This is a genomic window from Mycobacterium sp. NGS68 (assembly GCF_059812195.1).
Genome location: NZ_JCALCE010000003.1, coordinates 1 through 112,308, shown reverse-complemented (window position 1 = coordinate 112,308; position 112,308 = coordinate 1). Strand labels below are relative to the sequence as shown.

Genomic DNA, 112,308 nt, shown 5'->3' with positions numbered 1-112,308 from the left:
CTGTACCAGGCCGTCCCGGTGACGCTGGTTCTGATCGCGTCGTCGTTCACGTGCCAGATGGGCGTGTTCGCGGCGGAGAAGGGCGACGTCTTCGGGCTGCGCCGCTGGTACGTGATCACCTTCCTGATGGGCCTGTTCTTCGTCCTCGGCCAGGCCTACGAGTACTTCCACCTGGCGACCCACGGCACCACGATCCCCGGCAGCGCCTACGGCAGCGTCTTCTATCTGGCCACCGGATTCCACGGGTTGCACGTCACCGGCGGCCTGATCGCATTCATATTCCTGCTGGCCCGCACCGCGATGACCAAGTTCACGCCGGCGCAGGCGACCGCCAGCATCGTCGTCTCCTACTACTGGCACTTCGTCGACATCGTGTGGATCGCGCTGTTCACGGTGATCTATTTCATTCGATGAGGGACGCACCCAGGACCAGCCCGAACCAGCCCGACCAGGAATGAACAGGAGTTCTCGGTTGAAGAAACTGCGGTTCACCCGATCAGGTGGCGATGAGCGGAAAGCCCGGCCCAAGAACCGCTCTCGCCGCCGGCTCCAACGCAGACTGTCCGGAGGGGTGCTGCTGCTGATGGCGCTGACCTTCTCCGGAGGGCTGGCCGCCGTGTTGACCCCCACCCCGCAGGTGGCCATCGCCGACGAGAACAACGCGGCGGCGATTCGCAAGGGTCAGCAGCTGTTCGACACCTCCTGCGTGTCGTGCCACGGCGCCAACCTGCAGGGCGTGCCCGACCACGGGCCGAGCCTGATCGGCGTTGGCGACGCCGCCGTCTACTTCCAGGTGTCCACCGGCCGGATGCCCGCGATGCGCGGTGAGGCCCAGGCGGCGCGTAAAGACCCGATCTTCGACGAAGGGCAGACCGAGGCGCTCGGCGCCTACGTGCAGTCCAAGGGCGGCGGCCCCACGGTGAAGAAGGACCCCGACGGCAGCCTCGCGATGCGCTCGCTGCGCGGCGAGGACCTGGGCCGCGGCGGCGACCTGTTCCGGCTCAACTGCGCGTCCTGCCACAACTTCACCGGCAAGGGCGGGGCGCTGTCGTCGGGCAAGTTCGCCCCCGACCTGGGGCCGGCCAATGAGCAGCAGATCCTGACGGCGATGCTGACCGGCCCGCAGAACATGCCGAAGTTCTCCGACCGTCAGCTTTCGTTCGAGGCCAAGAAGGACATCATCGGTTACGTCCGGACGGTCGCCGAGGAGCGTTCGCCGGGCGGCTACGGCCTGGGCGGCTTCGGACCGGCCCCCGAGGGCATGGCGATGTGGATCATCGGGATGGTCGCCGCCATCGGGCTGGCGCTGTGGATTGGGGCTCGGTCATGAGCGACGCCGACGAATCGACCAAGTTGCCCGACGACGCCGAACTGGCCACGATGTCCAACGAGGAACTGCTGGCGCTGGGCGGCCGGATGGACGGTGTCGAGACCGTCTTCAAGGAGCCGCGCTGGCCGGTCGAGGGCACCAAGGCCGAGAAGCGCGCCGAGCGCGGGGTTGCGCTGTGGATGTTGCTGGGCGGCGCGTCCGGGCTGGCCCTGCTGGTGATCTTCCTGTTCTGGCCGTGGGAGTACAAAGCGCTCGAGGACCACGGCAGCCTGCTCTACACGCTGGCCACCCCGTTGTACGGGCTGACCTTCGGGCTGTCCATCCTCGCCATCGGGATCGGCGCGGTGCTGTACCAGAAACGGTTCATCCCGGAAGAGATTTCGATCCAGGATCGGCATGACGGCGCGTCGAAGGAGATCGACCGCAAGACCGTCGTCGCGAACCTGACCAACGCCCTGGACGGTTCCACGATCAGGCGGCGCAAGCTGGTCGGCCTGTCGCTGGGGATGGGTCTGGGCGCTTTCGGGCTCGGCACCCTGGTGGCGTTTGCCGGCGGCATGATCAAGAACCCGTGGAAGCCGGTCGTCAAGACCGCCGACGGCATGAAGGCCGTGCTGTGGACGTCCGGTTGGACCCCCCGCAAGAAGGGCGAGACCATCTATCTGGCGCGGGCCACCGGTTCACACGATTCGGCGCCGTTTACCAAGCTGCGTCCCGAGGACCTCGACGCCGGCGGCATGGAGACGGTCTTCCCGTGGCGGGGGCCGGAAGTGGACGGTGACGGCACCACGGTGGAATCCCGCGAAAAGCTGACCGAGATCAAGATGGGTATCCGCAATCCCGTGATGCTCATCCGGATCCGGCCCAGCGACATGGGCCGCGTGGTCAAGCGCAAGGGACAGGAGAGCTTCAACTGGGGCGAGTTCTTCGCCTTCACCAAGGTCTGCTCGCACCTGGGCTGCCCGTCGTCGCTGTACGAGCAGCAGTCCTACCGCATCCTGTGCCCCTGCCACCAGTCGCAGTTCGACGCCCTGTACTTCGCCAAGCCGATCTTCGGCCCCGCGGCCCGCGCGCTGGCGCAACTGCCCATCACCATCGACACCGAGGGGTATCTGGTCGCCAACGGTGACTTCATCGAGCCCGTCGGACCCGCATTTTGGGAGCGCACAACAACATGAGTCCAAAACTCAGTCCTCCGAAGATCGGTGACGTCCTGGCCGAGCAGGGTGAGGCCATCGATACCCGGTATCACCCGTCGGGCGCGGTCCGCCGTCAGCTCAACAAGGTGTTCCCGACGCACTGGTCGTTCCTGCTGGGCGAGATCGCGATGTACAGCTTCATCGTGCTGCTGCTCACCGGCGTGTACCTGACGCTGTTCTTCGACCCGTCGATGACCGAGGTCACCTACAACGGCGTCTACGGCCCGCTGCGTGGTGTGGAAATGTCCCGCGCCTACGAGTCGGCGCTGAACATCTCCTTCGAGGTCCGCGGCGGGCTGTTCGTCCGGCAGATCCACCACTGGGCGGCGCTGATGTTCGCCGCGGCGATCATGGTGCACCTGGCCCGCGTGTTCTTCACCGGAGCGTTCCGCAGGCCCCGTGAGGCCAACTGGATCATCGGCTCGCTGCTGCTGATCCTGGCCATGTTCGAGGGCTACTTCGGCTACTCGCTGCCCGACGACCTGCTCTCCGGCATCGGCCTGCGCGCCGCGCTGTCGTCGATCACGCTGGGCATGCCGGTGATCGGAACCTGGCTGCACTGGTTCCTGTTCGGCGGCGACTTCCCCGGCAACATCCTGATCCCCCGGCTCTACGCGCTGCACATCCTGCTGCTGCCCGGGATCATCCTGGCGCTGATCGGACTGCACCTGGCCATGGTGTGGTTCCAGAAGCACACTCAGTTCCCCGGCCCGGGACGCACCGAGCACAACGTCGTCGGCGTGCGCGTGATGCCGGTGTTCGCGTTCAAGTCCGGTGCCTTCCTTGCGATCATCGTCGGCGTGCTGGGTCTGATGGGCGGCCTGCTGCAGATCAACCCGATCTGGAACCTGGGTCCGTACAAGCCGTCTCAGGTGTCGGCCGGTTCGCAGCCCGACTTCTACATGATGTGGACGGAAGGCTTGGCCCGTATCTGGCCGCCATGGGAGTTCTACATCGGCCACCACACCATTCCGGCGGTGGTCTGGGTCGCGCTGCTCATGGGTGCGGTGTTCATCCTGCTGATCATTTATCCGTTCCTGGAGAAGCGGTTCACCGGTGACTACGCGCACCACAACCTGCTCCAGCGCCCCCGGGATGCCCCGGTACGCACGGCCGTCGGCGCCATGGCGATCAGCTTCTACATGGTGCTCACACTCGCGGCGATGAACGACATCATCGCGCTGAAGTTCCACATCTCGCTGAATGCGACGACGTGGATCGGACGCATCGGCATGGTGATCCTGCCGCCGCTGGTGTACTTCATCACCTACCGGTGGTGCATCGGGCTGCAGCGCAGCGACCGAGATGTACTCGAGCACGGCGTCGAGACGGGCATCATCAAGCGACTGCCGCATGGCGCGTACATCGAGCTGCACCAGCCGCTGGGCCCGGTCGACGAGCACGGCCACCCGTTGCCGCTCGAATACCAGGGCGCACCGATTCCCAAGCGGATGAACAAGCTCGGTTCAGGCGGGTCGCCGGGTAGCGGCAGCTTCATGTTCGCGGACCCGGCCTCGGAGGATGCGGCGCTGCGCGAGGCCGCACACGCCGCCGAGCACCGGGCGCTGACCGCGCTGCGTGAGCACCAGGAAGGCACGAACGGGTCGACGAACGGCGAGCACTAGCGCGCCGATAGGGCGCTACCTCGTCGTTGACTCTGCGCGCAGCGCGCAAACGTGCGAGTAGACACCACGCTCACCGCAGACTCAACGCAGCAGCCCGGCCGACACGCCGGCCCCCGCGATTGACTCTGCGCGCAGCGCGCAAACGTGCGAGTAGACACCACGCTCACCGCAGACTCAACGCCGCGAAACGCCGCGAAACGCAGCGAACGCGGGCATAGCCCGCTAGTGGATCGCGATCACGCGGCGCAGCTGCCGGACGTGCCGCCACTCCTGCAGTGGCATCGTGGCGGTGACTAAGCCGGCCAGGGTGTACGCGACCCACGAAGACCCCTCGTGGCCGAGTGCCATGAGGTAGGTCGCAATGCCCACGACGACCAGCGCGGCCCCCAGCGTGCTCGTCAAGCCCACGGCGCCGCGCAGCCAAATCCGGTCCACGGCAGCGCCGGACCATTCGTCGACGTGTCCATACGCCTGGGTCCGCTCCTGACGCGCCCGGTCGGCTGCAGTGCGCGTGCCCGCATACCCGGAACTGGCCGGCTGCCGGCCGACCCGGCGGGCCAGCGCCCCCACCGATCCGGCGGCCGGCTCGGCCGCAGACATGCGGCGCGCCCGCAGCAGCAACGGGATCGCCGCGGCGATGGTCAGCGCTGAGACGACGATGACGGCGTAGAGGACCCATGGCGTGTGCGGCGTCCGGGCGACCTTGTGCAGACCCCGGCCCAGATCGGTCAGGGCCACGGTGGCGGCCACCATCACCCCGACCAGCAGCAGCCACACCGCAGCGCACGACCAGATCATGATGCGGTCGACGACGTCGGCCGGAACGGTGTCCGATTCTTGCCGGTACGCGGAGTATTTGTTGGCCATCAGCAGTTCGTCTGCCATGCGTCGTTGGCGTTTGCTGACAACACCGTCCCATCGCTAGTGGTGATCGAGCAGTTGAGTTTGCTGACTCGGAAGAGGCTGGACGCCTCGAGCGAGCCGACGTCGGATTGCGAAATCGGTGTGACGGTCATCGACCATGGAATGTACACATTGTGCTGGGTGCGCCGCCGACCAGAGGCATCCACATAAGTCACCGTGATGATGTCACCCGGCGCCTTACTGCCGGTCACCGAATACGTGACCTGCCGCGGACCGGCGGGCGTCGTGGTCGTGGGCGGCGGGGGTACCACCGCCGCCGGGGTGGACGACGTCGGCGGCGCGGTGCTCGGCGCGGGCTGGGGCGGCTGGGACGTCACCGTCACGGTCTGCGTTTCCGTCGACGTCGAGATCTGTGGAGTGGTCGGTGGCGGCAACGACGTGGTCGTCGGCCTGGTGGTGCTGATCTCGTCCTGGCCGGTCACCACGGACGTCGTGGTCGGGCCGGGGGTGGCCACATCGGTGGTGCCGGTGTGGGTGACCACCAGCGCCACCGCAACCACCAGCGCGACCGCGGCCACGATGGCCACGACACCGACCACCCACGGCCAGCGCGGAGCGGTGCGCTCGTCGATCAGGTCGGACGAGCCGTCGTAGCTGTCGTAGTCGTAGAGCTCGACCGGCAGGTATGGGCCGCCGGTGAATTGCTCGGACTCGGGCGCGGAGTACGCCCGCGAGTAGACGTCGGTCTCGTCGCCGCCGTCGGCGTCGAGGGGCTCCGGTTCCTCACTGGCGGAACCGGCGTCGTCACGGTCCCGTTCGGGGGGATTCGACCCGCTCATGTTCGCCTGCCCTGTCCAACCGCACCACCAACGCACGGCGCTCCGCGGCAGCGTTGCACACGCGCTCGGGGGATGTTCATCGTCCCTCGGCAAACCCTACCGAACCGGCTTGCACAAATAAGTTCGGGCAAACTGGCCACTGATCAACTGATGCCCTGATTGTGACCTTTGGGACGCCGATCAGTGCTTCTCCGGCCCGACGTAGTACTCGAAGACCAGGCCGGCCACCGACGCGAGGATGAACACCACCCCGGCGACGATCAGCCAGGGCAGCCACAGGGCAATGCCGGTGGCCGCCACCGAGCCGGACAACGCGATCAGAATCGGCCACCAGCTGTGCGGGCTGAAGAAGCCCAATTCCCCAGCGCCGTCGCTGATCTCAGCGCCCTCGTAGTCCTCGGGCCGGGTGTCCAGTCGGCGCGCCACAAACCGGAAGAAGGTGGCCACGATCAACGCCATGCCGCCGGTGAGCGCCAGCGCGGTGGTACCCGCCCACTCCACCCCCCCAGGCCGCTGGAACAGCGCGGTGAGCAACCCGTACAGCACCGCGGCGAGCACAAAGAAAGCGGCGATGAACTCGAACAGCCTCGCTTCGATATGCATTGCGTGTCCTAACCCACTGGACTCGGGGCCAGCTGGCCGCGGCGCGTGTCGAACGGATGGGTGGTCTGGGCGAACGGCTCTTCGTTGATCGCCCGCAAGGCCTCGGCGTTGGTCTTGCCGTCGCGCCGCTGCTGCAGGTAGGTCTTGAACTTGTCGATCTCGACGACCCGCACCTCGAAATTCATCATCGAGTGGTAGGTGCCGCACATCTCGGCGCAGTGCCCGACGAACGGGCCGGTCTTGGTGATCTCCTCGACCTGGAAGCGGTTGACGGAGTTGTTCGCCTCAGGGTTGGGCATCACGTCGCGCTTGAACAGGAACTCCGGCACCCAGAACGCGTGAATAACGTCGGCCGAATTCAGCTGGAACTCGATGCGGGTGTGCACGGGCAGCACCAGCACCGGGATCTCGGTGGCGGTGCCCAGCGTCTCGACCTCGTCGAAGTTAAGGTAACGCCGGTCCTCAGTGTTGAACCCGCGGATCGGCCCGACGCGCTCCTCACCGTGCGCGTCCTTGCCTTCCGGCTTGGAGAGCATCGCCTCTTTCTTCTTCGGGTCGGCGCCCTCGTACTTCGGCGAGCCGTCCTTCAAGTTGACCCGCTGATAGCCGAACTTCCAGTTCCACTGGAAGGCCGTGACGTCGATGACCACCTCGGGGTTGTCGGCCAGATGCAGCATCTTCTCCTGCACCACCACGGTGAAATAGAACAACACCGAGATGATCAGGAACGGCGTCACGGTGAGCACCAGCTCCAGCGGCATGTTGTAGCCGAACTGCCGCGGGAACTCCGGGCCGTCGGCCTTCTTGCGGTGGAAGGTGGCCGTCCAGAAGATGAGGCCCCACACGATGCCGCCGACGACCAGCGAGGCGATCACCGCGCCGATCCACAGCTCGCGGTTGACGTGCGCCTCCGGGGTGATGCCCTTCGGCCACCCCATTGCCATCGCGTCTTCCCAGCTGCAGCCGCTGAGCGTGACGGCCAGCATGCCCAACGCCCCGACGAGCGCCAGACGACGGACTCTGTGCCCCGCGGCGCCTCCGGAACGGCGCTGAAACCTACCCTGCGACAAGCATTGCGAACGGCCGAGCTCGCGACGTGTCACGTTGGCGCCTCCTGTATCACAAGCTGGGCCGACGGAACCGACGGCTAACTCGGATTCGAATACTACGCAGCGTAGACCACGCCGCCCCAGAGGGCGACGATGTGTGGGCATAACGCCCCCACAAGAGGCACTCGACAGGCGATTCACACCCCGGGTGCGGCATACTGGGGCGCCGTGTGTGGACTGTTGGCCTTCGTCGCGGATCCGGCCGATTCGGACGGCCCTGACGCCGCCGGGGCCGACAGCGCCATCGCCGACGCGTCGCACTTGATGCGGCACCGCGGGCCCGACGAGCCGGGCACCTGGGTGGACCCCGGTGCCGACGGCAGCGTCGTGTTCGGATTCAACCGGCTGTCCATCATCGACATCGCGCACTCACACCAGCCGCTGCGCTGGGGGCCGCCGGAAACCCCCGACCGCTACGTGCTGGTGTTCAACGGCGAGATCTACAACTACCTCGAGCTGCGTGAGCAGATGCGCGCCGAGCACGGGGCCGTCTTCGCCACCGATGGCGACGGCGAGGCGATCGTCGCGGGCTACCACTACTGGGGCACCGACGTGGTCAAGCGGCTGCGCGGCATGTTCGCGTTCGCGCTGTGGGACACCGTCATCCACGAATTGTTTTGCGCCCGCGACCCGTTCGGCATCAAGCCGCTGTTCATGGCGACCGGCACCGGGGGCACCGCGGTGGCCAGCGAGAAGAAATGCCTGCTGGATCTCGCGGAGCTGGTCGGGTTCGACACCGGGATCGACCTGCGGGCCGTGCAGCACTACACCGTCCTGCAGTACGTGCCGGAGCCCGAGACGTTGCATCGCGGGGTGCGCCGTTTGGAGTCGGGCTGCTACGCGCGGATTCGGCCCGGCGCGGCCCCGGAGATCACCCGCTACTTCGTGCCGCGGTTCGCCGCCGTGCCGTTCACCCGCGACACCGAGCAGGCCCGCTACGACGAGATCACCGCGGTCCTCGAGGACTCGGTGGCCAAGCACATGCGGGCCGACGTCACCGTCGGCGCGTTTTTGTCCGGAGGGATCGACTCGACGGCCATCGCGGCGCTGGCCATCCGGCACAACCCGCGACTGATCACGTTCACGACGGGTTTCGAGCGGGAGGGCTTTTCAGAGATCGACGTCGCGGTGGCCTCGGCCGAAGCGATCGGCGCGCGACACATCGCGAAGGTGGTCAAGCCCGACGAGTTCGTCGCCGCGCTGCCCGAAATCGTCTGGTATCTCGACGAACCCGTCGCCGACCCGGCGCTGGTGCCGCTGTTCTTCGTGGCTCGCGAGGCGCGCAAGCACGTCAAGGTGGTGTTGTCGGGCGAAGGCGCCGACGAGCTGTTCGGCGGCTACACGATCTACCGGGAGCCGCTGTCGCTGAAGCCGTTCGACTACCTGCCACGGGGGCTGCGACGGTCGATGGGCAAGGCGTCCAAGCCGCTGCCGGACGGCATGCGGGGCAAGAGTCTGCTGCACCGTGGGTCGCTGACGCTCGAGGAGCGCTACTACGGCAACGCCCGCAGTTTCTCCGACGTGCAACTGCGCGACGTGCTACCGGAGTTCCGCGACGACTGGACGCACACCGATGTGACCGCGTCGGTGTACGCGGAATCGGCCGGCTGGGACCCGGTGGCCCGCATGCAGCACATCGACCTGTTCACCTGGCTGCGGGGCGACATCCTGGTCAAGGCCGACAAGATGACGATGGCCAACTCGCTGGAGCTGCGGGTGCCGTTCCTGGATCCCGAGGTGTTCGCGGTGGCGTCGCGGTTGCCCGTCACGGCCAAGATCACCCGTACCACCACCAAGTACGCGCTGCGACGGGCGCTGGAACCGATCGTGCCGGCGCACGTCCTGCACCGGCCGAAGTTAGGTTTCCCGGTGCCGATCCGGCACTGGCTGCGCGCGGGCGAGCTGCTGGAGTGGGCGTACGCGATGGTCGACTCGTCGCAGGCGAATTACCTCGTCGACCTGCCCGCGGTGCGCCGAATGCTCGACGAGCACCGATCCGGTGTCACCGATCACAGCCGTCGCCTGTGGACGTTGCTGATCTTCATGCTGTGGCACGCGATCTTTATCGAACACAACGTCGTCCCGCAGATCAGCGAGCCGGAGTACCCGGTCGAGTTATAACTCGCGCTACTAAGCCAGCACCGCGGCGATCTCGGTGGCGGCGTCGTCGCCGAACGCGCCCGCGAGCCGGGTGGTCGCGGCCTCGTGGTTCCACTCCCACTCCTGCGTCCCGGTCGATTCCAGCACCAGCACGGCCACCAGCGAGCCCAGCTGCGCCGAACGCTCCAGGCTCAACCCGGCGCTGCGTCCGGTCAGGAAGCCGGCCCGGAAAGCGTCGCCGACGCCGGTGGGGTCGGTCTGGCTGGTCTCCGGGACCACGCCGACGTGGATGCTGCTGCCGTCGCGCTCGACGACGTCGACGCCCTTGGCACCCAGCGTCGTCACGCGCAGGTCGACCTGGGCCATCACGTCGGCCTCCGACCAGCCGGTCTTGGACAGCAGCAGGTCCCACTCGTAGTCGTTGGTGAACAGGTAGCTGGCGCCGTCGATCAGCTTGCTGATCTCCTCCCCCGACAGCCGCGCCAGCTGCTGGGACGGGTCGGCGGCAAACGGCAGGCCGAGCTTCCGGCACTCGTCGGTGTGCACGATCATGGCCGCGGGATCGTTGGCCCCGATGATCACCAGCTCGGGCTTGCCGATGGACGACACCACGTCTGCCAGCGAAATGTCGCGGGCCTCCGACATGGCGCCCGGGTAGAACGACGCGATCTGGGCCATGTCCACGTCGGTGGTGCAGACGAAGCGCGCCGTGTGCGCGGTCTTGGACACCAACACGTTGTCGCAGTTGACGTTGTGGGCCTGCAGCCAGTTGCGGTAGTCGCCGAAGTCGTCGCCGGCCGCGCCGACCAACGCGACGTCCCCGCCCAGTACGCCAATGGCGAAGGCGATGTTGCCGGCCACGCCGCCGCGATGAATCACCAGGTCATCGACCAGGAAGCTGAGCGAGACCTTCTGCAGGTGGTCGGCCAGCAGCTGCTCGGAGAAGCGGCCGGGGAACCGCATCAGATGGTCGGTCGCAATCGAACCAGTCACCGCGATCGTCACGAAAAATCACCCTTCATTAGTAAGGCTGCCTATCCTACCGGCGGTTATCGGGCGCCTCGTCCGCGACGGTGCGTCCGACACGGACGCCAGGCCGGCATCCAACCCCGCGTCTGGGGGCGGGGTCACCGTCGTGCGCTAGCCTGCCTAGGAAGCTCGGAAGCCTCGGGGGGCCAGCCGCGCGCCCTATCCACCACCGTAGGAGATGTCGATGGCAGGTCCGCAACCGCCGAACCCCATTGTCGGCGCTGACGGACCAGCCGGGCCCGGCTCCCCGCAGTTCATCGCGACCCAGCCCGCCTTCGCCAGCAACCCGCCGGACGGCGCGGCGCCGCCTGCCGTCAACTACCCCGAGGAGCCGCCGTCGGCGCCCGGGCAGCCGTCGCCGCGGCGGTCCAAGCGGCTGATCATCGGCCTGCTGGTGGTCGCCGCGCTGGTCACCGCGATGACGGCCGCCATCGTGTACGGGGTCCGCACCAACGGCGCCAACACCGGCGCCACGCTCTCGGAAGGCGCGGTCAAGACGGCGGTTCAGGGCTATTTCGACGCCCTGGTGCGCCGTGACGTGGAGACTGTCGCGCGCAACGCGCTCTGCGGCATTTACGACGGGGTGCGCGACCACCGGTCCGACCAGGCCCTGGCCCGGGCGACCAGCGACGCGTTCCGCAAACAGTTCTCGCGGGTCGAGGTGACGTCGGTCGACAAGATTGTCTACCTGTCGCAGTACCAGGCCCAGGCGTTGTTCACCATGCGGACGGCGTCGGCACCCAGCGGCATGATGACCGGCGACGTGCAGGGCGTGGCGCAGCTGCTATTCCAGCGCGGCCAGATCTTCGTGTGTTCCTACGTCCCGCGCGACGCGGGCCCGTACTAGATCAGTTGAACGAATCGCCGCAGGCGCAGGAGCCGGTGGCGTTGGGGTTGTCGATGGTGAAGCCCTGCTTTTCGATGGTGTCCACGAAGTCGATGGACGCGCCTTCCACATAGGGCGCGCTCATCCGGTCGACCGTCAGGTTCACGCCGCCGAACTCCGCCGTCAGGTCGCCGTCCAGCGCCCGGTCGTCGAAGAAGAGGTTGTAGCGCAACCCCGCGCAGCCACCCGGCTGGACCGCGATGCGCAGCGACAGGTCGTCGCGGCCCTCCTGGTCCAGCAGGGCCTTGGCCTTGGCGGCAGCGGCCTCGGTCAAAATCACGCCGTGGGTCTTGGCGGTTGACTCGTTCTGCACCGTCATTGCGTCTCCTACGTGGCTCTTTGTTTGGGTGGGTCCGCCCGGCGCTTTCCGACGTGCGCACTGGCGACAGCCCGCTCTATCAACGGTACCTTGCTGGACCGCTATTCCCGAGTCGCGCCGCAACCTGTGATGCCAATCCCATCAGCTGATTGGCCGCGTCGGCCTGCGCCAACCGCACCGACCCCGCGTAGTCGGCGATAGACAGCGCCGACATGATGCCCGCCGCCCGGCACGCGGATTTGTCCAGGCCCACCTGTCCGGCCAGCACGATCACCGGAATTCCGAGCGGAATCGCGGCGTCGGCGAGCGACCCGACCACCTTCCCGTGCAGGGACTGCTCGTCGAACCGGCCCTCGCCGGTGACGATCATGTCCGCGTCGGCAAGGTCGTCGGCCAGGTTGGTGTGCTCGGCGATGATCGCCGCTCCCGACTCGCACCGGCCGCCCAGCGCCAGCAACCCGGCCCCGATTCCCCCCGCGGCGCCGGCGCCGGGCTCCGCGCTCACGTCGCGGCCGGCGACGTCCTCCAGCTCCAGCGCCCATGCCTCGAGCCGGACCTCGAGCGCCGCCACGGTGGCGGTGTCCGCGCCCTTCTGCGGCCCGAACACCCGAGCGGCGCCCCACGGCCCCAGCAGCGGATATTCGACGTCCGACGCAGCGATCAGCTCCACAGCGTCGAGCTGGCGGCGCGCCGCGTCCAGTCCGCCGAGCTCGGCGACCATCGCGCGCCCGCCGTCGGTGCAGGCGCTGCCGCCCAGGCCGACCACGATCCGGGTCGCGCCGACGCGCAGCGCCTCGGCGATAAGCTCCCCGACTCCCCTGCTGTGGGCCGCCAGCGCGGTCTCCGGCGTCGGCGGGCCGCCGAGCAGCGCCAGACCGCAGGCCTGCGCGCACTCCAGGTAGGCGGTGGACGATTCGGGATCGAACACCCAGTTGGCGTCCACGGGGTCGTCCAGCGGCCCGCACACCCGCAGCCGCCGCGACTCGCCGAACCGCTTGGCCAGCACCTCGATGAAGCCGGGGCCCCCGTCGGACTGTGGGGCGACGATGAACCGGTCGCCCGGTCGCGACCTGGTCCAGCCGGTCGCGATGGCGGCGGCGGCCTGCACCGCCGAAAGGCTGTCGCCGTAGCAATCCGGGGCCACCAGGACCCGCATGGCGGGCAGCTGAATACGGCCGGGCGCCGGCTCGGCGCCGGCAGGGCCCGGCGCCATGGAGTCGTCGCTCACGGGAAGCCGTTCATTACCCCGTAAGAGTAGGGCCAAGCGGCACGACACACTGGCGATGCACGATACGGGCTCTCCCCGGCGCCATTTGGGGCCTGCCGACCCGGGAAGTAACCTGGCGACTGTGAAGCTGCTGGGCCGCAAGAAGGGCCAAGACGAGGGCCAAGAGCTGGCCGCCCTGGCCACTGAAGCCGAAGAAGCCGGCGCCGCCGGCGCACCGTCGCGTGGGTCACGTACCACCGACCCCAAGGGCCGGCCCACGCCCAAGCGCGACGCCGCGCGGCGCGGCAACCGGAAGGGCCCGGTGGCACCGGCGCCGATGACTTCCGCCGAGGCGCGGGCCCGGCGCAAGACGCTGGCCGGCCCCAAGCTCAGCCGCGAGGAAAGGCGGGCCGAGCGCACCGCCAGCCGCGCCCGCATGACCGATCGCCGCGAGCGCATGATGGCCGGCGAAGAGGCCTACCTATTGCCGCGGGATAGGGGGCCGGTCCGGCGCTACGCGCGCGACATCGTGGATTCGCGGCGCAACGTGCTGGGCCTGTTCATGCCGACGGCGCTGTTCTTGCTGTTCATCATGTTCGCCGTTCCAAAGGTGCAGTTGTACATGTCCCCGGCGATGCTGGTGCTGATGGCGGTGATGGGGATCGACGGCTACCTGCTTGGCCGCAAGGTCAACAGGATGGTCGACGAGAAGTTTCCCACCAACACCGAAAGCCATTGGAAGCTGGGTATTTACGCCGCCAGCCGAGCGTCCCAGCTGCGCCGGACCCGCGCGCCCAAGCCCCAGGTCAAGCGCGGCGCCGATGTCGGCTGACAGCGGGACGTCGGCCAAGAGTGCGCCGAAAGCCGTCTGAGGCCGGTGCGCACCCTGGTGCTCGGCGGGATCAGGTCGGGCAAGTCCCGCTGGGCCGAGGAAGCCATCGCTGAGGCGCTGCCACCCGAGGAGCCGGTCTGTTACCTGGCCCCGGGACCGCGCGGCGAGGACGACGCCGCCTGGGCCCGCCGCGTCGCCGCGCACCGCGACCGCCGGCCAGCGCACTGGTCGACGGTCGAAACCGACGACATCGCCTCCCACCTGCGGCAATCGCCGGGCGTTCCCACGCTGCTCGACGACCTCGGCGCATGGTTGACCGCCGTACTGGATCACCACCACGCGTGGAACGACGATTCGGCGGCCGCTTCGGTTCAATCGACGGTCGACGACATGCTCGCCGCGGTCGGCATGTTCGGGTCGACGCTGGTGCTGGTCAGCCCGGAGGTCGGGTTGACGGTGGTGCCCGCCACCGCGTCCGGGCGCCGGTTCGCCGACGAGCTGGGTAGCCTCAACCAGCGGGTGGCCACGTTGTGCGATCGGGTGGTGTTGGTGGTGGCCGGGCAAGCCGTGCCGATCAAGCCGTCGGGAGCCTGATGAAGTTCGCACCAGTAGAGCCGCCGGATTGGGACGCCGCCGAAGCGGCCCGCGCCCGCGAGGACATCCTGACCAAGCCGAGGGGCGCGCTGGGCCGCCTCGAGGAGCTCGCCGTCTGGATCGCGTCGTGCCAAAGCCAGTGTCCGCCACGGGATTTCCAGCGCGCCCGGGTGGTGGTGTTCGCCGGGGACCACGGCGTCGCGCGGTCCGGGGTGTCGGCGTATCCGCCGGAGGTGACCGCCCAGATGGTCGCCAACATCGACGGCGGCGGCGCGGCGATCAACGCGCTCGCCGGTATCGCCGGTGCGACCGTGCGGGTCGCGGACCTGGCGGTGGACGCCGATCCGTTGTCCGAGCAGATCGGCGCCCACAAGGTGCGCCGCGGCAGCGGCGACATCGCGGTCGAGGACGCGCTGACCGAGCAGGAGACGGTCCGCGCGATTGAGGCCGGCCAGCGGATCGCCGACGAGGAGGTGGATGCCGGCGCCGACCTGCTGATCGCCGGCGACATGGGCATCGGGAACACTACGGCCGCGACGGTGCTGGTGGCAGCGCTGACGAACACCGAACCGGTGGCCGTGGTCGGCTTCGGAACCGGGATCGACGACGCCGGCTGGGCCCGCAAGACGGCCGCGGTGCGCGACGCGCTGTTTCGGGCGCAGCCGGTGCTGCGCGACCCGATGGGTTTGCTGCGCTGCTGCGGCGGCGCGGACCTGGCCGCGATCGCAGGATTCTGCGCGCAGGCCGCCGTCCGGCGCACCCCGCTGGTGCTGGACGGGATGGCGGTGACGGCGGCCGCGCTGGTCGCCGAGCGGCTGGCGCCCGGGGCGCGGCTGTGGTGGCAGGCGGGCCACCGCTCGACCGAACCGGGTCACAGTGTGGCGTTGACGTCGATCTACCTGGAACCGATCGTGGACCTCGGCATGCGGCTGGGCGAGGGCACCGGCGCCGCGGTGGCGCTGCCGGTGCTGCGCGCCGCGGTGGCCACGTTGTCGGGCATGGCGACCTTCGAGCAAGCCGGCATATCTACTACCCCGACGTCGTGATCCGTTCGCTGGCCGCGGCTTTCGCGTTCGCGACCGTCATACCCGTGGGGCGGCCCGGACCGCTGAGCCGCGGCGGTATGACGGCGCTGCCGGCGGTAGGCGCCGTCTTGGGCGGCCTCGCGGCGGGTGTCGCGTGGGCCGCCGCGCACGCATTCGGACCGGCCAGCCCGCTGTCGGGCCTGCTGGCAGTGACGGCGCTGCTGCTGCTCACCCGCGGCCTGCACATCGACGGCGTCGCCGACACGGCCGACGGGCTGGGCTGCTACGGGCCGCCGCCACGGGCGCTCGCCGTGATGCGCGAAGGGACGACGGGGCCGTTCGGGGTGGCGGCCGTCGTGCTGGTGATCCTGCTGCAGGGGCTGGTGTTCGCCCGGCTGAGTCCGGCCGCGATCGTCGTCGCGGTGTTTGCCGGCCGGGTGGGTGCGGTGCTGGCGTGTCGGCGGTCGGTGCCCGCGGCCGACGGCAGCGCCCTGGGCGTGCGGGTCGCCGCCACGCAGCCGGTGGCGGTGGTCGCGGCGTGGCTCGCGGTGCTCGCCGGCGTCGCGGCGCTGGCCGGCCCGCGACCCTGGCAGGGACCCGTCGCGGTGCTGGTGGCGGTGGGCTGCGGCGCGGGGTTGGTGGCGCATTGCGTGCGGAGGTTCGGCGGGATCACCGGCGACGTGCTGGGTGCCGCGATCGAACTGACCACGACGGTGAGCGCCCTCGGACTTGCGGTGGGCGCGCCTTAACCCAGCCGCGTCATCCACCCGTGGGTGTCGGAGAACGAACCCCGTTGGATGCCGGTCAGCGTGTCGCGCAGGGCCATCGTCACCTCTCCGGGCCGGCCGTCGGCGACGGTGAACTCGCTGTCGCCGTTCTTGACCCGCGCCACCGGCGTGATGACGGCGGCCGTGCCGCAGGCGAACACCTCGGTGATCTCGCCGGATGCGGCTTTCTTCTCCCACTCGTCGATGTCGATCTTGCGTTCCTCGACCGAAAATCCGGCGTCAATGGCCAACTGCAGCAACGAATCCCGGGTGATACCGGGCAGCAACGAACCCGACAGCTCGGGCGTGACCAGCCGTGCGGTCCCACCGCTGCCGAGCACGAAGAACAGGTTCATCCCGCCCATCTCTTCGACGTAGCGGCGCTCGACGCCGTCCAGCCACACCACCTGGTCGCAGTCGTGTTCGGCCGCTTCGGCCTGGGCCAGCAGCGAGGCGGCGTAGTTGCCGCCGAACTTGGCCGCGCCGGTGCCACCCGGGCTGGCCCGCACGTATTCGGTCGAGATCCAGACGGTGACGGGGTTGATGCCGCCCTTGAAGTAGGCGCCGGCGGGCGAGCCGATCAACAGGTAGCGGTACTCCTTGGCGGGCCGCACGCCCAGGCCCGGCTCGGTGGCGATGATGAACGGCCGCAGATACAGCGCCTCCTCGCCGCCGGCCCTGGGCACCCAGGCGTTGTCGACGGCGATGAACTGGCGCAGCGATTCGAGGAACAGGTCGGCAGGCAGCTCCGGCATCGCCAGCCGCCGGGCCGACGAGCGCAACCGGGCGGCGTTGGCGTCGGGACGAAACGACACGACGGAGCCGTCCGCCCAGCGGTAGGCCTTGAGCCCCTCGAACACCTCCTGCGCGTAGTGCAGCACGATCGCCGACGGGTCCAGCTCGATCGGGCCGTAGCCGATGACCTCGGCGTTGTGCCAACCCTTTCCCTGCACGTAGTCGATCGACACCATGTGGTCGGTGTGATATTTGCCGAAGCCGGGGTCAGCCAGGATCGCGACCCGTTCGGCGTCGCTCGCGGGATTTGACGCGGGCGTAACCGTGAACTCGAGGGAGCCGCTGGTCATGGCGCCGATTGTATATCTGTGGGCCAATGGTTTTTTGCCATGCGAACCCCTCGCCTACCGGGTCTTCAGCTCGACGAAAGGTGGACGCACCACTTCGCACTCGACGGCACGGCCGCGGACGTCGACGGTGATTTGCTGGCCGTCCTCGATCCCGGCGTCGGTGTCGATCAGCGCCAGCCCGATTCCGACCTGCAGGGTCGGCGAGAACGTGCCGGACGTGGTGACCCCGACGGGCGAGTCGCCGGCCAGCACCGTCAGCCCCTGGCGCAGTACCCCGCGACCGACCATCCGCAGCCCGCGCAGCAGCCGCCGCGGACCCGCCTCCTTCTCGGCCAGCAGGGCGTCGCGGCCGAAGAACGCGTCCTTCTTCCAGCCGACCGCCCAGCCGCAGCGGGCCTGCAGCGGCGAGATGTCGAGCGAAAGCTCGTGCCCGTGCAGCGGATAACCCATCTCGGTGCGCAGCGTGTCGCGGGCGCCCAGGCCGGCGGGTTCGCCGCCCGCGTCGGACACGGCGGCCACCAGCGCGTCGAACACCACGCCGGCGGTGTCCCACGGCGGCAGCAACTCATAGCCGTGCTCGCCGGTGTAACCCGTGCGGCAGACGCGGACCGGCACCCCGGAGTAGGTGGCGTCGGCGTAGCCCATGTAGTCCATGCCGGTCGGCAGGCCCAGCGCGTCGAGCACGTCCGTCGAGCGCGGCCCCTGCACCGCCAGCACCGCATACGACCGGTGCTCGTTGGTGATCGAAAGCCCGGCGCCGGCTGCCGCCTGCAGCGCGTCGACGACGGCGGCGGTGTTGGCGGCGTTGGGCACCAGGAAGATCTCGTCGTCGGCGACGTAGTAGGCGATCAGGTCGTCGATCACCCCGCCGGATTCGGTGCAGCACAAGGTGTATTGGGCCTTGCCCGGCCCAATGCGGCCCAGGTCGTTGGTGAGTGCCGAGTTGACGAACTGCGCCGCACCCGGCCCACGGACCAGCGCCTTGCCCAGGTGGCTGACGTCGAAAAGGCCGACGGCGTTGCGGGTCGCGTTGTGCTCGCTGACGGTGCCGGCGTAGGACACCGGCATCAGCCAGCCGCCGAACTCGGCGAAACTCGCGCCCAGCGCGCGGTGACGGTCGTCCAGCGGTCCGTGCTGTAGGTCGCTCACGGCGTCCCACCCTAATCGCGAGGGCGATGCTGGCACACTTGGGTAGGTGTCCGATTACCTGGACTTCCACGCGCTCGAGGACGCCGGTATCGCCAACCCGCGGGAGCGCGCCGACCTGATCAAGTACCTCGGTGAACTCGGTTTCACCGTCGAGGACATGGTCGAAGCCGAGCAGCGCGGCAGGTTGTTCGGGCTGGCCGGTGACGTCCTGCAATGGTCGGGACGCCCGATCTACACGCTGGCGACCGCGGCCGAACAGCTCGACATCTCCCCCGGGGAGGTCGCGCACGCGTGGGCGCTGCTCGGCCTGACCGTCGCCGGTCCGGACATCCCGGTGCTGAGCCAGACCGACGTCGACGCGCTGGCGACGTGGCTGGCCCTGAAAACGGTGGTGGGCGAGGACGGGGCGTTCGGGCTGCTGCGGGTGCTGGGCGCCACGATGGCGCGGCTCGCGGAGGCCGAGTCGACGATGATCCGCGCCGGGACGCCGGACATCCAGATGACCCACACGCACGACGAGCTCGCCACGGCGCAGGCCTACCGCGCGGTCGCGGAGTTCGTCCCCCGGATCGGCGCGCTGATCGACGTCGTCCATCGACATCACCTGTCCAGCGCCCGCACCCACTTCGAGGGCGTCATCCGCGACACGACCTCAAGTGTGGTGTGCGGCATCGGTTTTGCGGACCTGTCCGGCTTCACCGCGCTCACCCAGGCGCTGAACCCGGCGGAGTTGTCGGCCTTGCTCAACGAGTTCGCCGGCGCGGTGTCCGACGTGGTGCACGCCGACGGCGGACGGGTGGTGAAGTTCATCGGCGACGAGGTGATGTGGGTGTGCGCGTCGCCCGAGCAGCTCGCGCGGGCGGCCGTCGACCTCGTCGAGCACCCCAAGGCCCGCGAGGAGGGGCTGCAGGTCCGCGCCGGCTTGTCCTACGGCACGGTGCTGGCGATCAACGGCGACTACTTCGGCAACCCGGTCAATCTGGCGGCGCGGCTGGTGGCGGCCGCGGAACCGGGCCAGATTCTGGCCGATGCGGAGCTGCATGCCCAATTGCCGCTCTGGGTCGCCCTGCCGCACGGCCCGTTGACGCTGAAGGGTTTTGCCGCCCCGGTCACCGCCTTCGAACTACGCGGCGGCGACGCTGCGCAGGCCCGGCCGGCCCGCCCCGACTAGGGTGAATGCCCGTGACCACTGAACCTGGCTACCAATCACCGACCGTCACCGTCGCCACGTCGCTGCCCAAACGCGTCGCGGGTTCCTCGGTCCTACTGGTGCCGGTCGTCTCGACCGGATCTGACGACTCCGACGAGCGGCCGGGCGCCGTCATCGCCGCGACGGAGCCGGCCCTGCCCGCCGAGGCAGTGGCGGAGATCGAGGCCGGCCTGCGCGCGCTGGACGCCTCCGGCGGCAGCGAACAGGTCCACCGGCTGGTCGTGGGATCGCTGCCCGTGAGCAGCGTGCTGACCGTCGGGCTCGGCAAGCCGCGCACGGAGTGGCCGTCGGACACCATCCGTCGGGCCGCCGGCGTGGCGGCCCGGTCGCTGGGCACCACCGAAACGCTCATCACCACGCTGGGCGCGCTGCCCGGCGACGACGTCTGCTCGGCGGCCGTGGAGGGGCTGATCCTGGGCGCGTACCGCTTCAACGACTTCCGCAGCAAGAAGACGGCCCCCAAGGACAAGGGGCTGCGCAAGATCACCGTGCTGTCCGCGTCGAAGGATGCCAAGAAGCAGACAGCACACGGCGCGGCCGTCGCAACCGCGGTGGCCACCGCCCGCGACCTGGTCAACACCCCGCCGAGTCATCTGTTTCCCGACGAATTCGCCAAGCGCGCAAAGGCCTTGGGCGAGTCGGTGGGCCTCGAGGTCGAGGTGCTCGACGAAAAGGCGCTGCGCAAGGCCGGCTACGGCGGGGTGATCGGCGTCGGCCAGGGCTCGTCGCGGCCGCCGCGGCTGGTGCGGCTGACGCATCGGGGTTCGCGCCTGGCCCGCAACCCCAAGCAGGCCAAGAAGGTGGCGCTGGTCGGCAAAGGCGTCACGTTCGACACCGGCGGCATCTCGATCAAGCCGGCGGCGTCGATGCACTACATGACCTCGGACATGGGCGGGGCCGCCGCCGTCGTCGCGACCGTCGCGCTGGCCGCCCAACTCGAGCTGCCGATCGACGTGATCGCCACCGTCCCGATGGCCGAGAACATGCCGTCGTCCACCGCGCAGCGCCCCGGCGACGTGCTGACGCAGTACGGCGGCATCACCGTCGAGGTGCAGAACACCGATGCCGAGGGCCGCCTGATCCTGGCCGACGCGATCGTGCGGGCCTGCGAGGACAACCCCGACTACCTGATCGAGACGTCCACGCTGACCGGGGCGCAGACCGTGGCGCTGGGCGCCCGCATCCCCGGTGTGATGGGCAGCGACGAGTTCCGCGACCGCGTGGCGGCGATCTCGCAGCGGGTGGGCGAGAACGGCTGGCCGATGCCGCTGCCCGACGAGCTCAAGGACGACCTGAAGTCGACGGTGGCCGACCTGTCCAACATCAGCGGCCAGCGATTCGCCGGGATGCTGGTAGCCGGGGTGTTCCTGCGCGAGTTCGTCGCCGACGGGGTGTCCTGGGCGCACATCGACGTGGCCGGCCCGGCGTACAACACCAGCGGTCCGTGGGGTTACACGCCCAAGGGCGCCACCGGCGTGCCGACGCGGACCATGTTCGCGGTGCTCGACGACATCGTGCGCAACGGCTGAGGGACGGCCGAGCCGCCGGTCCGCGTTTAGCCAAGCCGAGCTGTGGCAAATCTCCCGTCAGGTGTTATTCGACGGGAGGCCAACTATGACTGCGCGACGAGTGATCATCACCGTGGGCGCCGTGCTGCTGCTCGCGGGCGTGATCGGGCTCCTGATGCCGGTTTCCGTATCCGACAGCGGCGGCGGTTCGGTCGCCTGCGGCAACGGGTTCGCCAGCGATCTCTCCGCGGCCAGCAACGCCAACGACAGAAACGGTGCCAACATCCCGGTCCTTCGCCAGGTCATCCCGCACACCGACTTCGTGGCGACCTGCGAGTCGTCGCTGTCGGGCCGGCGCGCCTGGGCCATCCCGCTGGTGCTCATCGGGATGGTCGGGGTCGGCGGGGTGCTGCTGTCCCGCCGCACCGACGCCTCGCCCGCGCGCGTCTGACGCTAGATCACCCGCATCCGCGCGGTACTGCGCAGCCCCTGCGGCAGCACCCGCGACGCGAAGTACAGTCCATACGCTTCCGGCGCCACCGGCCGAATCGGCTTCTTCTTCTTCACCGACGCCACGATCGCGGCGGCCACCTTGTCCGGCCCGTAGCGCCGCAACCCGAACATCTTGTTCAGCTGCCCGCGGCGATCGTCGACGGCGTCGTGTCTGCCGCCCGGCGCGTCGAAGCGGGTGTTGCTGATGATGTTGGTGTTGATGACGCCGGGGCAGATCGTCGTCAGCATCACGCCGGCAGAGTCCAACTCGGCGCGCAGGCAGTCGGAGAACATGTACGTCGCCGCCTTGGAGGTGCAGTAGGCGTTCAGCGACTGCAGCGGCGCGTAGGCCGCCATCGACGACACGTTGACGATGTACCCGCCGGTCCCACGGTCCACCAGCCGCCGCGCAAATGACCGGCAGCAGTTGACCATTCCGCCGAGATTGACGTCCAGCACGCGATCGAACTGCTCGGCCGGGGTGTCCAGGAACCGGCCCGCCTGCCCGATTCCGGCGTTGTTGACGACGATGTCGGGCAGGCCGTGCTCGGCGCTGACCCGTTCGGCGAAGGCTTCCACGGCGTCGGCGTCCGACACGTCGAGGACATACGGGTACGCGGTGCCGCCGCGCGCGGCGATCTGCGCCGCGGTCTCCTTGACGGAAGCCTCGTCGATGTCGCTGATCACCACCTCCGCGCCTTCGCGCGCGAAGGCGAATGCGGTCTCGCGGCCGATGCCGCTGCCGGCGCCGGTGACCGAAACCAGGGTGTCGCCGAAGTATCCGCGCGGCCGTCCCACCTGGGCGCGCAGCAGCGCCCGACTCGGCTGCTTGCCGTCGATCAGGTCGGCGATGTCGCCCACCGCCGCCGCCATCACCTGCGGGTGCGACATCGGCGAGAAGTGTCCGGCGCGGATGTCGCGGCGCCACAGCCGCGGCACCCAGCGCGCGGTCTCGTCGTACCCGTACGGCCGCACGTACTTGTCCAGGGTGTTGACGATCAGCTGCACCGGCACGTCGACCACCGGAACCGGCCGCTTCTTAGAGAATGAACGAAAGTAGTTGGCCGGGTACACCTTCACCGATCCGGCGGCGTCGCCGGCCAGCTTGTCGGAGTGGTGGATCTGGTCTGCGGGGATGTTGTCCACCAGGTTGCGCCGCACCGATGCCCGCGACAGCGCCACCCGCAGAAGCAGGGGCGCGAGCAGGGGAATCGAGAACAACAGCATGTAGTACATCCGCAGCGCCTGGCCGACGGACCGCGCGAAACGCCGTGGGCGCCACGGCTGCCTCAGGCCGCTGAAGATGTAGTCGACCAGATAGTCCTGCGACGGGCCGGAGACCGACGTGAACGACGCGACCCGGTCGCTGGCACCGGGCCGGCTCAGGTACTCCCACATGCTGGCCGAACCCCAGTCGTGCGCCAGCACGTGCACGGGTTGTCCTGGGCTCAGCTCGCCGGTGACGGCGGCGAAGTCGTCGGCGTGCCGTGCCGTGGTGTAGGCCTTGACGGGTTTGGGCGCCGACGACAGGCCGACGCCGCGGTTGTCGTAGCGGATGACGCGGAAGCGTTCGGTCAGCAGCGGGACGACCCCGTCCCACAGCACGTGCGAGTCGGGAAAGCCGTGCACCAGCACGACCGTCGGGCCCCCGGGGTTGCCTTCTTCATAGACCGCGATGCGCGTGCCGTCGGCGCTGTCGACGAACTGCTGGGGTGCCTGTCGTGATTCCGGCATCGAACCTCCGCCGCCTGCGAGTTGATCGGTCGCCACACGGTAGCAAGCGCGTGTGCCCTGGTTGTCGGCCCACAAACGGGCGATGACAGGATAGTTTCGATCTATCCGGGTTATCCCCCCGCAACAGGGCGGTGTGGTAAGCCAGATGACGACTTGGGCCGACCCACGAGTGATCGAGGAGTCAAAAGCGATGGCGTTCTCCGTCCAGATGCCGGCACTTGGTGAGAGCGTCACCGAGGGAACGGTCACCCGCTGGCTCAAGCAGGAAGGCGACACCGTCGAAGTCGACGAGCCGCTGGTTGAGGTGTCCACCGACAAGGTCGACACCGAAATCCCCTCCCCCGCCGCGGGTGTGCTGACCAAGATCATCGCCCAGGAGGACGACACCGTCGAGGTCGGCGGAGATTTGGCACTCATCGGCGACGGGTCGGACGACGGCGCGTCGGACGGCGACTCGTCCGGGGGTGCCGCCGAGGCCGAGCCCGAACCCGAAGCTGAGCCCGAGCCCGAGCCCGAGCCCGAACCCGAGCCCGAGGCCGAAGCGCAGGCGGAACCGGAGCCGTCGGCGCCGGCCAAGGAGGAGTCGGGCGGGGGCAGCGCGACGCCAGTGCTGATGCCCGAGCTCGGCGAGTCGGTGACCGAGGGCACCGTGACGCGGTGGCTCAAGAAGGTCGGCGACTCGGTTCAGGTCGACGAGCCGCTGGTCGAGGTGTCCACCGACAAGGTGGACACCGAGATCCCGTCGCCGGTGGCCGGTGTCCTGCTCAGCATCACCGCCGAGGAGGACGACGTGGTGCAGGTGGGCGGCGAGCTGGCGAAGGTCGGCAGTTCCGACTCCGGCGCCGCCTCGGCGCCCGAGCCGAAGCCCGAACCCAAGCCCGAACCCAAACCCGAACCCAAACCGGAACCCAAGCCCGAGCCGGAACCGGAAGCCGCGAAGCCGGAACCCAAGGCCGAGCCCGAGCCCGAACCCAAACCGGAGCCCAAGCCCGAGCCGAAGCCGGAGCCCAAGGCCGAGCCGGAAGGCGGCGCTGACGGCGCACCGTACGTCACCCCGCTGGTGCGAAAACTGGCCGCGGAGAACAACATCGACCTCGCCGAGGTCACCGGCACCGGCGTCGGCGGCCGCATCCGCAAGCAGGACGTGCTGGCCCTCGCGGAGCAGAAGAAGGCCCCGCCTGCCGCCGCCCAGGCACCCGCCGCCGCGTCGGCTCCCCCTGCCGCTCCCCCTGCCGCCAAGGCGCCCACCCCGGCACCGGAACTGGCGCACCTGCGCGGCAGCACGCAGAAGGCCAGCCGGATCCGGCAGATCACCGCCAAGAAGACCCGCGAATCGCTGCAGGCCACCGCGCAGCTCACGCAGACCCACGAGGTCGACATGACCAAGATCGTGGCGCTGCGGGCCAGGGGCAAGGCCTCGTTCGCCGAGCGCGAGGGGGTGAACCTCACCTACCTGCCGTTCATCGCCCGCGCCGTGATCGACGCCCTCAAGATTCACCCCAACGTCAACGCGAGCTACAACGAGGAAACCAAGGAGATCACCTACTACGACGCCGAGCACCTCGGCTTCGCCGTCGACACCGAACAGGGCCTGCTGTCCCCTGTCATCCACAACGCCGGCGACCTGTCGCTGGCCGGGCTGGCGCGGGCCATCGCCGATCTTGCGGCCCGTACGCGGTCGGGCAATCTGAAGCCCGACGAGCTCTCCGGTGGCACGTTCACGATCACCAACATCGGCAGCCAGGGCGCCCTGTTCGACACCCCGATCCTGGTTCCGCCGCAGGCCGCCATGCTGGGCACCGGGGCCATCGTCAAGCGACCGCGGGTGGTCGCCGACGCCTTCGGCAACGAGTCGGTGGGCATCCGCTCGATCTGCTACCTGCCGTTGACCTACGACCACCGCCTGATCGACGGCGCCGACGCCGGACGCTTCCTCACTACCATCAAGAACCGGCTCGAAGAGGGAGCGTTCGAGGCCGACTTAGGGCTGTGACGACGTGTCGAAACCCGTCATTGCGATAGCGGGTTCCTCGGGCCTGATCGGTTCGGCCCTGGCTGCGGCACTGCGCGCCAACGATCACCGGGTGCTGCGCATCGTACGCCGGACGCCGGCGAATTCCGAAGAGCTGCACTGGAATCCCGAAAGCGGTGAATTCGACGTCGACGCGCTGACCGAGGTCGACACCGTCGTCAACCTGTGCGGCGTCAACGTCGGTCAGCGGCGCTGGTCGGGTGCCTTCAAGCAGAGCCTGCGCGACAGCCGGATCGCACCCACCGAGGTGCTGTCCGCCGCCGTCGTCGACGCCGGTGTCGAGACGTTGATCAACGCCAGCGCGGTGGGCTACTACGGCAACAGCAAGGACCGTGTGGTCGACGAAAACGACCGCGCCGGTTCGGGTTTCCTTGCGCAGCTCTGTGAGGACTGGGAAGCCGCGACGCTGCCGGCGCAGTACGGCGGCACCCGCGTGGTGCTGGCCCGTACCGGCGTCGTCGTAGGCCCCGCGGGCGGTGCGCTGCGCAAGATGCGCCCCCTGTTCTCCGTCGGCCTCGGCGCGCGGCTGGGCAGCGGCCGGCAGTACATGTCGTGGATCAGCCTCGAGGACGAGGTGCGGGCGTTGCTGTTCGCCATCTCGCACCCGACGCTGGCCGGCCCGGTCAACATGACGGGGCCGGCGCCGGTGACCAACGCCGAGTTCACCACCGCCTTCGGCCGCGCCGTCAACCGCCCGACGCCGTTGACGCTGCCCGGCTTCGCGGTGCGCGCGGCCCTCGGCGAATTCGCCGACGAGGGCCTGCTCATCGGGCAGCGGGCCATCCCGTCGGCGCTCGAGCGCGCCGGATTTCAGTTCCACCACAACACCATCGGCGAAGCGCTGGCGTACGCCACCGCTGAGCGGGATGTGGACTGACGCGGTCAACTTACTTCTCCGTCTTCGTCGTCGTCTCCGTCGCGTAAGAGTTTCTCGGGGTGATGGAACGTGTTGGTGCGGGGTTGGCCTCGGTCGAGGTGTGGGGGTGGGATCCATTCGGTTTGGCCGGCGGTGTTTTGGCGGGTGAGCCAACCGCCGGCGGCGAGCATGCGGTGATGCGGGCCGCAGCCCGGGGTGAGGTCGTTGATGTCGGTGACCCGGCATTTGGCGTAGTCGGTGACGTGGTGGACCTCGGTGTAGTAGGTGGGGACGTCGCAGCCCGGGGCCGTGCAGCCGCCGAATTTGGCGTGCAGCACCAGCCGCTGTGCGGGGGAAGCCAGCCGCTTGGTGTGATACAGCGCCAGCGACTTGCCCTTGTCGAAGATGGCCAGGTAATGGTGGGCATGGCTGGCCAGGCGCAGCACCTCACTCATGGGCAACAGGGTGCCCCCGCCGGTCAGCCCGCACCCGGCGCCGGCTTCCAGCTCGGCCAGCGTGGTGGAGACCACGATCGACACCGGCAACCCGTGGTGGGAACCCAACTTCCCCGAGGCCAGCAGCGCCCGGTTGGCGGCCAGCAGCCCATCGTGATTGCGCTGACTGGCTGAGCGCCGGTCCTGCTCGATCGCCTCTTGGGACGGGGCGCCGTCCACACACGGCACCTGGTCTTCGTTGTGGCACATGCCCGGGGCGGCCAGCTTGGCCAACACCGCTTCCAGGGTGGCGCGCGCTTCCGGTGTCAGCAGCCCGCGCAGCTCTGACATGCCGTCGGCCTGCTGGCGGCCCAGGGTCAGCCCGCGCCGCCGGGCGCGGTCCTCATCGCGGTAGGCGCCCTCAGGGTTGAGGCAGTCGGTGAGGCGATCGGCCAGCTTCTCGAGCTGCTCGGGCCGAAACTGGGTGCCCTCCTTAGCCAGCCGCGCCTGCGCGCTCTCCCGGGTGGCGGCGTCCACACAGCTGGGTAGGCCGTGGACGAATTTGCGGATCACCGCCACCTGCTGCTCACCGAGTGTGCCCGCGCGCTGGGCGGCCGCGGTCGCGGCCAGCAGCGGCGCCAGCGGCTCCCCGGTCAACCCGCGCCGCGGCCCCAGATCCGCGGCCGCCGCGATCCGCCGCCCGGCCTCGCCGCGGCGGATCAGCGTCCACTCCGCCACCGCATACGCCAGCTTGCCGCCCAACTCCTCCGCCGTGGCGGTCGCGGCCAGCTGGTTGAGCAGCGGATGCTCGACCGCGGGCAGCCGCCGGCGCACCCGCTCCACCCGCGCCAGCACCCCCAACCGCTCCACCGTGCCCAACGCCTCGCAGTCCAGCCCCAGCACGGCTTCGAGGGCGGCATCGAGCGCGTCCAACGCCGCACCGACCACCTCAGTCGAACTCATGTTCGAAACGCTACGCCCGGCCACCGACACAAACGGCCGCGTTGGGACTCCTGAAACGCAAGTGACACAAGGGATTCGCAGCCCGCGCCGTTACGTGCCACCGGCGCTGATCGCAGCCAAACACCAGACAGAGCAGCCGGGTACCCTCACCAGCATGGGCTCCATCCGGTCCCAGGAGACTGCGATCGATGTTCGCTGGCTGGGCAGCATCGACTACGTCGCCGCCTGGCAGCTGCAGCGGGAGCTGGCCGACACGCGCGTTGCCGGGGGTCCCGACGCCCTGTTACTGCTGGAACACCCGCCGGTGTACACGGCAGGGCGGCGCACCGAGCTGCACGAACGGCCGATGGACGGCACACCCGTCGTCGACACCGACCGAGGCGGCAAGATCACCTGGCATGGCCCGGGACAGCTGGTCGGCTACCCGATCATCGGGCTGGCGGAACCGCTCGATGTGGTCAATTATGTTCGACGCCTTGAGGAGTCGCTGATCACGGTGTGCGCCGACCTGGGCCTCGAGGCTGGCCGGGTCGACGGCCGTTCCGGCGTGTGGGTGCCCGGCCGGCCGGCACGCAAGGTGGCCGCGATCGGCGTGCGGGTGTCGCGCGCGACCACGCTGCACGGGTTCGCGCTCAACTGCGACTGCGACCTGGGGGCATTCACCACGATCGTGCCGTGCGGCATCAGCGACGCCGGGGTGACGTCGCTGACGGCCGAGCTGGGCCGCACGGTCACCGTCGGCGAGGTCCGCGAACAGGTGGCGGACGCCGTCGTCGACGCCCTGGACGGCCGCATCGCCCTGACCTGGCAGCCCAGCGCCGCCCGCGTAGCATCGACGGCGTGACTGTCGCTCCGGAAGGCCGCAAACTGCTGCGCCTAGAGGTGCGCAACGCGCAGACCCCGATCGAGCGCAAACCGCCGTGGATCAAGACCCGGGCCCGCATGGGTCCCGAGTACACCGAACTCAAGAGCCTGGTCCGCCGCGAAGGCCTGCACACGGTCTGCGAAGAGGCCGGCTGCCCCAACATCTTCGAATGCTGGGAGGACCGGGAAGCCACCTTCCTGATCGGCGGCGACCAGTGCACCCGTCGTTGCGACTTCTGCCAGATCGACACCGGAAAGCCGGCCGCCCTGGACCGCGACGAGCCGCGCCGGGTCGCCGAGAGCGTGCAGACGATGGGCCTGCGATACGCCACCGTCACCGGCGTCGCCCGCGACGACCTGCCCGACGGCGGCGCCTGGCTCTACGCCGAAACCGTGCGCGCCATCAAGGCGCTGAATCCGACGACCGGCGTCGAACTGTTGGTCCCCGACTTCAACGGCGAGCCCGTCCGGCTCAACGAGGTCTTCGAGTCACGCCCGGAAGTGTTGGCGCACAACGTCGAAACCGTGCCGCGCATCTTCAAGCGGATCCGGCCGGCGTTCACTTACCAGCGCAGCCTGGGCGTGCTCACTGCGGCGCGGGACGCCGGGCTGGTCACGAAGAGCAACCTGATTCTCGGCCTGGGTGAAACGCCCGACGAGGTGCGCACCGCCCTGGAGGATCTGCGTGCCGCCGGCTGCGACATCGTCACCATCACGCAGTATCTGCGGCCGTCGACGCGTCATCACCCGGTCGAGCGCTGGGTGCCGCCCGAGGAGTTCGACGAGTACGCGAGCTACGCCGAAGGGCTCGGCTACGCGGGCGTCCTGGCCGGGCCCCTGGTCCGGTCGTCGTACCGGGCGGGGCGGCTATATCAGCAAGCCGCCGCTCGGGCCGTTTAATAGGCCGCCGCGCCTCGATCGCCCGCACCGACCGCAACTATCCTTGGTGACTATGGCTAAGTCCCGATCCGCTGCGGAGAATAAGGTCGCCCGAGCCGAGGCGAAGGCCGCCGCCAAGGCCGCCGGCAAGGAGCGCCGCGCCCAGATGTGGCAGGCGTTCAACATGCAGCGCAAGGAGGACAAGCGCCTGCTGCCGTACATGATCGGCGCCTTCGTCCTGATCGCGGGCATTTCGTCGGCGGTCGGTGTCTGGACCGACGGCATCTTCAGCATGATCACGATGATCGTGTTCGGCGTGGTGCTGGGCCTGTTGGTGGCGTTCATCATCTTCACCCGCCGCGCCCAGCGCAGCGTCTACCGACAGGCCGAGGGGCAGACCGGCGCGGCGGCGTGGGCGCTGGACAACCTGCGTGGCAAGTGGCGGGTGACCCCGGGGGTGGCCGCGACCGGCCACTTCGACGCGGTGCACCGGGTGCTCGGCCGGCCCGGCGTCATCCTGGTCGGCGAGGGCTCGGCGAACCGGGTCAAACCGCTGCTGGCGCAGGAGAAGAAACGCACCGCGCGGCTGGTCGGCGATGTGCCGATCTACGACATCGTCGTCGGCAACGGCGACGGCGAGGTCCCGCTGGCCAAGCTGCAGCGCCACCTCACCCGCCTGCCGATGAACATCAACGCCAAGCAGATGGACGCGCTGGAGTCCCGGCTGGCGGCGCTGGGATCGCGGGCCGGCGCCGGTCAGATGCCCAAGGGGCCGCTGCCCAACTCCGGCAAGATGCGCGGCGTGCAGCGCACGGTCCGTCGCAAGTAGACCCCGTCGCGCCTCAACGCACGTCAGCGCCGCACCACGGCGGTATTCGTCAGCTGGTCCTGCAGGCCGCGTCCGTCGCTGTCGATGAACAGCGCCGGGACCACGAGCGCGATCAGCAGACCCCGCACCAACAGCCGGCCGATCCCCACCCGGCGGTTCACCCCCGCCACCTGCAGACCCAGCGCCAACTGCCCCGGCGTGAACCCGAACAGGCGCACAGCGACGGCGCCCAGCACCAGCCAGACGACCAGAACCATCGTCGACAACATCGCCTGGGAAAAGGCGCCGACCTTCATCGCGAGCAGGGCCAGGCCATAGGCGATCAGCCAATCGATGATCAGCGCCAGCAGGCGACGGCCCGTCGGCGCGAGGGAACCCGGTCCGCTCTGCGGCAAGCCGAGCCGTGCGCCCGGATAGCCCGGCTGCGATCCTGCGGTGGTCATCAACGTGGTCCCGGAACCCAGCTCAACGCACACCGGTTACGATCTTGCGGGCCATGGCCCCCACAATAGGGCCGGGGTTAGCCGAGTTCCGTTGCGGGCGGAATACTCACGTAACGTCTGCGCAACACGGCGTTGACTGACGAGCAACATCAACTCCATAGCGTCGGCCGCGAATCACCAAGTAAAGGAGCCACCTGTGACAGAAAAGACGCCCGACGACGTCTTCAAACTTGCCAAGGACGAAGACGTTGAGTTTGTCGACGTCCGGTTCTGTGACCTGCCCGGAATCATGCAGCACTTTACGATTCCCCTGTCGTTCTTCGACCAGAGCGTTTTCGACGAGGGCCTGGCCTTCGACGGCTCGTCGATTCGCGGCTTCCAGTCGATCCACGAGTCCGACATGCTGCTGCTGCCGGACCCCGATACGGCGATCATCGACCCCTTCCGTGCCGCCAAGACGCTGAACCTGAACTTCTTCGTGCACGACCCCTTCACCCTCGAGCCGTACTCCCGCGACCCGCGCAACATCGCGCGCAAGGCCGAGAACTACCTGATCAGCACGGGCGTCGCGGACACCGCGTACTTCGGCGCGGAGGCCGAGTTCTACATCTTCGACTCGGTGAGCTTCGACTCGCGCACCAACGGCTCCTTCTACGAGGTGGACGCCATCTCCGGCTGGTGGAACACGGGCGAGCCCAACGAATCCGACGGCAGCCCCAACCGCGGCTACAAGGTTCGTCCCAAGGGCGGCTACTTCCCGGTGGCACCCGTCGACCACTACGTCGACCTGCGCGACGACATGCTGCGCAACCTGATCAACGCGGGCTTCAGCCTGGAGAAGGGCCACCACGAGGTGGGCACCGGCGGTCAGGCCGAGATCAACTACAAGTTCAACACCCTGCTGCACGCCGCCGACGACATGCAGCTGTACAAGTACATCATCAAGCAAACCGCATGGCAGGCCGGTAAGACGGTCACCTTCATGCCCAAGCCGCTGTTCGGCGACAACGGCTCCGGGATGCACACGCACCAGTCGCTGTGGAAGAACGGCAACCCGTTGATGTACGACGAGACGGGCTACGCCGGTCTGTCGGACACCGCCCGCCACTACATCGGCGGCCTGCTGCACCACGCGCCGTCGCTGCTGGCGTTCACCAACCCGACGGTGAACTCCTACAAGCGCCTGGTTCCCGGCTACGAGGCACCGATCAACCTGGTCTACAGCCAGCGCAACCGGAGCGCGTGTGTCCGTATCCCGATCACCGGCACCAACCCGAAGGCCAAGCGACTCGAGTTCCGTTGCCCCGACTCGTCGGGCAACCCGTACCTGGCGTTCGCGGCCATGCTGATGGCCGGGCTGGACGGCATCAAGAACAAGATCGAGCCGCAGTCGCCGGTCGATAAGGACCTCTACGAGTTGCCGCCGGAGGAGGCCGCGAACATCCCGCAGGCCCCCACCCAGCTGGCCGACGTGATCGACCGGCTCGAGGCCGACCACGAATATCTCACTGAGGGCGGCGTTTTCACGCCTGACCTCATCGAGACGTGGATCAGCTTCAAGCGGGAGAACGAGATCGCTCCGGTCAACATCCGCCCGCACCCGTACGAGTTCGCTCTGTACTACGACGTCTAAACCTCCCGCGAGCAGACGCAAAGGCCCCCGCACGCCCGGCGTGTCGGGGGCTCTTGCGTCTGCTCGGCCCTACGGCCGCGGCGTCAGGAAGTCGGCGAGCAGGCCCTCGACGATCTCCGGCTGATCGACGGTGACGATGTGGTTGGCGTCGATCAGCTCGATGCGCGCGTCGGGCAGTTGTTGCCGCAACCTAGCCGCCACCCGTGGTCCGTCGTGCACCGTTTCCTGTCTGCCCAGCACCGTAAGGACCGGAATTCTCGCGGACGCAAGCGGACGCAGGTCCGACCGTGTCGGCCGGAGCGTGATGAGGGCCGGCTTGAATCCCAACGTGCCGTTGATGAATTGCTCGCGGACAAGTCGCCACGGATCCGCCCGCAACCGCTGGCGCCCCGCGGATGTGGCCATCGAGTCGAGGAACAACCCGATGCGGTCGGCGGTGGGCCGCACGCTTGTCGCGAAATAGGCACGAGCGATCCAGCCCACGTCTAGATTGCTGCCGAGCCCGGCCGGACAGAGCCACGCGAGGCGATCTACGCGCGCGGGAAATGCCAACGCGTATTGCGCCGCCATCCACGCACCGAACGACGCACCCAGCACGGTGGCGCGGTCGATCTCCAGTGCCCGGAGCGTCTCGCTCAGCCAGGCAACGACGTGGTCTGACTTGGTGATGGCCTTCGCGGCAACGCTTTTCGTCAGATCACCCACGACGTCGATCATCGTGACCCGGTGATTCGGTATCAGCGTGGTCAGCATCGGCAACCATGACGTGGAGTTGAAGGACTTGCCGTGGATGGCAACCAACGACGCGTTCGACGCGTCTCCCGCAGTGAGCACGTGTGTGCGTCCCCACGATGTCTCGACATCCGATTCGGCGACCGGAACCGGACTCGCGGCAAGCGCGGCGTCGTACAGCCGGCAGAAAGAGGCTCGTGCGTCGGCCGATCGAAACCCGGAGATACCGCCCACGGACCTCACGCTACCTTGCGACCCCTGCGACGCGGTGTCGCATTCGGTGGCCCCCTGCGCCATGCCAGGATGTGGAGCATGACGATTGTTCTGGTGCACGGCAATCCGGAGACGGACGCGATCTGGGGTCCGATGGTGGAAGCCCTCGGCCGCGACGACGTGGTGTGCCTGTCGCCGCCGGGATTCGGCGCTCCCCTGCCCGACGGCTTCGGCGCGACCTACCTGGACTACCGCGACTGGCTCGAAGAGCAGCTGGAAACCCTCGGCGAACCAATCGATCTGGTGGGTCACGACTGGGGCGGCGGCCACGTGGTGAACGTGGCGATGCACCGGCCGGAACTCGTGCGCAGCTGGGCCAGCGATGCCGTCGGGCTGTTCGACGCCGACTACGTCTGGCACGACATGGCCCAGGTGTGGCAGACGCCCGACGCCGGCGAGGAACTCGTCGAGACGTTGATCGGCGGCACGGTCGAGGACCGCGCCAACCAGATGGCCGCGCTGGGCATACCTTCGGACATCGCGGCGTCGATCGCCGCGGAGCAGGGCCCGGAGATGGGGCGGGCGATCCTGCTGTTGTACCGCTCGGCGGCCCAGCCTGCGATGGCGGACGCCGGACGCGCGCTGGGCAACGCACGGGCTCGGCCGGGCCTGTCGCTGCTGGCCAGCGAGGATCCCTACATCGGCGGCGAGCAGACCCGCCGTCGCGCCGCCGATCAGGCCGGCGCCCACACCGAGGTGCTCGACGGGCTGGGGCACTGGTGGATGGTGGAGGACCCGGCTCGCGGCGCGGAGGCGCTCGCCCGCTTCTGGGAGAGCCTCGACTAGGGCGTGCCACCGGCTGCGCAGCCCGGGCGGCGAGACTTAACTCACGGCGAACGTCCTCGGCGTGTCGTCGCCACCAGTTAAGTGTCGCGGAAAGCGGCGGGGACGCGCTCGCCTGACGCCCCCGCGAGCCCGGGGAAGGCTACATCTTCGGGCGGTGTCCGATGATCCCCCGCGACATGCGGACGGGCGTGCCGTCGACCATCTCGACCACCTCGAGCCACGCGCCGGGCGCCACATAATGCCGGTTGATGTCGTCGCGCTTCATCTCGATGATCAGTACGCCGGCGGCGGTGACCTCGAAGCTGTCGAAGGCGCCGTAGTCCCGCGCTTCGCCGTTGCCGAAAACCACGGTAAACACCATGGATTGAGTATGGCGGTTGAGGCCCGCTAATCGAACGCGGGTCGCCAACCGCCCTGGCAATTACCGGTGGCCGCTGCCGCAGTCGGTGTTGGCGGGCTTGGCCGGCCAAGCGCACGCGTCGACGTCGGTCGTGCCGCCATAGCCACCGCCGGTGAACACGCCGTAGGACGCGGCGTTGGTGCCGGTGTAGGTGGCACCGCCGCCCCCGCCGCCACCGCCCGAATTCTGGACGGTCACCGCCCAGCCCTTGCCCTGCAGCGCCGACTGGTAGGCGTTCATCACATCGGTCGGCGAGCCGTTGACCAGGAAGTGCAGGTGAATGCCGTTGTCATGAATGGAATCCGGCCCGTCGGTGCGCTGGCTGTTCGCCGGGACCGGGATCAGCCCCTGCAAGTTCGGGTCTGCGCTTGCGGCGCCCGGCGCTGCGACGACGCCGACGGCAATCGCCGCGGCCGCCAAAAGACTTGATTTCTTCCCCATATTTCCTCCCGAAATTCGTCCGCCTCGAGGACCGTAGCAACTTGGGAAGCGAGCCCGTGGCAAAACCAAAAAAGGCGTAACTACCCGTCGAGCCCGAGGTCCTTGCGGAACCGCCGCATGCCGTCGATCTTGTCCGGCAAAGAAGCCTGCGGCCCGGCGTAGAACATCCACGGCATGGTGATGATGCCGGTGATGCCGGCTTCGGCGGCGCGCTCATAGTGGGCGGCGGTGAACGCGTCGGTCAGCGGTGTCAACACGGTGAAATCATCCATGGACAAACCCGTTTCGGCCCGCAGATCGCGCAGTCGGCCCACCGCCTCGATGGCGCGGTCGGTCTTGATCAGGTCACCGATCCAGCCGTCGTGCCGCGCGGCGCGGCGCAGTGCGATGTCGCTGAGCCCGCCGACGTACACCGGTATCGGCGGCGGCGTCGGCTGCATCTCCAGCCGCGGCGCCCGATAGAACTGGCCGTCGAACTCGGTCCAGCCCGGTGACCAGAGCTCCCGCATCAGCTCGATCATCTCGTCGGTGCGCTTGCCGCGCGCCTCGAACTGCTCCCCCATCAGCGCGAATTCCTCGCGGCACCACCCCACACCGATACCCAGCTCCACACGGCCGGACGCCAGAAGTGCCGCGGTGCCAATGGCTTTGGCCGCGGAGTAGGGATTGCGCATGGCGGGGATGTAGACGGTGGTGACGAACTTCAGCCGCGTGGTGACCTGGGCCAGCGCGCCGACCAGAACCCACGGATCGGGCCAGTCGGTGAACGGCTCCCAGCGTCGCTCACCGTCTTTGGTGTAGGGGTACGGCGTTTCCAGGGTCTCCAGGTTGACGACGTGGTCGGGGATACCGAGGCCGTCATAGCCGAGGTCGTCTGCGGCCCTGGCGATCTCGAGGATTTCGCGAGTGTTCAGAAACGCGCTGCTGACGTAGAACTTCATCGTGCGACGTGCCCGTCTCGCGCCCAGGCAGGCTCGATGAAGACCCCTTCGGCCTCCACGGTGACGCCCTTCGCATCCGAGATGCAGCCACGCGCAAAGACTTTGACGCCTTCCTTGCGATCGATCCATGCTTCGGAACGCAGCGGGCCCAGCGGGGCGCCGCGCAGGTACTTCACGGTGATGGTGCCGGTGAAGCGGGGCTTGGACAGCCCTTCGCTGGCCGCTTCGCCGAGCATGTGGTCGAGCACCAGCGCGCTGACGCCGCCGTGCACCAACGCCGGCGGGCCCTCGTAGGCCGACCCGAGGACGAACTCGGCCCAGCAGCGCCCGGCACCTGCGTGGTGGACGACGACGGGCGGTGCGATCGGATTGCACAGGCCCACAGCCGCATTGCCCAACGGCAGCGGTCGACCGTCGACGCGGTAGCTCACTCCTACCGGCCGGACCCGTCGGCGCAACGCCGCGGTGGCGGCCTCGATCGCGGCGCGCGCGTCGGCGACGACGTCGTCGTCGGCCTCGGTGCGGATGGTGGCGTCGACGAGTTCCCGGACGGCCGCTGCCAGCGGCGCGTACAGCGCGGTCACCCGATCGGCCTCCGCGGTGCTGAGCACCTCGAACATCGCGCTCATCGCGCCGAAGTCCTCGGTCAACTGCCGAACACCTTGCGTACGACGGCCTTTGCGCGCCGCGTCACCCGCAGGTAGTTGTCCAAGAACTCGCTCCCGTCGTCGTTACCCCAACCCGCGGCAACCGCGACGGCGTTGAGCTGACGTCCCGGTCCGGGCAGCTGGTCGGTGGGCTTGCCACGCACCAGCACCAGCGCGTTGCGGGCGCGGGTCGCGGTGAGCCAGGCCTCGCGCAGCAGGTCCACCTCGTCGGCCGGGACCAGGTCGTGCTCGGCGATCACGTCCAGGGATTGCAGCGTCGAGGTGTTGTGCAGGGCCGGGATCTCGTGGGCGTGCCGCAGCTGCAACAGCTGCACCGTCCACTCGACGTCGGCCAGTCCCCCGCGGCCCAGCTTGGTGTGCGTATTGGGGTCGGCGCCCCGCGGCAGCCGCTCGGACTCGACGCGGGCCTTCATCCGGCGGATCTCCTGCACGGCCTCGGCGGACACGCCGTCGGGCGGATAGCGCGTCTTGTCGGCCATCAGCAGGAATCGGTGGCCCAGATCGGCGTCACCGGCCACGGCATGCGCGCGCAGCAGCGCCTGGATCTCCCACGGCTGCGCCCACTGGGCGTAGTACGCCGTGTACGCCGCCAGGGTGCGCACCAGCGGGCCGTTGCGGCCCTCGGGCCGCAGGTTCGTGTCGACCTCCAGGGGCGGGTCGACGCTGGGGGTGCCCAGCAGGGTCCGCACCTGCTCGGCGATCGTCGTCGACCAGCGGATCGCCTGCGAATCCTCGACACCGGCGGCCGGCTCGCAGACGAACATCACGTCAGCGTCCGAGCCATAGCCCAGCTCGGCCCCGCCGAGCCGGCCCATGCCGATCACCGCGATGGCGGCGGGAGGCTTGCCGTCCTCGGGCAGGTTGGTCCGCGTGATCGCGTTCAGCGCGGCCTGCAGCACCGCCACCCATACCGAGGTGAGCGCCTGGCACACCTCCCTGACCTCGAGCAGGCCCAGCAGGTCCGACGAACCGATCCGGGCCAGCTCGCGACGTCGCAGCGTGCGCGCGGCGGCGATGGCGCGCACCGGGTCGGTGTAGCGGCCGGCCGACGCGACCAGCGCCCGGGCCACGGCGGCCGGGTCGGCCTCGAGCAGCTTCGGGCCGGCCGGCCCGTCGCTGTACTGCTGGATGACCTCAGGCGCGCGCATCAGCAGATCCGGCACATACGCGGAGGTCCCCAGCACGTGCATGAGCCGCTTGGCGACGGCGGGCTTGTCCCGCAGCGTGGACAGGTACCAGCTCTGGGTGGCGAGCGCCTCGCTGAGGCGCCGGTAGGCCAGCAGCCCGCCGTCGGGGTCGGGCGCATACGACATCCAGTCCAGCAGCCGCGGCAGCAGCACCGACTGCACGCGGCCGCGCCGTCCGCTCTGGTTGACCAGCGCCGACATGTGCTTCAACGCGATCTTCGGGGCCTCGTAGCCCAGCGCGGCGAGCTGACGCTCGGCGGCCTCGGGGGTCATGCCCCCGCCGGCCATCTCCAGGCCCGCCGGGCCGATTGACTCCAGCAGGGGCTGGTAGAAGAGCTTCGCGTGCAGCCGGGACACCCGCACGTTCTGGTTCTTGAGCTCGTCGCGCAGCACCCCCGCCGAATCGCGCCGCCCGTCGGGCCGGATGTGGGCGGCGCGCGCGAGCCACCGGACGGCTTCGTCGTCGTCGAATTCGGGCAGCAGGTGGGTCCGCTTGAGCCGCTGCAGCTGCAGCCGATGCTCGAGCAGCCGGAGGAACTCGTAGGACGCCGTGAGGTTGGCCGCGTCCTCGCGGCCGATGTAGCCACCTTCGCTCAGCGCCTCCAGCGCGTCGACCGTCGACGCCACGTGCAGCGACTCGTCGCTGCGGCCGTGCACCAGCTGCAGCAGCTGCACCGCGAACTCCACGTCGCGCAATCCGCCGGTGCCGAGCTTGAGTTCGCGGCCCCGCACGTCGGCGGGCACAAGCTGCTCGACGCGGCGCCGCATGGCCTGCACCTCGACCACGAAGTCCTCACGCTCACAGGCCACCCACACCATCGGCATCAGCGCGTCGAGGTAGCGCTTGCCCAGTTCCGGGTCGCCCACCGCGGCGCGGGCCTTCAGCAGCGCCTGGAACTCCCAGGTCTTCGCCCAGCGCTGGTAGTAGGCGACGTGCGATTCGACGGTGCGAACCAGTTCGCCGCTGCGGCCCTCGGGACGCAGCCCGGCGTCCACCTGGAAGAACGCATCCGACGCCACCCGCATCATCTCGCCGGCCACTCGCGTGCTGAGCGGGTCGGCGCGCTCGGCGACGAAGATGACGTCGACGTCGCTGACGTAGTTCAGTTCGCGGGCACCGCATTTGCCCATCGCCATGACCGCCAGCTGCGGCGGCGAGCGGTCACCGCAGACCGTCTTCTCGGCCACCCGCAGCGCCGCCGCCAGCGCGGCGTCGGCGAGGTCGGACAGCTGCCTGGCGACCAGCGTGAACGGCAGCACCGGCTCGTCCTCGACCGTCGCGGCCAGGTCGAGCGCGGCCAGCACCAGCAGCTGGTCGCGGTACAGGGCGCTCAGCTGCGGCACCACGGTGCCGGGACCAGCGTCGTCCAGGCATTCGTCGAAGGCCTGGGTCAGCTGCTCAGGGGTGGGCAGCTTGCCCTTGCCGCGCAACAGCTTCCACGACTGCGGGTGGGCCGCCAGGTGATCGCCCAAGGCCAGCGACGACCCCAGCACGGCGAACAACCGCCCCCGCAGGCTGCGGTCGGTAAGCAGCGCGGCGCTGAGCTCGTCCCAGCCGGTGTCGGGGTTCTCGAAGAGCCGGATCAGGGTGCGCAGCGCGGCGTCGGCGTCGGGTGCGCGCGACAGCGACCACAGCCGCTCGACGTGGGCCTGGTCGTCCTTGTCGTACCAGCCCAGCTGCTTGAGGCGCTCGCCGGCGCGGTGGTCGACCAGTCCGAGCCGGCCGACACTGGGCAGCCTGGGGCGCTCCGTCGCGGGCTTGGTCACGCGAACGACGTTAGCGCAACCGCTACAGCGACAGGTAAGTCTTCAGCTCGTAGGGGGTGACGTGGCTGCGGTAGTTGGCCCACTCTGTGCGCTTGTTGCGGAGGAAGAAGTCAAAGACGTGCTCCCCCAACGCTTCCGCCACCAGCTCGGAGGACTCCATCGCGCGCAGGGCGTTGTCCAGGCTGGACGGCAGGTCGCGGTAGCCCATCGCGCGGCGTTCCTCGGGCGTGAGGTCCCAGACGTTGTCCTCGGCCTGCGGCCCCAGCACGTAGCCTTTCTCCACGCCGCGCAACCCGGCGGCCAGCAGCACGGCGAACGCCAGGTAGGGGTTGCAGGCCGAGTCGGGGCTGCGCACCTCGACCCGCCGCGACGACGTCTTGTGCGGCGTGTACATCGGCACCCGCACCAGCGCCGACCGGTTGGCCGCGCCCCAGGACGCGGCCGTCGGCGCCTCGCCGCCGACCACCAGCCGCTTGTAGGAGTTGACCCACTGGTTTGTGACCGCGCTGATTTCAGAGGCGTGTTCGAGGATCCCGGCGATGAACGACTTGCCGACGTCCGACAGCTGCAGCGGGTCGTCGTCGCTGTGGAAGGCGTTGACGTCGCCCTCGAACAGGCTCATGTGCGTGTGCATTGCGGAGCCGGGATGCTGGCCGAAGGGCTTGGGCATGAACGTCGCCCGCGCGCCGCTCTCCAGCGCGACCTCTTTGATCACGTAGCGGAAGGTCATCACGTTGTCGGCCATCGACAGGGCGTCCGCGAAGCGCAGGTCGATCTCCTGCTGTCCAGGCCCGCCCTCGTGGTGGCTGAACTCCACCGAGATGCCCATGAATTCGAGGGCCTCGATGGCATGCCGGCGGAATCGCGAGGCGGGCTCGTGCACCGCCTGGTCGAAATAGCCTGCGTTGTCGATCGGAATGGGTTCCGAACCGTCCTCAAGGCCGGGCTTGAGCAGGAAGAACTCGATCTCGGGGTGGACGTAGCAGGAGAAGCCGAGGTCGTTTGCCTTCTGCAGCTGGCGCCGCAGCACGTGCCGCGGGTCCGCCCACGACGGTGAGCCGTCGGGCATGGTGATGTCGCAGAACATCCGCGCCGAGTGCTGGTGGCCGGAGCTGGTCACCCACGGCAGGACCTGGAACGTCGACGGGTCGGGGTGGGCCACGGTGTCGGATTCCGAGACGCGCGCGAAGCCTTCGATGGACGAGCCGTCGAAGCCGATGCCCTCTTCGAAAGCACCCTCGAGTTCGGCTGGCGCGATCGCGACCGACTTCAGGTAACCGAGCACGTCGGTGAACCACAACCGCACGAAGCGGATGTCTCGCTCCTCGAGCGTGCGGAGCACGAATTCCTTCTGTCGATCCATACCCGAACAGTAGGCACTTCGTGTTAACGGCGTGTTACCGGTGCCCGGTCAGGCGCGTTGCGGACTCGCTAGCGCTGGATCAGCGTCGGCACTGCAGGCCGGGCGGGGGCATGGTCAGATCGACGAGGTAGCGGGTCACCGCGCCGTCCACACACTGGTCGCCGTTGAATACCGCGGTGTGTTGGGTGCCGTCGTAGGTGATCAGCGGCGCGCCCAGCTGGTGGGCCAGGTTGACGCCGGCCTGATACGGGGTCGCCGGGTCGTGCGTGGTGGAGACGACGACGACCTTGCCGGGCGCGACTTGGGGCGCAACGTGCGGCGCGGTCGTCGCCGGCACCGGCCACAACCCGCACAGATCGCGGGGCGCGTTGCCGGTGAACGGACCGTAGCTGAGGAACGGCGCGGCCTGGCGGATCTGCTGATCGGCGACGACCCAGCTCTCCGCGTCCGTCGGCGACGGCGCGTCCACGCAGCGGATCGCATTGAACGCGTCCTGGCCGTTGTCGTAGTGGCCGTGCTTGTCGCGGCCGTCGTAGTCGTCGGCCAGCATGAGCAGGTCGCCGGCGTCGGTGTGCCGCTGCAGCCCGAGCAGGCCGCTGGTCAGGTATTTCCAGTGCGACGGGGTGTAGAGCGCGTTGAGGGTGCCGGTGGTGGCGTCGGCGTAGCCGAGTCCGCGCGGGTCCGACGTGTGCGCCGGCTTGAGGACCAGCGGGTCGACCAGCGCGTGGTAGCGCGCGATCCATTGGCTCGGGTCGGTCCCAAGCGGGCAGGCGGGCGAGCGGGCGCAGTCGGCCGCGTAGTCGTTGAAGGCGGTCTGGAATCCCGCCATCTGCCTGATGTTTTCCTCGACGGGGCCCACGGTCGGATCGATGGCGCCGTCGAGCACCATCGCCCGCACACGGTCGGCGAACCGCTCCAGGTAGGCGGTGCCCAGCTCGGTGCCGTAGCTGAAGCCCAGGTAGTTGATCTGCTCGTCGCCCAGGGCCTGGCGGACCACGTCCATGTCCCGCGCCACGGACGCGGTGCCGACGTTGGCGAGGAACGCCACGCCCATCTTGTCGGCGCACTCCTTGGCCAACTGCTTGTAGACCTGCTCGATGTGGGCCACCCCGGCCGGGCTGTAGTCGACCATCGGGTCACGCCGGAAGGCGTCGAACTCCGCATCGGTGCGGCACCGCAGCGCAGGGGTGGAGTGGCCCACGCCCCGCGGATCGAAGCCCACCAGGTCGAAGTGGGCGCGGATCTCGCTGCCTTCCAGCGCCGGCGCCAGCCCCGCGACCATGTCGACCGCGGACCCGCCCGGGCCGCCCGGGTTCAGCAGCAGCGACCCGATCCGCTGGCCGGTCGCCGGAATCCGGATCACCGCCAACTTGGCTTGTGCCCCAGCGGGATTGTTGTAGTCGACGGGGACCGCCACCGTGGTGCACTTCGCGGTGGGGATGTCACTGGTGTCGCCCCATTCGCCACAGCCGCCCCAGTTCGGCTTCGCGACCGCCGGCGGCTGCGGGCTCTGCGTCTGGCCCTCGCCGGGCTCGGGGGTGGCGCCGGCGATGGCCGGCTGGCCCGCAAGCAGCAAACCGACGCCCACTAACGAAAGAAGCGCCGAGCTCATCGGTCTCCGGCGCGACATGGCAGTCATCGTGTCAGCCGTGCATACCCGCGACGACGCGAAAAGGTCACGCCTTGGTCTCTTATGCATCCCTCAAAAGGGCTCTCGCCCTGCAAGCACGTCGAGCGCAGCGGCCCGCGCTCAGCACTTGGCGCCGGACGGCGGCGTCTTGCCGTTGATCAGGTACTCGGTGATGTACGCGTCGATGCAGCTGTCGCCCTGAAAGACCACCGTGTGCTGGGTGCCGTCGAAGGTGAGCAGCGACCCGTGCAGCTGGGACGCCAGGTCCACCCCGGCCTTGTACGGGGTGGCCGGGTCGTGAGTGGTGGATACGACGATCGTCGGCGGAAGTCCGGGCGCCGAGACCGCGTGCGGCTTGCTCGTCGGCGGCACGGGCCAGAACGCGCAGGTGCTCAGCGGCGCGTGACCGGTGAACTTTCCGTAGCTCATGAAGGGGGCGAGCTCGCGGGAGCGGCGGTCTTCGTCGATGACCTTGGCCCGGTCGGTGATCGGCGGCGTGTCGACGCAGTTGATCGACACCCGGGCGTCGGTGGCGTTGGTGTAGTGGCCCTTGGAGTCGCGGCGCATGTACATGTCGGCCAGCGCGAGCAGCGTGTCACCGCGGCCGTCGCGCAACTCGCTCAGTCCGTCGGTCAGGTGGCGCCACAGGGTCGGCGAGTACAGCGCCATGATGGTGCCGACAATGGCGTCGCTGTAGCTCAGCCCGCGCGGGTCGCTCGTCTTCGCCGGCCTGCTGACCTGCAGGTTGTTCGGGTCGACGAGCGGGTCGAGCAGGCTGTGGTAGACGTCGGTGGCCTTGGCCGGGTCGGTGCCCAGCGGGCAGCTCGGCTTCTTCGCGCAGTCCGCGGAGTAGTCGTCGAACGCGTCCTGGAATCCCTTGGCCTGCCGCAGGTCGGCCTCGATGGGATCGGCGTTGGGGTCGACGGCGCCGTCGAGGATCATCGCGCGCACGTTCTGCGGGTACGCCTCGGCGTAGGCCGAGCCGATGCGGGTGCCATAGGAGTAGCCCAGGTAGGTCAGCTTGGTGTCGCCCAGCGCCGCGCGGATCGCGTCGAGATCGCGGGCGACGTTGACGGTCCCGACGTTGCGCAGGAAGTTGATGCCCATCTTGGTGACGCAGCGGGCGACGAACTCCTTGGTCTCGTCCTCGCTGCGCTGCACGCCCGCCGGCGTGTAGTCGACCTGCGGCTCGGTTCGCAGCCGGTCGTTGTCGGCGTCGGAGTTACACCAGATCGTCGGCCGCGACAGCCCCACCCCGCGCGGGTCGAACCCAACCAGGTCGAACCGTTCACGGACCTTCGGCGGCAACGTCTGAACGATGCCCAGAGCGGCCTCGACCCCGGACTCGCCGGGACCGCCGGGGTTGATCACCAGCGAACCGATCCGGTTGCCCGTCGCGGCGAAGCGGATCATCCCCAGCACCGCCACGTCGCCGCTGATGTGGTCGTAGTCCACCGGCACGGCGAGCTTGCCGCACATCGCGCCGGGCGGCAGCTTGGCCGGGTTGTTGGCGCGGCACGGCACCCACTTCACCGGCTGGCCCAGCCTGGGCCCCGCCATGACCGCATGCCCGCCGACGACGCGGACGCAGCCCGCGAGCAGCATCGCCACGGCTGCGATCGCCGTCCAGATCAGCAGCGTGCGCGCGATCGTGTCGCGGCGAGAGGGGCGCATGCCAACATATGCTGCCAGAGGGCGGACAAGATGCTGGTTACCCGGTGGCTGCCAGCAGTTCTTCCATCACCACGGCGAACTCATCGGCCATCTCCCACAGATCGGGCAGCAGGTCCGGGCAGGAGATCAACCCCACGTCCAGCTTGCCGTTCAGCGACATCACCGTGATGTTCAGTCCCGAGCCGTGAAAGATCGGCCCTAAGGGATACATCGCCTGCACCTCACAGCCCAGCAGATACAGCGGGAGCTGCGGCCCCGGCACGTTGGAGACCACCAGGTTGTGCACCGGCAGGCTGTGCGTCAGCCGGGTGTTGGCATAGACCCGCATCGCGATCCCGAACACGGCCGGCGCGGCGAACTGCGTCCAATCCTGCAACAGCGTGGCGCCGATCGCCGAACTATGTTCTTTGGCAACTGAATTCGCCTGCGCAATGGCACGCAGGCGCTCCCCCGGGTCCGCGACCTGGGTTTCCAGGCTGGAAAACATGCCCGAAATCTGGTTGCGGCCGGCGCGATCGGACTTGCCGCGCACCGAGACCGGCACCGTCGCGACCAGCGACGTCTCGGGCAGCACGTTGCGCTCGGCCAGGTATTGCCGCAGCACGCCGGAGACCAGGGCCATCACCACGTCGTTGACCTTGACGCCGAAGCGGTTCTTCACCCGCTTGATGTCCTCGAGGTCCAACTGCGCGTAGGCGACCGTCCGCCGGCCGCTGACGCTGGCGTTGAACAGCGTCGGCGGCGCGGCGAAGGGGCGGGCCATCGCCTGCCCCTCCAGTGCCCGCGCCAGCGTGGCGATCACCGACGTCATGGTTTGCGGCAGCACGTTGGCCAGGTGCAGGGGGCGGGCGGCGAACCGCAGGAGCCCACCCGCGGCGATCTGCCACCCGGTGGCGCCGCCGACGCCGACCACCGGATCCGGTGCGGGCGCGTCGGCCTCGGGGGTGCACAGCCGCGATATCAGGTTGGCGCCGGTCACCCCGTCCACCCCGGCGTGGTGCACCTTGGTCAGCAGCGCGATTCGGTGGCAGTCGCCGGCCCCCACACCTTCGAGGACCCACATCTCCCAGAGCGGGCGCCCGCGCTGAAGCGGCAGCGACGCGATGTGGCCGCAGATCTCCGAGATCTCCGCCCGGCCTCCCGGCGCCGGCAGCACGATCCGGTGCAGGTGACGACCGATGTCGAAGGTTTCGTCGTCCACCCAGACCGGATGGTCGAGGTTCAGCGGGCTGTTGGCGAGCCTTTCGCGCAACTCGGGCATCGCTGTGATCCGTAGCGACAGCGCATCGCGCAGCCGGTCGAAGGTGTAGCCGCCGGGCATGGTCGACGTGTCCAGCTCCATGAGCGAGCAAACATGCATGGGCTGTGTCTCGGTTTCCAGGTACAGGAAGCTGGCATCGAGTCCGCTGAGCCGCTGCATCCCGTCGATGGTAGGGGTCCGATGGGGCGTGTCACAGTGCCGGCCGGTGACAGCCCGGTGACAACGATGGACAAAAGGTGGCAGACTGTGGGAGTCCGACGAACCCGGGGACCCGTTTCAGGAAGAAGACCTGAGGGCCACGAGGATCGACCAGACCAAATCACTAGGGACAAAGATGTCTTCTGAGCAGAATGTTTATGGCTCCAACCCTGCCGGTTCCGCGCCGCGCACCAAGATTCGCACCCACCACCTGCAGAAATGGAAGGCCGAAGGCCACAAGTGGGGCATGCTCACGGCCTACGACTACTCGACCGCCCGGGTCTTCGACGACGCCGGTATCCCGGTACTGCTGGTCGGTGACTCCGCCGCCAACGTGGTCTACGGCTACGACACCACCGTGCCGGTTTCCATCGACGAACTAATTCCCCTGGTGCGGGGGGTGGTACGGGGCGCCCCGCACGCGCTCGTCGTCGCCGACCTGCCGTTCGGCAGCTACGAGGCCGGGCCCACCGCCGCACTGGCCGCCGCCACCCGCTTCATGAAGGAGGGCGGCGCCCACGCCGTCAAGCTCGAAGGCGGCGAGCGGGTAGCCGAGCAAATCTCGTTTCTGACCGCCGCGGGCATCCCGGTGATGGCGCACATCGGCTTCACGCCGCAGAGTGTCAACACCCTGGGCGGGTTCAAGGTCCAGGGCCGCGGCGACGCCGCCGAGCAGACCATCCACGACGCGATCGCGGTCGCCGAAGCCGGGGCCTTCTCCGTCGTGATGGAGATGGTGCCGGCCGAGTTGGCCACCCAGATCACCGGCAAGCTGACGATTCCGACGGTCGGGATCGGCGCCGGCCCGAACTGCGACGGCCAGGTACTGGTGTGGCAGGACATGGCCGGCCTCAGCAGCGGGAAGACCGCCCGCTTCGTCAAGCGCTACGCGGACATCGGCGGTGAACTACGCCGCGCCGCAATGCAATACGCCGAGGACGTGGCCAGCGGGGTGTTCCCCGCCGACGAGCACTGCTTCTAGTCTTCGGTCGGCGCCGGCGCTCCGCAGCGAGCCCGGAAATCGGTCATGGGCGCGCGGAGGCCCTGCAGGTCGGCATGGGTCTGCGGGTTGGCGTCCATGTACTGCTGCAACCGGTCGCGCATCTGTTCGCGGGTCAGCCCCTTCAGGCCGGTGAAGAAGTCGTTGACGTCCGGGTGACCGAACAGGTATGCCGACGTCGACGCCGCGACGCCCGCGGCTATCCCGGCCATGTCGGCCGCCGTGCAGTTAGGCGGCGCGGGTTGCGGGTCCGCGTTGGCAGAGCCGGCCGCCGCGCCGAAAAGCAGTGCGCCACCTACTGCCCCGACGGCCACCGCGCCGGTGAACACACGAGGTCTGCGACAACCGAAAAACACCATGACACAGCTCCTTAATCAGGTACCCGACAAGCCGCAGCCGGAGCGGCTGCCCCGCTCGGCAAAACCATAAGCGGTTTTCGCGCCGCGCATAGACCGAACACGTTCGAAAGCCCGTTCACTTTGATATGGCACGCTAGGGATGCTCGGCAGCGACACGTTAGAGCCATCCACTGACCATGGGAAGTCAACGATGCCTGGAAAAGCGCCAAAGACGGCGCGCCATCTGGAGGTGGAACGCAAGTTCGACATCGTCGACTCGACGGTTTCGCCCTCGTTCGAGGGCATCGCCGCGGTGGCGAGGGTCGAGAAGTCACCCGCCCAGTCGCTGGACGCGATCTATTTCGACACACCGGCGCAGGACTTGGCGCGCAACAAGATCACGCTGCGGCGCCGCACCGGCGGCACCGACGCCGGTTGGCACCTGAAGCTGCCGGCGGGGCCGGACGCCCGCACCGAGATCCACGTGCCGCTGGCCACTTCCGGCCCGGAATCCGTACCGGATGAGCTGCGAGATGTGGTGTTGGCGATCGTCCGCGACCGCCCGCTCGAGCCGGTCGCGCGGATCACCACGCAGCGCGATAGCCAGGTGCTTTACGGCAGCGACGGCACCGCGCTGGCGGAGTTCAGCAACGACCACGTCACCGCGTGGACGGCCGACTCCGGCGGCGCCGGCCCAGCCGAACAGGAGTGGCGCGAGTGGGAGGTGGAGCTCGTCGCGACGAACGGGACCGCCGATACCAAGCTGTTGAACCGGCTGAGCAATCGTCTGCTCGACGCCGGCGCGACCCCCTCCAACCACGGTTCCAAGCTGGCCCGCACGCTGGGTTCCACGTTGCGGCACGACGCCCCGGCCGCGCCCGCGCCGTCGGACCCGGTGCACCGCGCGGTGGCCGAGTACATCGACGAGCTGCTGGTGTGGGACCGCGCCGTGCGCGCCGATACTGACGACTCGGTCCACCAATTGCGGGTGACCATCCGCAAGATCCGCAGCCTGCTGCGGGATTCGCAGGATGCCTTCGAGTCGGCGAATGTCGCGTGGGTCCTCGATGAACTGCGCGAGCTCGCCGCGGTCTTGGGGGTGGCGCGCGATGCCGAGGTGCTCGCCGAGCGCTACCGGCAGCACCTGGACCTGTTGGCGCCGGAATTGGTGCGCGGGCCCATCCGGGAGCGCTTGGTGGAGGGCGCGCGCCGGCGCTACCAGACGGGGCTGCGGCGGTCGCTGATCGCCATGCGGTCGCACCGCTACTTCCGGCTGCTCGACGCGCTCGACGCGCTCGTGGCCGACATTCCCGTCGGGTCGGCGCACGAGGACGCGACACCGGTGACTATCGACGCGGCGTACCGGCGGGTGCGCAAGGCCGCCAAGGCCTCCCGGGCCAGTGCAGACGACGCGCACCCTGAGCGCGACGAGGCGCTGCACCGGATCCGCAAGCGCGCCAAACGACTCCGCTACACCGCGGCGGCCACCGGGGCCGACAAGGTGGCCGAGCAGGCGAAGGCCATTCAGTCGCTGCTCGGTGATCACCAGGACAGCGTCGTGAGTCGCGAGCACCTAGGCCACCAGGCCGACTCCGCGCACGCCGCGGGCGAGGACACCTTCACATACGGCCTGCTCTACCAGCTGGAGAGCGACTTCGCCGAGAGCTGCCGTGAGCAGGTCGGGGATGCGCTGCGCGCGCTGCAGAAGGCGGTGCGCAAGGCGCGGCGTTGAGCCGGCGCTGACGGCCGCGCTCGAGTGTCGACTTATGGCACGCGATACGGCGTCAAGCGTGCCTCAATCCGACACTCGGCGAGCGTCTCGATCGCGAAATGCGTGATCTCCCGAGGCAGCCGGAGCGAAGGCGGACGAGTTGGCTTGTAAGCCGGATTCTGTTCCTCACCGCCGCGGCGTAAGCAACGGCGGCAAGGCGGCGACCATCCATCTGGGCACACCGTTGCCGGGTACCTCGAGCGGTCTACCCGCAGGCTCGGGCGAGCAACCCTCGAACGCCTGCGCGGCCGCACCTCCCGGTGCGGCCTTCTTGACCTTGCTTCGGGTGGGGTTTGCCTAGCCATTCCGGTCACCCGGGATGCTGGTGCGCTCTTACCGCACCGTTTCACCCTTACCACCGCGAGGGTGGCGGTCTGTTTTCTGTGGCACTTTCCCGCGAGTCACCTCGGATTGCTGTTAGCAATCACCCTGCTCTGTGAAGTCCGGACTTTCCTCGACTCGTCGCCACGAGAGCGCGAGCCGCGGCCGCCCAGCCAACTCGTCCGCGTCGAACACGGTACCCGCTGGGGCATGTCGCGGCCAATGGCCGCGCGGGTCATCGCGTGCTGTTGCCGCGCCGACCCGTGATTCCCAGATAGGCGGCGATCAACACGACGGCGATGATGATGCCAACCAGGAACGGAATTATCTTGAAGCCGCCGTTTTGGTTGGAATATCCCAGCTTGTACGACACCCACGTCCCCAGAAACGAGCCGGCAGCGCCGAGCAGCACCGTCATGATGACGCCGATGTTTTGCCTGCCCGGCATCACGAGCCGGGCCAGCCCTCCCACGATGAGCCCGATGACGAGGGCGCCGATGATGGTTGTGATCACCGGTCTGGTGTACCCACTGCGTGCCGGCTTAGCCCTTCTTACTGGGCACGATGACGACGACAATGAGCGTCAGAATGCTGAAGAACAGCCCGAGGATGCCCCAGCCGATGGGGTTTCGCCCCTTCATGGCGGCGATCAGCGCGCACACGATCGCGGCGATGACGCTGCCGATCAGGACGAAAATGCCCTTGATTCCCCTCAAGATCAGGCCCGCGGCCTGCGGGTTGTCCTGGGCGGCTAGAACCAGCGTGTGCAGCATGACGATCTCCTCGGTGTGGACGTCCAGTAGGGGCACCTGCTCCAAGCGGATACCCCGGGACGCGCCACTACAGACAGGACCGGAGTAACGGATGGCCGATTGGCAGAAGCGTGTCGACTCCGGCGACTGGAACGCCATCACCACCGAGGTCGACGAATACGGCGGCGCACTGCTGCCCCAGCTGGTCACAGCCGCCGAAGCGGCGCGGCTACGCGGTCTCTACGCCGACGACGGCCTGTTCCGCTCGACCATCGACATGGGCCCCAGGCGATACGGCGCCGGGCAGTACCGCTACTTCAACGCCCCGTATCCCGATCCGATCGAGCCCCTCAAGCAGGCGCTCTATCCCAGGTTGCTGCCGATAGCGCGCGAGTGGTGGGCCAGGCTGGGCCGCGACGCGCCCTGGCCGGACACCCTCGACGAATGGCTGGCGGCCTGCCACGCCGCCGGCCAGACCCGGTCCACCGCGCTGATGCTGAAGTACGGCGCCGACGACTGGAACGCCCTGCACCAGGATCTCTACGGCGAGTTGGTGTTTCCTCTTCAGGTGGTGATCAACCTCAGCGACCCGGCCCGCGACTACACCGGCGGCGAATTCCTGTTGGTCGAGCAACGGCCGCGGGCCCAATCCCGCGGCACGGCAACGCAGTTGCCGCAGGGGCACGGATTCGTCTTCACCACGAGGGAGCGTCCGGTGCGCTCGAAACGGGGCTGGTCGGCGGCGCCGGTCCGGCACGGCATCTCGACGGTCCGCTCCGGCGAACGCTATGCCATGGGCCTGATTTTTCACGACGCGGCCTGACGATTACGGTGACGGCGTGAGCACTCCCCTCAAGGTCGTCCTGGCCGGTGGCAGCGGATCTTTGGGTCGGCGGATCGCGGCGGATCTCGGCGGTCGCGGCCACGACGTCGTCGTCCTGACCCGCCGCGAAAACCCGGCGCTCGGCGTGCGCCAGGTGCCCTGGGATGGCCGCACCGTCGGCGACTGGGCCGCCGAACTGGACGGACCCAACACCGCCGTCGTCAACCTCGCCGGCAAGCTGGTCGACTGCCGGCCCACCGCAAGCAACGTCGCCGCGCTCAGGGACAGCCGGGTGGCGCCCACCAAGGCGCTGGTCGAGGCCAGCCGGCAGCTGAAAACTCCGCTGGCGCACTGGCTTCAGGCCAGCACCACCGCGATCTGGTCGGACGCCGGAGAAACCCACTGCGACGAGACCACGCCGCTGCCGACCGGCCTGCCCCAGATGACGGGCGTGGCCGAACCCTGGGAGCGTTCGTTCGAGGGAGCCAACACCCGCCACGGCGTGATCCTGCGTACCTCGGTCGTCCTGGACCCCGACTCCCCCGCGCTGACCCGACTGGTGGGGCTGACCCGGTTCGGCCTGGGCGGTCGGGTGGGCAGCGGCCGGCAATGGTTTTCGTGGATTCACCTGTCGGACTGGCTGGCGATCGTCCGCGCCTGCCTGGGTCTGACTCCCGGCGTCACCATTCCCGACGGGGTGCTCGTGGCGGCGGCCGATCATCCGGTGCGCAACCGCGACCTGATGGCCGCCCTGCGCCGGCAACTGCACCGCCCGGCCGCCCCACCCACCCCGGCCGCGTTGGTGAAACTCGGTGGCGTCGTTTTGCGCACCGATCCCGCGCTCGGGCTGACGGGACGGTATGCGACGTCAAAGATTCTGAAAGACAACGGCTTTACGTTCGACTTTCCGACGCTCGACGCGGCGCTGGCCGATCTGCTGCGCTGATGGCCCGGCCAGATCAGCGGTCCAGTGAGCGGATGATCGCGGGCGTCGCCGCGGCGGCCGTCGCGCTCGGGGTGACCCAACTGCTGGGCATCCCCTTCGGCCCGCGGGCCGATGCGCGCGCCGCGGTCGGCTCGGCGGTCGTCGACCTGACGCCCGGGCCCGTCAAAGAGTGGGCGATTCAGACCCTCGGCACCATGGACAAACCCGTTTTGGCCGTCGTCGTGCTCGTGGTGATCGCGACGGTCGCCGCGATCGCCGGGTCCTTCGAGACGCGGCACCGCCCGTTCGGCAGCGCGGTGATCGCCGCGGGTGGCGTGCTCGGCTGCGCCGCGGTGCTATCGCGGCAGGGCGCGACGGTGATTGACACCATCCCGACGGTCACCGGCGCGGCCTGCGGTGTGTGGGCCCTGCGGTTCCTGGTCCGACGACTTCCGGCTGAGGCTCCCGACGCCGCCGACGATGACGAGCCCGACACCGGCCGACGCAGGCTGATCGCGTACGGCTTGCTCGGATTCGGCGTGGCCAGCGGCGTGGCGGGCGCAATGTTCACTCGGTTGGCGCATTCGGTGGCCGGTGACCGCACCGCCCTCACGCTTCCGCTACCGCGCAGATCGGCGCCCCAGATACCCGCCGAGGTGCAACCCAACGGCGTTGCGCTGCCAAGCTTTATCACCGCCAACCGCGACTTCTACCGAGTGGACACCGCGCTCAGCACGCCACAGCTCAGCCACGGCGACTGGCGCCTGCGCATCCACGGCATGGTGGACCACGAAGCCACCTACAGCTTCGACGACCTCTCCCGCTTCGAGGTCGTCGAGATCGTGACGACGTTAACCTGCGTGTCGAATCCCGTTGGTGGAAAACTGATTTCGACGGGCGTCTGGACGGGCTACCGGGTGGCGGACCTGCTCGCGGCGGCGGGTGTGCACGCGGACGCCGACATGGTGCTCTCGACATCGGTCGACGGGTTCACCGCCGGCACTCCAGTACAGGCCCTCACCGATGGCCGCGACGCGCTCCTGGCCATCGGCCTCAACGGCCAGCCGCTGCCGATCGAACACGGCTACCCCGCCCGGCTGGTGGTGCCCGGCCTCTACGGCTACGTGTCGGCGACCAAGTGGGTCGTCGATCTGGAGCTGACCCGCTTCGACAAGGCCAAGGCGTACTGGACGCGGCAGGGCTGGGCGGCGCACGCGCCGGTGAAGACGGAATCGCGCATCGACGTGCCGAAGGGCGGCCAAAGGGTGCCGGTGGGACCGGTGACGTTCGGCGGCGTCGCGTGGGCGCAGAATCGCGGCGTGCGGGGCGTGGAGGTCCGCATCGACGACGGCGGATGGCAGCCCGCCGTGCCCGGCGCGAGCTATTCCAACCAGACCTGGCGGTTGTGGAGCTTTCCCTGGCAGGCGAAAAACCCTGGGAAACATACGATCACGGTGCGTGCCACCGACAACACCGGCGCGGTCCAGACGGCGGATCAGGCCGACCCGGTGCCCGACGGCGCCACCGGATGGCACACGGTGCACTTCACCGTTTCCGCCAGCTGAGCACCGCGATCACGATTCCGACCAGCGCCGTGATCGGGCCGATGATCGACCACGTCGTGGTGTTGGTCATCGGGCTGCCACCGAGGACGCCGAAGCCCTGCAGCGCCCAGATCACGCCGAACAGCGCAAGGATCAGCCCGACCGCGAACGTGACGACGGAAGTCCGGCTCATACCGGAATGATAGATGGCGCGGCGGCGAGGAACCCCGCCAGCGCCTGCGCCATCCGGGCCCGGATCGGAGCGCCCGAGAGCACCACGTCGACCATCGACAGCGACTGGTGGGTGTGGCCGCGGGCGCGGACGTGCTCGGTGGGGACACCCGCCGCGGCAAGCGCGACGGCGTAGGCCTCGCCGTCGTCGCGCAGGGGATCGAACTCGGCCGTCACGACGACCGCGGGCGGCAGACCGGACAGATCAGCCGTCCGCAGCGGGGCGAAGCGCGGGTCGCCCCGGTCCGCCTCGCCGATGTAGAGGTCGTACAACCACCGGACCACCGGCGTCGTGAGGCCGTAGCCGTCGGCGTTCTCCGCAAAGGACGCGGACGTCATGTCGCCGGATGCCGGCGGCGTCAGGAGCGCCTGCCCGAGGATGGCCGGTCCGCCCGCGTCGCGCGCCAGCTGGCATACCACCGCCGCGAGGAGTCCACCCGCGCTCCAACCACACACCGCGAGCTGTCCCGGCCGGCCGCCCAACGCCGCGGCGTTGTCGGCAACCCAGCGCACCGCTGCCATGGCGTCGTCGACGGCCGCGGGAAACCGATGCTCGGGCGCGTGGCGGTAGTCCGCCGAGACGAAGACCGTGTCGCTGCGCACGCATAAGTCCCGGCACAGCGGGTCATCCGCGACGGCGTCGCCCAGCACGCCGCCGCCGCCGTGGAAGTACACCACGACCGGGTGCGGGCCCGGGGTCGGCGGCCGGTACAGCCGGTATGCCAGATCGCCTGTGGCACCAGGCAGGACACCGTCGACGATCTCGCCGACGTCCGGTCCCGGCGGCCGCACCAACGCCATCTGCGCGTAGAGGGCGCGCGCGTCGGCGACGGACATCGATTCCATCGGCGGCAGCCCCAACTCCGCCATCGCGTTCAGCACCATCTCGACGTCCGGTTGCAGCCGGCGCACCACCCCGTCGTTGCAGCGCGAGCCGTCGGGTCCGGACCGGCGGAAGCCGAGATAGTCGCGGGCGACGACGTCGTCGCAGCCGGCGCGGTAGAAGTCGAAGCCAGCGCAGTAGGGCAGGAAAACCCGTGGCTTGCCAGGCACGTTGGCGCCCATATACCAGGAATTCGCCGCCGGGTAGAGGGTGATGTCGGCGCAGTCGTTGACGTGCTGCGTCCACCCGGCCTCGGCGGTTTCGGTGGGCTCGATGACGTCGAAGCCGTCTGCGGCCAGGCGAGCGAGGCAGTCGAGCACCCAGTCCGCGTGCTGTTCAATCGCCACGACCATGTTCGCCAGCACCGACGGACTGCCGGGACCGGTGATGAAGAACAGGTTCGGGAAACCGGCCGTGCTCAGGCCGAGGTAGGTGTGCGGCCCGTCGGCCCATTTGTCCTTCAGCGCCAGGTCATTACGCCCGCGGATGTCGACGGCCGTGATCGCCCCCGTCAGGGCATCGAAACCGGTGGCGAACACGATCACGTCGAAGGCCAACGACTCGTCGGCGGTGTCGATGCCACTTTCCGTGATCGCTCTGATCGGATGCTTGCGGACGTTGACCAGGCGCACGTGCGGCAGGTTGTAGGTGGCGTAGTAGTCGGTGTCCAGGCAGGGCCGTTTCGTCGCGATGGGGTGATCGGTCGGGCACAACTCGGCAGCGGTCTGCGGATCCTGGACGATCGAGCGGATCTTGCCGCGGAAGAATTCGGCGTATTCGTGGTTGGCGGCGGGATTGCTCAGCACGTCGGCGTACACGTTGATCGCCTCGAACAGCAGGCCGTCCGCCCAGGCGCGCTCGTAGGCCTGTCGGCGTTCGGTCTCCGAAACGCTGAATGTCGGGGTGACGCTGCGCTCCATCGGGATGCCGCCGAACGAAATTTTGGCCGCCGCACGGTATTCCGCTTCATCTGCCACTCGCGCGAGCTTCGCGGGCGGCATCGCGCCGTTGCGCGCGGGGATCGAAAAACACGGGGTGCGCTGAAACACCACCAGCTGCCGCGCTTCGCGTGCGATGACCGGAATCGATTGCACGCCCGAGGAACCCGTGCCGATCACCGCCACCCGCTTGTCCCGAAAGGCGATGGGCTCGTGCGGCCAGCGGCTGGTGAAGTAGACCTCGCCGCCGAAGGACTCGAGACCGTCGATCTCGGGCGGCTTGGGCAGGGACAGGCAGCCGGTGGCCATCACGACGAAGCGGGTGGTGACCTCCTGGCCGTCGGTGCCGACACGCCAGAGCCTCGCCCCGTCGTCCCAATGCGCCCGCTGCACCCGCGTGCCGAAGGTGATGTGGCGCCGCAGGTCGTGCTTGTCGGCGACATGGTTGAGATAGCGCAGGATCTCGGGCTGGGTGGCATATTTCTCCGACCACTGCCAGTCCCGTTGCCAGTCCGGATCGAAGCTGTACATGTAGTCGATGCTGGGCACGTCGACCCGGGCACCTGGATACCGGTTCCAGTACCAGGTGCCGCCGACGTCGTCGGCCGCCTCGAACACGCGAAATCGGTATCCGGCGCGGCTCAGGCGGTACGCGAGGTAGAGGCCCGCGATGCCCGCGCCCACCACGACGACGTCGACATCCGGTCCGTCCGTGCTGGCTGCTTCGGTCATCCATCGATCATCGCTCCGGGCGCGCCGGATGTCATAGGTACCGCGATACTTGATCCTCGCGCGGGCAGGCCGCGAGCGGTACGTTCCGAGGATGCCGACGAAGTGGTGGACTGCGCTGACGTGTGCGGCGATGATCGTGCTCGCGGTGGTGGGATGCGGCGCCCCACAGAAGTCCCGCGAGATGGTGCCGGCCGGGCCCACCTCGTCGGCGCCGGGTTCGTGGGTGGAGGACGCCGTCACGTTCCCGGTCGGCGACATGACCGTGTATGGCACGTTCCGCCACCCGTCCGGGCAGGAGAAGCCGGTGCCGGGGGCACTGCTGATTGCGGGCAGCGGGCCCACCGACCGCAACGGCAACTCGGCCGTCGCGCGCGGCTCGATCAACACACTGCAAAACCTGGCCCAGGCCCTGTCCAAGGACGGCGTGGCCAGCCTGCGCTACGACAAGCTGGGCACCGGGCAGACGGGTCTCGGGCCCTACGCCAAAGACGCCACGACGATCGACGTGCCCGCGTTCCAGAACGAGGCCAACGCGGCGCTGACCTTCCTGGCCGGCCAGTCCGGCGTCGACCGCAACCGCCTGATGGTGATCGGGCACAGCGAGGGCGCCCTGTACGCGCTGCAATTGGCCACCGCCGCGCCCGGAAGCGTTCCGCCGGTGCGGGCCCTGGGGCTGGTGGAGCCGCAGAGCCGTCGCATCCTCGACCACGTCTCCCTGCAGGCGCACGCCCAGGCCGACGCCGCCGTCAAGGCCGGAAAGCTCACCCAAGCTCAGGCCGACGAGAACACGGCGGCGATCGACAAGTCGATCGCCGAATTCCGCGCGACCGGACAGGTTCCGCCCGACGAGCCGGCCGGCTTGAAGCCGATCATCAACGCCGCCAATGCCCGGTTCCTGCAGCAGGAAGACGCCCTCGATCCGGCCGAGCTGGCCGGCAAGCTGGCCCGCGGCATGCCGGTGCTGGTCACCTGCAGCGATGCCGACACCCAAATCACTTGCGAGGACGTCGATCACCTGGTGTCCGGCCTGACGGCCGCGGGCACCAAGACCGACTTCGTGCACCTGACCGGCGTGAACCATGTCCTCAAGGAGGACGCCAGCAAGACACCGGGCGGCTACACCAAGCCGCTGCCGTTCTCCGCCCAGCTCACCACCGCGCTGGCGTCGTTCGTCAAAGAGAACCTCAGCTGACGAGATAGCCCGTCTGGTTCACCAGCCGCACCGAAGACGCTCCGTCGGAATAGAACTCGGCGATGCTCAGCGACGCCAGGTCCAGGTGCAATCGGTACAGAATGCCCGGCCCGGCGTCCAGCGCCAACCGCAGCATCATCTTGATCGGCGTCACGTGCGATACGACCAGCACCGTTTCGCCCTGGTGTTCGGCGACGATGCGGTCACGCGCCCGCAGCACCCGCACCAGCGCTTGGTCGAAGCTCTCCCCACCCGGCGGCGCCGTGCTGGTGTCGCGCAGCCAGCGCCGGTGCAGCTTCGGATCACGTTCGGCGGCCTCGGCGAACGTCAACCCCTCCCAGGCCCCGAAGTCGGTCTCGATCAGATCGTCGTCGACGGCCACGGTGAGGCCCAGCGCGCCGGCGGCCGCCGATGCGGTGTCGTAAGCCCGTTGCAGCGGCGAAGAAATCACCGCCGCGATGCCGCCGCGCTCCCCCAGGTACCGCGCCGCGGCCGCCGCCTGCCGACCCCCGAGGTCGGTGAGCGCCGGGTTGCCGCGACCCGAATACCGGCGCTGCACCGACAACTCGGTCTGCCCGTGGCGCAGCAACAGAATCCTGGTCGGGGTGCCACGCGCCCCGGTCCAGCCCGGCGATTGGGGCGCTTCGGATTTCGCGGTCTGCGCCGGCGCACCCGCCGCGGCGGCATCCATCGCCTCGTTGGCCAGCCGGTCGGCGTGCGAGTTGCGCTCCCGCGGAATCCACGCGTAGCTGATCCGGTCGAAGCCCGACGCCAGCTTCTTGGCCTCAGCATGCAACTCGGCCAGGTCGGGGTTCTTGACCTTCCAGCGCCCGGACATCTGCTCGACCACCAGCTTGGAATCCATGAACACCGCGACCTCGGTCGCGCCGAGCCTCGCCGCGTCCGCCAAACCGGCCAGCAGGCCGCGGTATTCGGCGACGTTGTTGGTCGCGCGGCCGATAGCCTCCTTGCTCTCGGCCAGCAGGGCGGCATCGTCGGCGCTGCGCACCACCGCGCCGTAGCCGGCCGGCCCGGGGTTGCCGCGCGACCCGCCGTCCGCCTCGACGATCACCTTCACTGGGCTGCCTTGACCCGCAGCAGGATCGCGCCACACTCGGGACAGCGCACGACGTCGTCGTCGGCGGCCGCGGTGATGCGGGCCAGCTCGCCGCGGCCGATCTCGATGCGGCAGGCACCGCAGCGGTGCCCCTGCAGCGGCCCGGCACCCGGCCCTCCCCCGACCCGCTGACGTTCGTAGAGCGCGGACAGGGCGGGGTCCAGCGTCGCCGCGAGCTCGTCGCGCCGCGCCGAATGCTGTTGGCGGGCTTGGTCGATTTCGGCGACGGCGGCATCCAGCGCCTGCTGGGCGCCGGACAGCTCGGCCTGCAGCGCCTCGATCGCGCGCGCCTCGGCGGCCAGCTGCTCCTGCAGTTCCTCGCGCTGCTCCATCACCTCCAGCAGCGAATCCTCCAGGCTGGCTTGACGCCGTTCCAACGTCTCCAGTTCGTGCTGCAGGTCGGACAGCTGCTTGGCGTCGATCGCACCCGATTTGAGCAACGACCGATCGCGGTCTTCGCGTTGGCGCACCCCGTCGATCTCCGACTCGAAACGCGACACCTGGCCGTCCAAGTCCTGCACCGCGATCCGCACGGCGTCCAACCGATCGTTGGCCGCGTCGTGGTCGGCCTGCAACCGGTCGTAGGCCTCCCGTTGCGGCAGATGACGGGCGCGGTGTGCGAGCCGAGACAGCTCGGCGTCCAGCCCGGTCAATTCGAGTAGTGACCGTTGCTGTGCCACGTCGGCTTTCATGCCTGACCTCTCTGAGCCTGTTCGTCGGCCTGTTCGTTGACGTTCCAGGGGTCGGTACGGATGTTGCACACCCGGACCGGCAGCTCGTCGCCGAACCGGGACCGCAGCATGCCGGCGGCCTGCCCGCACCATGGGAATTCACTCGCCCAGTGCGCGACGTCGATGAGGGCGACATCCGATGCCCGCAGGTGCTCGTCGGCCGGGTGGTGGCGCAGGTCCGCCGTCACGTACGCCTGCACATCCGCGGCGGCCGCGGCACGCAGCAGCGAATCGCCGGCGCCGCCGCACACCGCGACCCGCGACACCGCCATGTCGGGGTCCCCGGCCGCGCGCACTCCCCAGGAGGTCTTCGGCAGCGCGGCGTCGACGCGGGAGACGAAGGCGTGCAACGGCTCCGGTTGCGCCAGCCTGCCGATGCGGCCCAGCCCGGCACCGCCGGGCAGGGGCACCATCGCGAAGACGTCGAACGCCGGCTCCTCGTAGGGATGCGCGGCGCGCATCGCCGACAGCACCGCCGCCCGTATCCGCGCGGGTGCGACGACCTCGAAGCGGTCTTCGGCCACCCGCTCGACGGCGCCGACGCTGCCGATGGCTGGCGTGGCGCCCTCGTGCGGCAGGAACTGGCCGATGCCGCTGACACTCCAGCTGCAGTGCGAGTAGTCGCCGATGTGCCCGGCGCCCGCCGCAAATACCGCCGCCTGCACGGCTTCGGCGTTCTCCCGCGGCACGTAGATGACCCACTTGTCCAGATCCGGCCCATCCGATGCCGGCTCGAGCACGGTCTCGACAGTCAGACCGAGCGTCTCCGCCAGCGCGTCTGACACACCGGGTGCCGCCGAGTCGGCGTTGGTGTGCGCAGTGAACAGCGAACGGCCGGAACGGATCAGGCGGTGGATCAGCGCGCCCTTGGGTGTGCTGGCGGCGACGGTGTCCACCCCGCGCAGCAGCAGCGGGTGATGCGCCAGCAGCAGCCCGCCATCGGGCACCTCGTCGATGACCGCCGGGGTCGCGTCGACCGCGACGGTTACCGACTCCAGCGCGTCGTCGGGGTCGCCGCACACCAGGCCGACCGAATCCCACGACTCGGCGAGCCGCGGCGGATACGCCTCGTCCAGCGCCGCGATCACGTCGGCGAGCCGCACGCTCACGGCAGCACCCCGTTGATGCCGTCGACCAACAGCGGCCACTCCGGCCGCACCGCCGCGCGGAGATATCCGGCGTCCAGGCCGACGAACGTGTCCCCGCGGCGAACCGCAATGCCTTTGTCGTGCAGGCTTTGTCGGATCCGCTCCGCGCCCGGCATGCGGAACAGCACGAACGGGGCCCGGCCGTCGACCACGTCCGCGCCCACCGATTCCAGACCGACCTCCATCTGGGCCCGCAGCACCGCCAGCGCCACCGCGCGGTTGGCGGCGTCGGTGACCGCTTCGGCGGCGCAGCACGCCGCGATTGCCGTCAGTTGCAGCGTGCCCACCGGCCAGTGCGCGCGGCGCGCGGTCAGCCGCGCCAGCAACTCCGGCGCACCCAGCGCGTAGCCCACCCGCAGCCCGGCCAGCGACCACGTCTTGGTCAGGCTGCGCAGCACCAGCACGTCGGGCAGTGCCAAACCGGCCAGCGACTCCGGCTCACCGGGGACCGAATCGGCGAACGCCTCGTCGACCACCAGAGTCCGGCCGGGCCGCCGCAGCGCGAGCAACTGCTCGCGGGTGTGCAGGACCCCCGTCGGGTTGGTCGGGTTGCCCACCACCACCAGGTCGGCGTCGTCGGGCACTGCCGCGTTGCCATCCAGGCCGAACGGCGGCCGCAGCACCACGTGATGCACCGGGACCCCGGCCGCGGTCAGCGCCACCGCCGGCTCGGTGAACGACGGCGAGATGATCGCCGCGCGCGCCGGGCGCAGGTTGGGCAGCAGCGCGAACCCTTCGGCGGCCCCGGCCAGCGGCAGCACCTCGTCGGCGCCCCTACCGTGGCGCTGCGCCACCGCGTCGCGGGCCGCGCCCACGTCGTCGGCGCTTGGATACCGAGCCAGGTCCGGCAGCCGCTCCGCCAGCCGCTGCACCAGCCACCGCGGCGGCTGAGCATCGCGGACGTTGACGGCGAAATCCAGCATGCCCGGCGTGACGGCCTGATCGCCGTGATAGCCCAGACTCGCCATCCCCGAAACACTAGTGCGCCCCCGACATCGTCAGCGTCGGCGGTGGCAGCTCCTACTGCTTGTCGACTACTGCTTGTCGACTTTGTCGCCGATCTGACCTGCGGCCTTGGCGGCAAACTTCGCCTGGTCTTCCTTGCGCATCAGCACGAGATCGATCACCACGTTATTGCGCACGGTCAGCGCGCGCCCGACCGTGATGCTCATGCCGGGCGCCCCGTTGTTGCCGGGGACGCTGCTCGAGGCGGTGGTGGTCAGGATTCCGTTCTCGTTGGCGAACGGTCCGAACTTCCAGTTGATCTCGGCGCTGTCCGGGCCGGCGGGCTGGGTGATGGTCTTGTCGCCGCACGCGGGCCACTTTTGCGCCGAGGCGTTGAAGAAGTCGGTCGCCTCCTTGGCGGACGGGAACAACGCCACCGCCTGAGCCAGCTCGATGTCCTGATCGTTCTTCAAGTCGGTGACGGAGTCGTCGCCGACGACCGCGGTGAAGCCGCTGCCGTTGTACACGGCCGCCTCGACCGGCCCCATCGCGTAGGCGCATTCATCGGGGAACTTCCAGTTCGCCTGCGGCTTCGGCAGGTCGTCCTGCAGCTTGTCGATCTTCTCCTTGCTCCTGGTGGCGGTGACGCCCAGCAACGCGTCGACCTCGGCGGGCGTGAGCAGGACATTCGCCAGCGCGGCCTGCGCCAGCGGAGGCTTGGCGGCCGCCGTCGAGGTGGTCGTGGTCGCGCTCGCCGAGCTGGACGAACCGGAGCCCTTCTCGTCGTTGCCGCCGCACGAGGCGACCAGCACGGATACGGCGGCGACGGCTATTGCCGCGGGTAGGTGGCGCATACGTTGATCACCCTTCATGGTCATGGCCCGATGGTGCTGGCATGGCAGCCAGCGCACGGAGCATAACCGTGGCCCCGCCTCGGCGAGGGCCGATCGCGTGATCGTTTACCGGACCGTCGATCGAGCCGACGGCTGCGCCGCCGGAACGGTCACGGACAATGGGAGCGTGACTGACACGATGCCGTCGAGCGGGGATGCCCCGCAGTTGGTGGTGTTCGACCTCGACGGCACCCTCACCGACTCCGCGGAGGGCATCGTCGCCAGCTTCCTGCACGCGCTCAGCCACATCGGGGCGCCGGTGCCCGAGGGCGACCTGGCCGCCCGGATCGTCGGGCCGCCGATGGACGACACCTTCCGCGCGATGGGGCTCGACGGGCGCGCCGAGGAGGCGATCGCGGCCTTCCGCGCCGAGTACGGCAGCCGCGGCTGGGCGATGAACACCTTGTTCGACGGCATCGCCGCGCTGCTCGCCGACCTGCACGCCGCCGGCATCCGGCTGGCCGTGGCCACCTCCAAACTGGAGACGACGGCGCGGCGCATCCTCGCCCACTTCGACCTCGACCGGTATTTCGAGGTGATCGCCGGGGCCAGCCCGGACGGCGCGCGCAAGTCCAAGGAGGAGGTGCTGGCGCACGCGCTGGCTCAGCTGCAACCGCTGCCCGAGCGCGTGCTCATGGTCGGCGACCGCAGCCACGACGTGGACGGGGCGGCCGCCCACGGCATCGACACCGTCGTGGTCGGCTGGGGCTACGGGCGGGCCGACTTCGCCGACGGGTTCGGGCCCGCGACGCACGCAGCGACCGTCGACGACCTGCGGAGGGCCTTAGGTGTCTGAGTCGAAACCGCTGCATGTCACCTTCGTCTGCACCGGCAACATCTGCCGGTCACCGATGGCCGAGAAGATGTTCGCCCACCAGATCGCCGAGCGCGGTCTGAGCGACGCCGTACGGGTCACCAGCGCCGGCACCGGCGACTGGCACGTCGGCGCCGGCGCCGATATCCGCGCGGCCCGGGTGCTGCACAACCACGGCTACCCTACCGACCACCGCGCCGCCCAAGTCGACGACGACCACATGGCGGCCGATCTGGTTGTGGCGCTGGGCCGCAACCACCTCCGGCTGTTGCGACAGCTGGGCGTCGACGACGAGCGGATCCGCATGTTGCGCTCCTTCGACCCACGCTCAGGCGCCTACGTCCTCGACGTCGACGACCCCTACTACGGCAATCACGATGACTTCGAGGAGGTTTTCACCGTCATCGAGGCTGCCCTGCCCGGCCTGCACGCGTGGGTCGACGAGCAGCTCGCGCAGAACGGGCACGGTTGATGCGCCGGGTTTTTCGAAGCCTGTCGTTCCTGTCCCGGCCGGGATGGATAGCGCTGATACTGCTGGTCGTCACGTTCACCTACCTGTGCTTCGTGGTGCTCGCACCGTGGCAGCTGGGAAAGAACACCAGGACGTCGCGGGAGAACGACCAAATCCAGTCCTCTCTGAACAGCCCGCCTGTGCCGCTGAAAACCTTTCTGCCGCAGCAGGTTTCCGCGGCACCGGAGCAGCAGTGGCGGCGGGTGACGGCTACCGGGCACTATCTGCCCGACGTGCAGGTGCTGGCGCGGCTGCGGGCGGTGGAGGGCGACCAGGCGTTCGAGGTGCTGGTGCCGTTTGTCGTCGACGACGGGCCGACCGTCCTGGTCGACCGCGGCTACGTGCGTCCGTTGGAGGGCTCGCACGTGCCGCCCATCCCCCGCGCGCCCGAGGGAACGGTGACCCTCACCGCGCGGCTGCGCGACTCCGAACCGCTGGTGAAGGAGAAGGAGCCGTTTCTGCGAGACGGTGCCCAGCAGGTGTATTCGATCAACACCGAACAGGTCGCGGCGTTGATGAAGGTGCCGCTGGCCGGGTCGTATTTGCAGCTGGTCGAGGATCAACCCGGCGGGCTCGGCGTGATCGGCATGCCGCATCTGGAATCCGGGCCGTTTCTGTCATACGGCATCCAGTGGATTTCGTTCGGCATCCTCGCCCCCACCGCGCTGGCCTATTTCACCTACGCCGAAGTGCGCGCCCGGCGTCGGGAAAAGGAACTGGCGCCCGCGCCCGAGGCCCCGATGACCGTCGAGGAGAAGCTCGCGGACCGGTACGGCCGGCGTCGGTAGGGCGTGCGTGGGGGGCCGTCACAGGCGTCACAGCGTGCCGGGTGTGTGGATTCTTGCCCGCCTCATCGCGACAACTTGTGACAGTCGTCGTGCCGCAACGCAGTTGTCGCTCGTGAGGCGGGCAAACAGACACATGTCTGCCGGCCGATAACAGAGTGGCGCTGGGACTAACCCGGCCGCTGTCCGCGAGCGTGCGCAGATGTGGGCGACACGCGGTCCTGGGTGGCATTCTGTGCACGCTCGCGGCGGGCCGGCCCGTCGCTGCCGCGACGGCGCTCAAACTTGCGTGAATTCGCGGGTTCGGCCGCGAATTTGGGGTCTCTCGCGAGTCCCCGGAGTCACAGACCACCGGCACGCTACGGCCGCACTGACCACAGCCGCGGCGGCCTGCACCACCCGCGACAACACCACCGCGCGGCGCAGGTCCGCCACCGTCGGCACCCGGCCATCGCCGAGCGTCGGGCGGATCTGCAGCTCGTGGCGGTACTGGGTCGGCCCGCCGAGCCGAACGCCGAGCGCCCCGGCGAACGCAGCCTCGACGACGCCCGCGTTGGGACTAGGGTGCCGGGCGGCGTCCCGGCGCCACGCACGCAGGGCACCCGTCGGCGATCCGCCGACCACGGGCGCGCACACCACCACCAACGCCGCGGTCAACCGCGCGGCGGCAAAGTTCGCCACATCGTCCAATCGCGCTGCCGCCCAGCCGAATCGGGCATAGCGCGGCGACCGGTACCCGATCATCGAGTCCAGGGTGTTGACGGCCCGATAACACAGCACGCCGGGCGCGCCGCCGACCGCCGCCCACACCAGCGGCGCGACCTGCGCGTCGGAGGTGTTCTCCGCCACCGACTCCAGCGCCGCTCGGGTCAGGCCGGGCCCGTCCAACACCGAGGGGTCGCGTCCGCACAGTGCCGGCAGCAGCCGTCGGGCCGCCTCGAGGTCCTCGAGGTCCAGCCGCTCCGACATCGTCAGGCCCGTGCGCGCCAACGAGGTTCCGCCCAGCGACACAAAGGTGGCGGCCGCCAGCGCGGGGCGGGACCGCAGCGTCGCACCCAGCAGGCCCGCGGCGCCGACCAGCAGGCCGACGTGCACGGCGCCGGCCACCCGGCCGTCGCGATAGGTCAGCCGCTCGAGCCGCGCGGCCGCCGCGCCGAAAGCCGCGACCGGATGCCCTCGACGCGGGTCGCCCAGCGCGAGGTCGGCCAGGTAGCCGGCGAGCAGGCCGACGAATCGTGTCGACGCAACCACCCCGGCAGCGTCCCACACGTGGTCTACTCGATCACATGGGGAAGACACCGCGATGAAGCGGCCCGCGACCCGGGTCGCCGACCTGTTGAATCCGGCCGCGCTGTTGTTGCCGGCCGCCAACGTGATCATGCAACTCTCGCTGCCCGGCGTGGGCTACGGCGTGCTGGAAAGCCCGGTGGACAGCGGCAACGTCTACAAGCACCCGTTCAAACGGGCCCGCACCACCGGCACCTACCTCGCGGTGGCCACCGTCGGGACCGAGTCCGACCGCGCGCTGATCCGCAAGGCCGTCGACGTCGCGCACCGGCAGGTCCGGTCGACGGCAGCGAGCCCGGTGTCCTACAACGCGTTCGATCCCAAGCTGCAGCTGTGGGTGGCCGCGTGTCTGTACCGCTACTTCGTCGAGCAGCACGAGTTTCTGCACGGCCCGCTCGACGACGCCAGCGCTGACGCCGTATACCAGGACGGCAAAAAGCTCGGCACCACGCTGCAGGTGCCCGAACGCATGTGGCCGCCGGACCGAGTCGCGTTCGACGAGTACTGGAAGCGCACGCTCGACGAGCTGCAGATCGACCCGCCGGTCCGCGAGCACCTGCACGGGGTGGCCGCGATGGCGTTCCTGCCGACGCCGCTGCGGCAGCTGGGTGGGCCGCTGAACCTGTTCGCGACGACGGGGTTCCTGGCACCGGAGTTCCGGGCGCTGATGCGGCTGGACTGGTCGGAGTCCCAGCAGCGCCGGTTCGAGTGGCTGCTGACCGCGCTGCGGTTGGCCGACCGGCTGATTCCGCACCGGGTCTGGCTGCTCGGCTATCAGATCTACCTGTGGGACATGCGGTCTCGGGCGCGCCGCGGCCGCCGGATCGTGTAGATGGGCCGTCTGGCCGGCAAGGTCGCGATCATCACCGGCGCCGGGTCCGGCATCGGGTGGGCCGCGGCCCGACGCTTCGCCGACGAGGGCGCCCGCGTCGTGTGCGCCGACATCAGCGGGCAGGAGCGGGAGATCGCCGGACTGCTCGGGGATGTCGCCGTGCCCGTGAGCGTCGACGTCACGCGGGCCGCCGACGTGCGCGGCATGGTCGACGCCGCCGTGCAGCGCTTCGGCCGGGTGGACGTGCTGCTGAACAACGCCGGCTTCGGCGGGCCGCACGCGGCCCTGGCCGACATCGACGAGGCGACGTTCGACACCATCCTGGCGATCAATCTCAAGGGCGTGTTCCTCGGCATGAAGTACGCGATCCCCGCCATGCTGCAAACGGGCGGCGGCGCCGTCGTCAACACCGCCTCGGCCTCCGGGCTGGTCGGCTGGAAGGGCCTTTCCTGCTACGCGGCGGCCAAGGCAGCGGTGGTGCAGATGACCAAGTCCGCGGCACTGGACTACGCGAAGACCAACGTGCGCATCAACGCGATCTGCCCCGGCATGACGTACACCGGCATGGCGGGCGCCAAGCCTGACGACGAGGTGCCGCCCGGCAGCTACCTGCCGACGCCGATGGCGCGCTGGGGCGAGCCCGCCGAACTCGCTTCTGCCGCACTGTTTCTCTCCAGCGATGAGGCTTCGTTCATCACCGGCGCGGCGCTGGCCGTCGACGGGGGCTATGCCGCGAGCGGCCCGATGCTCGGCGGGGCGCGTCCCCCTCGCGAGCAGACGCAAAAGTTCCCTTTCGAGGGCCGATTCGGGTGATTTTGCGTCTGCTCGCCGGGCTTAGCGCACCGTCGCGAAGAACTTACGGACGTCGTCGACGAATAACTCCGGCTGCTCGAACGCGGCGAAATGCCCGCCGCGCGGCATGTCCGTCCAGTGCGTGATGTTGTAGACGGGCTCGCACCAGCTGCGCGGGGCCTTCAGCAGCTCGCCCGGGAAAGCCGCTACCCCGGTGGGTAATTCGACGCGACCCCCGCCACCCCACACTTGGAAGCTCTCCCAGTACAAGCGGGCCGAGGACGCCGCCGTCTCGGTCACCCAGTACAGCATCACGTTGTCCAGCAACTCGTCGCGGGTGAACACGTTTTCCGGGTTGCCGTCGCAGTCCGACCAGGCCCAGAACTTCTCGACGATCCACGCCAATTGGCCCACCGGCGAATCGACCAACCCATAGCCCACGGTCTGCGGACGCGTCGACTGTTGCTTGGAGTAGCCGGTGCCCCACTTCCGGTGGTCGGCGAGCGCGGACATGGCCCGCTGCTCCTCGGCCGTCGGGTTGGCCAGCGACTCCTTCGTCGGCCGGCCGACCGGCATGTTGAGGTGGATGGCCGCGCAGTTGCCGCGATTGCGGCCGATCTGCGTGGTGACCGCCGCACCCCAGTCGCCGCCCTGGGCGCCGTAGCGCCCGTAGCCCAGCCGACCCATCAGCGTCTCCCACGCCTTCGCGATCCTCTCGACCCCCCAGCCCGTCCGGCTGGGTTTACCCGAAAAGCCGTAGCCCGGCAGCGACGGGCACACCACATGGAAAGCGTCCTCGGCGCGGCCGCCGAACGCCGTCGGATTGGTCAGCGGCTCAATCACCTTGTGGAACTCCACAATTGAGCCCGGCCAGCCATGCGTGATCACCAGCGGGAAGGCATCCTCGTGCAGCGAGCGCTGATGGATGAAATGAATGTCCAGCCCGTCGATGTCGGTGACGAACTGGTCGAAGCGGTTCAGCGCGGCCTCCCGCGAGCGCCAGTCGTAGGCGGCGCCCCAGTACTCGGCCAGGTCCCGGGTGTACGCCAGCGGGATGCCCTGACTCCAGTCGTCCACGCATTCGGCTTCCGGCCATCGGGTGCGGGCCAACCGCGAGCGCAGGTCGTCGAGGACATCGTCGGACACGTCAATGCGAAATGGCTTCACGGGTTTCATAGTGCCGTTCGCCTCGCGAGCAGACACAAAAGCCCCCATTTCGGGCCGAAATGGCGGGCTTTTGCGTCTGCTCGCCGAGAGTGGCCGCCTACAGCTTGGCGACTTTCTCCGCGATCTGGCGGGCGATCCCCACCGCCGCGCCGGGCGGCGGGTTGGTGGCGCACGCGGCCACGTCGACGACGACGTTGTTGCTCACGGTCAGTGCCCGCTGGCAGGCCCAGCCGTTGCCGCCCTGCAGGGTGTCGGTGGTGCTCAGGACGCCGTTCGTGGTGTCGATCGGCCCCATCGTGAAGACCTTGTCCGGCCCGCCGGGCGACAGCACCCGGTATTCGTGGTTGGCGCACAGCGGCCAGAACTGGGCCGACGCCTTGAAAAAGCTCGCCGCGCCGGTGGCGTCCGGAAACGACACGACCGCCTGGATGACGTGATGAGCGAAGTTCGGGACGGGTTCCTGCAGCTCCTGCGAGCGCACTGCGTTCCACCCGCTGTTCGCGTAGATGCTGTGCTCGGCCGGTTGGGTGAAGCGGCAGTTCATGTCCGGCTTGGTGGCGCTGGTGTTGACCATTTGCGTCGACGTCTTCGCTGCCGGTACCTCCGGAACGCCCATGGCGGTGCCGATCTCGGCCGGGTTGAGCAGCAGCCCGTCGAGGGCGTCCGCCGCCACCGGGGGTCGCGACGGCGCGACGGTGGTCGTCGTCGTGGTCGTCGGCGCCGTTTCTTTCCCGTCGTTGCCGCAGCCGGCCACCAGACCGACCAGACCCAACAAGATGACGGCTAGTTCGTTCGACAGCCTCCGCACGTCATCACCAGTCCTCCGAAAGCCGTTCGGTCAGCTCGCCCTGAGCCCGCTCGAGGTCGCTCACCCGCTTGTCCGCCACCTTGATCAGCTCGCGGACGTGCTCCATCAGCTCGCGCATGTCGGCGCGCATCGCGTCGACGGCGGCATACAGGTCGGCTTTGGTCGCCGGTTGCTGGTCCGCCGACAGCGCGTGCACGGGCGGCGCGGTCCGCCCCGCTGTCTGCCCCACCCCGTTGGCGCCCTGAACATCGGAAGGCTCGTTCACGTCCACGACCTTGCCACACGCTATCTAACTGGGCAAACAACGTCGGCCTGCCTGATTTATACGCATCCCGCGACCTCAACAATTGGCAATTCGGCTTGGCACCGCCAGGCTTTTCGTCTTGCCCATCTACCCCAAACCAGGACCTCGCGGGTACAGCTGGACGAGGTCGTGCGGCACAGCGCAGCCCACGGCGGTGGCGTCCGCGAGACTTAAACCGCTGCGCCATCATTCGGGGCAGACGTTTAAGTGTCGCGGTTTGCACGAGGGACGCTACGTAGCGCCACCATCGGGACCAGCTCTGTGCAAGCGTTCGGCGGCTCGACGACCCGTTATTCAGCGTGGGCCGGCCCGGCCTCCGAGCGGAACCGCCTACAGAAATGCCCGGTTGCCGTACCGGTCCAGCGACACGAATTCGCCGACCGGGCGCCGCGTCGTCGGGCCGTACTTCCCTTTCGGCCAGCCGAGCGGAATCACCGCGCACGGCGGGACATTCCACGGCGGGCCCAGCGCTCGTCGGGCCAGCACTGCACTGAATCTAAACAGTGCAGCAGCGCGGAACGCCCGGGTGACCACCGAAAGATGAGGGGGACCAATCGGCGAATCACCCGGGCGCTGCAACGACATCGCTCGTTACCCACGTGCGAAGTGCCACCACTAGTGGCGGTGCGCGCGCAGCCAAGGCTGGGATGCTGCGTCGGCGCGGTCATGCGACATATGTGATCACCGTGGGCGCACGCGAGTCGCTGTCCGTTGATGATCATCGTTCAGGCGCATCACCTCCTTTGTCCCAGTGCCTTTCATGCAGGGCTTTTCACGCAGAGACCCGGAGGCGATCGCTCGGTAGCCCAGATCTCTTGTGGTGGCCGGCCCCGCGAGGACCAACATCGCCGATTACAGACCGCATGCGGTCTCGACCACCGGGTTTGGCTGGTGGTTCCAGCGCGGGGTGCACACGGCCGGGCCGCGGGCATCTCGGCGAACAGGTCGGCGAGCGCATCCCAGAGGTCCGCTTCTTGTTGCAGGCGTATCCATTCGGCCTCCAGAATCGCCGACGCCTCGTCGAGTGCAGCGGTTGCCGTCTGGGTGTCGATAGCCATCTCACCTACCCCCTTACCCGGATGCTGCGGCCCGGGCCGTGCTGGCCCTGGCGGGCCGGTACTTACGCGCTGATACCTCTTTTCTCGCGTCGCCGGCAATTTGGATGCGGCGGGGCGTGGCTTTTCCGGCGACTGGGATGGTCAGTCGCAGCACTCCATGGCCGTGGGCCCGGCGTCACCAACATCATGTCCACCTCCAACGCAAATATCCCTACAGATGATCTGTGTCGGCTGTTATAGATTTTTATAGCACCGGTGCTAGATTCGTGCAAGAACGATTTGCGGCGATGCGGAGTGTGCCTGTGCCTGAGAGTGGAATGTCGCGGTCTGCGCGAGGTGTGTACGGCATCTCGGTGGCCTCGGAGTTGAGCGGCGTCGATCCGCAGACCCTGCGACTCTACGAGCGGCGCGGACTGCTCACCCCGGCCCGCACGGATGGTGGCACCCGCCGCTACAGCGACGACGATCTGGCTCGCGTGGCCCACATCGGTACGCTGGTCGCCTTGGGCGTCAATATCGCAGGCATCCTTCGAATCCTGGCCCTGGAGAGTCGCAATACCGAACTTGAGTCGGAGAACGCCAGACTGCGGTCCGAGAGCGCGATCGCCGGAAGCCGGTGACCACTCGACCGAGTCCACGCCACTGGGCCGATGAGGTTCCTGTCGCGGATGCGGTCGAATAACGCCAAACCGCTCGGCCTTGACGACGGACGTCACGACAACATCGGCCGACTGGGCATAGGTGCTAAGAAATGTATGTCTTCACGCATAGATTTTATGAGCCGGGCGTTGCGACGGATCCGCGATACTCAGAACCCCGATGACGCGAGGTCGCACCCGGCGCCGACGGCGGGCCCACTGCATGACCGCTGGTGGGCGCGGACGGTATCGAACCGCCGACCGCTGGTGTGTAAAACCAGAGCTCTACCACTGAGCTACGCGCCCTGACAACCCGGAGCAGGCTACACGCTCACCTGCCGCCCACCCAAAACGCTCAGGCCCTCAGCGCCGCCAAGGCTTCGGTCCACAGGCGCTGGTCGCGGGCTTCCCCGGGCTGCTTCATCTCCGCGAACCGGATGACCCCCGAGCGGTCGACCACGAAGGTGCCGCGGTTGGAGATTCCGGCCGCCTCGTTGAACACGCCATAGGCCTGGCTGACTTCGCCGTGCGGCCAGAAGTCCGACAGCACCGGGAACGTGAAGCCGCTCTGAGTCGCCCAGATCTTGTGCGTCGGCGGCGGGCCGACCGAGATCGCCACCGCGGCGCTCTCGTCGTTCTCGAAATCGGGCAGGTGATCGCGCAGCAGGTCGAGTTCGCCCTGGCAGATGCCGGTGAAGGCCAGCGGGAAGAACACCAGCAGCACGTTCTTGGCGCCGCGATAGTCGCCGAGGCTGACGGGCTGGTTGTTCTGGTCTCGCAGGGTGAAGTCAGGGGCCGAGGTCCCGACAGCCAGCATCAGCGCTTACCGGCCCGCGATTTCGGCTGCACCAGTCGGCTGGCGCTCCAGTTGCCCAGGTTGACCGACGAGGTTGGCATCAGCCCGGCGGTGGGGGCGGACTCGGCGATCTCGGCGGGCTGCACGTGCCCGGGCCGGCCGGTCTTGGGCGTCAACACCCAGATCACGCCATCCTCGGCCAGCGCGGTGATCGCGTCCATCAGGGTGTCCACCAGGTCGCCGTCGCCGTCGCGCCACCACAGCAGCACGACGTCGACGACCTCGTCGGTGTCCTCGTCGAGCAGATCGGCACCGCACGCTTCCTCGACCGCCGCGCGTATCTCGTCGTCGGTGTCTTCGTCCCAGCCCCACTCCTGGACGACTTGGTCCCGTTGGATGCCCAATTTGCGAGCGAAGCTCGGGGCGTCATCCGCCGCGACCACCGTGGGACCTCCCTTAACCATGCGCACGCCGTGCAATGGGCTTAATCGTCGCACAAGCCAAGCACGTCGAAAATGCCCGCCTCAACCGGCCGCCACACACAGTTTCAGCGCCTTGGACTTGACGTCGTTGAGCCGGTCGACGCGCCGGTTGAACTCGCCCGTTCCCACGTGCGTCGCGATGGCGTTGGCCACCGCCCGAACGGCGTCGACGTAGTTGCGGAATGCATCCTGCAGCTCCTGCGACAACGGGGGGCCGATGCTGCCCTCGACGGTATTGCCGCTGTTGTTGCTCGCGTCGATGGCCGGGCCCTCGGTCGGTCCGGTGTTGCGTCCCGCGTTGAACGCGGCGACGAAGGCGTTCACCTTGTCGATGGCGTCCTTGCTGGTGGTGGCCAGGCCGTCGCACGCGCTGCGCACGGCCTTGGTCGTCAGCGACTGCTGCCGCTGGGACTCCCGAACGCTCGAGGTCGCGATGGATGCCGACACCGACATCGAGACCGACGAGCGGTAGGCCGGGGCCAGACTCTGGTTCGCCTTGACGCTGCCGTTGGTGACCTTGGTACAGCCGACGATCCCGATCAGCACCAGCGCGACACAGCCGAACGCCAACGCACCTCGCCGGGGGAATTCCCCCACGTGCCTGCGAGGCACCGCACGCCTTCCGATGAGCACGGGATCAGACGTTACCGGTTCGGGCCCCAACCGTCGCGCACGCACCGAGTTCGCGCCGGTATGTCCGCTCGCGGCGGCGATCGGACGGCAGCTACCCGCCCGGCACATCGGTGCGGCACGATAGGGGGAGGTTCGATCAAGCCGATAACCCGCCAACTACAGGAGTGGAAGTTGACCACCGAGTTCGCGCGCACCGATCTGGCCAAATCCCCAAGCAGCGCAAGCGAACCCGACCGTGTTCGGGTGATCCGCGAAGGCGTGGCGTCCTATTTGCCCGACATCGACCCCGAAGAAACCTCGGAGTGGCTGGAGTCCTTCGACGAGCTGTTGGAGCGCCAGGGCCCCGCGCGGGCGCGGTATTTGATGTTGCGGCTGCTGGAGCGCGCCGGCGAGCAGCGGGTGGCCATCCCGTCGCTGACGTCGACCGACTACGTCAACACCATTCCGACCGAACTCGAGCCGTGGTTCCCCGGCGACGAGGACGTCGAGCGCCGCTATCGGACCTGGATCAGGTGGAACGCCGCCATCATGGTGCACCGCGCGCAACGGCCCGGTGTGGGCGTCGGCGGCCACATCTCCACCTATGCCTCGTCCGCCGCGCTCTACGAGGTGGGCTTCAACCACTTCTTCCGCGGAAAGTCGCATCCCGGCGGCGGGGATCAGATCTTCATCCAGGGCCACGCCTCCCCCGGCATCTATGCCCGCGCCTTCCTGGAGGGCCGGCTGAGCAGCGACCGCCTCGACGGCTTCCGTCAGGAACACAGCCACGCCGGCGGCGGGTTGCCGTCCTACCCGCATCCGCGGCTCATGCCCGACTTCTGGGAGTTCCCGACGGTGTCGATGGGCTTGGGCCCGCTGAACGCCATCTACCAGGCCCGGTTCAACCACTACCTGCACGACCGGGGCATCAAGGACACCTCCGACCAGCACGTGTGGTGCTTCCTCGGCGACGGCGAGATGGACGAGCCGGAGAGCCGCGGTCTCGCCCACATCGGCGCGCTGGAGGGCCTGGACAACCTGACCTTCGTCATCAACTGCAACCTGCAGCGCCTCGACGGCCCGGTGCGCGGCAACGGCAAGATCATCCAGGAGCTGGAGTCGTTCTTCCGCGGGGCGGGCTGGAACGTCATCAAGGTCGTCTGGGGCCGCGAATGGGACGCGCTGCTGCACGCCGACCGCGACGGCGCGCTCGTGAATTTGATGAACACGACGCCCGATGGTGATTACCAGACCTACAAGGCCAACGACGGGGCCTACGTGCGCGACCACTTCTTCGGGCGCGACCCGCGCACCAAGGCGCTGGTGGAAAACATGACCGACTCCGAGATCTGGAACCTCAAGCGCGGCGGCCACGACTACCGCAAGGTCTACGCGGCCTACCGCGACGCGACCGCGCACAAGGGCCAGCCGACGGTGATCCTGGCCAAAACCATCAAGGGTTACTCGCTGGGCGCACACTTCCAGGGCCGCAACGCCACCCATCAGATGAAAAAGCTTGCGCTGGAAGACCTCAAGCGGTTCCGCGACTCGATGCGGATTCCGATCAGCGACGCCGAGCTGGAAAAGGACCCCTACCTGCCGCCCTACTACCACCCCGGCCCCGACGCCCCCGAGATCCGCTACATGCTCGACCGGCGCCGCACCCTGGGCGGCTTCGTGCCCGAACGGCGGACCAAGGCCAAGGCGCTGACGCTGCCCGGGCGCGACGCGTACAAGCCGCTGAAGAAGGGCTCCGGCCAGCAGGAGGTGGCCACCACCATGGCGATGGTGCGGACCTTCAAAGAACTGTTGCGGGACAAGGAAGTAGGCCCGCGGATCGTCCCGATCATCCCCGACGAGGCGCGCACCTTCGGCATGGACTCGTGGTTCCCGTCGCTCAAGATCTACAACCGGCTGGGTCAGCTGTACACGGCCGTCGACGCCGAGCTGATGCTGGCCTACAAGGAAAGCGAAGTCGGTCAGATCCTGCACGAGGGCATCAACGAGGCCGGTTCGGTGGGCTCCTTCATCGCGGCCGGTACGTCCTACGCGACGCATAACGAGCCGATGATCCCGCTCTACATCTTCTATTCGATGTTCGGGTTCCAGCGCACCGGTGACGGCTTCTGGGCCGCCGCCGACCAGATGGCCCGCGGGTTCGTGCTCGGGGCCACCGCCGGGCGCACCACGCTGACCGGCGAGGGCTTGCAGCACGCCGACGGTCATTCGCTGCTGCTGGCCGCCACCAACCCGGCCGTCGTGTCCTATGACCCCGCGTTCGCCTTCGAGATCGCCTACATCGTCGAGAGCGGCCTGGCGCGGATGTTCGGCAAGAACCCGGAGAACGTCTACTTCTACATCACCCTGTACAACGAGCCGTACCGGCAGCCGCCGGAGCCGGACAACTTCGAGCCCGAGGGCGTGCTGCGGGGCATCTACCGCTATCAGGCGGCCACCGAGCGGCGCGCCAGCACCGCGCAGATCCTGGCATCGGGGGTGTCCATGCCCGCGGCGCTCAAGGCGGCCGAGATGCTGGCCGCCGACTGGGACGTGGCCGCCGACGTGTGGTCGGTGACCAGTTGGGGCGAACTGAATCGCGATGGCGTCGCCGTCGAGCGCGAGAAGCTGCGACACCCCGACCAGCCGCCCGGTGTGCCGTATGTCGCGAAGGCGCTGGCCGGGGTCTCCGGCCCGGTGGTCGCCGTGTCCGATTGGATGCGTGCCGTTCCCGAGCAGATCCGGCCGTGGGTGCCCGGCACCTACGTCACGCTGGGCACCGACGGGTTCGGGTTCTCCGACACCCGGCCCGCCGCCCGCCGCTACTTCAACACCGACGCCGAATCCCAGGTCGTCGCGGTGCTGGAGGCGCTGGCACGCGACGGGGACATCGACCCGTCGGTGCCGATCGCGGCCGCGGGCCAGTACCAGATCGACGACGTGCTGGCCGCGCCTGAGCAGACGTCCGACCCCGGCCCCGGCGCGTAGGGCCCCCGGCGCCGGCGCGGCGGTAGATCCGCCGGTGAGCCACCGAAACTGCGCACACGGCGCGTGAGCGCGCCGAAACGACGCCTGGCCGCAGGCTCGACACCCTGGCCCGCAGGCCGCGCCCGGCACGCCTTGGCGGATACTTCCAGAAAAGAGGCGTAGGTTTTAGGGGTGAGCGACAACCAGTCGGGTTCGCCCCTAGCCAACCTCGTCAGCCTCTCTAGCGCGTCGCGGCCGCGATCACCGCTGGAGCTCCTGGACACCGTGCCCGACTCCCTCCTGCGGCGCCTCAAGCAGTACTCCGGCCGGCTGGCGACCGAGGCCGTCTCGGCGATGCAGGAGCGGTTGCCGTTCTTCGCCGACCTGGAGGCCTCGCAGCGCGCCAGCGTGGCGCTGGTGGTGCAGACGGCCGTCGTCAACTTCGTCGAGTGGATGCAGGACCCGCACAGCAACGTCAGCTACACCGCGCAGGCTTTCGAGCTGGTCCCCCAGGACCTGACCCGACGGATCCCGCTGCGCCACAGCGTGGAGATGGTGCGCGTCACGATGGAGTTCTTCGAGGAGGTGGTGCCGCTGCTGGCCCGCTCCGAGGAGCAGCTGACGGCGCTGACGGTGGGCATCCTGAAGTACAGCCGCGATCTGGCGTTCACCGCCGCCACGGGCTACGCCGACGCGGCCGAGGCGCGCGGCACGTGGGACAGCCGGATGGAGGCCAGCGTCGTCGACGCGGTGGTGCGCGGCGACACCGGCCCCGAGTTGCTCTCCCGTGCGGCCGCGTTGAACTGGGACACCACCTCACCCGCGACGGTAGTGGTGGGAACGCCCGCCCCGGGCCGCAACGGCTCCAACGGCGAACTCGACAGCGACCGGGCCAGCCAGGGCGTCCGCGACATCGCCGCCCGCCACGGCCGCGCGGCGCTCACCGACGTCCACGGCACCTGGCTGGTGGCCATCGTGTCCGGCCAGCTGTCGCCCACCGAGAAGTTCCTGGGCGACCTGCTGGATGCCTTCGCGGACGGTCCGGTAGTCATCGGGCCCACGGCGCCGATGCTGACGGCGGCCTACCACAGCGCCAGCGAGGCGATCTCCGGCATGAACGCCGTCGCCGGCTGGAGCGGGGCGCCGCGGCCCGTGCTGGCCCGGGAGCTGCTCCCCGAACGGGCCCTGATGGGCGACGCATCGGCGATCGTCGCGTTGCACACCGACGTGATGCGACCCCTCGCGGACGCCGGTCCGACGCTGACCGAGACCCTTAACGCTTATTTAGATTGTGGCGGCGCGATTGAGGCCTGCGCGCGCAAGTTGTTCGTTCATCCAAACACCGTGCGCTACCGATTGAAGCGGATCACCGACTTCACCGGCCGCGATCCCACCCAACCGCGCGACGCGTATGTGCTGCGGGTGGCGGCGACGGTCGGCCAACTCAACTATCCAACGCATCAGTCCAGCGTCGGGAACAACGCAGTAACGCAGCTTCCGGTGCCGGTCAGAGGCGGTGTGATCGGCGTGTCGGGCCGATAGTGATCCAGATGACAGATCGCGGCTCGATATCAAACATGTAGCTTACGGAGCTATTTTGTTGGGTGTATACAAAAACCTAAGACGAGGTTCATAATCTGTTACACCCGCCAAAACCGTTTCCACAGTGTTCTCTTAGACACGTGATTGGATTTCTTGCGCCCGGACAGGGTTCCCAGACCGAGGGGATGCTGTCGCCGTGGCTGGAACTGCCCGGCGCAGCAGACCAGATCGCCTTATGGTCGAAGGCCAGTGGCCTGGACCTCGCACGCCTAGGCACCACCGCGTCGACCGAAGAGATCACCGACACCGCGGTCGCCCAGCCCTTGATTGTTGCGGCCACCCTGCTGGCCCACCAGGAGCTGACGCGGCGCGGCCTGCTCAGCGACAAGGAATTCGTCGTGGCGGGCCACTCCGTCGGCGAGATCGCGGCCTACGCGATAGCCGGCGTCCTGGCCGCCGATGACGCCGTCGCGCTGGCCGCCACCCGCGGCGCCGAGATGGCCAAGGCCTGCGCGCTCGAGCCGACCGGCATGTCCGCCGTGCTCGGCGGCGACGAGGCCGACGTGCTGAGCCGCCTGGACTACCTCGACCTGATTCCCGCGAACCGCAACGCCGCCGGCCAGATCGTCGCGGCCGGTCGGCTGACCGCGCTGGAAAAGCTCGCCGAAGACCCGCCGGCCAAGGCCCGGGTGCGCGCATTGGGCGTCGCCGGCGCGTTCCACACGCAGTTCATGGCCCCCGCCCTGGAGGGCTTCGCCGCAGCGGCGGCTCGCATCACGACCGCCGAGCCCACCGCCACGCTGCTGTCCAACCACGACGGGCAGCCGGTGGCCAACGCATCCGCCGCGATGGACACGCTGGTCGCCCAGCTGACCAGGCCGGTGCGCTGGGACCTGTGCACCGCCACGCTGCGTGAGCACCCCGACTACCGAGTCACCGCGATCGTCGAGTTCCCGCCCGCGGGGACCCTGACCGGAATCGCCAAACGAGAACTTCGGGGAGTGCCGGCACGTGCCGTCAAGTCACCCGCAGAGCTGGACGAGCTGGCCAACCTCTAGCGCCGGCGCCGTCCAGTAAACGCACGTCAGTTTGACTGCAACACAACATATTACGAAGGGAAGCAAAGCTGTGGCCGTAACTCAGGAAGAAATCATCGCCGGTATCGCGGAGATCATCGAAGAGGTCACCGGTATCGAGCCGTCCGAGATCACCCCGGAGAAGTCTTTCGTCGACGACCTGGACATCGACTCGCTGTCGATGGTGGAGATCGCGGTGCAGACCGAGGACAAGTACGGCGTGAAGATCCCCGACGAGGACCTCGCCGGCCTGCGCACCGTCGGTGACGTCGTCGCCTACATCCAGAAGCTCGAGGAAGAGAACCCCGAGGCTGCCGAGGCGCTGCGGGCCAAGATGTCCACCGAGCACCCCGACACGGTCGCGAACGTCCAATCAAGGTTGGAAGAGAGCAAGTGACCAAGCCTTCCACTGCTAATGGCGGTTTCCCCAGCGTTGTGGTGACCGCCGTCACAGCGACGACGTCAATCTCGCCGGACATCGAGAGCACGTGGAAGGGTCTGTTGGCCGGCGAGAGCGGCATCCACGTACTCGAAGACGAGTTCGTCACCAAATGGGACCTACCCGTCAAAATCGGAGGCCACCTCAAGGAACCGGTCGACAACCACATGGGCCGGCTGGACCTGCGACGCATGTCGTACGTCCAGCGGCTGAGCAAGCTGCTCAGCGGCCAGTTGTGGGAGTCCGCGGGCACCCCTGAGGTCGACCCGGACCGGTTCACCGTCGTGGTGGGCACCGGTCTGGGTGGCGCCGAACGGATCGTGGAGAGCTACGACCTGATGAACGAGGGCGGGCCCCGCAAGGTGTCCCCGCTCGCCGTTCAGATGATCATGCCCAACGGCGCCGCGGCGACCGTCGGGCTGCAGCTGGGGGCACGGGCCGGGGTCATCACCCCGGTGTCGGCCTGTTCGTCGGGCTCGGAGGCGATCGCGCACGCGTGGCGTCAGATCGTGATGGGTGACGCCGACGTCGCCGTCTGCGGTGGCGTCGAAGGCCCCATCGAGGCGCTGCCGATCGCGGCGTTCTCGATGATGCGGGCCATGTCGACCCGCAACGACGAGCCCGAGCGTGCCTCGCGGCCGTTCGATAAGGACCGCGACGGCTTCGTGTTCGGCGAGGCCGGTGCGCTCATGCTCATCGAGACCGAGGAGCACGCGAAGGCCCGCGGCGCCACGCCGCTGGCCCGGCTGATGGGCGCGGGCATCACGTCGGACGCCTTCCACATGGTGGCGCCGGCGGCGGACGGTGTGCGTGCCGGCAAAGCAATGCAGCGGTCGATGGAACTGGCGGGCCTGGACCCCAAGGACATCGACCACGTCAACGCCCATGGAACGGCCACGCCGATCGGAGATGCCGCGGAGGCCAACGCCATCCGGGTCGCCGGTTGCGAGCACGCCGCGGTCTATGCGCCAAAGTCGGCGCTGGGCCACTCCATTGGCGCGGTGGGCGCACTCGAGTCGCTGCTGACGGTGCTGGCGCTGCGTGACGGCGTCATTCCGCCCACACTGAACTACGAGACGCCGGATCCCGAGATCGACCTGGATGTCGTTGCGGGCGAACCCCGTTACGGCGAATACCGGTATGCGATCAACAACTCGTTCGGATTCGGCGGCCACAATGTCGCGCTCGCGTTTGGGCGCTACTAAGCGGTTAGAGGAAAGGAAACGGTCGCAAGATTCATGACCAGAAAGCCACAGTTGAGTACGGGGAACGGCTTCCCCGATGTGGTCGTCACTGGCATCGCTATGACGACCGCGGTTGCAACGGACGCCGAAAACACCTGGAAGTCGTTGCTTGACGGTCAAAGTGGGATCCGCGTCCTCGAAGACTCGTTCGTCGAGGAATTCGACCTGCCGGTCAAGATCGGTGGGCACTTGCTGGAGGACTTCGACAGCCAGTTGACGCGGATCGAGCTTCGCCGCACCGGTTACCTGCAGCGGATGTCCACCATCATGGGCAGGCGGGTATGGGAGAACGCGGGCTCGCCGGAGGTCGACACCAACCGGTTGATGGTGTCCATCGGCACCGGCCTGGGCTCCGCCGAAGAGCTTGTCTTCGGGTACGACGAAATGCGTCAGCGCGGCTTCCGGGCGATCTCCCCGCTGACCGTGCAGAAGTACATGCCCAACGGTGCGGCTGCGGCCGTCGGCCTGGAGCGGCACGCCAAGGCTGGAGTCATCACGCCGATATCGGCGTGTGCCTCCGGCGCCGAGGGGGTCGCGCACGCGTGGCAGCAGATCGCACTCGGCGAGGCCGACATCGCGATCTGCGGCGGGGTGGAAACAAAGATCGAGGCAGTACCGATCGCCGGGTTCGCCAACATGCGCATCGTGATGTCGACGAACAACGACGACCCCGAAGGGGCGTGTCGCCCGTTCGACAAGGACCGGGACGGCTTCGTCTTCGGCGAGGCCGCGGCGCTTCTGGTCATCGAGACCGAGGAGCATGCCAAGGCCCGCGGCGCCAACATTCTGGCCCGAATCATGGGGGCGAGCATCACGTCGGACGGCTTCCACATGGTCGCGCCGGATCCCAACGGCGAACGCGCGGGACACGCCATCGCGCGCGCGATCGAGCTCGCCGGGCTCAGCCCGAACGACATCGACCACGTCAACGCCCACGCCACCGGTACCCAGGTCGGCGACGTCGCCGAAGGCCGCGCCATCAACAACGCCCTCGGCAGCAACAGGCCGGCGGTGTACGCGCCTAAGTCTGCCCTCGGCCACTCGGTGGGTGCGGTCGGCGCAGTGGAATCGATCTTGACGGTGCTCGCATTGCGGGATCAGGTGGTCCCCCCGACACTGAATCTTGTAAACCTCGATCCAGAAATCGATTTGGACGTGGTGGCGGGTAAGCCGCGGCCTGGCAACTACCAGTACGCGATCAACAACTCGTTCGGATTCGGCGGGCACAACGTAGCGATCGCCTTCGGACGGTACTAACACCCCCGGACTGACCCCCCGCCTGAGCGCTTAGGCCATTACCCGGAACAGGAGACAAGCGATGACAATCATGGCCCCCGCGTCGGTTGGCGAGTCGCTCGACCCCCGCGACCCGCTGCTACGGCTGTGCAACTTCTTCGACGACGACAGCGTGGAGCTGCTGCACGAGCGTGACCGCTCCGGCGTGCTGGCCGCGTCGGGCACCGTGAACGGTGTCCGCACCATCGCCTTCTGCACGGACGGAACCGTGATGGGCGGCGCGATGGGCATCGAGGGCTGCACGCACATCGTCAACGCCTACGACACGGCCATCGAGGAGCAGAGCCCGATCGTCGGCATCTGGCACTCCGGTGGCGCCCGGCTGGCCGAAGGTGTGCGCGCGCTGCACGCCGTCGGGCTGGTTTTCGAGGCCATGATCCGTGCGTCGGGTTACATCCCGCAGGTCTCGGTGGTCGTCGGCTTCGCCGCCGGCGGCGCCGCGTACGGGCCGGCGCTGACCGACGTCGTCGTGATGGCGCCGGAGAGCCGGGTCTTCGTCACCGGGCCCGACGTGGTGCGCAGCGTCACCGGCGAGGACGTCGACATGGCGTCGCTCGGCGGTCCCGAGACGCACCACAAGAAGTCCGGTGTGTGCCACATCGTCGCCGACGACGAGCTCGACGCCTATGAGCGGGGCCGCCGGTTGGTCGGATTGTTCTGCCAGCAGGGCCATTTCGACCGCACCAAGGCCGAGGCCGGCGACACCGACATCCACGCCCTGCTGCCGGAGTCCGCTCGCCGGGCTTACGACGTGCACCCGATCGTGACCGCGATCCTGGACTCGGACACGCCTTTCGACGAGTTCCAGGCCAACTGGGCGCCGTCGATGGTGGTCGGGCTGGGCCGGCTGGCCGGCCGCACGGTCGGCGTGCTGGCGAACAACCCGCTGCGCCTGGGTGGCTGCCTGAACTCCGAAAGTGCGGAGAAGGCGGCGCGTTTCGTGCGGCTGTGCGACGCGTTCGGCATTCCGCTGGTGGTCGTCGTCGACGTCCCCGGTTATCTGCCGGGTGTCGACCAGGAGTGGGGCGGCGTGGTCCGCCGCGGCGCCAAGCTGCTGCACGCGTTCGGCGAGTGCACCGTGCCGCGCGTCACGCTGGTCACCCGAAAGACCTACGGCGGCGCCTACATTGCGATGAACTCCCGATCGCTCAACGCGACCAAGGTGTTCGCATGGCCGGACGCCGAGGTCGCCGTGATGGGCGCCAAGGCGGCCGTCGGCATCCTGCACAAGCGCAAGCTGGCCGCCGCGGCCGACGACGAGCGCGAAGCGCTGCATGACGAGCTGGCCGCCGAGCACGAGCGGATTGCCGGCGGCGTGGACAGCGCCATCGACATCGGCGTGGTCGACGAGAAGATCGACCCGGCGCACACCCGCAGCAAGCTGACCGAAGCGCTGGCCCAGGCGCCGCATCGCCGCGGCCGCCACAAGAACATCCCGCTGTAGAGCACCTCTCCCTCGCGAGCAGACGCAGAATCGCACGTTTCGGTCCAGAAACGTGCGATTCTGCGTCTGCTCGGCCGGGTTATCCCCAGGGTGACTAGTCGATCCGGCGCACGTGTCACATGCTCCCGCCGTGCACGCCAACGCGAGAGCGCTCCTCGAGCAAGCAGGCGGGTTCGCGACAACCGCGCAGCTACTCACGGTAATGACCCGCCAACAGCTGGACGTCCAGATCAAACACGGCAAGCTGATCCGCGTGTGGTACGGAGTGTACGCAGCAAAGGAACCAAACCTATTGGGCCGCTTGGCCGCACTCGACGTCTTCATGGGGTGCCCTGCCGTCGCATGCATGGGAACGGCCGCCGTGCTTTATGGGTTTGACACCGAAGACACCACCGCTGTGCACATCCTGGATCCTGGTGTACGGATGCGGCCGACAACCCGGCTGATGGTTCACCAACGCGCCGGCGCCCGACTGCAGCGGGTAGCAGGCCGCCTCGCGACCTCACCGGCATGGACCGCCGTGGAGGTCGCGCGACAACTAAACCGTCCGCGAGCGCTGGCGACACTCGACGCCGCGTTGCGTTCGCAGCGGTGCACCCGCGACGATATCGAGAATGCCATCGCCGAGCAGCGCGGGCGTCGGGGCATTGTGGCAGTTCGCGGCTTGTTTCCCTTCGCCGATGCCCGTGCCGAATCACCCATGGAAAGCGAAGCCAGGCTGGTCATGATCGACTACGGGGTCCCGCTCCCCGAGCTCCAATACGAGATCCGTTGCCCCGACGGCCGGCTGTATCGGGTGGATTTTGCCTGGCCGGAATTTCGTCTTGCGGCCGAATACGACAGCATCGAACACCATTCGGGACCCGCCGCGATGCTGCAGGATAAGACACGATCGGGCATGATCCAGGAGCTCGGGTGGACGAGTATTCCGATCGTGGTTAGTGACGTCAGGCTGCATCCCGCTCGACTCGCGCAGCGGATCTTCAATCACCTCAACCGCGCTCAGCTTGCCGGCTGACGCCCCCGCGCCCCCGCGCCCCCGCGCCCGCGCCCCCGCGCCCCCGCCGAGCAGACGCAGAATCGCACAATTCCAACGGAAATCGTGCGATTCTGCGTCTGCTCGCCACGAGGGCCGGGCCGCTACTTCAGGAACTCCTCGGCCGGGGCGACAGCCCGCTCGCGGTCGCGCGGCACCAGCCCGATGCGGGTCCGACGGTCGAGTATGTCGCCGACATCCAGCGCGCCCTCATGGGTTACGGCGTATTCGAACTCGGCCCGGGTGACGTCGATGCCGTCGGCGACCGGGTCCAGCGGCCGCTCGCAACTCGCCGTAGCGACGACGTTGGCCGCCTCCGCCCCGTAGCGGGCGACCAGCGACGCGGGCAACCCGGCCCCGGGGCCGGCGGCGGGCCCGGGGTTCGCCGGCGCGCCGATCAGCGGCAGGTCGCGGGTCCGGCAATCCGCGGCGTGCAGGTGCCGCAGGACAATCGCACGATCGAGCACATCCTCTGCCATGTAACGGTATTCGGTCAGCTTGCCGCCCACGACGCTGATCACGCCCGACGGCGACTCAAAGATGGCGTGGTCACGCGAGACATCGGCGGTGCGGCCCTCGCCGGTGTCGATCAGCGGCCGCAGACCCGCGTAGGAGCCGATCACATCCGAAGGCGCGACCGCGGTACCCAGGGCCGTGTTGACCGTGTCCAGCAGAAAGCTGATCTCTTCCGAAGATGGTTCCGGCACATCGGGAATGGGCCCGGGGGCGTCTTCGTCGGTCAACCCGAGATAGACCCGGCCGAGTTGCTCGGGCATGGCGAACACGAACCTGTTCAGCTCACCGGGAATCGGAACCGTCAGCGCCGCAGTCGGATTGCCGAAGGCGTCAGCGTCGAACACCAGATGGGTTCCGCGGCTTGGTCTTAACTTCAGCGTGGAGTCGATGTCGCCGGCCCATACCCCCGCAGCGTTGATGACGGCACCTGCCGACACGTCGAACGACTCCCCCGTGCGTCGGTCGGTCAGCCGCACCGACGTGCCGGTCGCCTCCGAGGCCGCCACGTAGGTGAGGATCCGCGCGCCGTGCTGCGCCGCGGTGCGCGCAACGGCGGTGACCAACCGTGCGTCGTCGATCAATTGGCCGTCGTAGTTCAGCAATCCGCCGGCCAGCCCGTCACGCTTGACGGTGGGCGCCAACTCCGCCACCCGGCGTGCCGAAATCCAGCGCGACCGCGGCAGCGTCGACGACGGCGTGCCCGCCAGCACCCGCAGCGCGTCGCCCGCCAGGAATCCCACCCGCACCAACGCCCGCTTGGCGTGGTTCATCGACGGCAGCAGCGGAACCAGCTGCGCCATGGGCTGCACGAGGTGAGGGGCGTTGCGCGTCATCAGGATTCCGCGTTCGATCGCACTGCGGCGGGCGATGCCGATGTTGCCGCTGGCCAGGTAGCGCAGGCCGCCATGGACCAGCTTGGAACTCCAGCGGCTGGTGCCGAACGCCAGGTCCTGCTTCTCCACCAGCGCCACTCGTAGGCCACGTGAGGCGGCGTCCAAAGCGATTCCGGCGCCGGTGATTCCGCCGCCGATCACGACGACGTCAAGTTGCGCGCCGTCGGCGAGCGCGGTGAGGTCGGCGGTGCGGCGCGCGGCATTCAGGGCGGTCGAGTCGGTCATCAGGACAGGTATCCGTTCAGTGAGTGGGTGAGTTCGGTGGCCAACGCTTCGGCGTCAAGCATCGGCCTGACGATGTCCGCGGATTGAATGGTGGACTGGGCGATCAGCAACACCATCGTCGCCAGTTGCCGGGGGTCGCCGGCGCGGACGGTGCCGGTGCGCTGCGCGACCTCCAACCGCGCCGCCAGCCCGTCGATCAGGAACAGCTGACTGGTTCCGAGTCGCTCGGTGATGTACACCCTGGCCAGCTGCGAGTGCATCACCTTCATGATCAGCTCGTCGCCCCGCAGCCGATCGGCCACCGCGACGGTCTGTTTGACCAGTGCCTCGCGGTCGTTGCCGTCCAGCGGCACGTCCCGCATCACCTCGAGGAGGTGGCCGGTCAGCAGCGCCGACATGATCGACTGCGTGTCCGGCCACCGGCGGTACACCGTCGGCCGACTCACCCCCGCACGCCGGGCGATCTCGGCGAGCGTCACCCGGTCGACACCGAAATCGAGGACACAACTCGCCGCCGCCGCAAGTATGCGATCCCCGATATCTTCGGGTGCATTACTCATTGACAGCATGTGTAATACTGTAACGCATGACGCACCTCGAGGAACTCCTGCCGCCGATGAAATGGAACGCGTGGGGAGATCCCGCCGCCGCCAAGCCGCTGTCCGACGGCGTCAAGTCGTTGCTGAAGCAGGTTGTGGGCCTTACGGATTCGAGCGACACCGAGCTGCAGCCGGACCAGGTGAAGCTGCGCCCGTCGGCGTTGTCGCAGGCGGATCAGGACGCGCTCGCCAAGATCGTCGGCGCCGAGTTCTTCCGCACCGCGGACCGCGACCGGCTGCTGCGGGCCGGCGGCAAGTCCACCCCCGACATGCTGCGCCGCAATGACACCGGCGAGCAGGATGCGCCCGACGCGGTGCTGCTGCCCGGCGAGGACGAGACCGTGCTCGAGATCCTGCGCTACTGCTCCGACCACGGCATCGCCGTCGTCCCATTCGGTGGCGGCACCAACGTCACCGGCGGGCTCGACCCCACCCGCGGCCAGTTCGCCGCGGTGATCTCGCTGGATCTGCGCCGCTTCGACGAGCTGCATTCACTGGACACAGAGTCAGGCATCGCGGAGCTGGGCGGCGGCGTCACCGGCCCGGCCGCCGAACGCCTCCTGGGCGAACACGGCTTCTCGCTCGGGCACTTCCCGCAGAGCTTCGAGTACGCCACCATCGGCGGTTTCGCGGCGACGCGGTCGTCGGGCCAGGACTCGGCCGGCTACGGCCGCTTCAACGACATGATCATCGGCCTGCGCATGGTCACCCCCGTCGGCGTGTGGGACCTGGGCCGGGTGGCGGCCTCGGCGGCTGGCCCGGACCTGCGGCAGGTGGCGATCGGCTCCGAAGGCACCTTGGGCGTCATCACCAAGGTGCGGTTGCGGGTGCACCCGGTGCCGGAGACCACCCGCTACGAGGCGTGGTCCTTCCCGGACTTCGCGACCGGGGCCGCGGCCCTGCGGGCCATCACCCAGACCGGCACCGGACCCACCGTCGTGCGCCTGTCCGACGAGGTCGAGACCGGCGTCAACCTGGCCACTCACCAGGCCATCGGCGAGGACCAGGTCACCGGTGGCTGCCTGGGCCTGACGCTGTTCGAGGGCACGAAGGAACACGCCGAGAGCAGGCACGCCGAGACCCGCGCGCTGCTGGAAGCGCACGGCGGCAAGTCGCTGGGCGAAGGCCCGGCCCAGGCCTGGGAGCAAGGCAGGTTCGGCGCGCCCTACCTGCGCGACGCCATGCTGGCCGCCGGCGCGCTCTGCGAGACGCTCGAGACGGCCACCGACTGGTCCAACATTCCCGCGCTGAAGGCCGCGGTGACCGAGGCCCTCACCTCCTCGCTGGCCGAGTCGGGCACGCCGGCGCTGGTGATGTGCCACGTCTCGCACGTCTACCCGACGGGCGCGTCGCTGTACTTCACCGTCGTCGCCGGGCAGCGCGGCAATCCGATCGAGCAGTGGTGGGCGGCCAAGCGGGCCGCCTCCGACGCGATCATGGCGACCGACGGGACCATCACCCACCATCACGCCGTCGGCGCCGACCACCGGGCCTGGATGACCGACGAGGTGGGGGCGATGGGCGTGCAGGTGCTGCGTGCGGTCAAGGCGACGTTGGATCCGGCCGGAATTCTCAATCCCGGCAAGCTGATTCCGTGACAACGGAGAAATCCACGGCCGGCCCGCTGAACCGGCGGGAGATCGCCAAGGTCACCGCGCTTACCAACCCGCTCTCGGGCCACGGCGCCGCGGTGAGCGCGTCGCATCACGCCATCGCCCGCCTGAAGCATCGCGGTGTGGAGGTCGTCGAGATAGTCGGCGAGGACGCCGAGGATGCGCGTTACCTTCTTGCCGCCGCGGTGGAGAAGGGCACCGACGCGGTGGTCGTCACCGGCGGCGACGGCGTGATCTCCAATGCGCTGCAGGTGTTGGCCGGCACCGATGTTCCGCTGGGCATCGTCCCGGCGGGCACCGGCAACGACCACGCCCGCGAATTCGGCATCCCCACCAAGGATCCCGATGCCGCCGCGGACGTCATCATCGACGGCTGGACGGAAACCATCGACCTGGGCCTGATCCGCGACCGCGAGGGCGTCAACAAATGGTTCGGCACCGTCGCGGCAACGGGATTCGATTCCCTGGTGACCGACCGCGCCAACCGGATGAGTTGGCCGCATGGCCGGTTGCGGTATTACATCGCGATGTTCGCCGAGCTTTCCCAGTTGCGGATGCTGCCGTTCCGCCTGGTGCTGGACGGTCCCGACGGACGAGAAGAGATCGAGACCGATCTGACGATGACGGCGTTCGGCAACACCCGCAGCTACGGCGGCGGGATGCTGATCTGCCCCAACGCCGATCGCACCGACGGCCTGCTCGACCTCACCATGGTCAAGTCGGAGTCGCGCACCAAGCTGATCCGCTTCTTCCCCACCGCGATCAAGGGGACACACGTCGAGCTGGACGAGGTGCGGACCGCGCGGGCGCGGACCATCGAAGTGGAGTGCCCGGGCATCAACGTCTACGCCGACGGCGACTTCGCGTGCCCGCTGCCCGCGGAGATCTCCGCGGTCCCGGCGGCGCTGCAGATTCTGCGCCCCCACCGATCCTGATTCCCCGCGTGTAACGACGCGGTCACGCACCGCGACATCTTTCCCATGATCATGCGCGGTTTTCGCGGGTTGGCCTTGGCTGCCGTTGGCGCTTCGGCACTACTCCCGACGGCGCCGAGAGCCGCCGCCGAGCACATTCCCGTCTGGAACGGGCAATACGTGCTGACCATGTCCACCAACGCGAAGAGCGGCACCAGCATGGCCGCCGGTCAACGCGAATTCGCCCACCGGGCCAGCTACACCATCAGCTCGAGCTGCACGACGACGGCCTGCGTCGCGGCGGTACACAATCCGCCGCCGCCGAAGAACGATTCGCTGCCCCCGACGATCGAGTTCACCTGGAACGGCGCGCAATGGGTGCGCGAGATGAGTTGGAAGTGGGACTGCCTGTTGCCCGACGGGACGGTCGAATACGACCCGGCGAAGTCGATCACGGTCTATACGCCCGGGCCGAACGGGGTGCTCACCGGCGTCTTCCACACGGATATCAACAGCGGGGCGTGCAAGGGCAATGTGGACATTCCAGTGTCCGCCGCACCCGTCCAGTCGCCGTTCATCTAAGACTGCCGAGCAGACGCGGGCCTGGCTAGCCGACTCCGCGGCTGAGCCAGGTCACCTCACCGGCGTCGCCGCCGTCGCGGTACACCTCGAGCGCCTCATCCCACGCGGTGCCCAGCACGGAGTCGAGCTCGGCGGCCAGGGTGTCGGCGCCCTGCGCCATCATGGTGCGTAGCCGCATCTCCCCGACCATGACGTCGCCGTTGGCGCTCATCGCCCCGCTCCATAGGCCCAGCTGCGGGGTGTGGCAGAACCGCTGGCCGTCGACGCCCGGGCTCGGGTCCTCGGTGACCTCGAACCGCAGCACGGACCAGGAGCGCAGCGCGCTGGCCAGTCGACCGCCGGTACCCACCGGACCGACCCAGTTGGTGACCGCGCGCAGCTGTCCGGGCATGGCCGGCTGCGGCGTCCACACCAGGTTCGCCTTCGATTGCAGGGTCGACGACAACGCCCACTCCACATGTGGGCAAACCGCCGCGGGCGAGGCGTGCACATACACCACGCCAGTCGTCACGTCGGCAAATTGATTCGACGCACGCATCTGTTGCTCCTTTGGTTCCACGAGGGACGTCTTCCCCAACGACCTGGTGAACCCGACGAAAGCAAGGATGCATGTTGTTTTTGTGTCGTGCGTGTCTATTGTGCCCCGTGAGACCCGTGTTGCGCTAGTGTGCAGTTCCTATCAGATGTATTGCGATAAGACTGCGTCCGATAGCGCCGGCCAGATTTCCAGCGCCCATTCCCCGAAATCGCGGTCGGTCAGCACCACCAAGGCCAGGTCGGCGTCCGGATCCACCCAGATGAAGCCGCCCGCCTGGCCGAAATGGCCGTAAGTGCCCGACGAGTTTTGCGCACCCGTCCAGTGCGGCGACTTGCCGTCCCTGATCTCGAAACCCAGCCCCCAGTCGTTGGGCCGCTGCGCGCCGTATCCGGGCAGCACCCCGTTGAGGCCAGGGAACTGCACCGACGTCGCGTCGGCGTGCATCTGCGGCGAGACCGTCGCCGGCCGCAGCAGGTCACCCGCGAATGCGGCGAGGTCGGCCACCGTCGACGTGCCCCCGAAGCCGGCCGCCGCGGCCCCACCTTCGAGCCGGGTGGCCCCCATGGCCAGCGGCTCGCATACGGCCTCGGCGAGGTAGCGGCCGAACTCGATGCCCGACTCCTGCTGCACGGTCTGGGCCAACACGGCGAAACCGGTGTTGGAGTACACGCGGCGGGTGCCGGGCTGGGCCAGCACCTGGTCGGAATTCATCGCCAGTCCCGAGGCGTGCGCCAGCAGGTGCCGGACCGTGGCGCCGGGCGGACCGGCGGGCGTGTCCAGGTCGACGACGCCCTCCTCGACCGCGACCTGTGCGGCCCGGGCGACCAGCGGCTTGGTGACGGACGCCAGCGCGAACACCCGCCCGGTGTCGCCGTGCGTGTCCAGCACGCCCGTCGGCGCCACCACCGCCGCGGCCGCCGCCGGCACCGGCCACTCGTCCAGGACGTCGAGAGCCCCCATCACTTGGTCGCGATGTAGTAATTGTTGATCGGATCCGACTCGATGCCGGTCACGCGCACGTCGGAGAATCCGGCGTCGCCGAGCATCGACACCGCCAACTGCGTTCCCCACGCCGTCCCCAGGCCGGCGCCGTCCAACGCCAGCGAGACCGTCATGCAGTGCATCATCGACACGGTGTAGAGGTAGGTGCTCATCGGCACGCCGACGTTGTCTTCGAGCCGGCTCGACGCCTTGATGTCGACCATCAGCAACACGCCGCCGGGTCGCAGCGCGCGGTGGATGTTTTCCAGCACGCGAGCCGGATGCGCCTGGTCGTGAATGGTGTCGAACGCGGTGATCACGTCATAGGCGGCGACGGTGTCCAGATCGGTCAGATTCCGGCTCTCGAAGCCGGCGTTGGTGAGCCCCAGCGCGGTCGCCTCCGCGACGCCCGCCGAGATCGCCTCGGCCGAGAAGTCGATGCCGGTGAATCGGCTCGCCGGGAACGCGCGTGCCATCAGGTTCACCGCGTGACCGCTGCCGCAGCCGAAATCGGCGACGTCGGCACCGGCCCGCAGCCGCTCCGGCAGGCCGTCGACCAGCGGCAGCACGACGTCGACGAGCGCGGCGTCGAACACCGCGCCGCTCTCCTCGGCCATCAGGCGGTGGAACCGCGGATACGCGCTGTACGGCACACCGCCGCCCGCGTGGAAGCACTCGACGATCTGCTGCTCGACCTCGGCGAGCATCGGAACGACCTGCGCGACCCGGGCCAGGTTGTCCGGCCCGGCCGCGCGGGTCAGCAGCGCGGCCCGGTGGGCGGGCAATGAATACGTTCGCTTCTCGGCGTCGTAGTCGACGACATGCCCGGTCGTCATGCCGCCCAACCACTCTCGGACATACCGCTCGTTCAGCCCCGCCGCCTCGGCGATCTGGGCACTGGTCGCGGGAGAAAGCCCGGCCATGGTGTCCAGCAGGCCGGTCTGGTGTCCGACGCTGAGCAGGATTGCCAGGCTGGCGTTGTCCAGGGTGGCAACCATCCGCTGGCCGAACTCTTCCGCGGTCTCGGTCATATTCACGGACGCTACACCCGCGCCACGACACGATCCCCGTCCCACATGAGTGGACACCGCCCACGCGGTGTATGGCGTCAAACAGTAGGTTGATCCCATGAGTCAGACAGTGCGCGGCGTGATTTCACGCAAGAAGGGCGAGCCCGTCGAGTTGGTCGACATCGTCATCCCCGACCCGGGGCCGGGCGAGGCCGTAGTCGACATCATCACCTGCGGCGTGTGCCACACCGACCTGACCTACCGCGAGGGCGGCATTAACGACGAGTACCCATTCCTGCTCGGGCACGAGGCCGCCGGCACGGTCGAGGCCGTCGGGCCCGGCGTTACCAGCGTCGCGCCGGGTGACTTCGTGATCCTGAACTGGCGCGCCGTCTGCGGACAGTGCCGGGCGTGCAAACGCGGCAAGCCGAGTTACTGCTTCGACACGTTCAACGCCGAGCAGAAGATGACGCTGACCGACGGCACCGAGCTCACCCCGGCGCTGGGCATCGGCGCGTTCGCCGACAAGACGCTGGTCGCGGCGGGCCAGTGCACCAAGGTGGACCCGCAGGCCGACCCCGCCGTCGCGGGACTGCTCGGCTGCGGCGTCATGGCCGGCATCGGTGCGGCCATCAACACGGGCGGCGTGACCCGCGACGACACCGTCGCCGTGATCGGCTGCGGCGGCGTGGGCGACGCCGCGATCACCGGGGCCGCGCTGGTCGGGGCCAAAAAGATCATCGCCGTCGACACCGACAACACGAAACTGGACTGGGCCCGCAAGTTCGGCGCCACCCACACCGTCAACGCCCGCGAGCTCGACCCCGTCAAGACCATTCAGGACCTCACCGACGGTTTCGGCACCGACGTGGTGATCGACGCCGTCGGGCGTCCCGAGACCTGGAAGCAGGCCTTCTACGCTCGCGACCTGGCGGGGACGGTGGTGCTGGTGGGAGTGCCCACACCCGACATGAAACTGGACATGCCGCTGGTGGACTTCTTCAGCCGGGGCGGCTCGCTGAAGTCGTCGTGGTACGGCGATTGCCTGCCCGAACGCGACTTCCCCACGCTGATCGACCTCTACCTGCAGGGCCGGCTGCCGCTCGACAAGTTTGTCTCCGAGCGAATCGGGCTAGAAGACATCGAGGAGGCTTTCCACAAGATGCACGGCGGCAAGGTATTGCGTTCGGTGGTGGTGTTGTAATGGTCGGCATCGATCGGGTGGTTACCCACGGCACGTTCGAACTCGACGGCGGCAGTTGGGAAGTCGACAACAATATCTGGCTGTTCGGCGACAATTCCAACGTCGTGGTGTTCGACGCCGCGCACTCCGCGGAGCCGATCATCGAGGCTGTCGGTGGCCGCCACGTCGTCGCTGTGGTGTGCACGCACGGGCACAATGACCACGTGACGGTGGCGCCCGAACTCGGCAAGACGCTCGACGCGCCGGTCCTGTTGCATCCCGCCGACGAGGTGCTGTGGCGAATGACGCACCCGGACAGCGAATTCCGTGCCATCGGCGAAGGCGAGACGCTGTCCCTGGGCGGGACCGAAATTCGCGCGCTGCACACCCCGGGTCACTCCCCCGGCTCGGTCTGTTGGTATGCGCCCGACCTGGGTGTGCTGTTCAGCGGCGACACGCTGTTCTCCGGCGGCCCGGGTGCCACCGGCCGCTCGTACTCCGACTTCCCGACGATCCTGGAGTCGATATCGGAGCGCCTCGGAAAGTTGCCCGGCGACACCGTCGTACACACCGGGCACGGCGACGACACCACCATCGGCGAGGAGATCGTGCACTACGAGGAATGGGTCGCCCGCGGGCACTGAGGCGCGGGCTCGGTTACGCTCACCGCGTTGACTCTGCGTCTACTGCGCAAAAGGTCGAGTAACCCCCGCAGTCAGCGCAGAATCAACGTCAGTCACATCCCATCCAGGATGCGCCGCTTCTCGTTCTGAAACTCATCTTCTGTCAGCGCGCCCGAATCCCGCAGCGACGCCAGCGTTTTCAACCGCTCCAGGCGAACCCCCTCGTCGCTCAGTTCGCGGGCCGTCGTCGTCGGCGGTGCGGGCGGACGCACCTGCACCACGGGGAAAGTGGGGTGCGCGGCCACCATCGCCGACCTGACCGTGCGCCTGCTGCGTCCCAGCCACGACACCGACAGCGCCAGATCGACCAGGCCCACCACGAACAGTCCGACGAACACCCACACCAGGTAGCCGTACGAGCTCTTATGGCCGAACGCCAGCCGCGGGTTGATGTAGCCGTTCACCTTGCCGTCGGTGGTGACGTGATAGGTGCCCTCGGCCGCGACCCGGACCACCCACACGCGCACATGCGCGTCGTTGTTGACGGTCGTTGTCGTGCCGATGCTTTCGGTCACGACCGGTTGCGCCACACCCTCCGGCGGGTTGATCGTCACGCCCAGCGGCGGCACCGGCAGGCCGCCACCGTTGGGTCCGCCGATGATCACGGTGTGCAGGCTCGCGGTGACTTCGCCGGCGGGCAGATGCACGTCCCCCGATCCCGGGATGGGCACCTCGCCGTAGGCGTCGTACTCGTCCAGGAAGAATGCATTGAGAACCAGGGTGACGATGAAGCCCGCCACGGACACCACGAGCACCACGATGGCGGCGGCCAGCGAAATCTTGGCGAGCCGTCTGCTGCTCATTGAGGCAGTCTGTCATGGATGCCCGCGAAAAGAGCAGACTGGATCCGACCACCGCAAAGGAGTGACACGCATGGCCAACGACCTCGTCGCCACGGTGCCCGACCTGTCCGGCAAGTTGGTGATCATCACCGGAGCCAACAGCGGTCTCGGTTTCGGGCTGGCCCGACGGCTGTCGGCGGCCGGAGCCGACGTGGTCATGGCGATCCGCAACCGCGCCAAGGGCGAGGCGGCGATCGAGCAGATCCGCGAGACCGTCCCCGACGCTAACTTGACCATCAAGCCGCTCGACCTGTCGTCGCTGGCGTCGGTCGCCGCCCTTGGCGAGGACCTCAACTCCGAGGGCCGCCCCATCGACATCCTGATCAACAACGCCGGTGTGATGACGCCACCGGAGCGCGAAACCACCGCCGACGGCTTCGAATTGCAGTTTGGCAGCAACCATTTGGGGCATTTCGCGCTGACGGCGCACGCGCTGCCGCTGCTGCGCGCCGCCGAAGGTGCCCGGGTGGTCTCGTTGAGCAGCATCGCGGCCCGCCGCGGCCGGATCCACTTCGACGATCCGCAATTCGAGAAGTCCTACTCGCCGATGACGGCCTACGGCCAATCCAAGCTGGCGGTGTTGATGTTCGCCCGCGAGCTGGACCGCCGCAGCCGCGCGGGCGGGTGGGGCATCCTCTCCAACGCCGCACACCCCGGGCTGACCAAGACCAACCTCCAGGCCAGCGGCCCGTCGCACGGACGCGAGAAGCCCGCGCTCATGGAGCGCCTCTACAAGCTGTCGTGGAAGTTCTCGCCCTTCCTGTGGCAGGAGATCGACGAGGGGATCCTGCCCGCGCTGTACGCCGCCGCCACGCCGCACGCCGAGGGCGGCGCGTTCTACGGACCCCGCGGTGTCCAGGAGGCCGCGGGCGGCGGCGTGAAACCCGCCAAAGTGCCCGAACGCGCACGCAACGACGCCGACTGCGAACGTCTGTGGGAGCTGTCCGAGCAGCTCACCGGCGTGAGCTACCCGAAGGCCAACTGACGTGGCGGCGGAGGTTCGGCTGCCCGAATCCAGCGTCGTGGTTCGGCCGGAGCCGATGGAGAGCGCGACCTATACCGCGTCGTCGCGGCTGCAGGCCGCCGGCCTGGAGCCGGCCATCGCGCTGTTCGAACGCGCCGCGCATCAGGTGCGGCTGCCTAAGCCGCCACAGCCGGTCGTCATCGCCGACTACGGCGCCGCCACCGGCCACAACTCGCTCAAGCCGATGTGCGCGGCGATCGCGGCGCTGCGCCGTCGTACCCGGCATGATCACGCAATTCTGTTGGCGCACACCGACGTACCGGACAACGACTTCACGGCGTTGTTTCGCACCCTGGCCGACGACCCGGACAGCTACCTGCACCACGACGCGGCGAGCTTTCCGTCGGCGATCGGCCGGTCGTTCTACGGCCAGATCCTGCCGTCGGGCACCGTGAACCTCGGCTGGACGTCGTGGGCGGTGCAGTGGCTGAGTCGGCTTCCGGCGGGCGCCCCGCCCCTGTCCGATCACGTGCAGATCGCGTACAGCGGCAACGCGGAGGCCCGGGCAGCGTACGCGCGTCAGGCCGCCATCGACTGGAACGACTTCGTCGCGTTTCGCGGGCGCGAGCTGTGCCCGGACGGCCGACTGGTGGTGCTGACCATGGCCGTCGACGAGGACGGCGAGTTCGGCTACCGCGCGATGAACGACGCGCTCTACGCGGGCCTGGGCGACCTGGTCGCCGGCGGCATGCTGCATCGGGATGAGTTGCTGCGCATGGCGATCCCGCTTTTCGCCCGCAGCGAGAAGGACTTTCGCGCGCCGTTTTCCCCCAAAGGCCGTTTCGAGGGTTTGACGATCGAGCATCTGGAGGTCTTCAACGCCGAGGACCGGTTCTGGGCGCGGTTCCAATCCGACGGCGACGCAGAGGCTTTCGGCGCAAGGTGGGCGGCGTTCGCGCGGGCGGCACTGTTTCCGACGCTGGCGGCCGCGCTTGAGGGCAGCGTCGGCGACCCGCGCGTGGGCGAATTCATCGAGCAGCTCGAGGCCGCGATGGCGGGGCGGCTGGCGAGCGCACCCGAGCCGATGCGAATCCCGCTCGCGTCGATCGTGCTGGCCAAACGGGAATAATCGGCGTTTCGACCCTGTGTTGAAGCGGGTAACCCCCTTCGAGGGTGGGACGTAGTCCACGACTCCGAAGGGGATAGCACATGACAACCCAGGAAAACGAGTTGGCCGACCAGGCTGACGACTCCGACACCGACGCCGACAAGCCGTCGGACAAGGAATCGTCATCCGAATCGTCATCCGACGAAGAATCGTCGTCGGAGCAAAAGGCCTCGACCGACTCGGCCACCGAAGGCGAGAAGCCAGAGCCGGACGAAGAGGACAAGGAAAAGGCCGCAGAGATGATGACGGCCTACGAATACCGGCCAACCCTGGTATTGCCTGGGACAGGGGGCGCCGTCTCGGGCACTGCAGTCAACGACTGGCTCGACGACGACGGTAACCCGTCAGCTCTCGGCGATGACGACTCGCCGGCCGCAAAAGCCGGAACCAACGAAGACGAGTCCTCCGACGAGGAAGCGTCATCCGAGGAACACGATTCCTCCGACGAGGAAACATCCGCAGAGGGACGCGATTCCTCGGACGACTCGCAGGACGAGGACAAGCTTTCGTTCGAGGAGCAGCTCGAAAAGGACAAAGAATTTAACGAGGCCGTCAGAAAGCAGGCCGAGGAAGACAAAGATCTGAGCGAAGAGGAAAAGGCTCAGGCCGAGCACGAAGAGAAATCCGTAACCCGCTAACCCCCGGGTTCAGCCCGGGTCACTCTGGTGTGGCGTCGCCGCTCAGGGGCCGTGCGGCGCGCAACGCCCCTCCGACTGCGGCCGCCAGTTGTGGGCGCGGCGTGCTGATCACGGGGACGCGCAGGCGTCCAGACAGCGCGGTGGTGACCGCCGGAAGATTGGCCCCACCGCCCACCGACACCACGGCCACCAGATCCGAGTCGTGGACCTCGTTGCGCGCCAAGGAGTCTCGCAAGACCGCCGTGAAGTTGTCCAGCGAGTCGCGGATGGCGTCGTCGAGTGCGGCCCTGGTCAACCGGATTCCGGCGTGCGAGCCCGGGAAGTCGTCGGCGAGCGTGGTCGTCGTGCTGGATGCGAGTTGCTCCTTGGCATTTCGGCATCCGGACCGCAGTCGGCTCAGCGAGCCGGTCACCGCGGCGGCCGCCCGGTCGAACCCACCGGTGCCCGGCAGGTCCGCCATGACGGCGGTCAGCAACGCCTGATCGATCTGCTCGCCGGAAAAATCACGATGGCGCACGGTGGGCGCCACCGGCTGGTAGTCGCCGGCGGCGTCCACCAAGGTGATGCTGGTGCCGCTGCCGCCGAAATCGCAGACGGCGACGATCCCCTGAGCCGGTATGCCAGGGTTGGCCCGCACCGCCACCAGCGCCGCGGCGGCATCCGGGATCAGCGTCAGCGGCCGCGCCCGGTTCGACCACTCCGACACCCGGCTCAGGGCCGAGCCCAGCGCGTCCACCGCCCTGGGCGCCCAATGCGCGGGATAGGTCACCGCGACGCTTTCCGGCAGCGGCCGCCCGCCGGTTGCCGTGTACGCCAGCGCGCGCAACCCGTCGGCGACCAGCGCCTCGCTGCGGTGCAGCGACCCGTCGGCCGCCACGATGCCGACCGGGTCACCCACCCGGTCGACGAAGTTGCCGATCACCAGGCCCGGCTCGTCCAGCCGCGGGTTCTCCGACGGCACGCCGACCTCGGGCGGCCGCTGGCGGTACAGCGTCAGCACCGGCTTGCGGGTGATCGCGTGACCGGGGGTCACGGCCGCCAGGTTGGTCGCGCCTATCGACAAGCCCAGCGCGGGACTCGTGAGTTCGGCCATGTCGGCGGCCCGGCCGCGTTAGCGGATAGTCCCGGCGCCCGGGATGAGCGGCAGGTCCAGCGGAGTCACCCAGCCCGGCGGCAGATCGTTGACCGCCGGCACCGCGTTCAGCGCCCGCATCCCGGTCGCCAGGCAGCCGGCCGTGGCTGCGTCGCGGCCCGACCCGTCGGTGAACCGGAACGCGGTCTCCTGGAAGATGCTGGGCGTTCCCTCGATATCGACCCGGTACACGTCGTTGTCGTGACCGGTCGGCCAGTCGGGGGCGGCGTCGAGGCCGATGCGGTTGACGTGTTCCAGCTGGATGCGGGTCTCGCCCTGGTAAACGCCGTTGATGGTGAACCGCACAGCCGCCACGTGCCCGGGCTTGATGACGCCCTTCACGGTGGTGCGCTCGGTCGGCGTCACCCACTTGTCCCAGGTGGTGGTGATCTCATCGAGCATGATGCCGGCGGCGTGTGCGATCATCGGCACGGTCGCGCCCCACGCGAAGATCAGCACGTCGCGGTTCTCCAGCATCGGGCTGTATTCGGGCTCCCGACCGATGCCCATCTCGACTTCGTAGTCGCCCGAGTAATTGGTGTAGTCCAGCAGCTCGGACGCGCGGACGCGCTTTACCTCGGAGGTCAGGCCCATCAGCGTCATCGGGAACAGGTCGTTGGCGAAGCCCGGGTCGATGCCGGTGGTAAAGCACGACGCCTCCCCCAGCTCGCACGCCTGCGTGATGGGTTCGATCCACTGCGGCGGGTTCAGGTGCATCGTCGGCCAGACCCACGGCGTCATCGCGGTCGAGCACACGTCGATGCCGGCCCGCAGGAATTGACTGATCAGAGAGATGTTGTGCTTCGCTTTGATCGCCGTCGGGCCGTAGTGCACCAACGCGTCGGGTTTGAGCGCGATCAGCGCCTCGACGTCGTCGGTGGCGGTGACGCCGACCGGTTCGGCCAGCCCGCAGATGTCGCCGACGTCGCGGCCCACCTTCTCGGGGCTGCTCACACCGACGCCCACCAGTTCGAACAACGGATGCTTGACGATCTCTGCGATCACCATCTTGCCGACGAAACCGGTGCCCCAGACCACTACTCGCTTCTTGCCCGTCAACGACATGCCTTCGTCAGCCACCTTCCGATTCACAGCCCCCGGACACCCGATTCACCATAAGCATCCCGGGCGGGTGCGGCCAGCAGCGCCCGGATGTGGGAGAAAAAGCTTCCGCGCGGTCGTCCGTTTTGACAGCATGAGAAACCATGAAGCATCTTCGCCTGCCCTCGGCCCTGTTCGCGCTGTGCACCGGATTCGCAGCCACCTGCGGTGTCGCACATGCGGGCGACTTTCCAGAGGTCACCTACGAGGTGAGTGGCAGCGCGCCCGTCGCCGAGCTGATCAATTACCAGACCGACACCGGTCAACTGCACGCCGTCAACACGAAGCTGCCGTGGTCGGCGCACTTCACGTCGTTCGGCGGTCAGGTGTTCGTGCTCAGTGCGCAGGCGCAGGGCAACGTCACCTGCCGAATCACCATCGACGGCAACGTGGTCAAGGAAGCAACGGCCTCCGGGGCGCCCGGGCGCACCGTGTGCACGCATTGACCTGCCTGCTGCCATGAGCGCCACGACGGGCATTGCCAGGCGGGCGAACGGGGCTGCGCCGCCGGACATCCCACTTGCCGACATCCATCTCGACGCGCTGGAGTTCTGGCAACTCGACGACGACATGCGCGACGGCGCGTTCGCCACCTTGCGTCGTGAGGCACCGATCTCCTTCTGGCCCGCGATCGAATTCGAGGGGTTCGCGACGGGCGGCGGCCATTGGGCCCTGACCAGGCTCGACGACGTCTTCCACGCCAGTCGCCATCCGGAAATCTTCAGTTCCGCTCCCGGCATCACCATCAACGACCAGACGCCGGAGATCGCCGAGTACTTCGGTTCGATGATCGTGCTGGACGACCCGCGTCATCAGCGCCTGCGCTCGATCGTGAGCCGGGCGTTCACGCCGCGGGTGGTCGCTCGCATCGAGGCGTCGGTGCGCGAGCGAGCGCACCGGCTGGTCGCGTCGATGATCGCCAACCATCCCGACGGCGAAGCCGACCTGGTCAGCGAGCTCGCCGGCCCGCTGCCGCTGCAGGTCATCTGCGACATGATGGGGATTCCCGAGGAGGACCACCAGCGGGTATTCCACTGGACCAACGTTATTCTCGGCTTCGGCGACCCGGACTTCACCAGCGATTTCGAGGAGTTCCTCAAGGTTTCGACCGAGATCGGGGCCTATGCCACCGCGCTCGCCGAGGACCGGCGGGTCAATCATCACGACGACCTGACGTCGAGCCTCGTCGAGGCGGAGGTCGACGGCGAGCGACTGTCGTCGACGGAAATCGCGTCGTTCTTCATCCTGCTGGTGGTGGCCGGCAACGAAACGACGCGCAATGCGATCAGTCACGGCGTGCTGGCGCTGTCCCGCTACCCGGAGCAGCGGGAGCGCTGGTGGTCGGACTTCGACCGCCTCGCGCCCACCGCGGTCGAGGAGATCGTGCGGTGGGCGTCGCCGGTGGTGTACATGCGGCGCACCCTGACCCAGGACTTCGAGCTGAGCGGCACCAAGCTGGCCGCCGGCGACAAGGTCACGCTGTGGTACAACTCGGCAAACCGCGACGAGTCGAAGTTCGCCGATCCCTGGACGTTCGACCTGGCGCGCGACCCGAACCCGCACGTCGGTTTCGGCGGCGGCGGCGCGCATTTCTGCCTGGGCGCCAACCTCGCCCGCCGCGAGATCCGGGTGATGTTCGAGGAGCTGTATCGCGAGATTCCCGACATCGCCGCCACCGCCGAGCCGTCGCGGCTGCTGTCGCAGTTCATCCACGGCATCAAGGCGCTGCCGGTCGCCTGGAGCTAGGGGCCGTTCGCCCGCGAGCAGACACAAAAGTCCCTCTTCTGGCAAGAAATCGGGGACTTTTGCGTCTGCTCGGCATTGACTGCCGGCCATTGACTGCCAGGCGGCGGGCAGGTAGGCCTTATCACCATGGCTGACGTCGACGTATGCGTCGTGGGCGGTGGTTTCGCGGGCCTGACCGCGGCCCTTCGCCTCAAGCGGGCCGGCCACTCGGTGGCCCTGCTGGAAGCGCGCGACCGCCTCGGCGGCCGGACCTACACCGTCAACCGCGACGACGGATCGTGGATCGACAAGGGCGGCGCCTGGGTCGGGCCGACCCAGGACCGGATACACGCGCTGATCAACGAATTCAACGTCGCGACCTTCAAGCAGTACACCGACGGCGACTACATGATGGTCGTCGACGGCAAGCCGTCCCGCTATCGGGGCACCATCCCGTGGAGCCTCGGCCCGTGGGCGTCGCTCAACCTCGGCGCGGGGTTCTACGGACTCGGCCAGGCCTGCAAATCGATCCCGCTCGAGGCGCCCTGGCGGGCGAAGAACGCCGCGAAGTGGGATCGCATGACGCTGGCCCAGTGGCTGGACCGCAACGTCAGGGCCAAGGCCGCGCACGACCTGTTGGAAATGGCCGTCGCCGGCTGTTACACGTCGGCTCCCTCTGAGGTGTCGATGCTGTTCGTGCTGTACCAGATGGCGTCGGGCGGCGGGCCCAGCTTCGTGCTCGGCGGCAAGGGCGCATCGCAGGACGCGCGGATCGTCGGCGGCATGGGCGCGGTGTACGGGCCGATGGCCGCCGAGTTGGGCGACGCGATCCGCCTCTCCCAGCCGGTCCGGCGGATCACCCAGGACGCCGGCGGGGTGACCGTGCGGTCTGACCGCGACAGCATCCGTGCCCGACGCGTCATTGTCGCCGTACCGATCGCGATTGCGAGCCAAATCATCTACGAGCCAATGCTTCCCACCGACAGGGCATTCCTGCACCAGCGCATGCCAGGCGGCGCGATCACCAAGATCTCGATCGTCTACGACGAGCCCTTCTGGCGCGCCGACGGCCTATGCGGCCAGTCCGCGGCGCCGGGGACGCTGGCGCAGGTCACGATCGACGCCTGCACCGACACCGGCACGCCGGGCATCCTGTGCGTGATCATCGAGGGCCCGACGGCCCGCAAGTACGACAGCCTCGACGAGGCCGAGCGCCGCCGGTTGGTGCTCGACGACCTCGTCCACCGGTTCGGCGCCAGAGCGGGCAAGCCCGTCGAGTTCGTCGAACAGAATTGGAGCCGCGAATCATTCTCGGGCGGTGGCATGCTCAGCCACGCGGCGCCCGGCGTGCTCACCGAATTCGGCCACGCGCTGCGCGAGCCGTGCGGCCGCATCCACTGGGCGGGCACCGAGAGCTCGGCGAAGATGTGCGGATGGGTGGACGGGGCGGTCCGCTCCGGCGAGCGCGCTGCCTCCGAAGTCATGCTCAGCGAGGCGACGGTCGCGGTATAGGGACCCGCCGGCGCGGGTTGCGCACGCGGACACGTTTGAGGCTCGACGGATTGCACATTCGACACCGGCTGCGTTTGACGGTCAACCACCGAGAGCTGTCGATCCGAAACATGGGCGGGCGCCCTACGCGAGGCCGAAGAAGGTCTTGGCGTTGGTGGACAGCACTTTGCGCTTAGTCTCCTCGTCCAGACCCTCGGTCGCCTTGTTGGCGACCTCGAGGCTTCTCGGCCAATTGGTGTCGTTGTGCGGGTAATCGGTCTCGAACATGAGCTGGTCCGGCCCAACCAGATCGAGGATGCGGAACGCGACCGGGTCGCCGAAGGTGGAGAAGTACACCCGGCCAGGCACCTGGCTGCTGGGCGGTTCGGTCAGCAGCGGATGGATACCACCCCACGCCCTGCGGTCCTCCCAGACCTCATCCACGCGCTGCAGGTAATACGGGATCCACCCGGCCTGGGCCTCGGCGAACGCGATCTTGAGGTCAGGGAACTGGATGAGTTTGGCGGAGAACAGCCAGTCGACCAGCGCGATGGTGCAATTGACCGCCATCAGCGCGCTGGTGACGACGTGCGGAGAGTCGGGCGACGACTTGGTCAACGAGGAACTCGACCCGATGTGCAGCATGATGCCCACCTGGTTGCGTTCGCACGCGGCGAAGAACGGGTCCCAGGAGCCGCTGTGGATGGACGGCAGGTCGAGGCGGGACGGCAGCTCCGAGAAGCACACGGCACGCATGCCCTTGGCCGCGACGCGCTCGACCTCCCGCACGGCCAGTTCGACGTCCCAGAGTTCGATGATGCCGAGCGGAATCAGCCGACCGTTCGAGCTGCCGCCCCACTCGTCGATCTGGAAGTCGTTGTACGCCTCGACGCAGAGCCTGGCCAGCTCCTTGTCCTTGCCGTACAGGAAGCGCTGGCCGCAGAAGCGGACGAGGGTATTGGGGAAGCACGCCGAGGCCTCGATACCGGCGATGTCCATGTCGGCGAGGCGGTCCGCGGGACGGTAGCAGCCGGGACGCATCTCGTCGTAGGTGATCGGGTCGGTAGTGAGCTCGTCGAGGTCATACCCGGCGGCCGCGCTGATGAGCGGGATCGGGATGATCGCATCCTCGTAATGCCAGATGTCGGCGTCGCGGCCCTCGTCATCCTCGATGAATGCGACGTCTGAAGTGACGGACGGATTCATCCGCCCGCGGGTGCGAACGATCCGCGGCCCGATGTCCCGGTAGCGCGCCGGGAGCCGACTGGTCCACAGATCGGCCGGCTCCACCAGGTGGTCGTCGGGCGAGACGATTCGGATGTCTACGCTCACCGATGAGCTCCTTCGGGAAAGGCCTGCGGCGTCAGTTTGCGAAATACCAATTCCGACAGGAGAGAATGACCATTTTCACCATACTGCACGCGCCGCCGCGGGCAAGCACCGGCCTCAGGAAGCCGGATCGGTGGCTCCCCAGGGCCGGTCCCAGCGGTCCACGGCGGCGGCCTCTGGCAGCGGCCGGCGCCGCACCGGATGGTGCCCACCGCTCGGCCAGCCGACGGTAACCAACGTCGCGATCTTCCAGTCGTCGGGAATGCCTACCAGCGAGCGCAATTGAGCGTCGCAGGCCCCATGCCACAGCGTGATCGCGGCGCCAAGCCCCTGGGCGCGCGCAGCCAGCAGAAAGTTCTGCACCGCAGGAAAGATCGAGCCGCCGTTCTGCAGGTCTGAGCAACCGGGTTGAGGCTGCACGCAGAACAACACCAACCCGGGAGCCTCACCACCGACCCTCGTGTGCTCCCGCATCGCACGCAGGACACGCGATTTGGCGTCACTCGCGTGGTCGGCGGGGGCGGAGAACCCGTAGAACCTGGTTATCGCGCGCCACGTCTCTCCGGCGGCCGCGGTGATCACCGCGCGCGCTTCGGGTGAGGTCAGCACCACGAATCGCCAGGGCTGCTGGTTGCCTCCCGACGGTGCCCATGTCGCGGCCCGCAGGCAGCGCTCCAAAACTTCGGCGCTGACCGGTTCGTCTCGGTAGGTCCGCACCGCAGTGGCCGAACTCATGACGGTCCAGAGGTTTTCCGAAACGCGGGGCACCGGTTCGGGGGTCACCGCGGTGCCGTTCGCGCGAGCACACCCGTCCAGCGACCACCGCGCATGGGTCCCGTGATCACCGGCAGGTCGAGGGTGGACAGCAGACCCGGAGGCGCGGCGATGACCGCCGGGATGGCGTTGAGCTCGCGCATCACGGTCGCGTAGGTCAGGCCCCGCAAGTTGCTCCCGCGACCGTGCATTTCGATGTCGACGGTGTAGGTCGGCATTCCGTCGACGATCACCCGGTAGCCGCCATGGGCGGACGGGTGCCGGGGCCAGTCCGGTGCGGACTGCTCACCCATCCGAGTGAAGTGTTCGAGGATGACGCGTTCCTCGCCGTCGACGACACCGGCGAGCCGAAAACGCATGGCGCCCATGGTTCCCCGCTCGACCCAACCGGACGCGACCTGGTAGCGCTCGGTCGCAAGCCACGGCTCGATGGAGGTGTCGACGCGGTCGAGCGGAAGCCCGAGCCCGTCGGCGACGAGGTGCACCACCGGTGACCACAGCGCCGCCAGCCGGTTGTGGTCGAGCAGTGGCGCCGGAAAGTCCGGCGGATGCCCGAAGCCCATGAAGTCGAACATGATCTCGGGCTGGTTGATGCCGCCGTAGTCGAGAATCTCCTGAGTGGTGATCGTGTCCACCCAGCCGCAGAAGCCCGACATCACCAGGGCGATGAGGTCGTTTGCCCAACCCGGATCGACGCCGCTGTTGAACACGCTGGTTCCGCCCGCCGCGCAGGCACTTTCAAGAAGTTGGACCGTCTCGGCATCAGCGGCGGGCGGATAGCACAACGGAACCAGCGAGGTGCACACGACGTTCTTTCCGGCGCGCAGACATCGCGCGATGTCGAGCGCTGCCTCGCGGTACCGGTAGTCGCCCGACGCGAAGTAGGCCACGACGTCGGCGTCGGAAGCCAGCGCGGCGTCGATGTCGGTGCTGGCGATCACGCCGGTGTTCGGGCACCCGCACAGGTCGCCGGCGTCGCGGCCGTGCTTGGCCGCGCTGTGCACGACGACGCCGACGAGGTCCAGCCCGGGGTGGCCGATGACCGCCCGCAAAGCTCCGACGCCGACTTGGCCTGGCCCCCAGAGGACCACGCGCGGCTTACGCGTCTTTACGACTGCGGCAGTCACGCAGGGCCTCCCAGTTGTCAATCAGTGAGAACGTATATTCTCAGCGGCAAGAATATCATTACCAGTTGCGCCCCCGGGCGCGATGAGGGACCGCCCGTTCCGCACGCGGGAAAACCACGCGACCTGGTGCGCCGGTCACACAGCGGCGGGCCCGTAGCGCGCGTCGGCCACCCTGTCCAGCGCTACGGCCGACTCGCCGTAGACCAGGGCCCAGCCGCGAACGCGCCGGTAGTACAGCTGGATGTCCTGCTCCATGCCGAATCCGTAACCGCCGTGAATGTGCAGGCTGCGGTGGGTGGCATCACGCGCGGTTTCGTAGGCGAACGCGAATGCCATGGCCGCCAGCTCGCACGAGCGCGTCGGCTCATCCGCGAATGAGCAAGCCGCCTGCAGGCCCAGCAGTCTCGCGCCATCGGCGGCGGTGGCGCTGTCGGCCAGCGGATGCGAGACGGCTTGATAACTACCGATTGCCGCGCCGAATGCGTGGCGCTGCTTGGCGTACTCGACGCCGATCTCGACGGCCCTGCGCGCGGCGCCCGCCAATGCCATCGCGGTCAGGGTCAGCCACACATCCAGTGCGTCGGAAAACAACCCGTGCGCGTCCGCGGCATCGGCGAGCACGATGACCCGCTCCCCCGGCCCGACGTCTGCCAGTGGCAGCGAACCCAGGTTGTGCACCGGCCGGCGGTTGCCATCCAACGGCACCGCGACCAATCGATCGTCGAGCAGTGCGACCGCCACGTCGGCGACGGCGCCGGCGGGTACCAGTCCCAGCCGCTCGCCCCGCCCACGGCGCGGCGCGAAGGTGATCAGCTTGTCACCGCGCAGCGCCGCATCCAGCAGATCGCCACCGGCCGCGCCGCACCTGGACAGCAGCAGGGCGGCGACCTGGGCTTCGATGACCGGCGCGGAACCGACTGCGCGGCCGGATTGTTCGGCTACCAGGGCCAACTCCAAGAGGGATCCACCCCCACCGCCGGCGTGCTCGTCGACCGCCATTTCGACGGCACCCGTATCCCGCAGCGCTTTCCACAGCTTGGGGTCGAAACCCAGCGGTTCGGCGGCGCGAACGCGCTGCGACGTCGACTCGCGGGCATAGAGGGCGGCAAACGATTCCACGAGTTGCCGCTGTTCGCCGGAAAGGCTCAGATCCACGTTCGTCGGTCCCATCGCGTGCGGATACCATTGCTCTCAAATTTGAGAGTAGCAATATCGCCGCTGTCGGCCACGACGGCTTCACGACGGCAGTTAGGGGCCGGTCATGCACTTTCAGCTCGACCCGGAGACCGCGGCCTACCGTGACGAGGTGCATGCGCATCTCGAGCGGATCCTGACCCCCGAGTTCGAGGAACGCCTGTACCGAAGTGGCGTCGCCCACGACGACGGTTTCGCCAAGGGCCTCGTCGCCAACGGCTACTTCGCCCCCGACTGGCCGGAGGAATACGGCGGGCAGCAGCGCGACGCCTGGGACGCGCAGGTGCTCAACGAGCTGCTGATGCGCTTCGACGCTCCGATGTACCTCTCGGAAACCACCCGAATGGTGGCGGCGATCATCCGCGAGGTCGGTACGCCGGACATGCGTGAGCGCATCCTGGCCAAAGCCATGAGCGGCGACCTGACGATCGCGCTCGGGTTCACCGAGCCCGAGTGCGGCTCGGACGTCGCCGCCGCGGCGACCAGAGCCGTTCGCGACGGCGACGAGTGGGTGATCAACGGCTCCAAGATGTTCACCACCAACGGCCACATCGCCGACTACATCTTCCTGCTCGCGCGCACTAGTCCGGACAAGCCAAAACACCAGGGCCTGACCATGTTTCTGGTGCCGAGCGACTCTGCCGGTTTCGCGGCCCAGGCTGTCTGGATGCTGTCCGGCGAACGCACCAACATCACCTTCTACAGCGACGTGCGCATCGGGGACCAATGGCGCATCGGCGATATCGACGGGGGTTGGCGGGTCCTCGGTGTCTCGTTGCAGCACGAGCACGCTTCCGGCTGGGGTCCGCATCTGACCCGGTTGCTGCACCACGCCGAGCGCTGGGCCAAGACCACCCGCGACGACGGTGTGCCGCGCATCGCCGACACCGATGTCCGGCGCCGGATCGCCAGGGTCGCAGTCGAAAACGAGGTGGCAATGCTGTTGCAGCGACGCTGCGTCTGGATGACCAAGCAGGGCCAGACCCCCGTCGCGGAGGGCCCGATGTCGAAGGTGTTCAGCACCGAGGCGCTGGAACGCGCCAGTCAGGACATGGTCGAACTGGTCGGCCCGGACGGGCTGCGCAGCTATCTCGAACCCACGGCGCCCGAGCGGGGACGCTTCGAACAGTTGCTGCGGTTCTCGCTCGGCACGACGATCTACGCGGGCACCAGTGAGGTGCAGCGGACCATCATCGCCCAGCGCGGGCTTGGCCTACCCCGATAGCTTCCTGGGCCGCCGGGTGGCGGCGACCGCGGCCGCGGGCTTGGCACGCGGGGCCCTACGCTTCGCGTCGCTGGGCAGCGCCACGGCCTGTCGGCACCACGCCCACAAATCGTCCTCGGTCAGTTCGGCCCCCTTGCTGGCGCCGTGAAAGACGCCGATCTGGGCCAGGGCGGTCAGCGTCGAGTTCAGCAAAGTGGTGAGCTGGGCGGGCGTCAGGTCCTTGCGAACGAGGCCGGCGCGGGAGCACGCGGTGAGGATCTTGGTAAGCAGCTTCTGGTGCGGCTCCCAGATCTTCGCGAAATCGGCGGGCCGCTCGATCTCGAGGCTGAGGTTGTAGATGGTCATCACCCGGCCGCCGACCGCTTCCGAGGACTCGGCCCGGGAGAGGAAGCCTCGGCAGAACGCTTCGAGTTGTTCCATCGGACCTTCGGCCGCCGTGACCTCTTGGCGAATGCCCTCGGTGAACTGGCTCGTGACGTTCTCGTACAACGCCAGCAAGAGTTCTTCCTTGCCGGCGAAATGCTGATAGAAGGCACGCAAACTCAGATTGGACCGGTCGATCAGCTTCTGGATCGTGAAGTCGGCACGGCCCGACTCCTCGACCAATTCGAGAGCCGTCGCCAGAAACCGTGAGCTGCGGGCCAGCGCGCGCGCTCGGGCCGTGCTGAGTCGCCGTTCGATCGTGCGCTGCTGCCACGTGGTGGGCATTTCGCTGTCCGCGCCGACCGGTTCGATGCCGTCCTCGACTACGACGTCGGCGCCCTTTTTCGCAACCATGATGAGAGCGAGGATACGGGATCGCTACTGAGAATCGCGATATACCTAGCTGGGTATGGTGATTATCACCTTGGGCTAGTGCGCTTTCCATTGCGGCGGCCGCTTCTCCAGAAACGCCCGCGGGCCCTCGACCGCGTCCTTGGTCAACGCCACCTTCATCCGGTAGTTCTCCGCCAGCAACTCCGCTTCGTAGATCGGCAGCGTCAACCCCTTGCGCACCGCCATCCGCGAACCCCGCACCGCCAGTGGCGCATTCGAGTTCACCACATCGGCGATCTCCCATGCCCTGCCCATCAGCGCGTCATGAGCCACAACCTCGGTGAACACCCCCAAGTCGTAGGCACGTTGCGCGTCGAGTCGCTCATGCCTGCCCATCAGCACAAGCCTCATCACGACGGGCAACGGCAGGATGCGGGCCAATCGGACCGCTTCGCGTCCCGAAGCCACACCGATACTGACGTGGGGGTCCATCAGCGTGGCACGCTCGGACGCGATCGTGATATCGGCGGTGGTGACCAGATCCATCCCGGCACCGCACGCGATGCCGTTGACCGCGCAGATGATCGGTTTGGTCATCTGCAACCAAGGCGGTGTCGCCTCCTGCGGCGCATCCCACTGGCGCATCGAGCTAAGGATCTGCTCGCCCTGATTATCGATGCCCGCGGCGTTCTCCATATCGTGGTCGGCGGCTTTGTTCACGTCCGCGCCGACACACAGCGCACGACCCGCGCCGGTGATGATGACCGTCCAAATATGTTGGGAACGTTCGATCTCCGCGTAGACCTCGGACAGCTCCGCGATCATCTCGTCGTTGATCGCGTTCAGCACCTCCGGGCGGTTCAGCGTCACACAGGCCGTATGTCCCCGGACCTCGAACGCGATCGTTTCCAGGACCATGGGCGCCCCTTCTGTCTTGAGAGAGCTCTTTCGCGTGCGGCCTCTGCACAGGTTATTTCAATCTGCCGCAACGGGTTCGGAATGCGCGGCCGGACGGTACCCGAAAATGCGCTCGAAGCGCTCGCAGTATCGCGGCCACACGTCGGGGTTCACCAGCCGCGGCGGCATGCGGCCCTCGAATATCGCCCGCCACTGGGTGGCGGTCGCCACCGCGATGTCGCGCACCGCCTCGGCGGTGATTCCCGCGGTGTGCGGGGTGGCCACGACGTTGTCGAGCGCAAGCAGCGGATTGTCCGCCCGCGGCGGCTCGTCGTGAAAGACATCGAGACCCGCGCCGGCGATGCCGCCGCCGACGAGCGCGTCCAGCAGCGCCTGTTCGTCGTGCACCCGCCCGCGGGCGGTGCTGATGAAAAAGGCGGTCGGTTTCATGGCGCCGAACTGCTCCTTGCCGATCAGGCCCTCCGTTTCGGCGGTCAGCGGGCACATGACCTGGACGTAATCGGCATGCTCGACGAGTTCGGCCAGCGACACCAGCCGCGCGCCGTAAGCGCGCGCGGCTGGTTCGTCGAGGTAGGGGTCGAATACCAACACCTCCATGCCGAAGGGCGCGCACAACTGCACCAGCCGCCTGCCGATCGCCCCCATCCCCACGACGCCCAACGTCTTGCCCTGCAGCTGGCTGCCGCGCAACACCAGCCGGTCCCCCAGTCCGCCGCCGCGCAGCATGCGGTCGGCCTGCGTGATCTTCTTGGCGAGATCCAGCATCAACCCGAGGGCGTGCTCGGCCACCGCTTCGGCGCCGGGACCGGAGTTGTTGCACACCGCGATGCCCGCCCTGGTGCACGCGTCGACGTCGATGACGTCGTAGCCGGCGCCGGCCGAACACACGGCCAGCAGGCACGCACAGCGCGCGATCAGTGCCTCGCCTGCCAGCCATTGCGTACCCCCGGCGACGGACGCGACGTCGGTGCGGGTGGCGACCTGGTAACCGTGCGCGGATTCCAGTGCCGCCCAGCCCTGTTCGTCCGATGCGCGCGCGTCGAGCCAAACCAGGTCGATCTCGGCGAGCTCGAGAAGGTCCCCGGCAACCGGATCGGTCCAGCGTTCGTACACCAGCCGCGGGCGCACCCCAGCTGTCATCGCCGCCCGCTAGCGCAGGTGCGGCTGCTCACCGCTTGCCGGCTTTGGGCTTGGCCTGCGCGGCCTTGAACATATCGGCCAACGCGGTGTCTACGTTCTTGTAGTCGTTGCGCGAGATTGTCCCGTCGCGGCCTTCGACCACGTCGTAACCCAGCCGCAGGTCCTTGTTTTCCATGTGGAAGTACTCGCGACCGATCGGCAGCCGTCGGTCGGCGAGCGGCACTTCCATCCAGGCGCGCAGGAAACAACGCGCCTTCTTCGGGTCGGTGCTGCTGACGAAGTCCGACCGGGAATGGCACATCGCGAAGTTGTTGGCCACTGCGGCTTCGCCCGACTCCAACCGGAACTCGACCTGCTGCTCGACCAGGAGATTGCGGAGCAACTCGACAGCCTCGCTCTGTTCGGCGGTGAACCCGCGCCCCAGCGTTCGCATCGCGGGCAGGATGCTGCTGTAGGTGAAGTTGATGCAGATGCGACCGTCGACCTGGGAGAACACCGGGACATCGTAGGGCGTCACGTCCGGCTGGTCATCGGGCTGCTCGCTGCGCCGGTGATGCGGGAATCCCTGGTAGAGCACGCCGAGCAGATCGGGGCGCTCGGCCAGTATCCGATTGTGCGCCGCGGGCCCACTGGCGAATTGGCTTTCCCCGCCTTCGGCGGCCGGGTACACGCACAGCAGCGAGAGGATGTCGGCGGCGTCGTTGTGCATGGCCAGTTCGGCGCGGGATTTCGTTCCGCGGGCGGGCTGCACGCCGCCGGGCAGTATCTCCTCCTGCACGCGCACCATCCGGTGCCCAAAGGAATTGTTGGACACTAGGTAGCCCAGGTGGCTGCAGAACGCCCAGTAGATCCGTTCCAGGTCCTCGATGGAGTGCTGCTCGACCGGGAAGCCCCGCACGCACGCCAGGCCCCTGCCGAACATCAACTGCCGGTACAGCCGCTCCAGGTCGTCGTCAAGATCGGGGTGGCAGGCATCTGCGCGGCTGATGTCGTCGCGGTCCTTGCCGGCCGTCTTGGCCAGGATCGATTCCAGCGCAGCCACATTGCGGGCCGACAGATCGAACGCAAAATCTTCC

General features: G+C 68.5%; 106 protein-coding genes, 1 tRNA gene, 1 other RNA gene and 2 pseudogenes (1 of these 110 only partly in view). 52 read left to right on the top strand and 58 right to left on the bottom strand.

What is annotated here, in order from left to right; genetic code table 11:
- The 4 genes in view from ctaE to qcrB are tightly spaced (at most 58 nt apart) and all read left to right on the top strand, a layout consistent with a single transcriptional unit that may run on beyond the window.
- Positions 1 to 414, top strand: the 3' portion of a protein-coding gene (gene ctaE, locus AC5Y5V_RS05335; protein ID WP_499931717.1) for an aa3-type cytochrome oxidase subunit III. It extends 198 nt beyond the left edge of the window; only the last 414 of its 612 coding nucleotides appear in the window; the start codon falls outside the window, past its left edge; its stop codon occupies positions 412 to 414.
- A 58-nt stretch (positions 415 to 472) separates the two neighbouring features.
- Entirely contained in the window at positions 473 to 1,330 is an 858-nt protein-coding gene (gene qcrC, locus AC5Y5V_RS05330) for a cytochrome bc1 complex diheme cytochrome c subunit (RefSeq protein WP_499931716.1), read from the top strand.
- On the top strand, positions 1,327 to 2,508 hold the full coding sequence (gene qcrA, locus AC5Y5V_RS05325; RefSeq protein ID WP_499931714.1) for a cytochrome bc1 complex Rieske iron-sulfur subunit: 1,182 nt from the start codon (positions 1,327 to 1,329) through the stop codon (positions 2,506 to 2,508). The genes qcrC and qcrA overlap by 4 nt, the downstream gene beginning before the upstream one ends.
- Positions 2,505 to 4,154 carry a cytochrome bc1 complex cytochrome b subunit gene (gene qcrB / locus AC5Y5V_RS05320; protein ID WP_499931712.1) on the top strand — a complete coding sequence of 550 codons (1,650 nt, stop codon included), beginning with the start codon at positions 2,505 to 2,507 and terminating at the stop codon, positions 4,152 to 4,154. The genes qcrA and qcrB overlap by 4 nt, the downstream gene beginning before the upstream one ends.
- Before the next feature lie 222 nt (positions 4,155 to 4,376).
- Here the strand turns inward: qcrB and AC5Y5V_RS05315 are convergent, their stop codons facing one another.
- From AC5Y5V_RS05315 to ctaC, 4 genes are all read right to left on the bottom strand, one after another.
- The gene (locus tag AC5Y5V_RS05315; RefSeq protein WP_499931950.1) at positions 4,377 to 5,021 is read right to left on the bottom strand and encodes a DUF2561 family protein; all 645 of its coding nucleotides are present in this window, start codon (positions 5,019 to 5,021) and stop codon (positions 4,377 to 4,379) included.
- Positions 5,021 to 5,857: an MmpS family transport accessory protein gene (locus AC5Y5V_RS05310; RefSeq protein ID WP_499931711.1), complete on the bottom strand. Its 837-nt coding sequence runs from the start codon at positions 5,855 to 5,857 to the stop codon at positions 5,021 to 5,023. The genes AC5Y5V_RS05315 and AC5Y5V_RS05310 overlap by 1 nt, the downstream gene beginning before the upstream one ends.
- A 180-nt stretch (positions 5,858 to 6,037) precedes the next feature.
- The gene (locus AC5Y5V_RS05305; protein ID WP_499931710.1) at positions 6,038 to 6,460 is read right to left on the bottom strand and encodes a cytochrome c oxidase subunit 4; all 423 of its coding nucleotides are present in this window, start codon (positions 6,458 to 6,460) and stop codon (positions 6,038 to 6,040) included.
- A gap of 8 nt (positions 6,461 to 6,468) precedes the next feature.
- Positions 6,469 to 7,563 carry an aa3-type cytochrome oxidase subunit II gene (gene ctaC / locus AC5Y5V_RS05300; protein WP_499931708.1) on the bottom strand — a complete coding sequence of 365 codons (1,095 nt, stop codon included), beginning with the start codon at positions 7,561 to 7,563 and terminating at the stop codon, positions 6,469 to 6,471.
- Positions 7,564 to 7,737: 174 nt separating this feature from the next.
- Here ctaC and asnB point away from each other — a divergent pair, with 174 nt between their 5' ends.
- Entirely contained in the window at positions 7,738 to 9,690 is a 1,953-nt protein-coding gene (gene asnB / locus AC5Y5V_RS05295; protein ID WP_499931706.1) for an asparagine synthase (glutamine-hydrolyzing), read from the top strand.
- A 9-nt stretch (positions 9,691 to 9,699) separates the two neighbouring features.
- Here asnB and AC5Y5V_RS05290 read toward each other — a convergent pair whose 3' ends face one another.
- Complete coding sequence (locus AC5Y5V_RS05290; protein ID WP_499931704.1) at positions 9,700 to 10,674, bottom strand: carbohydrate kinase family protein; 975 nt, start codon at positions 10,672 to 10,674, stop codon at positions 9,700 to 9,702.
- 208 nt (positions 10,675 to 10,882) lie between these two features.
- On the opposite strand from AC5Y5V_RS05290, the gene AC5Y5V_RS05285 reads away from it, so the two are divergent.
- Positions 10,883 to 11,545 (top strand): Rv0361 family membrane protein, encoded by a 663-nt coding sequence (locus AC5Y5V_RS05285; RefSeq protein WP_499931702.1) that lies wholly within the window; start codon positions 10,883 to 10,885, stop codon positions 11,543 to 11,545.
- 1 nt (position 11,546) lies between these two features.
- Here the strand turns inward: AC5Y5V_RS05285 and AC5Y5V_RS05280 are convergent, their stop codons facing one another.
- Together AC5Y5V_RS05280 and AC5Y5V_RS05275 are read right to left on the bottom strand one after the other, a co-directional pair.
- The gene (locus AC5Y5V_RS05280) at positions 11,547 to 11,903 is read right to left on the bottom strand and encodes an iron-sulfur cluster assembly accessory protein (protein ID WP_499931701.1); all 357 of its coding nucleotides are present in this window, start codon (positions 11,901 to 11,903) and stop codon (positions 11,547 to 11,549) included.
- Between the two features lie 79 nt (positions 11,904 to 11,982).
- Positions 11,983 to 13,059, bottom strand: a complete 1,077-nt coding sequence (locus tag AC5Y5V_RS05275; protein WP_499931948.1) for a glycerate kinase family protein — start codon at positions 13,057 to 13,059, stop codon at positions 11,983 to 11,985.
- Between the two features lie 238 nt (positions 13,060 to 13,297).
- Between AC5Y5V_RS05275 and AC5Y5V_RS05270 the strand changes: the two genes are divergently transcribed.
- The 4 genes from AC5Y5V_RS05270 to AC5Y5V_RS05255 are packed head-to-tail and all read left to right on the top strand — an operon-like array spanning position 13,298 to position 16,310.
- On the top strand, positions 13,298 to 13,942 hold the full coding sequence (locus AC5Y5V_RS05270) for a DUF3043 domain-containing protein (protein ID WP_499931947.1): 645 nt from the start codon (positions 13,298 to 13,300) through the stop codon (positions 13,940 to 13,942).
- Positions 13,943 to 13,987: 45 nt separating this feature from the next.
- On the top strand, positions 13,988 to 14,536 hold the full coding sequence (locus AC5Y5V_RS05265; protein ID WP_499931699.1) for a bifunctional adenosylcobinamide kinase/adenosylcobinamide-phosphate guanylyltransferase: 549 nt from the start codon (positions 13,988 to 13,990) through the stop codon (positions 14,534 to 14,536).
- Positions 14,533 to 15,582: a nicotinate-nucleotide--dimethylbenzimidazole phosphoribosyltransferase gene (gene cobT / locus AC5Y5V_RS05260; RefSeq protein ID WP_499931945.1), complete on the top strand. Its 1,050-nt coding sequence runs from the start codon at positions 14,533 to 14,535 to the stop codon at positions 15,580 to 15,582. Before AC5Y5V_RS05265 ends, cobT begins: the two co-directional genes overlap by 4 nt.
- Complete coding sequence (locus AC5Y5V_RS05255) at positions 15,579 to 16,310, top strand: adenosylcobinamide-GDP ribazoletransferase (RefSeq protein WP_499931697.1); 732 nt, start codon at positions 15,579 to 15,581, stop codon at positions 16,308 to 16,310. Before cobT ends, AC5Y5V_RS05255 begins: the two co-directional genes overlap by 4 nt.
- Here AC5Y5V_RS05255 and AC5Y5V_RS05250 read toward each other — a convergent pair.
- Positions 16,307 to 17,413: a branched-chain amino acid aminotransferase gene (locus AC5Y5V_RS05250; RefSeq protein ID WP_499931695.1), complete on the bottom strand. Its 1,107-nt coding sequence runs from the start codon at positions 17,411 to 17,413 to the stop codon at positions 16,307 to 16,309. The genes AC5Y5V_RS05255 and AC5Y5V_RS05250 overlap by 4 nt on opposite strands.
- 54 nt (positions 17,414 to 17,467) lie before the next feature.
- Complete coding sequence (gene gcvT, locus AC5Y5V_RS05245) at positions 17,468 to 18,562, bottom strand: glycine cleavage system aminomethyltransferase GcvT (RefSeq protein WP_499931694.1); 1,095 nt, start codon at positions 18,560 to 18,562, stop codon at positions 17,468 to 17,470.
- 46 nt (positions 18,563 to 18,608) lie between these two features.
- Here gcvT and AC5Y5V_RS05240 point away from each other — a divergent pair, with 46 nt between their 5' ends.
- The 3 genes from AC5Y5V_RS05240 (at position 18,609) to AC5Y5V_RS05230 (ending at position 21,731) form a co-directional block, all read left to right on the top strand.
- On the top strand, positions 18,609 to 19,733 hold the full coding sequence (locus AC5Y5V_RS05240; protein ID WP_499931692.1) for an adenylate/guanylate cyclase domain-containing protein: 1,125 nt from the start codon (positions 18,609 to 18,611) through the stop codon (positions 19,731 to 19,733).
- Between the two features lie 11 nt (positions 19,734 to 19,744).
- A complete protein-coding gene (locus AC5Y5V_RS05235) occupies positions 19,745 to 21,301 on the top strand; it encodes a leucyl aminopeptidase (protein WP_499931690.1) in 1,557 nt (518 codons plus the stop codon).
- An 85-nt stretch (positions 21,302 to 21,386) separates the two neighbouring features.
- Positions 21,387 to 21,731: an aminopeptidase gene (locus tag AC5Y5V_RS05230; RefSeq protein ID WP_499931689.1), complete on the top strand. Its 345-nt coding sequence runs from the start codon at positions 21,387 to 21,389 to the stop codon at positions 21,729 to 21,731.
- Between the two features lie 2 nt (positions 21,732 to 21,733).
- Here the strand turns inward: AC5Y5V_RS05230 and AC5Y5V_RS05225 are convergent, their stop codons facing one another.
- Positions 21,734 to 23,506, bottom strand: coding sequence for an SDR family oxidoreductase (locus AC5Y5V_RS05225; protein ID WP_499931687.1), 1,773 nt, complete (start codon positions 23,504 to 23,506; stop codon positions 21,734 to 21,736).
- Between the two features lie 190 nt (positions 23,507 to 23,696).
- Between AC5Y5V_RS05225 and sucB the strand changes: the two genes are divergently transcribed.
- Positions 23,697 to 25,499: a 2-oxoglutarate dehydrogenase, E2 component, dihydrolipoamide succinyltransferase gene (gene sucB / locus AC5Y5V_RS05220; protein WP_499931685.1), complete on the top strand. Its 1,803-nt coding sequence runs from the start codon at positions 23,697 to 23,699 to the stop codon at positions 25,497 to 25,499.
- Positions 25,500 to 25,503: 4 nt separating this feature from the next.
- Positions 25,504 to 26,415, top strand: a complete 912-nt coding sequence (locus AC5Y5V_RS05215) for a TIGR01777 family oxidoreductase (protein WP_499931683.1) — start codon at positions 25,504 to 25,506, stop codon at positions 26,413 to 26,415.
- A gap of 5 nt (positions 26,416 to 26,420) precedes the next feature.
- Here AC5Y5V_RS05215 and AC5Y5V_RS05210 read toward each other — a convergent pair whose 3' ends face one another.
- On the bottom strand, positions 26,421 to 27,791 hold the full coding sequence (locus tag AC5Y5V_RS05210) for an HNH endonuclease signature motif containing protein (RefSeq protein ID WP_499931681.1): 1,371 nt from the start codon (positions 27,789 to 27,791) through the stop codon (positions 26,421 to 26,423).
- Between the two features lie 154 nt (positions 27,792 to 27,945).
- On the opposite strand from AC5Y5V_RS05210, the gene lipB reads away from it, so the two are divergent.
- From lipB to AC5Y5V_RS05195, 3 genes are read left to right on the top strand one after another with little or no spacing between them, the layout of a single operon-like run.
- A complete protein-coding gene (lipB, locus tag AC5Y5V_RS05205) occupies positions 27,946 to 28,635 on the top strand; it encodes a lipoyl(octanoyl) transferase LipB (RefSeq protein WP_499931679.1) in 690 nt (229 codons plus the stop codon).
- Positions 28,632 to 29,555 carry a lipoyl synthase gene (gene lipA / locus AC5Y5V_RS05200; protein ID WP_499931677.1) on the top strand — a complete coding sequence of 308 codons (924 nt, stop codon included), beginning with the start codon at positions 28,632 to 28,634 and terminating at the stop codon, positions 29,553 to 29,555. The genes lipB and lipA overlap by 4 nt, the downstream gene beginning before the upstream one ends.
- A gap of 52 nt (positions 29,556 to 29,607) precedes the next feature.
- Positions 29,608 to 30,363 (top strand): DUF4191 domain-containing protein, encoded by a 756-nt coding sequence (locus tag AC5Y5V_RS05195; RefSeq protein ID WP_499931675.1) that lies wholly within the window; start codon positions 29,608 to 29,610, stop codon positions 30,361 to 30,363.
- Between the two features lie 23 nt (positions 30,364 to 30,386).
- On the opposite strand, the gene AC5Y5V_RS05190 is transcribed toward AC5Y5V_RS05195, so the two are convergent.
- Positions 30,387 to 30,806, bottom strand: coding sequence for an RDD family protein (locus tag AC5Y5V_RS05190; RefSeq protein ID WP_499931673.1), 420 nt, complete (start codon positions 30,804 to 30,806; stop codon positions 30,387 to 30,389).
- Positions 30,807 to 31,002: 196 nt separating this feature from the next.
- On the opposite strand from AC5Y5V_RS05190, the gene glnA reads away from it, so the two are divergent.
- On the top strand, positions 31,003 to 32,439 hold the full coding sequence (gene glnA / locus AC5Y5V_RS05185) for a type I glutamate--ammonia ligase (RefSeq protein ID WP_499931671.1): 1,437 nt from the start codon (positions 31,003 to 31,005) through the stop codon (positions 32,437 to 32,439).
- Positions 32,440 to 32,508: 69 nt separating this feature from the next.
- Here glnA and AC5Y5V_RS05180 read toward each other — a convergent pair whose 3' ends face one another.
- On the bottom strand, positions 32,509 to 33,273 hold the full coding sequence (locus tag AC5Y5V_RS05180) for an alpha/beta fold hydrolase (RefSeq protein WP_499931669.1): 765 nt from the start codon (positions 33,271 to 33,273) through the stop codon (positions 32,509 to 32,511).
- A 210-nt stretch (positions 33,274 to 33,483) separates the two neighbouring features.
- Between AC5Y5V_RS05180 and AC5Y5V_RS05175 the strand changes: the two genes are divergently transcribed.
- Entirely contained in the window at positions 33,484 to 34,230 is a 747-nt protein-coding gene (locus AC5Y5V_RS05175; RefSeq protein WP_499931667.1) for an alpha/beta fold hydrolase, read from the top strand.
- Positions 34,231 to 34,369: 139 nt separating this feature from the next.
- Here AC5Y5V_RS05175 and AC5Y5V_RS05170 read toward each other — a convergent pair whose 3' ends face one another.
- The 9 genes from AC5Y5V_RS05170 to AC5Y5V_RS05130 form a co-directional block, all read right to left on the bottom strand.
- Positions 34,370 to 34,591, bottom strand: a complete 222-nt coding sequence (locus AC5Y5V_RS05170; protein WP_499931665.1) for a hypothetical protein — start codon at positions 34,589 to 34,591, stop codon at positions 34,370 to 34,372.
- Positions 34,592 to 34,651: 60 nt separating this feature from the next.
- Positions 34,652 to 35,071 carry a hypothetical protein gene (locus tag AC5Y5V_RS05165; RefSeq protein WP_499931663.1) on the bottom strand — a complete coding sequence of 140 codons (420 nt, stop codon included), beginning with the start codon at positions 35,069 to 35,071 and terminating at the stop codon, positions 34,652 to 34,654.
- An 80-nt stretch (positions 35,072 to 35,151) separates the two neighbouring features.
- A complete protein-coding gene (locus AC5Y5V_RS05160; protein WP_499931661.1) occupies positions 35,152 to 36,012 on the bottom strand; it encodes a TIGR03619 family F420-dependent LLM class oxidoreductase in 861 nt (286 codons plus the stop codon).
- On the bottom strand, positions 36,009 to 36,641 hold the full coding sequence (locus AC5Y5V_RS05155; protein WP_499931944.1) for a PaaI family thioesterase: 633 nt from the start codon (positions 36,639 to 36,641) through the stop codon (positions 36,009 to 36,011). Before AC5Y5V_RS05155 ends, AC5Y5V_RS05160 begins: the two co-directional genes overlap by 4 nt.
- Before the next feature lie 17 nt (positions 36,642 to 36,658).
- Positions 36,659 to 39,634, bottom strand: a complete 2,976-nt coding sequence (locus tag AC5Y5V_RS05150; protein ID WP_499931659.1) for a bifunctional [glutamine synthetase] adenylyltransferase/[glutamine synthetase]-adenylyl-L-tyrosine phosphorylase — start codon at positions 39,632 to 39,634, stop codon at positions 36,659 to 36,661.
- A gap of 22 nt (positions 39,635 to 39,656) precedes the next feature.
- Entirely contained in the window at positions 39,657 to 40,997 is a 1,341-nt protein-coding gene (locus AC5Y5V_RS05145; protein ID WP_499931658.1) for a glutamine synthetase family protein, read from the bottom strand.
- 79 nt (positions 40,998 to 41,076) lie between these two features.
- Entirely contained in the window at positions 41,077 to 42,636 is a 1,560-nt protein-coding gene (locus AC5Y5V_RS05140; RefSeq protein WP_499931656.1) for an alpha/beta hydrolase, read from the bottom strand.
- Positions 42,637 to 42,747: 111 nt separating this feature from the next.
- Entirely contained in the window at positions 42,748 to 44,301 is a 1,554-nt protein-coding gene (locus AC5Y5V_RS05135; protein WP_499931654.1) for an alpha/beta hydrolase, read from the bottom strand.
- A 37-nt stretch (positions 44,302 to 44,338) separates the two neighbouring features.
- Positions 44,339 to 45,721, bottom strand: a complete 1,383-nt coding sequence (locus AC5Y5V_RS05130; protein ID WP_499931652.1) for a WS/DGAT/MGAT family O-acyltransferase — start codon at positions 45,719 to 45,721, stop codon at positions 44,339 to 44,341.
- A 175-nt stretch (positions 45,722 to 45,896) separates the two neighbouring features.
- On the opposite strand from AC5Y5V_RS05130, the gene panB reads away from it, so the two are divergent.
- Positions 45,897 to 46,742, top strand: a complete 846-nt coding sequence (gene panB / locus AC5Y5V_RS05125) for a 3-methyl-2-oxobutanoate hydroxymethyltransferase (RefSeq protein WP_499931650.1) — start codon at positions 45,897 to 45,899, stop codon at positions 46,740 to 46,742.
- Here panB and AC5Y5V_RS05120 read toward each other — a convergent pair.
- Positions 46,739 to 47,119, bottom strand: a complete 381-nt coding sequence (locus tag AC5Y5V_RS05120) for a heme-binding protein (protein ID WP_499931649.1) — start codon at positions 47,117 to 47,119, stop codon at positions 46,739 to 46,741. The two genes, panB and AC5Y5V_RS05120, sit on opposite strands and share 4 nt — an antisense overlap.
- 190 nt (positions 47,120 to 47,309) lie before the next feature.
- Here AC5Y5V_RS05120 and AC5Y5V_RS05115 point away from each other — a divergent pair, with 190 nt between their 5' ends.
- Complete coding sequence (locus tag AC5Y5V_RS05115) at positions 47,310 to 48,830, top strand: CYTH and CHAD domain-containing protein (protein ID WP_499931647.1); 1,521 nt, start codon at positions 47,310 to 47,312, stop codon at positions 48,828 to 48,830.
- A 131-nt stretch (positions 48,831 to 48,961) separates the two neighbouring features.
- Here AC5Y5V_RS05115 and rnpB read toward each other — a convergent pair.
- The 3 genes from rnpB to AC5Y5V_RS05100 form a co-directional block, all read right to left on the bottom strand.
- Positions 48,962 to 49,371, bottom strand: an RNA gene (gene rnpB, locus AC5Y5V_RS05110) — RNase P RNA component class A.
- A 54-nt stretch (positions 49,372 to 49,425) separates the two neighbouring features.
- Complete coding sequence (locus AC5Y5V_RS05105; protein ID WP_499931645.1) at positions 49,426 to 49,704, bottom strand: GlsB/YeaQ/YmgE family stress response membrane protein; 279 nt, start codon at positions 49,702 to 49,704, stop codon at positions 49,426 to 49,428.
- Positions 49,705 to 49,732: 28 nt separating this feature from the next.
- Positions 49,733 to 49,999 carry a deoxyribodipyrimidine photolyase gene (locus tag AC5Y5V_RS05100; protein ID WP_499931942.1) on the bottom strand — a complete coding sequence of 89 codons (267 nt, stop codon included), beginning with the start codon at positions 49,997 to 49,999 and terminating at the stop codon, positions 49,733 to 49,735.
- A 55-nt stretch (positions 50,000 to 50,054) separates the two neighbouring features.
- Here AC5Y5V_RS05100 and AC5Y5V_RS05095 point away from each other — a divergent pair, with 55 nt between their 5' ends.
- From AC5Y5V_RS05095 to AC5Y5V_RS05085, 3 genes are read left to right on the top strand one after another with little or no spacing between them, the layout of a single operon-like run.
- Positions 50,055 to 50,765 (top strand): 2OG-Fe(II) oxygenase, encoded by a 711-nt coding sequence (locus AC5Y5V_RS05095; protein ID WP_499931643.1) that lies wholly within the window; start codon positions 50,055 to 50,057, stop codon positions 50,763 to 50,765.
- 16 nt (positions 50,766 to 50,781) lie between these two features.
- Positions 50,782 to 51,711, top strand: a complete 930-nt coding sequence (locus tag AC5Y5V_RS05090; protein ID WP_499931642.1) for an epimerase — start codon at positions 50,782 to 50,784, stop codon at positions 51,709 to 51,711.
- A complete protein-coding gene (locus tag AC5Y5V_RS05085; RefSeq protein ID WP_499931641.1) occupies positions 51,711 to 53,255 on the top strand; it encodes a molybdopterin-dependent oxidoreductase in 1,545 nt (514 codons plus the stop codon). Before AC5Y5V_RS05090 ends, AC5Y5V_RS05085 begins: the two co-directional genes overlap by 1 nt.
- On the opposite strand, the gene AC5Y5V_RS05080 is transcribed toward AC5Y5V_RS05085, so the two are convergent.
- Positions 53,236 to 53,427, bottom strand: coding sequence for a hypothetical protein (locus tag AC5Y5V_RS05080; protein WP_499931639.1), 192 nt, complete (start codon positions 53,425 to 53,427; stop codon positions 53,236 to 53,238). The genes AC5Y5V_RS05085 and AC5Y5V_RS05080 overlap by 20 nt on opposite strands.
- Positions 53,424 to 56,018: a flavin-containing monooxygenase gene (locus tag AC5Y5V_RS05075; RefSeq protein WP_499931638.1), complete on the bottom strand. Its 2,595-nt coding sequence runs from the start codon at positions 56,016 to 56,018 to the stop codon at positions 53,424 to 53,426. The genes AC5Y5V_RS05080 and AC5Y5V_RS05075 overlap by 4 nt, the downstream gene beginning before the upstream one ends.
- Before the next feature lie 91 nt (positions 56,019 to 56,109).
- On the opposite strand from AC5Y5V_RS05075, the gene AC5Y5V_RS05070 reads away from it, so the two are divergent.
- Positions 56,110 to 57,210, top strand: coding sequence for an alpha/beta hydrolase family protein (locus AC5Y5V_RS05070; RefSeq protein WP_499931636.1), 1,101 nt, complete (start codon positions 56,110 to 56,112; stop codon positions 57,208 to 57,210).
- Here AC5Y5V_RS05070 and AC5Y5V_RS05065 read toward each other — a convergent pair.
- The 5 genes from AC5Y5V_RS05065 to AC5Y5V_RS05045 form a co-directional block, all read right to left on the bottom strand.
- Positions 57,203 to 58,288 carry a bifunctional RNase H/acid phosphatase gene (locus AC5Y5V_RS05065; RefSeq protein ID WP_499931634.1) on the bottom strand — a complete coding sequence of 362 codons (1,086 nt, stop codon included), beginning with the start codon at positions 58,286 to 58,288 and terminating at the stop codon, positions 57,203 to 57,205. The two genes, AC5Y5V_RS05070 and AC5Y5V_RS05065, sit on opposite strands and share 8 nt — an antisense overlap.
- Complete coding sequence (locus AC5Y5V_RS05060; RefSeq protein ID WP_499931632.1) at positions 58,285 to 59,019, bottom strand: zinc ribbon domain-containing protein; 735 nt, start codon at positions 59,017 to 59,019, stop codon at positions 58,285 to 58,287. The genes AC5Y5V_RS05065 and AC5Y5V_RS05060 overlap by 4 nt, the downstream gene beginning before the upstream one ends.
- Positions 59,016 to 60,167, bottom strand: coding sequence for a Nif3-like dinuclear metal center hexameric protein (locus AC5Y5V_RS05055; protein ID WP_499931630.1), 1,152 nt, complete (start codon positions 60,165 to 60,167; stop codon positions 59,016 to 59,018). Before AC5Y5V_RS05055 ends, AC5Y5V_RS05060 begins: the two co-directional genes overlap by 4 nt.
- Complete coding sequence (cobC, locus tag AC5Y5V_RS05050) at positions 60,164 to 61,174, bottom strand: Rv2231c family histidinol phosphate aminotransferase CobC (protein ID WP_499931628.1); 1,011 nt, start codon at positions 61,172 to 61,174, stop codon at positions 60,164 to 60,166. Before cobC ends, AC5Y5V_RS05055 begins: the two co-directional genes overlap by 4 nt.
- Positions 61,175 to 61,240: 66 nt before the next feature.
- The gene (locus tag AC5Y5V_RS05045; RefSeq protein ID WP_499931626.1) at positions 61,241 to 62,029 is read right to left on the bottom strand and encodes a sensor domain-containing protein; all 789 of its coding nucleotides are present in this window, start codon (positions 62,027 to 62,029) and stop codon (positions 61,241 to 61,243) included.
- 154 nt (positions 62,030 to 62,183) lie between these two features.
- Here AC5Y5V_RS05045 and AC5Y5V_RS05040 point away from each other — a divergent pair, with 154 nt between their 5' ends.
- The 3 genes from AC5Y5V_RS05040 to AC5Y5V_RS05030 are packed head-to-tail and all read left to right on the top strand — an operon-like array spanning position 62,184 to position 64,157.
- Positions 62,184 to 62,840 carry an HAD-IA family hydrolase gene (locus AC5Y5V_RS05040; RefSeq protein ID WP_499931941.1) on the top strand — a complete coding sequence of 219 codons (657 nt, stop codon included), beginning with the start codon at positions 62,184 to 62,186 and terminating at the stop codon, positions 62,838 to 62,840.
- The gene (locus tag AC5Y5V_RS05035) at positions 62,833 to 63,330 is read left to right on the top strand and encodes a low molecular weight protein-tyrosine-phosphatase (protein ID WP_499931624.1); all 498 of its coding nucleotides are present in this window, start codon (positions 62,833 to 62,835) and stop codon (positions 63,328 to 63,330) included. Before AC5Y5V_RS05040 ends, AC5Y5V_RS05035 begins: the two co-directional genes overlap by 8 nt.
- Positions 63,330 to 64,157 carry an SURF1 family cytochrome oxidase biogenesis protein gene (locus AC5Y5V_RS05030; RefSeq protein ID WP_499931623.1) on the top strand — a complete coding sequence of 276 codons (828 nt, stop codon included), beginning with the start codon at positions 63,330 to 63,332 and terminating at the stop codon, positions 64,155 to 64,157. Before AC5Y5V_RS05035 ends, AC5Y5V_RS05030 begins: the two co-directional genes overlap by 1 nt.
- A 276-nt stretch (positions 64,158 to 64,433) precedes the next feature.
- Here AC5Y5V_RS05030 and AC5Y5V_RS05025 read toward each other — a convergent pair whose 3' ends face one another.
- The gene (locus tag AC5Y5V_RS05025) at positions 64,434 to 65,405 is read right to left on the bottom strand and encodes a cobalamin biosynthesis protein (RefSeq protein ID WP_499931621.1); all 972 of its coding nucleotides are present in this window, start codon (positions 65,403 to 65,405) and stop codon (positions 64,434 to 64,436) included.
- A 52-nt stretch (positions 65,406 to 65,457) separates the two neighbouring features.
- On the opposite strand from AC5Y5V_RS05025, the gene AC5Y5V_RS05020 reads away from it, so the two are divergent.
- Entirely contained in the window at positions 65,458 to 66,273 is an 816-nt protein-coding gene (locus tag AC5Y5V_RS05020; RefSeq protein ID WP_499931620.1) for an oxygenase MpaB family protein, read from the top strand.
- Positions 66,274 to 67,086, top strand: a complete 813-nt coding sequence (locus tag AC5Y5V_RS05015) for an SDR family NAD(P)-dependent oxidoreductase (RefSeq protein ID WP_499931618.1) — start codon at positions 66,274 to 66,276, stop codon at positions 67,084 to 67,086.
- 21 nt (positions 67,087 to 67,107) lie between these two features.
- Here the strand turns inward: AC5Y5V_RS05015 and AC5Y5V_RS05010 are convergent, their stop codons facing one another.
- The 4 genes and pseudogenes from AC5Y5V_RS05010 to AC5Y5V_RS04995 all read right to left on the bottom strand — a co-directional run.
- Entirely contained in the window at positions 67,108 to 68,241 is a 1,134-nt protein-coding gene (locus tag AC5Y5V_RS05010) for an epoxide hydrolase family protein (RefSeq protein WP_499931617.1), read from the bottom strand.
- A gap of 88 nt (positions 68,242 to 68,329) precedes the next feature.
- Positions 68,330 to 69,040, bottom strand: a complete 711-nt coding sequence (locus AC5Y5V_RS05005) for a sensor domain-containing protein (RefSeq protein ID WP_499931615.1) — start codon at positions 69,038 to 69,040, stop codon at positions 68,330 to 68,332.
- A 4-nt stretch (positions 69,041 to 69,044) separates the two neighbouring features.
- The gene (locus AC5Y5V_RS05000) at positions 69,045 to 69,305 is read right to left on the bottom strand and encodes a hypothetical protein (RefSeq protein ID WP_499931614.1); all 261 of its coding nucleotides are present in this window, start codon (positions 69,303 to 69,305) and stop codon (positions 69,045 to 69,047) included.
- A 369-nt stretch (positions 69,306 to 69,674) separates the two neighbouring features.
- Positions 69,675 to 69,839, bottom strand: a pseudogene (locus tag AC5Y5V_RS04995) (nitroreductase family protein); the annotation flags it as partial.
- Between the two features lie 850 nt (positions 69,840 to 70,689).
- Between AC5Y5V_RS04995 and AC5Y5V_RS04990 the strand changes: the two are divergent.
- Positions 70,690 to 71,022, top strand: coding sequence for a MerR family transcriptional regulator (locus tag AC5Y5V_RS04990; protein ID WP_499931613.1), 333 nt, complete (start codon positions 70,690 to 70,692; stop codon positions 71,020 to 71,022).
- Between the two features lie 249 nt (positions 71,023 to 71,271).
- Here the strand turns inward: AC5Y5V_RS04990 and AC5Y5V_RS04985 are convergent.
- The 4 genes from AC5Y5V_RS04985 to AC5Y5V_RS04970 all read right to left on the bottom strand — a co-directional run bounded on the left by AC5Y5V_RS04985 (position 71,272) and on the right by AC5Y5V_RS04970 (position 72,951).
- A tRNA-Val gene (locus AC5Y5V_RS04985) sits at positions 71,272 to 71,346 on the bottom strand.
- A gap of 49 nt (positions 71,347 to 71,395) precedes the next feature.
- A complete protein-coding gene (locus AC5Y5V_RS04980) occupies positions 71,396 to 71,857 on the bottom strand; it encodes a peroxiredoxin (protein ID WP_499931612.1) in 462 nt (153 codons plus the stop codon).
- Positions 71,857 to 72,279, bottom strand: coding sequence for a DUF3052 domain-containing protein (locus tag AC5Y5V_RS04975; protein WP_499931939.1), 423 nt, complete (start codon positions 72,277 to 72,279; stop codon positions 71,857 to 71,859). Before AC5Y5V_RS04975 ends, AC5Y5V_RS04980 begins: the two co-directional genes overlap by 1 nt.
- An 81-nt stretch (positions 72,280 to 72,360) precedes the next feature.
- Positions 72,361 to 72,951 (bottom strand): Rv2240c family protein, encoded by a 591-nt coding sequence (locus AC5Y5V_RS04970; RefSeq protein WP_499931611.1) that lies wholly within the window; start codon positions 72,949 to 72,951, stop codon positions 72,361 to 72,363.
- Between the two features lie 171 nt (positions 72,952 to 73,122).
- Here AC5Y5V_RS04970 and aceE point away from each other — a divergent pair, with 171 nt between their 5' ends.
- The 8 genes from aceE to AC5Y5V_RS04930 all read left to right on the top strand — a co-directional run bounded on the left by aceE (position 73,123) and on the right by AC5Y5V_RS04930 (position 83,953).
- Positions 73,123 to 75,915, top strand: a complete 2,793-nt coding sequence (aceE, locus tag AC5Y5V_RS04965; protein WP_499931610.1) for a pyruvate dehydrogenase (acetyl-transferring), homodimeric type — start codon at positions 73,123 to 73,125, stop codon at positions 75,913 to 75,915.
- Positions 75,916 to 76,086: 171 nt separating this feature from the next.
- Positions 76,087 to 77,436, top strand: a complete 1,350-nt coding sequence (locus AC5Y5V_RS04960; RefSeq protein ID WP_499931609.1) for a PucR family transcriptional regulator — start codon at positions 76,087 to 76,089, stop codon at positions 77,434 to 77,436.
- Between the two features lie 140 nt (positions 77,437 to 77,576).
- Positions 77,577 to 78,494, top strand: coding sequence for an ACP S-malonyltransferase (locus AC5Y5V_RS04955; protein WP_499931608.1), 918 nt, complete (start codon positions 77,577 to 77,579; stop codon positions 78,492 to 78,494).
- A gap of 70 nt (positions 78,495 to 78,564) precedes the next feature.
- The gene (gene acpM / locus AC5Y5V_RS04950) at positions 78,565 to 78,909 is read left to right on the top strand and encodes a meromycolate extension acyl carrier protein AcpM (protein ID WP_499931607.1); all 345 of its coding nucleotides are present in this window, start codon (positions 78,565 to 78,567) and stop codon (positions 78,907 to 78,909) included.
- Positions 78,906 to 80,156 carry a 3-oxoacyl-ACP synthase KasA gene (gene kasA, locus AC5Y5V_RS04945; protein ID WP_499931606.1) on the top strand — a complete coding sequence of 417 codons (1,251 nt, stop codon included), beginning with the start codon at positions 78,906 to 78,908 and terminating at the stop codon, positions 80,154 to 80,156. The genes acpM and kasA overlap by 4 nt, the downstream gene beginning before the upstream one ends.
- A gap of 33 nt (positions 80,157 to 80,189) precedes the next feature.
- Positions 80,190 to 81,452, top strand: a complete 1,263-nt coding sequence (gene kasB / locus AC5Y5V_RS04940; RefSeq protein WP_499931605.1) for a 3-oxoacyl-ACP synthase KasB — start codon at positions 80,190 to 80,192, stop codon at positions 81,450 to 81,452.
- Positions 81,453 to 81,513: 61 nt separating this feature from the next.
- Entirely contained in the window at positions 81,514 to 82,935 is a 1,422-nt protein-coding gene (locus tag AC5Y5V_RS04935; protein WP_499931604.1) for an acyl-CoA carboxylase subunit beta, read from the top strand.
- A 130-nt stretch (positions 82,936 to 83,065) separates the two neighbouring features.
- Entirely contained in the window at positions 83,066 to 83,953 is an 888-nt protein-coding gene (locus AC5Y5V_RS04930) for a type IV toxin-antitoxin system AbiEi family antitoxin (protein WP_499931603.1), read from the top strand.
- Positions 83,954 to 84,075: 122 nt separating this feature from the next.
- Here AC5Y5V_RS04930 and AC5Y5V_RS04925 read toward each other — a convergent pair whose 3' ends face one another.
- Both AC5Y5V_RS04925 and AC5Y5V_RS04920 read right to left on the bottom strand, forming a co-directional pair.
- Positions 84,076 to 85,605: a glycerol-3-phosphate dehydrogenase/oxidase gene (locus AC5Y5V_RS04925; protein WP_499931602.1), complete on the bottom strand. Its 1,530-nt coding sequence runs from the start codon at positions 85,603 to 85,605 to the stop codon at positions 84,076 to 84,078.
- Complete coding sequence (locus AC5Y5V_RS04920) at positions 85,605 to 86,174, bottom strand: TetR/AcrR family transcriptional regulator (protein ID WP_499931601.1); 570 nt, start codon at positions 86,172 to 86,174, stop codon at positions 85,605 to 85,607. The genes AC5Y5V_RS04925 and AC5Y5V_RS04920 overlap by 1 nt, the downstream gene beginning before the upstream one ends.
- 47 nt (positions 86,175 to 86,221) lie before the next feature.
- Here AC5Y5V_RS04920 and AC5Y5V_RS04915 point away from each other — a divergent pair, with 47 nt between their 5' ends.
- The 3 genes from AC5Y5V_RS04915 to AC5Y5V_RS04905 are packed head-to-tail and all read left to right on the top strand — an operon-like array spanning position 86,222 to position 89,313.
- Positions 86,222 to 87,802, top strand: a complete 1,581-nt coding sequence (locus AC5Y5V_RS04915) for an FAD-binding oxidoreductase (protein WP_499931938.1) — start codon at positions 86,222 to 86,224, stop codon at positions 87,800 to 87,802.
- Complete coding sequence (locus AC5Y5V_RS04910) at positions 87,799 to 88,752, top strand: diacylglycerol kinase (RefSeq protein WP_499931600.1); 954 nt, start codon at positions 87,799 to 87,801, stop codon at positions 88,750 to 88,752. The genes AC5Y5V_RS04915 and AC5Y5V_RS04910 overlap by 4 nt, the downstream gene beginning before the upstream one ends.
- A gap of 45 nt (positions 88,753 to 88,797) precedes the next feature.
- Positions 88,798 to 89,313, top strand: coding sequence for an Rv2253 family sensor-like surface protein (locus tag AC5Y5V_RS04905; RefSeq protein ID WP_499931598.1), 516 nt, complete (start codon positions 88,798 to 88,800; stop codon positions 89,311 to 89,313).
- 25 nt (positions 89,314 to 89,338) lie between these two features.
- On the opposite strand, the gene AC5Y5V_RS04900 is transcribed toward AC5Y5V_RS04905, so the two are convergent.
- From AC5Y5V_RS04900 to AC5Y5V_RS04890, 3 genes are all read right to left on the bottom strand, one after another.
- Positions 89,339 to 89,851, bottom strand: a complete 513-nt coding sequence (locus tag AC5Y5V_RS04900) for a DUF3145 domain-containing protein (protein ID WP_499931596.1) — start codon at positions 89,849 to 89,851, stop codon at positions 89,339 to 89,341.
- Positions 89,852 to 89,992: 141 nt separating this feature from the next.
- A complete protein-coding gene (locus tag AC5Y5V_RS04895) occupies positions 89,993 to 90,811 on the bottom strand; it encodes a serine hydrolase domain-containing protein (protein WP_499931595.1) in 819 nt (272 codons plus the stop codon).
- A complete protein-coding gene (locus AC5Y5V_RS04890; RefSeq protein ID WP_499931593.1) occupies positions 90,811 to 91,863 on the bottom strand; it encodes a class I SAM-dependent methyltransferase in 1,053 nt (350 codons plus the stop codon). The genes AC5Y5V_RS04895 and AC5Y5V_RS04890 overlap by 1 nt, the downstream gene beginning before the upstream one ends.
- 97 nt (positions 91,864 to 91,960) lie before the next feature.
- Here AC5Y5V_RS04890 and AC5Y5V_RS04885 point away from each other — a divergent pair, with 97 nt between their 5' ends.
- Both AC5Y5V_RS04885 and AC5Y5V_RS04880 read left to right on the top strand, forming a co-directional pair.
- Entirely contained in the window at positions 91,961 to 93,046 is a 1,086-nt protein-coding gene (locus AC5Y5V_RS04885) for an S-(hydroxymethyl)mycothiol dehydrogenase (protein ID WP_499931591.1), read from the top strand.
- A complete protein-coding gene (locus AC5Y5V_RS04880; RefSeq protein WP_499931590.1) occupies positions 93,046 to 93,669 on the top strand; it encodes an MBL fold metallo-hydrolase in 624 nt (207 codons plus the stop codon). Before AC5Y5V_RS04885 ends, AC5Y5V_RS04880 begins: the two co-directional genes overlap by 1 nt.
- 92 nt (positions 93,670 to 93,761) lie before the next feature.
- Here the strand turns inward: AC5Y5V_RS04880 and AC5Y5V_RS04875 are convergent, their stop codons facing one another.
- Positions 93,762 to 94,511: an SHOCT domain-containing protein gene (locus AC5Y5V_RS04875; protein ID WP_499931588.1), complete on the bottom strand. Its 750-nt coding sequence runs from the start codon at positions 94,509 to 94,511 to the stop codon at positions 93,762 to 93,764.
- Between the two features lie 70 nt (positions 94,512 to 94,581).
- Here AC5Y5V_RS04875 and AC5Y5V_RS04870 point away from each other — a divergent pair, with 70 nt between their 5' ends.
- The 3 genes from AC5Y5V_RS04870 (at position 94,582) to AC5Y5V_RS04860 (ending at position 97,320) form a co-directional block, all read left to right on the top strand.
- Entirely contained in the window at positions 94,582 to 95,535 is a 954-nt protein-coding gene (locus tag AC5Y5V_RS04870; RefSeq protein WP_499931587.1) for an SDR family oxidoreductase, read from the top strand.
- A gap of 1 nt (position 95,536) precedes the next feature.
- Positions 95,537 to 96,643, top strand: a complete 1,107-nt coding sequence (locus AC5Y5V_RS04865) for a class I SAM-dependent methyltransferase (RefSeq protein WP_499931585.1) — start codon at positions 95,537 to 95,539, stop codon at positions 96,641 to 96,643.
- Between the two features lie 80 nt (positions 96,644 to 96,723).
- Positions 96,724 to 97,320 (top strand): hypothetical protein, encoded by a 597-nt coding sequence (locus AC5Y5V_RS04860; RefSeq protein ID WP_499931987.1) that lies wholly within the window; start codon positions 96,724 to 96,726, stop codon positions 97,318 to 97,320.
- A gap of 49 nt (positions 97,321 to 97,369) precedes the next feature.
- Here the strand turns inward: AC5Y5V_RS04860 and AC5Y5V_RS04855 are convergent.
- Together AC5Y5V_RS04855 and AC5Y5V_RS04850 are read right to left on the bottom strand one after the other, a co-directional pair.
- Positions 97,370 to 98,413, bottom strand: a pseudogene (locus tag AC5Y5V_RS04855) (Hsp70 family protein); the annotation flags it as partial.
- An 18-nt stretch (positions 98,414 to 98,431) separates the two neighbouring features.
- Positions 98,432 to 99,517 (bottom strand): NAD(P)H-dependent amine dehydrogenase family protein, encoded by a 1,086-nt coding sequence (locus AC5Y5V_RS04850; protein WP_499931936.1) that lies wholly within the window; start codon positions 99,515 to 99,517, stop codon positions 98,432 to 98,434.
- 140 nt (positions 99,518 to 99,657) lie between these two features.
- On the opposite strand from AC5Y5V_RS04850, the gene AC5Y5V_RS04845 reads away from it, so the two are divergent.
- The 3 genes from AC5Y5V_RS04845 (at position 99,658) to AC5Y5V_RS04835 (ending at position 102,790) form a co-directional block, all read left to right on the top strand.
- Positions 99,658 to 99,999 (top strand): MmpS family transport accessory protein, encoded by a 342-nt coding sequence (locus tag AC5Y5V_RS04845; RefSeq protein ID WP_499931583.1) that lies wholly within the window; start codon positions 99,658 to 99,660, stop codon positions 99,997 to 99,999.
- 13 nt (positions 100,000 to 100,012) lie between these two features.
- Positions 100,013 to 101,299 (top strand): cytochrome P450, encoded by a 1,287-nt coding sequence (locus tag AC5Y5V_RS04840; protein ID WP_499931581.1) that lies wholly within the window; start codon positions 100,013 to 100,015, stop codon positions 101,297 to 101,299.
- 126 nt (positions 101,300 to 101,425) lie between these two features.
- A complete protein-coding gene (locus AC5Y5V_RS04835) occupies positions 101,426 to 102,790 on the top strand; it encodes a flavin monoamine oxidase family protein (protein ID WP_499931579.1) in 1,365 nt (454 codons plus the stop codon).
- A gap of 123 nt (positions 102,791 to 102,913) precedes the next feature.
- On the opposite strand, the gene AC5Y5V_RS04830 is transcribed toward AC5Y5V_RS04835, so the two are convergent.
- From AC5Y5V_RS04830 to AC5Y5V_RS04815, 4 genes are all read right to left on the bottom strand, one after another.
- Complete coding sequence (locus tag AC5Y5V_RS04830; RefSeq protein ID WP_499931577.1) at positions 102,914 to 104,101, bottom strand: amidohydrolase family protein; 1,188 nt, start codon at positions 104,099 to 104,101, stop codon at positions 102,914 to 102,916.
- 114 nt (positions 104,102 to 104,215) lie between these two features.
- Complete coding sequence (locus AC5Y5V_RS04825) at positions 104,216 to 104,833, bottom strand: nitroreductase family protein (protein WP_499931575.1); 618 nt, start codon at positions 104,831 to 104,833, stop codon at positions 104,216 to 104,218.
- 44 nt (positions 104,834 to 104,877) lie between these two features.
- Complete coding sequence (locus AC5Y5V_RS04820) at positions 104,878 to 105,963, bottom strand: NAD(P)H-dependent amine dehydrogenase family protein (protein ID WP_499931934.1); 1,086 nt, start codon at positions 105,961 to 105,963, stop codon at positions 104,878 to 104,880.
- Positions 105,964 to 106,134: 171 nt separating this feature from the next.
- Complete coding sequence (locus AC5Y5V_RS04815) at positions 106,135 to 107,154, bottom strand: acyl-CoA dehydrogenase family protein (RefSeq protein WP_499931933.1); 1,020 nt, start codon at positions 107,152 to 107,154, stop codon at positions 106,135 to 106,137.
- Positions 107,155 to 107,260: 106 nt separating this feature from the next.
- Between AC5Y5V_RS04815 and AC5Y5V_RS04810 the strand changes: the two genes are divergently transcribed.
- Positions 107,261 to 108,418 (top strand): acyl-CoA dehydrogenase family protein, encoded by a 1,158-nt coding sequence (locus tag AC5Y5V_RS04810; protein ID WP_499931573.1) that lies wholly within the window; start codon positions 107,261 to 107,263, stop codon positions 108,416 to 108,418.
- Here AC5Y5V_RS04810 and AC5Y5V_RS04805 read toward each other — a convergent pair.
- The 4 genes from AC5Y5V_RS04805 to AC5Y5V_RS04790 form a co-directional block, all read right to left on the bottom strand.
- On the bottom strand, positions 108,407 to 109,195 hold the full coding sequence (locus AC5Y5V_RS04805) for a TetR/AcrR family transcriptional regulator (RefSeq protein ID WP_499931572.1): 789 nt from the start codon (positions 109,193 to 109,195) through the stop codon (positions 108,407 to 108,409). The genes AC5Y5V_RS04810 and AC5Y5V_RS04805 overlap by 12 nt on opposite strands.
- Positions 109,196 to 109,270: 75 nt before the next feature.
- Positions 109,271 to 110,092: an enoyl-CoA hydratase/isomerase family protein gene (locus AC5Y5V_RS04800; protein WP_499931570.1), complete on the bottom strand. Its 822-nt coding sequence runs from the start codon at positions 110,090 to 110,092 to the stop codon at positions 109,271 to 109,273.
- A 57-nt stretch (positions 110,093 to 110,149) separates the two neighbouring features.
- Positions 110,150 to 111,232: a hydroxyacid dehydrogenase gene (locus AC5Y5V_RS04795; RefSeq protein ID WP_499931568.1), complete on the bottom strand. Its 1,083-nt coding sequence runs from the start codon at positions 111,230 to 111,232 to the stop codon at positions 110,150 to 110,152.
- Positions 111,233 to 111,260: 28 nt separating this feature from the next.
- Positions 111,261 to 112,308: TauD/TfdA family dioxygenase (locus AC5Y5V_RS04790; protein WP_499931566.1), on the bottom strand; the 1,048-nt coding region annotated here is incomplete at its 5' end.

Excerpts from the sequence above, each read along its gene's own strand:
- AC5Y5V_RS05165 (WP_499931663.1), bottom strand. The coding sequence starts at position 35,071 with ATGGGGAAGAAATCAAGTCTTTTGGCGGCCGCGGCGATTGCCGTCGGC.
- AC5Y5V_RS04800 (WP_499931570.1), bottom strand. The coding sequence starts at position 110,092 with ATGGTCCTGGAAACGATCGCGTTCGAGGTCCGGGGACATACGGCCTGT.
- AC5Y5V_RS05075 (WP_499931638.1), bottom strand. The coding sequence starts at position 56,018 with ATGACCGAAGCAGCCAGCACGGACGGACCGGATGTCGACGTCGTCGTG.
- AC5Y5V_RS04795 (WP_499931568.1), bottom strand. The coding sequence starts at position 111,232 with ATGACAGCTGGGGTGCGCCCGCGGCTGGTGTACGAACGCTGGACCGAT.
- AC5Y5V_RS05115 (WP_499931647.1), top strand. The coding sequence starts at position 47,310 with ATGCCTGGAAAAGCGCCAAAGACGGCGCGCCATCTGGAGGTGGAACGC.
- AC5Y5V_RS05135 (WP_499931654.1), bottom strand. The coding sequence starts at position 44,301 with ATGCGCCCCTCTCGCCGCGACACGATCGCGCGCACGCTGCTGATCTGG.
- AC5Y5V_RS04990 (WP_499931613.1), top strand. The coding sequence starts at position 70,690 with ATGCGGAGTGTGCCTGTGCCTGAGAGTGGAATGTCGCGGTCTGCGCGA.
- AC5Y5V_RS04890 (WP_499931593.1), bottom strand. The coding sequence starts at position 91,863 with ATGACCGAGACCGCGGAAGAGTTCGGCCAGCGGATGGTTGCCACCCTG.
- AC5Y5V_RS05015 (WP_499931618.1), top strand. The coding sequence starts at position 66,274 with ATGGGCCGTCTGGCCGGCAAGGTCGCGATCATCACCGGCGCCGGGTCC.
- AC5Y5V_RS05275 (WP_499931948.1), bottom strand. The coding sequence starts at position 13,059 with ATGCGGGTCCTGGTGGCCCCGGATTGCTACGGCGACAGCCTTTCGGCG.
- AC5Y5V_RS04900 (WP_499931596.1), bottom strand. The coding sequence starts at position 89,851 with ATGCGTGCGTCGAATCAATTTGCCGACGTGACGACTGGCGTGGTGTAT.
- AC5Y5V_RS05140 (WP_499931656.1), bottom strand. The coding sequence starts at position 42,636 with ATGACTGCCATGTCGCGCCGGAGACCGATGAGCTCGGCGCTTCTTTCG.
- AC5Y5V_RS04880 (WP_499931590.1), top strand. The coding sequence starts at position 93,046 with ATGGTCGGCATCGATCGGGTGGTTACCCACGGCACGTTCGAACTCGAC.
- sucB (WP_499931685.1), top strand. The coding sequence starts at position 23,697 with ATGGCGTTCTCCGTCCAGATGCCGGCACTTGGTGAGAGCGTCACCGAG.
- panB (WP_499931650.1), top strand. The coding sequence starts at position 45,897 with ATGTCTTCTGAGCAGAATGTTTATGGCTCCAACCCTGCCGGTTCCGCG.
- lipB (WP_499931679.1), top strand. The coding sequence starts at position 27,946 with ATGGGCTCCATCCGGTCCCAGGAGACTGCGATCGATGTTCGCTGGCTG.
- AC5Y5V_RS04885 (WP_499931591.1), top strand. The coding sequence starts at position 91,961 with ATGAGTCAGACAGTGCGCGGCGTGATTTCACGCAAGAAGGGCGAGCCC.
- AC5Y5V_RS05130 (WP_499931652.1), bottom strand. The coding sequence starts at position 45,721 with ATGCAGCGGCTCAGCGGACTCGATGCCAGCTTCCTGTACCTGGAAACC.
- qcrA (WP_499931714.1), top strand. The coding sequence starts at position 1,327 with ATGAGCGACGCCGACGAATCGACCAAGTTGCCCGACGACGCCGAACTG.
- AC5Y5V_RS04860 (WP_499931987.1), top strand. The coding sequence starts at position 96,724 with ATGACAACCCAGGAAAACGAGTTGGCCGACCAGGCTGACGACTCCGAC.
- kasB (WP_499931605.1), top strand. The coding sequence starts at position 80,190 with ATGACCAGAAAGCCACAGTTGAGTACGGGGAACGGCTTCCCCGATGTG.
- AC5Y5V_RS04875 (WP_499931588.1), bottom strand. The coding sequence starts at position 94,511 with ATGAGCAGCAGACGGCTCGCCAAGATTTCGCTGGCCGCCGCCATCGTG.
- AC5Y5V_RS05190 (WP_499931673.1), bottom strand. The coding sequence starts at position 30,806 with ATGACCACCGCAGGATCGCAGCCGGGCTATCCGGGCGCACGGCTCGGC.
- AC5Y5V_RS05305 (WP_499931710.1), bottom strand. The coding sequence starts at position 6,460 with ATGCATATCGAAGCGAGGCTGTTCGAGTTCATCGCCGCTTTCTTTGTG.
- AC5Y5V_RS04925 (WP_499931602.1), bottom strand. The coding sequence starts at position 85,605 with ATGACCGACTCGACCGCCCTGAATGCCGCGCGCCGCACCGCCGACCTC.
- AC5Y5V_RS05155 (WP_499931944.1), bottom strand. The coding sequence starts at position 36,641 with ATGAGCGCGATGTTCGAGGTGCTCAGCACCGCGGAGGCCGATCGGGTG.
- AC5Y5V_RS05195 (WP_499931675.1), top strand. The coding sequence starts at position 29,608 with ATGGCTAAGTCCCGATCCGCTGCGGAGAATAAGGTCGCCCGAGCCGAG.
- AC5Y5V_RS05045 (WP_499931626.1), bottom strand. The coding sequence starts at position 62,029 with ATGACCATGAAGGGTGATCAACGTATGCGCCACCTACCCGCGGCAATA.
- AC5Y5V_RS05095 (WP_499931643.1), top strand. The coding sequence starts at position 50,055 with ATGGCCGATTGGCAGAAGCGTGTCGACTCCGGCGACTGGAACGCCATC.
- AC5Y5V_RS04895 (WP_499931595.1), bottom strand. The coding sequence starts at position 90,811 with ATGGGGGCTCTCGACGTCCTGGACGAGTGGCCGGTGCCGGCGGCGGCC.
- AC5Y5V_RS05175 (WP_499931667.1), top strand. The coding sequence starts at position 33,484 with ATGACGATTGTTCTGGTGCACGGCAATCCGGAGACGGACGCGATCTGG.
- AC5Y5V_RS04835 (WP_499931579.1), top strand. The coding sequence starts at position 101,426 with ATGGCTGACGTCGACGTATGCGTCGTGGGCGGTGGTTTCGCGGGCCTG.
- AC5Y5V_RS04805 (WP_499931572.1), bottom strand. The coding sequence starts at position 109,195 with ATGGTTGCGAAAAAGGGCGCCGACGTCGTAGTCGAGGACGGCATCGAA.
- AC5Y5V_RS04905 (WP_499931598.1), top strand. The coding sequence starts at position 88,798 with ATGATCATGCGCGGTTTTCGCGGGTTGGCCTTGGCTGCCGTTGGCGCT.
- AC5Y5V_RS05285 (WP_499931702.1), top strand. The coding sequence starts at position 10,883 with ATGGCAGGTCCGCAACCGCCGAACCCCATTGTCGGCGCTGACGGACCA.
- AC5Y5V_RS05070 (WP_499931636.1), top strand. The coding sequence starts at position 56,110 with ATGCCGACGAAGTGGTGGACTGCGCTGACGTGTGCGGCGATGATCGTG.
- AC5Y5V_RS05060 (WP_499931632.1), bottom strand. The coding sequence starts at position 59,019 with ATGAAAGCCGACGTGGCACAGCAACGGTCACTACTCGAATTGACCGGG.
- AC5Y5V_RS04980 (WP_499931612.1), bottom strand. The coding sequence starts at position 71,857 with ATGCTGGCTGTCGGGACCTCGGCCCCTGACTTCACCCTGCGAGACCAG.
- AC5Y5V_RS04920 (WP_499931601.1), bottom strand. The coding sequence starts at position 86,174 with ATGCTGTCAATGAGTAATGCACCCGAAGATATCGGGGATCGCATACTT.
- AC5Y5V_RS05250 (WP_499931695.1), bottom strand. The coding sequence starts at position 17,413 with ATGACCAGCGGCTCCCTCGAGTTCACGGTTACGCCCGCGTCAAATCCC.
- AC5Y5V_RS05160 (WP_499931661.1), bottom strand. The coding sequence starts at position 36,012 with ATGAAGTTCTACGTCAGCAGCGCGTTTCTGAACACTCGCGAAATCCTC.
- AC5Y5V_RS05310 (WP_499931711.1), bottom strand. The coding sequence starts at position 5,857 with ATGAGCGGGTCGAATCCCCCCGAACGGGACCGTGACGACGCCGGTTCC.
- AC5Y5V_RS04850 (WP_499931936.1), bottom strand. The coding sequence starts at position 99,517 with ATGTCGTTGACGGGCAAGAAGCGAGTAGTGGTCTGGGGCACCGGTTTC.
- AC5Y5V_RS05170 (WP_499931665.1), bottom strand. The coding sequence starts at position 34,591 with ATGGTGTTTACCGTGGTTTTCGGCAACGGCGAAGCGCGGGACTACGGC.
- AC5Y5V_RS05210 (WP_499931681.1), bottom strand. The coding sequence starts at position 27,791 with ATGAGTTCGACTGAGGTGGTCGGTGCGGCGTTGGACGCGCTCGATGCC.
- AC5Y5V_RS04935 (WP_499931604.1), top strand. The coding sequence starts at position 81,514 with ATGACAATCATGGCCCCCGCGTCGGTTGGCGAGTCGCTCGACCCCCGC.
- AC5Y5V_RS04870 (WP_499931587.1), top strand. The coding sequence starts at position 94,582 with ATGGCCAACGACCTCGTCGCCACGGTGCCCGACCTGTCCGGCAAGTTG.
- AC5Y5V_RS05315 (WP_499931950.1), bottom strand. The coding sequence starts at position 5,021 with ATGGCCAACAAATACTCCGCGTACCGGCAAGAATCGGACACCGTTCCG.
- cobC (WP_499931628.1), bottom strand. The coding sequence starts at position 61,174 with ATGGCGAGTCTGGGCTATCACGGCGATCAGGCCGTCACGCCGGGCATG.
- AC5Y5V_RS05080 (WP_499931639.1), bottom strand. The coding sequence starts at position 53,427 with ATGAGCCGGACTTCCGTCGTCACGTTCGCGGTCGGGCTGATCCTTGCG.
- AC5Y5V_RS05145 (WP_499931658.1), bottom strand. The coding sequence starts at position 40,997 with ATGGATCGACAGAAGGAATTCGTGCTCCGCACGCTCGAGGAGCGAGAC.
- AC5Y5V_RS05225 (WP_499931687.1), bottom strand. The coding sequence starts at position 23,506 with ATGCCGGAATCACGACAGGCACCCCAGCAGTTCGTCGACAGCGCCGAC.
- AC5Y5V_RS05040 (WP_499931941.1), top strand. The coding sequence starts at position 62,184 with ATGCCGTCGAGCGGGGATGCCCCGCAGTTGGTGGTGTTCGACCTCGAC.
- AC5Y5V_RS05280 (WP_499931701.1), bottom strand. The coding sequence starts at position 11,903 with ATGACGGTGCAGAACGAGTCAACCGCCAAGACCCACGGCGTGATTTTG.
- AC5Y5V_RS04915 (WP_499931938.1), top strand. The coding sequence starts at position 86,222 with ATGAAATGGAACGCGTGGGGAGATCCCGCCGCCGCCAAGCCGCTGTCC.
- AC5Y5V_RS04810 (WP_499931573.1), top strand. The coding sequence starts at position 107,261 with ATGCACTTTCAGCTCGACCCGGAGACCGCGGCCTACCGTGACGAGGTG.
- AC5Y5V_RS05030 (WP_499931623.1), top strand. The coding sequence starts at position 63,330 with ATGCGCCGGGTTTTTCGAAGCCTGTCGTTCCTGTCCCGGCCGGGATGG.
- AC5Y5V_RS05020 (WP_499931620.1), top strand. The coding sequence starts at position 65,458 with ATGAAGCGGCCCGCGACCCGGGTCGCCGACCTGTTGAATCCGGCCGCG.
- AC5Y5V_RS05230 (WP_499931689.1), top strand. The coding sequence starts at position 21,387 with ATGACTGCGCGACGAGTGATCATCACCGTGGGCGCCGTGCTGCTGCTC.
- qcrB (WP_499931712.1), top strand. The coding sequence starts at position 2,505 with ATGAGTCCAAAACTCAGTCCTCCGAAGATCGGTGACGTCCTGGCCGAG.
- AC5Y5V_RS04840 (WP_499931581.1), top strand. The coding sequence starts at position 100,013 with ATGAGCGCCACGACGGGCATTGCCAGGCGGGCGAACGGGGCTGCGCCG.
- AC5Y5V_RS04845 (WP_499931583.1), top strand. The coding sequence starts at position 99,658 with ATGAAGCATCTTCGCCTGCCCTCGGCCCTGTTCGCGCTGTGCACCGGA.
- AC5Y5V_RS05120 (WP_499931649.1), bottom strand. The coding sequence starts at position 47,119 with ATGGTGTTTTTCGGTTGTCGCAGACCTCGTGTGTTCACCGGCGCGGTG.
- AC5Y5V_RS04825 (WP_499931575.1), bottom strand. The coding sequence starts at position 104,833 with ATGAGTTCGGCCACTGCGGTGCGGACCTACCGAGACGAACCGGTCAGC.
- AC5Y5V_RS05085 (WP_499931641.1), top strand. The coding sequence starts at position 51,711 with ATGGCCCGGCCAGATCAGCGGTCCAGTGAGCGGATGATCGCGGGCGTC.
- AC5Y5V_RS05010 (WP_499931617.1), bottom strand. The coding sequence starts at position 68,241 with ATGAAACCCGTGAAGCCATTTCGCATTGACGTGTCCGACGATGTCCTC.